The 115,343-nt window shown below is 46.7% G+C and carries 75 protein-coding genes and 1 riboswitch (2 of these 76 running past the window's edge); of the genes, 20 read left to right on the forward strand and 55 right to left on the reverse strand.

Annotation, left to right across the window (positions count from 1 at the left end):
- A protein-coding gene (locus CZ502_RS03935) for a L,D-transpeptidase (RefSeq protein WP_076459795.1) crosses the window boundary here: on the forward strand, positions 1-385 show its end. It extends 1,004 nt beyond the left edge of the window; 385 of the gene's 1,389 nt are visible here — the last part of the coding sequence; the start codon falls outside the window, past its left edge; its stop codon occupies positions 383-385.
- Positions 386-436: 51 nt separating this feature from the next.
- Here the strand turns inward: CZ502_RS03935 and CZ502_RS03940 are convergent, their stop codons facing one another.
- A complete protein-coding gene (locus CZ502_RS03940) occupies positions 437-1,435 on the reverse strand; it encodes an NAD(P)/FAD-dependent oxidoreductase (RefSeq protein ID WP_076459796.1) in 999 nt (332 codons plus the stop codon).
- A 172-nt stretch (positions 1,436-1,607) separates the two neighbouring features.
- On the opposite strand from CZ502_RS03940, the gene CZ502_RS03945 reads away from it, so the two are divergent.
- From CZ502_RS03945 to CZ502_RS03955, 3 genes are all read left to right on the forward strand, one after another.
- Positions 1,608-2,573 (forward strand): nucleoside hydrolase, encoded by a 966-nt coding sequence (locus CZ502_RS03945; protein ID WP_076459797.1) that lies wholly within the window; start codon positions 1,608-1,610, stop codon positions 2,571-2,573.
- Positions 2,574-2,720: 147 nt separating this feature from the next.
- The gene (locus CZ502_RS03950) at positions 2,721-3,680 is read left to right on the forward strand and encodes an Rpn family recombination-promoting nuclease/putative transposase (protein ID WP_076459798.1); all 960 of its coding nucleotides are present in this window, start codon (positions 2,721-2,723) and stop codon (positions 3,678-3,680) included.
- Positions 3,681-3,707: 27 nt separating this feature from the next.
- Positions 3,708-3,983, forward strand: a complete 276-nt coding sequence (locus CZ502_RS03955) for a hypothetical protein (protein WP_076459799.1) — start codon at positions 3,708-3,710, stop codon at positions 3,981-3,983.
- A gap of 72 nt (positions 3,984-4,055) precedes the next feature.
- Here CZ502_RS03955 and CZ502_RS03960 read toward each other — a convergent pair whose 3' ends face one another.
- The 5 genes from CZ502_RS03960 to CZ502_RS03980 all read right to left on the reverse strand — a co-directional run bounded on the left by CZ502_RS03960 (position 4,056) and on the right by CZ502_RS03980 (position 6,533).
- A complete protein-coding gene (locus CZ502_RS03960) occupies positions 4,056-4,544 on the reverse strand; it encodes an Asp23/Gls24 family envelope stress response protein (RefSeq protein ID WP_076459800.1) in 489 nt (162 codons plus the stop codon).
- Positions 4,528-4,740, reverse strand: a complete 213-nt coding sequence (locus CZ502_RS03965; RefSeq protein ID WP_076459801.1) for a DUF2273 domain-containing protein — start codon at positions 4,738-4,740, stop codon at positions 4,528-4,530. The genes CZ502_RS03960 and CZ502_RS03965 overlap by 17 nt, the downstream gene beginning before the upstream one ends.
- Positions 4,741-4,753: 13 nt before the next feature.
- The gene (gene amaP / locus CZ502_RS03970; protein ID WP_083673319.1) at positions 4,754-5,308 is read right to left on the reverse strand and encodes an alkaline shock response membrane anchor protein AmaP; all 555 of its coding nucleotides are present in this window, start codon (positions 5,306-5,308) and stop codon (positions 4,754-4,756) included.
- A gap of 93 nt (positions 5,309-5,401) precedes the next feature.
- Positions 5,402-5,590: a CsbD family protein gene (locus CZ502_RS03975; RefSeq protein ID WP_076459802.1), complete on the reverse strand. Its 189-nt coding sequence runs from the start codon at positions 5,588-5,590 to the stop codon at positions 5,402-5,404.
- A 157-nt stretch (positions 5,591-5,747) separates the two neighbouring features.
- The gene (locus CZ502_RS03980) at positions 5,748-6,533 is read right to left on the reverse strand and encodes a sulfite exporter TauE/SafE family protein (protein WP_076459803.1); all 786 of its coding nucleotides are present in this window, start codon (positions 6,531-6,533) and stop codon (positions 5,748-5,750) included.
- Positions 6,534-6,662: 129 nt separating this feature from the next.
- A riboswitch (TPP riboswitch) is annotated at positions 6,663-6,753 on the forward strand.
- Between the two features lie 76 nt (positions 6,754-6,829).
- On the opposite strand from CZ502_RS03980, the gene CZ502_RS03985 reads away from it, so the two are divergent.
- The 5 genes from CZ502_RS03985 to CZ502_RS04005 all read left to right on the forward strand — a co-directional run bounded on the left by CZ502_RS03985 (position 6,830) and on the right by CZ502_RS04005 (position 11,854).
- Positions 6,830-7,390, forward strand: a complete 561-nt coding sequence (locus CZ502_RS03985) for an ECF transporter S component (RefSeq protein ID WP_076459804.1) — start codon at positions 6,830-6,832, stop codon at positions 7,388-7,390.
- Positions 7,391-7,395: 5 nt separating this feature from the next.
- On the forward strand, positions 7,396-8,778 hold the full coding sequence (locus CZ502_RS03990; protein ID WP_076459805.1) for an ATP-binding cassette domain-containing protein: 1,383 nt from the start codon (positions 7,396-7,398) through the stop codon (positions 8,776-8,778).
- 2 nt (positions 8,779-8,780) lie between these two features.
- Entirely contained in the window at positions 8,781-9,434 is a 654-nt protein-coding gene (locus tag CZ502_RS03995; protein ID WP_076459806.1) for an energy-coupling factor transporter transmembrane component T family protein, read from the forward strand.
- A gap of 41 nt (positions 9,435-9,475) precedes the next feature.
- On the forward strand, positions 9,476-9,823 hold the full coding sequence (locus CZ502_RS04000; protein WP_076459807.1) for a magnetosome magnetite crystal formation protein family: 348 nt from the start codon (positions 9,476-9,478) through the stop codon (positions 9,821-9,823).
- Between the two features lie 66 nt (positions 9,824-9,889).
- A complete protein-coding gene (locus CZ502_RS04005; RefSeq protein ID WP_076459808.1) occupies positions 9,890-11,854 on the forward strand; it encodes a cation:proton antiporter in 1,965 nt (654 codons plus the stop codon).
- Between the two features lie 213 nt (positions 11,855-12,067).
- Here the strand turns inward: CZ502_RS04005 and CZ502_RS04010 are convergent, their stop codons facing one another.
- Positions 12,068-12,424, reverse strand: a complete 357-nt coding sequence (locus CZ502_RS04010) for a DUF1304 domain-containing protein (protein ID WP_076459809.1) — start codon at positions 12,422-12,424, stop codon at positions 12,068-12,070.
- A gap of 10 nt (positions 12,425-12,434) precedes the next feature.
- Positions 12,435-13,415, reverse strand: coding sequence for an alpha/beta hydrolase (locus CZ502_RS04015; RefSeq protein ID WP_076459810.1), 981 nt, complete (start codon positions 13,413-13,415; stop codon positions 12,435-12,437).
- A gap of 120 nt (positions 13,416-13,535) precedes the next feature.
- Here CZ502_RS04015 and CZ502_RS04020 point away from each other — a divergent pair, with 120 nt between their 5' ends.
- From CZ502_RS04020 to CZ502_RS04030, 3 genes are all read left to right on the forward strand, one after another.
- Positions 13,536-13,949 carry a helix-turn-helix domain-containing protein gene (locus tag CZ502_RS04020; protein WP_076459811.1) on the forward strand — a complete coding sequence of 138 codons (414 nt, stop codon included), beginning with the start codon at positions 13,536-13,538 and terminating at the stop codon, positions 13,947-13,949.
- Positions 13,950-13,959: 10 nt separating this feature from the next.
- On the forward strand, positions 13,960-14,817 hold the full coding sequence (locus CZ502_RS04025; RefSeq protein ID WP_076459812.1) for an SAM-dependent methyltransferase: 858 nt from the start codon (positions 13,960-13,962) through the stop codon (positions 14,815-14,817).
- A 146-nt stretch (positions 14,818-14,963) separates the two neighbouring features.
- Positions 14,964-16,130: an MFS transporter gene (locus CZ502_RS04030; RefSeq protein WP_076459813.1), complete on the forward strand. Its 1,167-nt coding sequence runs from the start codon at positions 14,964-14,966 to the stop codon at positions 16,128-16,130.
- 227 nt (positions 16,131-16,357) lie between these two features.
- Here CZ502_RS04030 and CZ502_RS04035 read toward each other — a convergent pair whose 3' ends face one another.
- The 3 genes from CZ502_RS04035 to lplA all read right to left on the reverse strand — a co-directional run bounded on the left by CZ502_RS04035 (position 16,358) and on the right by lplA (position 18,351).
- Positions 16,358-16,816: a hypothetical protein gene (locus CZ502_RS04035; protein ID WP_076459814.1), complete on the reverse strand. Its 459-nt coding sequence runs from the start codon at positions 16,814-16,816 to the stop codon at positions 16,358-16,360.
- Positions 16,813-17,220 (reverse strand): hypothetical protein, encoded by a 408-nt coding sequence (locus CZ502_RS04040; protein ID WP_076459815.1) that lies wholly within the window; start codon positions 17,218-17,220, stop codon positions 16,813-16,815. Before CZ502_RS04040 ends, CZ502_RS04035 begins: the two co-directional genes overlap by 4 nt.
- 117 nt (positions 17,221-17,337) lie before the next feature.
- Positions 17,338-18,351, reverse strand: a complete 1,014-nt coding sequence (lplA, locus tag CZ502_RS04045) for a lipoate--protein ligase (protein WP_076459816.1) — start codon at positions 18,349-18,351, stop codon at positions 17,338-17,340.
- 205 nt (positions 18,352-18,556) lie between these two features.
- On the opposite strand from lplA, the gene CZ502_RS04050 reads away from it, so the two are divergent.
- Positions 18,557-19,024 (forward strand): universal stress protein, encoded by a 468-nt coding sequence (locus CZ502_RS04050; protein WP_076459817.1) that lies wholly within the window; start codon positions 18,557-18,559, stop codon positions 19,022-19,024.
- Between the two features lie 11 nt (positions 19,025-19,035).
- On the forward strand, positions 19,036-20,964 hold the full coding sequence (locus CZ502_RS04055) for an elongation factor G (RefSeq protein ID WP_076459818.1): 1,929 nt from the start codon (positions 19,036-19,038) through the stop codon (positions 20,962-20,964).
- 345 nt (positions 20,965-21,309) lie between these two features.
- On the opposite strand, the gene CZ502_RS04060 is transcribed toward CZ502_RS04055, so the two are convergent.
- The 7 genes from CZ502_RS04060 to CZ502_RS04090 form a co-directional block, all read right to left on the reverse strand.
- Positions 21,310-41,865, reverse strand: a complete 20,556-nt coding sequence (locus CZ502_RS04060) for a Rib/alpha-like domain-containing protein (RefSeq protein WP_076459819.1) — start codon at positions 41,863-41,865, stop codon at positions 21,310-21,312.
- Between the two features lie 305 nt (positions 41,866-42,170).
- Positions 42,171-43,088 (reverse strand): ROK family protein, encoded by a 918-nt coding sequence (locus CZ502_RS04065; RefSeq protein ID WP_076459820.1) that lies wholly within the window; start codon positions 43,086-43,088, stop codon positions 42,171-42,173.
- 48 nt (positions 43,089-43,136) lie between these two features.
- Entirely contained in the window at positions 43,137-43,718 is a 582-nt protein-coding gene (locus tag CZ502_RS04070; RefSeq protein ID WP_076459821.1) for a TetR/AcrR family transcriptional regulator, read from the reverse strand.
- Positions 43,719-43,918: 200 nt separating this feature from the next.
- A complete protein-coding gene (locus CZ502_RS04075) occupies positions 43,919-52,906 on the reverse strand; it encodes a Rib/alpha-like domain-containing protein (RefSeq protein ID WP_076459822.1) in 8,988 nt (2,995 codons plus the stop codon).
- A 517-nt stretch (positions 52,907-53,423) separates the two neighbouring features.
- Positions 53,424-69,584, reverse strand: a complete 16,161-nt coding sequence (locus CZ502_RS04080) for a Rib/alpha-like domain-containing protein (protein ID WP_076459823.1) — start codon at positions 69,582-69,584, stop codon at positions 53,424-53,426.
- A gap of 372 nt (positions 69,585-69,956) precedes the next feature.
- Entirely contained in the window at positions 69,957-71,309 is a 1,353-nt protein-coding gene (gene brnQ, locus CZ502_RS04085) for a branched-chain amino acid transport system II carrier protein (RefSeq protein ID WP_076459824.1), read from the reverse strand.
- 171 nt (positions 71,310-71,480) lie between these two features.
- Complete coding sequence (locus CZ502_RS04090; RefSeq protein ID WP_076459825.1) at positions 71,481-73,892, reverse strand: phosphoketolase family protein; 2,412 nt, start codon at positions 73,890-73,892, stop codon at positions 71,481-71,483.
- A 291-nt stretch (positions 73,893-74,183) separates the two neighbouring features.
- Here CZ502_RS04090 and CZ502_RS04095 point away from each other — a divergent pair, with 291 nt between their 5' ends.
- The gene (locus CZ502_RS04095; protein ID WP_076459826.1) at positions 74,184-75,299 is read left to right on the forward strand and encodes an acyltransferase family protein; all 1,116 of its coding nucleotides are present in this window, start codon (positions 74,184-74,186) and stop codon (positions 75,297-75,299) included.
- A 129-nt stretch (positions 75,300-75,428) separates the two neighbouring features.
- On the opposite strand, the gene CZ502_RS04100 is transcribed toward CZ502_RS04095, so the two are convergent.
- Positions 75,429-76,160: a GntR family transcriptional regulator gene (locus CZ502_RS04100; RefSeq protein ID WP_076459827.1), complete on the reverse strand. Its 732-nt coding sequence runs from the start codon at positions 76,158-76,160 to the stop codon at positions 75,429-75,431.
- 133 nt (positions 76,161-76,293) lie between these two features.
- Between CZ502_RS04100 and ybaK the strand changes: the two genes are divergently transcribed.
- The 3 genes from ybaK (at position 76,294) to nrdJ (ending at position 80,666) form a co-directional block, all read left to right on the forward strand.
- Positions 76,294-76,800 carry a Cys-tRNA(Pro) deacylase gene (gene ybaK, locus CZ502_RS04105; protein WP_076459828.1) on the forward strand — a complete coding sequence of 169 codons (507 nt, stop codon included), beginning with the start codon at positions 76,294-76,296 and terminating at the stop codon, positions 76,798-76,800.
- Positions 76,801-76,887: 87 nt separating this feature from the next.
- Complete coding sequence (locus CZ502_RS04110) at positions 76,888-78,324, forward strand: C69 family dipeptidase (RefSeq protein ID WP_076459829.1); 1,437 nt, start codon at positions 76,888-76,890, stop codon at positions 78,322-78,324.
- Between the two features lie 134 nt (positions 78,325-78,458).
- Complete coding sequence (nrdJ, locus tag CZ502_RS04115; protein WP_076459830.1) at positions 78,459-80,666, forward strand: ribonucleoside-triphosphate reductase, adenosylcobalamin-dependent; 2,208 nt, start codon at positions 78,459-78,461, stop codon at positions 80,664-80,666.
- Positions 80,667-80,671: 5 nt separating this feature from the next.
- On the opposite strand, the gene CZ502_RS04120 is transcribed toward nrdJ, so the two are convergent.
- The 4 genes from CZ502_RS04120 to CZ502_RS04135 all read right to left on the reverse strand — a co-directional run bounded on the left by CZ502_RS04120 (position 80,672) and on the right by CZ502_RS04135 (position 86,688).
- Entirely contained in the window at positions 80,672-82,375 is a 1,704-nt protein-coding gene (locus CZ502_RS04120; RefSeq protein WP_076459831.1) for an IS1182 family transposase, read from the reverse strand.
- 293 nt (positions 82,376-82,668) lie between these two features.
- On the reverse strand, positions 82,669-84,501 hold the full coding sequence (locus tag CZ502_RS04125) for an ABC transporter ATP-binding protein (RefSeq protein WP_076459832.1): 1,833 nt from the start codon (positions 84,499-84,501) through the stop codon (positions 82,669-82,671).
- Positions 84,485-86,227 carry an ABC transporter ATP-binding protein gene (locus tag CZ502_RS04130; RefSeq protein ID WP_076459833.1) on the reverse strand — a complete coding sequence of 581 codons (1,743 nt, stop codon included), beginning with the start codon at positions 86,225-86,227 and terminating at the stop codon, positions 84,485-84,487. The genes CZ502_RS04125 and CZ502_RS04130 overlap by 17 nt, the downstream gene beginning before the upstream one ends.
- Positions 86,224-86,688, reverse strand: coding sequence for a MarR family winged helix-turn-helix transcriptional regulator (locus CZ502_RS04135; protein ID WP_234982446.1), 465 nt, complete (start codon positions 86,686-86,688; stop codon positions 86,224-86,226). Before CZ502_RS04135 ends, CZ502_RS04130 begins: the two co-directional genes overlap by 4 nt.
- 203 nt (positions 86,689-86,891) lie before the next feature.
- On the opposite strand from CZ502_RS04135, the gene CZ502_RS04140 reads away from it, so the two are divergent.
- On the forward strand, positions 86,892-87,983 hold the full coding sequence (locus CZ502_RS04140; protein WP_083673320.1) for a D-2-hydroxyacid dehydrogenase: 1,092 nt from the start codon (positions 86,892-86,894) through the stop codon (positions 87,981-87,983).
- A gap of 109 nt (positions 87,984-88,092) precedes the next feature.
- Here CZ502_RS04140 and hxlB read toward each other — a convergent pair whose 3' ends face one another.
- From hxlB to CZ502_RS04170, 6 genes are read right to left on the reverse strand one after another with little or no spacing between them, the layout of a single operon-like run.
- The gene (hxlB, locus tag CZ502_RS04145; RefSeq protein ID WP_076459835.1) at positions 88,093-88,635 is read right to left on the reverse strand and encodes a 6-phospho-3-hexuloisomerase; all 543 of its coding nucleotides are present in this window, start codon (positions 88,633-88,635) and stop codon (positions 88,093-88,095) included.
- Complete coding sequence (locus tag CZ502_RS04150; RefSeq protein ID WP_076459836.1) at positions 88,635-89,258, reverse strand: orotidine 5'-phosphate decarboxylase / HUMPS family protein; 624 nt, start codon at positions 89,256-89,258, stop codon at positions 88,635-88,637. Before CZ502_RS04150 ends, hxlB begins: the two co-directional genes overlap by 1 nt.
- The gene (locus tag CZ502_RS04155; protein WP_076459837.1) at positions 89,258-90,223 is read right to left on the reverse strand and encodes a sugar kinase; all 966 of its coding nucleotides are present in this window, start codon (positions 90,221-90,223) and stop codon (positions 89,258-89,260) included. Before CZ502_RS04155 ends, CZ502_RS04150 begins: the two co-directional genes overlap by 1 nt.
- Positions 90,224-90,240: 17 nt before the next feature.
- Positions 90,241-91,530: a gluconate:proton symporter gene (locus tag CZ502_RS04160; RefSeq protein WP_076459838.1), complete on the reverse strand. Its 1,290-nt coding sequence runs from the start codon at positions 91,528-91,530 to the stop codon at positions 90,241-90,243.
- Positions 91,531-91,561: 31 nt separating this feature from the next.
- Positions 91,562-92,308: a sugar phosphate isomerase/epimerase family protein gene (locus tag CZ502_RS04165; RefSeq protein WP_076459839.1), complete on the reverse strand. Its 747-nt coding sequence runs from the start codon at positions 92,306-92,308 to the stop codon at positions 91,562-91,564.
- A 15-nt stretch (positions 92,309-92,323) separates the two neighbouring features.
- Positions 92,324-92,581, reverse strand: a complete 258-nt coding sequence (locus CZ502_RS04170; RefSeq protein WP_076459840.1) for a hypothetical protein — start codon at positions 92,579-92,581, stop codon at positions 92,324-92,326.
- A 266-nt stretch (positions 92,582-92,847) separates the two neighbouring features.
- Between CZ502_RS04170 and CZ502_RS04175 the strand changes: the two genes are divergently transcribed.
- Positions 92,848-93,837: a LacI family DNA-binding transcriptional regulator gene (locus CZ502_RS04175; protein WP_159434554.1), complete on the forward strand. Its 990-nt coding sequence runs from the start codon at positions 92,848-92,850 to the stop codon at positions 93,835-93,837.
- Between the two features lie 94 nt (positions 93,838-93,931).
- Here CZ502_RS04175 and cobT read toward each other — a convergent pair whose 3' ends face one another.
- The 26 genes from cobT to CZ502_RS04305 all read right to left on the reverse strand — a co-directional run.
- Entirely contained in the window at positions 93,932-94,984 is a 1,053-nt protein-coding gene (gene cobT, locus CZ502_RS04180) for a nicotinate-nucleotide--dimethylbenzimidazole phosphoribosyltransferase (protein WP_076459842.1), read from the reverse strand.
- A 1-nt stretch (position 94,985) separates the two neighbouring features.
- Positions 94,986-95,693 carry a uroporphyrinogen-III synthase gene (locus tag CZ502_RS04185; protein WP_076459843.1) on the reverse strand — a complete coding sequence of 236 codons (708 nt, stop codon included), beginning with the start codon at positions 95,691-95,693 and terminating at the stop codon, positions 94,986-94,988.
- Between the two features lie 14 nt (positions 95,694-95,707).
- Positions 95,708-96,298 (reverse strand): histidine phosphatase family protein, encoded by a 591-nt coding sequence (locus CZ502_RS04190; RefSeq protein WP_076459844.1) that lies wholly within the window; start codon positions 96,296-96,298, stop codon positions 95,708-95,710.
- Positions 96,298-97,056: an adenosylcobinamide-GDP ribazoletransferase gene (locus tag CZ502_RS04195; RefSeq protein WP_076459845.1), complete on the reverse strand. Its 759-nt coding sequence runs from the start codon at positions 97,054-97,056 to the stop codon at positions 96,298-96,300. The genes CZ502_RS04190 and CZ502_RS04195 overlap by 1 nt, the downstream gene beginning before the upstream one ends.
- Before the next feature lie 10 nt (positions 97,057-97,066).
- Entirely contained in the window at positions 97,067-97,660 is a 594-nt protein-coding gene (locus CZ502_RS04200) for a bifunctional adenosylcobinamide kinase/adenosylcobinamide-phosphate guanylyltransferase (protein ID WP_234982447.1), read from the reverse strand.
- A 51-nt stretch (positions 97,661-97,711) separates the two neighbouring features.
- On the reverse strand, positions 97,712-99,007 hold the full coding sequence (gene hemL / locus CZ502_RS04205) for a glutamate-1-semialdehyde 2,1-aminomutase (RefSeq protein ID WP_438267730.1): 1,296 nt from the start codon (positions 99,005-99,007) through the stop codon (positions 97,712-97,714).
- 18 nt (positions 99,008-99,025) lie between these two features.
- Positions 99,026-99,997, reverse strand: a complete 972-nt coding sequence (hemB, locus tag CZ502_RS04210; RefSeq protein ID WP_076459848.1) for a porphobilinogen synthase — start codon at positions 99,995-99,997, stop codon at positions 99,026-99,028.
- A 5-nt stretch (positions 99,998-100,002) separates the two neighbouring features.
- Positions 100,003-100,920, reverse strand: coding sequence for a hydroxymethylbilane synthase (gene hemC, locus CZ502_RS04215; protein WP_076459849.1), 918 nt, complete (start codon positions 100,918-100,920; stop codon positions 100,003-100,005).
- On the reverse strand, positions 100,910-102,178 hold the full coding sequence (gene hemA, locus CZ502_RS04220; RefSeq protein ID WP_076459850.1) for a glutamyl-tRNA reductase: 1,269 nt from the start codon (positions 102,176-102,178) through the stop codon (positions 100,910-100,912). Before hemA ends, hemC begins: the two co-directional genes overlap by 11 nt.
- A 2-nt stretch (positions 102,179-102,180) precedes the next feature.
- Entirely contained in the window at positions 102,181-102,642 is a 462-nt protein-coding gene (locus tag CZ502_RS04225) for a precorrin-2 dehydrogenase/sirohydrochlorin ferrochelatase family protein (protein WP_234982448.1), read from the reverse strand.
- Between the two features lie 2 nt (positions 102,643-102,644).
- Positions 102,645-104,153, reverse strand: a complete 1,509-nt coding sequence (locus CZ502_RS04230) for a cobyric acid synthase (protein WP_076459851.1) — start codon at positions 104,151-104,153, stop codon at positions 102,645-102,647.
- Positions 104,154-104,216: 63 nt separating this feature from the next.
- On the reverse strand, positions 104,217-105,026 hold the full coding sequence (locus tag CZ502_RS04235; RefSeq protein ID WP_076460581.1) for an energy-coupling factor ABC transporter ATP-binding protein: 810 nt from the start codon (positions 105,024-105,026) through the stop codon (positions 104,217-104,219).
- A gap of 12 nt (positions 105,027-105,038) precedes the next feature.
- Complete coding sequence (cbiQ, locus tag CZ502_RS04240; RefSeq protein ID WP_076459852.1) at positions 105,039-105,716, reverse strand: cobalt ECF transporter T component CbiQ; 678 nt, start codon at positions 105,714-105,716, stop codon at positions 105,039-105,041.
- 23 nt (positions 105,717-105,739) lie between these two features.
- The gene (locus CZ502_RS04245; RefSeq protein ID WP_076459853.1) at positions 105,740-106,054 is read right to left on the reverse strand and encodes an energy-coupling factor ABC transporter substrate-binding protein; all 315 of its coding nucleotides are present in this window, start codon (positions 106,052-106,054) and stop codon (positions 105,740-105,742) included.
- Entirely contained in the window at positions 106,051-106,794 is a 744-nt protein-coding gene (locus tag CZ502_RS04250) for an energy-coupling factor ABC transporter permease (protein WP_076459854.1), read from the reverse strand. The genes CZ502_RS04245 and CZ502_RS04250 overlap by 4 nt, the downstream gene beginning before the upstream one ends.
- Complete coding sequence (locus CZ502_RS04255; protein ID WP_076459855.1) at positions 106,791-107,495, reverse strand: cobalt-factor II C(20)-methyltransferase; 705 nt, start codon at positions 107,493-107,495, stop codon at positions 106,791-106,793. Before CZ502_RS04255 ends, CZ502_RS04250 begins: the two co-directional genes overlap by 4 nt.
- A gap of 13 nt (positions 107,496-107,508) precedes the next feature.
- On the reverse strand, positions 107,509-108,276 hold the full coding sequence (locus CZ502_RS04260; RefSeq protein ID WP_076459856.1) for a sirohydrochlorin cobaltochelatase: 768 nt from the start codon (positions 108,274-108,276) through the stop codon (positions 107,509-107,511).
- On the reverse strand, positions 108,269-109,666 hold the full coding sequence (gene cobA, locus CZ502_RS04265) for a uroporphyrinogen-III C-methyltransferase (RefSeq protein ID WP_076459857.1): 1,398 nt from the start codon (positions 109,664-109,666) through the stop codon (positions 108,269-108,271). Before cobA ends, CZ502_RS04260 begins: the two co-directional genes overlap by 8 nt.
- Positions 109,656-110,414, reverse strand: a complete 759-nt coding sequence (gene cobK, locus CZ502_RS04270) for a precorrin-6A reductase (protein ID WP_076459858.1) — start codon at positions 110,412-110,414, stop codon at positions 109,656-109,658. Before cobK ends, cobA begins: the two co-directional genes overlap by 11 nt.
- Positions 110,411-111,136: a precorrin-3B C(17)-methyltransferase gene (gene cobJ, locus CZ502_RS04275; RefSeq protein ID WP_076459859.1), complete on the reverse strand. Its 726-nt coding sequence runs from the start codon at positions 111,134-111,136 to the stop codon at positions 110,411-110,413. The genes cobK and cobJ overlap by 4 nt, the downstream gene beginning before the upstream one ends.
- Positions 111,137-111,147: 11 nt before the next feature.
- On the reverse strand, positions 111,148-112,206 hold the full coding sequence (locus CZ502_RS04280) for a cobalt-precorrin 5A hydrolase (protein WP_076459860.1): 1,059 nt from the start codon (positions 112,204-112,206) through the stop codon (positions 111,148-111,150).
- A 3-nt stretch (positions 112,207-112,209) separates the two neighbouring features.
- Positions 112,210-112,971, reverse strand: coding sequence for a cobalt-precorrin-4 methyltransferase (locus CZ502_RS04285; protein WP_076459861.1), 762 nt, complete (start codon positions 112,969-112,971; stop codon positions 112,210-112,212).
- Positions 112,972-112,986: 15 nt separating this feature from the next.
- Complete coding sequence (locus CZ502_RS04290) at positions 112,987-113,541, reverse strand: decarboxylating cobalt-precorrin-6B (C(15))-methyltransferase (protein ID WP_076459862.1); 555 nt, start codon at positions 113,539-113,541, stop codon at positions 112,987-112,989.
- Positions 113,534-114,136 (reverse strand): cobalt-precorrin-7 (C(5))-methyltransferase, encoded by a 603-nt coding sequence (locus tag CZ502_RS04295; RefSeq protein WP_076459863.1) that lies wholly within the window; start codon positions 114,134-114,136, stop codon positions 113,534-113,536. The genes CZ502_RS04290 and CZ502_RS04295 overlap by 8 nt, the downstream gene beginning before the upstream one ends.
- Complete coding sequence (gene cbiD / locus CZ502_RS04300) at positions 114,133-115,284, reverse strand: cobalt-precorrin-5B (C(1))-methyltransferase CbiD (RefSeq protein WP_076459864.1); 1,152 nt, start codon at positions 115,282-115,284, stop codon at positions 114,133-114,135. The genes CZ502_RS04295 and cbiD overlap by 4 nt, the downstream gene beginning before the upstream one ends.
- On the reverse strand, positions 115,265-115,343 hold the 3' end of the coding sequence (locus CZ502_RS04305; RefSeq protein ID WP_076459865.1) for a cobalt-precorrin-8 methylmutase. The gene runs 608 nt beyond the window's last position; the window shows 79 of its 687 coding nt (coding positions 609-687); its start codon lies beyond the right edge, outside the window — the gene reads right to left on this strand; its stop codon occupies positions 115,265-115,267. The genes cbiD and CZ502_RS04305 overlap by 20 nt, the downstream gene beginning before the upstream one ends.

Raw genomic sequence — 115,343 nt, forward strand, 5'->3', positions numbered from 1 at the left:
TAACACCTACGCGGAAGTTTCGCTTGCTGACCAACACGCTTGGTTCTACAAGGACGGTAAGTGTGTCCTGAGCACTGATATTGTTAGTGGGACTAACAATGAAGGTAACCGGACGCCAAAAGGTGTTTGGTATATCATGTACCAGCAAACGCCATCAGTTCTGCGGGGACAAAATGACGATGGTTCCCCTTATGCAAGTAAGGTTAACTACTGGTCACCATTTACTGATACCGGTTGTGGTTTCCATGACGCAAGCTGGCGTCACAACTGGTCAAAGACCGCTTACCTTAGCGATGGTTCCCACGGTTGCATCAACATGCACCCAAGCGTTGCGGGACAAGCATTCCACTACTTACAAAAGAACGAACCAGTAATTATTTACTAATAAATAAATGACCGTGCGCATTCAACGATTACCGAATGCGCACGGTCATTTTTACTTACTAATTCCCATCGATGAGCTATGCATCGCCATCCGCTTATCTGGATAGAGTTTCTTCGCCAGTGCTGTCACTGCTACTGGTGCTTCTCCAAAGCCGGTTGCAATCAAGGCAACCTTACCAGGATAAGTAACCCCATCCCCAATCGCATAAACGTTATCGACGTTGGTCTCCATCATCGAATCAACCTTAATCAAATTCCGTTCTTCAGCGAGATCCAATGACCATTCATTAAGGGCGGCATTATTGGAAGTAAAGCCATAATTGACAACCAACTGGTCAACATTTAACTCTGCCTCATCCTCGCTCCGCATCTTCTTAAGCGCTAAGGTCACTGACTGGTCATCTTCAAGCTTTAGTGCCCGCGGAAGGTACGGGGTATCGAGCTTAACTGTCGACTGTTTCAACTGGGTAACAGTATGCTCAAGGCCCCTGAACTGGTCCCGCCGGTGCACCAGGTGGACTTCCTTGGCAACTGGTTCAAGCATTAAGGCGATGTCAATTGCCGAATCACCACCACCTAAAACCGCAACCCGTTGGCCAGCATAGTCAGCCTTGCGTTTTACAAAGTAAGACAGTTGTGCCCCTTCAAGTTCTTCTGCCCCGTCAACTGCAAGCTTTCGGGGAGTAAACGCCCCGTTACCTAGAGCAATAATGACCGCCCGGCTATGAGAAGTCCGTTTTTCTGACGTAATCGTAAATGTCCCGTCATCTTCTTTAACAACGTTCTTAACGGTCTCACCGAGAAAGGTATCAACTGGTGCGACAGCCATCTGCTCTTTCAAGCTAGCGACTAACTCCCGCCCCGTTGCCCCTGGCATCCCGGCGACATCCCACACCTGTTTTTCCGGATAAAGGGCACCGACTTGTCCGCCTAGCCGGGGAAGACTTTCGATTAATTGCGCGTTTAGTTCATGAAGGCCACAGTAAAACGCAGCAAACATCCCCGCTGGGCCACCACCGATAATCGTTACATCATAGATTTGATCTGTCATATTTTTGATTCCTTTCACTTCAGCTTGTGAATTCATTATATCATCTTATAAGATTTTCTAAATTCGGTTCTTTTTGTGGAAACGGTATCAAATTTTGTTTGTATTTATAGCTGAATTAAATTAACATATAGGTAAAGGTAGTAAATTTACTTGAATTGGAGGAACTACTATTATGGCAAAAAAGAAAATGATTCTTGATTTAGATACTGGTGTTGATGACGCTTTAGCAATTGCTTATGCGCTTGCTGACCCAGAAGTTGATCTGATTGGGATCGTCAGCTCATACGGTAACAACACGTTGGACGTTTGTGCTGAAAACAGCCTTAAGTTACTCGAATTATTAGGACACACTGATATTCCAGTATTTAAGGGCTTGCCACACTCTTGCACATCCGACCACTTTGATGTTATGCAAGTATCTAAGGACATCCACGGTAACAATGGTATCGGGGAAGTTGAATTACCTGCACCAAAACGTGCAATCGAAGAAGAATCCGGGGTAGACTTCTTCATCGATGCCGCGCACAAGTATGGTAAGGACTTAATCATCATCCCTACTGGTCCAATGACCAACCTTGCCGCTGCCCTCAAGAAGGATCCAGAAATTGCCAGCTTGATTGGTAACGTTACATTCATGGGTGGTGCCTTAACAGTTGATGGTAATGTTACCCCAGCTGCTGAAGCCAACATCAACCAAGATGCAAAGGCTACTGATGAAGTATTTAAGTCAGGTCTTCCACTGACGATGGTTGGCCTTGATGTTACTTTACGGACACTCTTGACCAAGAAGGAAACTCAACAATGGCGTGAACTCGGCACTACGGCTGGTAAGGCGTACGCTGACATCACTGACTTCTACATCGACGCTTACTACAACCTCGACATTGATAAGCGTGGTTGTGCCCTTCACGACCCACTAGCAGTTGGTGTTGGTATCGACCCATCATTCGTGTCAATGATCAGTCTCTTCATGCGTTGTGAATACGATCCAGATAGCCCATTCTACGGCCGGACAGTTGGTGACAACGCTAAGTTAAATGACCCTAACCCGAATGTTAAGGTTGCGGTTAACGTGGATAAGGAACGTTACCTTAAGGTCTTCATGGACCACTTGACCAACTTATTCAAGGAAAACTAACATTACTCACTAAAAGAAGCTGGCAAAATTGTCAGCTTCTTTTAGTTTAAAGCAATTATCCTGCAGCGCATTAAACAATCACCTAAATTGCAAAAACTTTCGTGCATTTTGCATCTTTTTACGTATATATCTATTAGGAGGTGCAAAATGCCAAATTCAAAATTATTAGCACAGGCGCGTCGCAGCTGGGAAGAAGCGGGACTAGCCAACGACTTTGTTTTCAATAAGGTGATGTTGGATAAGCGAATCACCTTGGAAGTCCTGCGTCGGGTCCTGCCAGCCTTGCATCTTAAACGAGTTAAGCAAGTGGTTAGCCAGCAGGAGTTCACCAGTAGTCATGACGCTAAGGGAGTGCGGCTGGATATCTACGTTGAGGATGACCAGCATAATCGCTTTGACATTGAGATGCAAGTAGTAGATAAGCATAATTTGCCGCAGCGGATCCGTTTTTACCATGCGAACCTTGCGATGGACTGTTATGAAAAGGGGCAAAATTACGCAACGGCGGATAATTCTTACGTGATCTTTTTCTGTTGTTTCGATCCGTTCGGCTTCGGGGAGCAAGAGTACCAGATTGAGCGGTCGATTAAAGGCCATCCTGAGGCCACATACGCAGACGGGGAGCAAACCCTGGTATTTGACGTGACAAGCCTTTGCCGGGAAGTGAACCCTAAGTTGCAACAATTTCTCGACGTGATTGCGAACCGCCAGGTTGGTGACGACGACGATTTTATCGTACAATTAGAGAAGAGAATCACCTTCGTTAAGCAAAACCGGAAATGGAGGAGAGAGTATATGCAACGGTCATTGTACGAGATGGATATTGAGAATAGCATTGCGTTGGCTAAGGAGCAAGGGTTAAGCCAAGGATTAGAAAAGGGGCTGAGTCAAGGTAAGGCTGCTGGAATTAAAGAAGGTCGAGCAGCCGGGATCAAAGAAGGTTTGAGCCAAGGTAAAGCAGCAGCGGAATATGAAGAACGAGTAGCGATGGTGCGTGGCCTGCTTAATATGGGGCAGCAACACGACCAGATAATCAATTTCCTTGTTAAGACTCGTAACCTTACAACTAAACAAGCAGAAGGTTATTATCAAGCTGCAATAAAGTAACCTCTTCAGAAATGGAGGAGCGAGTATATGCAACGATCATTGTACGAGATGGATATTGAGAACAGTATTGCGTTGGCTAAGGAGCAAGGGTTAAGCCAAGGATTAGAAAAGGGGCTGAGTCAAGGTAAGGCTGCCGGGATTAAGGAAGGCTTGAGCCAAGGCAAAACTAAGGCTGAACGACAAATAATTCAAAAGCTAATCAATGGCGGAAAGTCCCGCGAAGAAGTAATTAACTTTATGGAACAAATCCTCGAGCTTTCACCAGCCCAAGCTGAGAAATACTATCAAGAATTAACCCAATAACAATCCACGTACTACACCTAACACATTTAGCGTCTAAAAAAGGGACGGGCAATTTGCCAGTCCCTTTACTATTTATTGAACACGGGCCGCATCGTCTGACTTGTCAGATGTCAATGCTTCCTTGGTCGATTCGGCAACGCCGCCGACCCGATCTTGTAAACTAACCGATGCCTTTTCATGCTCAGCCTTGCTCCGAACATCGACGACGTTTACATTCACTTCGATAACATCTAATCCCGTCATCTCCTTAACGGACTTAACGATGCTCCGCTTGATCTCTTCGTATAACTTTGTGATATCCACCTTATATTCGGCAACGATATCCAAGTCAACTGCAACTTGCTCCTGACCGACTTCTACGTCAATTCCCGTTGTCACGTCAGAAGTGTTAACGATCTTTTCTGCAATATTAGAAAAGAAACCACCGTCAACAGTTAGGAGACCTTTTACATCTTGAAGTGACATACCGATAATTTCTTGAATAACTTTATCCTCAAAAGTTAAAGTACCTTTTACTCCTTCAACCTTCGGACTGCTTTGACTTTTACTTTGTGTTGCCATTCTTCTTCCTCCAGACACGTTTTATCTTCATATTCCATCCTTGGTAATCCCACACAAATCCAAGAATAGCGCCAATCACGACCACAATAATCAATAAAATAGTCTTCCATAAGCCAACAATTAAGAATAATAACGCTAATAGAAACGCAACACTTGCGCCAATTGCGGGTGCTAAATACCAGCGATCTGAATTCATTGGTTACGCCTCCTCACTTGACGCGGTGTGCGCCCTTTTTTTGTGGCTGATAACCCTTTAGCTGGACAGAAATCTTACTTTGCTGGGATACTCCTAGGCAGTCAACCAGATCCTGGCGAACCTGTTCTATAAACCGCTGCCCCTGAGCTGCCGCATCTTTATTCTTAGTAAGCTGTCCTTTAACCGTTATCTTGATTTTCTTGCGCCGCATCTCCACTTTTACTTTCGCATTTTTGATAAACGGTTCACGGGCCACCGCACTCGCCACAAAGTTAGTTACGGCCTGGCGGTTAATTGTTAATTCACCCAGTTTTTGTTGAAACAGGTAAGTCGCCTGCCGCCTTGGCCAAGCCAAGAGGACAATCCAACTAACAAGCAAAACCATCATCAGACCCAAGCTCACCCAAAACAGGTACAGGTGAATTCCAGTTACTGTCAGCAACTGGGAACTAACTTGTGGTAAATGGACAACTTTTTGGTAGGGTGCTTGCTGGACTACTTCAATTACCAGGATTGACATACCAAGCAAAAGAAGTAAACTGCCGAGTAGCTTTTTTAAACTCGTCATCGCCTACCTCCCTCCTCGCTTAGTCCGCGCGACTTGCGGTCGATGGCGAAATGCTGTCCCCCTGCATTTCGCTGTGTTCGCCGGAAGCGTGCTTTATTTTTGTTCGTCGTCACCAAGCACCTTATCTTTTACTTCATCAATTTTTTCTTTCGCCTTGCCGATCAGGTTTTCTGCTTTACCTTGTAGTTCACGGCCCTTATCGTTGGTAAGTTTGCCTTCAGTCTCTTTCGCCTTGCCAGTTACTTTATCTTTCATACTGTCAATTTTTCCATCTAAACTCATGACATTGCCTCCTTACCTATCGATATCCTACGCTCTCATTTTAGCAATTTTGTCTTATTCAGGCAAAAATTTATCTTTTTGTATTATTGCGAAATAAAGAAAGCGCCAAGAGATTTTCTCTCCGGCGCTTCATTAACAATAAATTTGTAAGTAAGCATTATTGCATATTTTTAATCACTAGTGATATGGCCAGAATTAATGAACCGATCCCGACTAAGACCTGCATTAACCGGCCTGGTAAGTGCCGGACAATGATTGGCCCGAGATAGCCACCGATGATATTACCAATCATCAACGGCAAGACATAGTTCCAGTAAACCGTTGTTTCAATCGCAAAGACGATCCAGGTAGTCGTGTTCGTAACGGTCATTGCGACATTTTTGAGGGCATTATTTACCGCAAAACTCTTCTGCCGGTTGATAATTGTCAGTAAGGTTAACATCATCACCCCCGCTCCAGCATTGAAAAAGCCAGCATAGACACCGACCAAAAAGATTGCTAACAAGTCGATGAACTGACTTATCCGGGACTTACCAAACAACTTACTGTTGGCGGCCATTGTCGCTTGGCCTTGCTTAGGATGGTGAGGAAACAGGAGGATAATCCCCGCAGCTGCAATACACAGTGGTACAAGATCCGCAAAAACCTTACTGGGAACCGCAAATAAGAGGAAGGCCCCCAAGATTGAGCCGACCAGGACCAGGGGCAAGATGCTCCATAATTGTTGCCGGTTATCTTTCAGTTCCTTAAATGACGCGAAAACTGAACTATAGTTACCAGTAATTGTCGAAAACGCACTGGTGACGTTGGCCATTACCGGTGGCAATCCGAGCACGAGCAGCGACGGGTACGTGACCAGGGAGGCAAGTCCCGCAGCAGCACTGATAATTCCCGCGATGATTCCGATTGCAATAAGTAGCATACTAAAGGTTATTCCTGACATTTTTAACCATCCTGTAATTTAATAATGCCCTTATTTTAATCCTCTTTCTCACAAAAGAAAAAGGAATTTACTTATTTTTTCTCCATTGCAGTTGCTTTTCCCCTCGTTCTTCGTTATGATGATGGGGAAATAAACTATCTGGGGTGCCCATGCGGCTGAGATAATACCCATTGAACCTGCTCTGGTTAATACCAGCGAAGGGAGATTCAGTGCTATTAACTTAATTAAACTTTTAACTCCATGATACTTTGTCGTGGAGTTTTTATTTTATCCTCGGAAAAATAAGGAGTTTTATTATGGCTAAACATCAACTACACTTACGCGATATTATTCTACTGGCCCTCATCGGGATTGTCTTTGGGGTCGTCTACTTTGCGGCTGGCTTTGTTTATAACGGTCTGACCGTCCTCTTATCACCAATCGGCTACGGACCAATGGCAAATGACATTACGATCGGAATTTGGTGCATGGCCGGGCCACTTGCCGGCTTTCTCTTCCGCCTTCCCGGGTCTGCCTTTCTCGGTGAATTTCTCGGGGCAACTGTTGAAATGTTTCTCGGTGACCAGTGGGGCGCTGCGACCCTGATCTCTGGCTTTGTCCAGGGGATTGGGACCGAGCTTGGTTTCACCGTCACTTTCTACAAAATTTACAACTGGCTGACGATTGTGATGACGACGGTGATGACTACCCTCGTAACATTTGCTTGGGACTGGTTCAAAAATGGTTATAGTCACTTTAGCGGCCAGATGATCATTATCCTCCTTATCGTCCGTTTTATCTCCGTCTTTATCTTTTCGGGGATCCTCGTTAAACTAATTGCAAACCTTCTCCAACGGGCCCACGTCATTAAAGGATAGGCATAATGAAAGAATTCAGCTTTAACCACCTTTCATTTAGTTTCACAACTGGTGAGCCAGTTCTCACAGACCTTACTGCCAGTTTTGCTCCGAGAGCCGTTCACCTCTTAACCGGCCCTTCTGGTAGTGGGAAATCAACTATCCTTAAATTAATTGCGGGTTTACTGCCAAAATATGGTGGGCAGATTACCGCCGGAAATTTGACTGTTCCAGAGGGGAGCCGTAGCGGAATGCTATTTCAGGATCCCGTAATGCAATTTGCCCTTGATACTCCCCGCCATGAGCTGGAATTCACTCTGGAAAACTGCCAAGTTCCCCGCGGGCAAATGAAAGGCCAAATTGCAACGGCCCTCAGCTTTGCGCGAGTAACGCCGCTAGCTGACCGTAAAATTACTACGCTCTCCGGTGGGCAGCAACAACGCGTTGCCTTAGCAGCTGTCGTTGCCATGAAGCCCACGATCCTGTTACTAGACGAACCATTTGCGAACGTCGACAGTGCTAACCGCCAGCTTATCCTCAACCAGTTAGCCCAGCTCAACCGCAAGAACAAAACGACAATTATTATCACCGATCATGAATGCTTTGGCTACCAGGAGCTTCATCCCCAGGTATGGCAACTCCGTGACCACCACCTCCACGCGCTAACGCCTAAAGAAGGCAACGAATTACTTCGCCACGCCGACCAGCAGGAGGCCGCGCCAATCCGGGTCACGATGCCAAGTAAAGATGAGCAAGCAATTGTCGATTTTACTGATTTAACAATTCGCCAGGGTGATTCTGTCCTGCTGACCCCAACAAATCTCCACCTGGTCAAAAATAAGACCACCCTGCTTACTGGCGCTAATGGGGTCGGTAAATCAACCCTCCTCAAGGCACTAGCCCGCCTGCTTCCCTACGACGGGCAAATCAACTTTCAGGGCACTGATATCCAAAAAATATCACCCGGGAAATATTTCCGCGATGTCGGCCTTATCTTCCAACACGCCAACGACCAGTTTTTAAACGTCACAGTTGGGGAAGAGCTTGCTCTCAGTCGCCAACACGGTCACAACCCCTTCTTTACACGTGCCCGTCTTCAACAGGCCTTGAGCGATCTTCAGCTCAACGGTCGTGAAGACCAGGTCGTCTATTCATTAAGTGGTGGCCAAAAGAAAAAGCTCCAACTCTTATTGATGCTAATGATGGGGCAGCAGCTTCTTTTATTAGATGAGCCCTTCACCGGACTCGATTCTCAATCACTGGCGACAATTCTCCAGTTAATCCGGGAGAGTCGTCAGGTCCTCCCGTTAACAATTGTCGTTGTCAGCCATCAACTCAGCGGCATTGAAGACTTTGTTGACTACCATCTCGTAATGCAAAATCAGCAGCTTTCTTACCAGAGGAATTAACCATGAACCCAAGTTTAAAACTATTTTTAATCCTATTCATCTCCCTGGAGATCACCTTTACTAGCAAACTCTGGGCCAACATCATTATTATCCTTGTTGCCCTGGCCTTGCTAGCAGTTCACCACTTCTCCTGGCGGCAATTTTGCTGGCTAATCGCCATCCCGTTTCTTCCTGCGATGGCCTTGTTTATCACCATCAGTTTTTTCAGTCCCGACCGCGATTGGTTTTACGGGTGGGTGTTGGTATCACGGATATACGGCTACGTTTCACTCGGTACCCTCTTCACCGCCACCACCAGTCAGCTGGCCCTGGCCCGTTCGCTTGAACAAAACTGCCACCTGCCAAGTAAGTATGCTTATGGTGTCCTTGCTGCCTTTAACCTCGTGCCACGAATAAGACAATCCATCAACACTATCTACATGGCCGCCCGGATGCGGGGCGTCACCCTTCACTGGTGGTCACCAACCCTTTATTTCAAGGCAATCTTAGCCGCCATTCAGTGGTCAGACCAGCTTGCCCAGGCAATGGAATCCCACGGCTTCGTCGAGGGACAGGTGCGGAGTTTTGCGACCGTCATTACCATTAGTAAAAAAGACTGGCTGTTGCTAGGCGGAATTATTTTGGCTGTCCAGTTCTTAGTGATTGCACTACCTTAACTAATCATGTAATAATAAAACAAAAAGAAAGGATCACGAGATTGAACAATAATAACCTAAGTGAGCGACTTATCAATGCACTATCCTATTTAAGCATCCTTTTTTTGCCGGTAATCTTCCCTTTGATCGTGTGGATTGTCGCCAAAAATACCGCAACTGCCCAGCCAAGCATCGCTAAAAATGCCTGCTATGCTTTCTGGAGTCAGATCTTCCCCGCCCTATATGTCCTTGCCGCCGTTCTCGCATTTAGCGTCCTCTCGCTTGATGTCGCCAACTTCCATGGTGGGGCCTTATTCGGGATCTTTTTAACATTTGCACTCCTCATCGCCCTGTTACTTTTTATTTTTAATATTGCAATGGCAGTTAAAATGCTAATTGGCAGAGACTAAACACCAACCGGGCGGGGAAAGCTTCCCAACCCGGTTTTTAATTCTAATAATGAGGTGATCTATCCGATGGGAATGATATTAGGGATTATCCTTCTCTTAACAGCCGTGGTAACAGCTAACGTTGTCCACTTGATTTATCCCAAGATTCCGCTCTCGATTTACCAAATCATCGCCGGAATCTTGCTTGCCTCCCTTCCGACAGAGGCGACCAACTTTACGATGCACTCCGAACTATTCATGATGGTGATCATTGCCCCACTGATGTTTAACGACGGGCAAAACCAATCTTTCCGTTACCTCTCGAGTAACGCTAAGTCAATTCTATCGATCACGGTCGGGCTGGCAGTCGTCACCGTCTTGATTATCGGTGAATTTCTCCACTTAACGCTACCGGGGACTTTCTCGCTTGCTCTGGCATTCATGCTGGCAGCAATCATCACCCCAACAGATGCGGTGGCGGTCAAGTCCATCACCACCAACATGAAGGTGCCCGAAAACGTCAACGGGGCGCTAGAATACGAATCGCTATTCAACGATGCTTCCGGAATCGTGTTGCTCGAACTTGCCCTGGCAACTTTCCGGTCCGGTGAATTTTCCCTTAGCCATGGTATCTGGATCTTCTTGTACGTCTTTTTTGGTGGGATTATCTTCGGGGCCATTCTCGGTAGCCTCTTGATCAGCTTGCGGATGAGCCTGATGCGGACACACGTTGATATCGGGTCAATTGTCATCCCCATCAACGTCATGACCCCCATCGTCATTTATTGGCTGGCCGAAGAACTCCACCTTTCTGGAATCCTGGCCGTCGTTGCTGCCGGCGTTGTCCACAGTATCCTTTATGACCGCCTGCGGTTAACCTCCACGAAGGTACAAATGTCAACGACTACCATCTGGGCGATCATCAGCGATGCCCTCAATGGGCTGGTCTTCGTCCTCTTAGGAGTCATGCTGCCCCAGGTGCTCGGGCGGACTTCCTTAGAAAACCTCGGGAAGATAGCAGCATTAGGATTTGTAATCTACCTGATTGCCACGACCCTTCGCTTCATCTGGGTACGGTTGAAGCTCATCAACATCCATTCGACCAACCTCAACCGTGATAGTTTACTTGTTGCCCTCGGTGGGGTCCACGGGACAATCACATTAGCCCTGGCTTTTTCCTTACCGGTCATGATTAATGACCACGAATTTGCCTTCCGTAATTCAATGATTTTAATCGCCGCCATTGTGATCCTCATCAGTATCGCGGTCGGTGCGGTGGGTTACCCAATGATTCTGCCGCCAAAGTCGAAGAGCTACTCCAAAGAGGAATTCCAACAGCAATTCATTAAGACGGTGCAGTATGCCGTCAATGAGCTGCGGACCTCCGAGAAATACTCTCCTGCCAAGGCAATTGTAATGGATCAACTCAGCAGCCAGTTGACGCAATACCATGAATTTGACCATAAAGTCTACGAACAGCTGCTGGCGAAAGCTCAGCAGGTGGAACTGGCAACCCTTGACCGCCTCTACGAAGAAGGAAAGGTTTCGGAAAGTGAAAACACCTTCCTCATCAACTTCGCCAACCGGTCAATTTTTCGGATAAGCAAACACCGCTTCCTTGATTTCTGGATCATCCTGTGGCACCGAGTCAAGTGGCACTTTATCCAGCGGAAAAATATCAAGAAGCATCCAGAACTAGCTGTCAAGCACCCCAATAGCTTCCTTACCAGTGAACAGCGCACACGGGGAACAGCAATTTTGGCCATTATCAACCGGGACATTGATGATTTCTTACATTCCATTGAAACTCCCGAGAATGCCAGCGAAGTAACGATGGTCCGGCGAACATACTTCCAGCGGAAGCGGTTCTTCAGTCACGACTTCGGGGTTGAAAACGACCAAGTAACGTCGATCTTTATCGAAGCCTTCCAGCTTGAACACAGCTACGTGCAAGAACAATTAGCGGCAGAGTCAATCTCCCAGGAATTAGCAAATGCATTAAATGAGCAAATTTCGACAGACGAACTTGTCTACACCCAGTCGCTTGACTAAAACAAGCTGGGAAAAAAGCTTCTCGGAGCCCCGGTGGGGTAACTTAGGACGGACGTTGGCACGGTACGGGCCGACGTTTGTCCGTAGTTACCCTTGAGGGGCTCGCTTTCGACGCGGAGCTAGCCTATTGGTTTCCCGCGATTACTATGTAATATTCGGAGATAAAACTGGGGCTGGGAAGAAACATAGTTTCTTCCCAGCCCCAGTTTTCATCTAAATCAACGTTAAAACAAAGGCAAGCAGTGCCGGCGCGAATTGCAAGAAGATAATCTTCTTGGTGGCCGTGAACGCTCCGAATAGCGCTACGACCATAACAAAAACTAACAATAATTGCCAGACAAGAACGAGGGTGGCTCCACTGAATAACCAGTAAGAAGCAATCATTGCGGCGCCCAACATTCCATTGTAAATTCCCTGGTTGGCAAATGATACCCGTGCTTCCCGCTGTTTCGTGAATGCTAGCGGTAAGTCAAAGGCCTTCGCCTGTTGGACTGGCGTTCCCCAAATTTCCAGGGCCATGATTCCGAGGTGTTCGATTGCGACTAAGATAACGATAGTGGTTGCTAACATAGCTCTCCTCCTACTTAATATACTTGTTCAAAAATTGTTCAAGATGACGTTGATATTGTACTGGGTGCGTGGCGTAGGACTTAGCATGCGCCGCCCCGGGAACAACCCAGAGTTGCTTTGGTCCCTGGCTGGCCTTGTAGTTTCGGTAAACCATCTTGGTCGGCACAAAGTCATCCTTAGCGCCATGGATAAAGAGCATCGGCCGGTGGTTGTTGTGCAACATCGCTAATGAACTGGCCTCCCCGGTAAAGAAGCCGTTCTGCGTCCGGTTGATCAAGCTCATCGTGCTGATTAGCGGTACTCGCAGAAACTTCGGAATGCCGTACAAGTTGCCTGCCTCATAGTTCAGTTCATCGTCAAGGCTCGTGTACCCACAGTCTTCAACAAAGGCCTTCACCTGGTGGGGCAACTTAATTCCACTAGTCATCATCGTGGTTGCGCCACCCATGCTGACACCGTAGAGAACGATTTGGCTGTCTTGCCCATTCTTTTGAATCAGCTTATTGATCCACTTTCGAATATCATATCGTTCCGGCCAGCCATAACCAATGTATTTACCCTGGCTTTCACCATGTGCCCGCGCATCCGGCATCAACACATTATAGCCCATCTGGTGGTACAATGCCGCATACTCGCCCATCTTTTCCTTACTGCCCATAAAACCATGAGCGATCACGACATTCTTGGTTGTCGGCTTGGCTGCAGGGATATAGTCAGCAACCAGCCGGTAGTCGCCGCTCGCTGACTTCATCGTCCACCGCTGCTTTTTCACATGTTTAAACCACATTTTCTGTGAATACAGCGGATCACTCTTGCTAATCCTGGTTGAGTTATTAACAAAGGACTTGTGCCCCGGCACCATTGCAACGTTAAAGAAGTAGCAACTTGCCCCAAAGATTACAATTGCGATTAAGATAATAATGCCGATCAGCCACCGCCAAGGGTGCCAACGTTTAGTTTTTTCGTTTGTTTCCAAAATAATTAACCCCATGTTATGTTTTTTGTCAATGCGGATAGTGTAGCACACTTTCTGTTGCTTTGCATATTCTTTTTATTCCAAACAAGCACGTAAATGTTAAAATAGAATTGATACGATTAAGGAAGTGAGCTAATGTTTCCAGAACGTCTGCGAGCCTTACGCAAGGGGCAAAAAATTACCCTCAAAGAGCTCGCCACACACCTCAACAACAATCTCGGCCCCAACGAAAAACCCAATACTGCTTCCCAAATAGGTAACTGGGAACGCGGCATCCGGACGCCATCATACGTTGAAGCCCGGAAATTAGCGGAATTTTTTGATGTCAGTCTTGACTACCTGACAGGAAAAACCGACCGTGATGATTTTGACCTCGCCAAGCTATTCTTTTCTAGTAAGAACCTTTCGTTTAACCAGACGGTCCTATCCAGCGACGACCGTTATGAAATTTTCCAACTAATCGATGGCTATCTCAAGGGACGCAACAACCGTCACGATACCGATACCTTCTACGGTAAGCAGGAACAACTAGATTTGAAGCTTAAGTAAGGAGTTTTTGATGAATCCAAAAAAGCTAAAACAACTTAAAAAACGGGTTAAAAAAGCCCAGCAAGCTGTCCACCAATCTTCATATATCCAGGAATTAACCCACTACCGGGACCTGTTTGATGACTTTCCCCCGATCAAGTACTTGATTAATAATGCGCTGGAAAGTGACCGCCTATTAAAAAACGGGCTCCTTCCCCAGCCGCTCCCCGAATTACTCTTACCAGACAATATTCAAGATACAATCTTCCAGCAAGTTAACGCAAAGTATCCTCAGGGTGATCCCCGCGGCGATAAACAATGGGATCAATACAACGAAGCGTTGCCAAAATTGGATAAAGCGCTCCGCAATTTCCGCGACTACCTCGAAGACACGTATGGAATGTGGTCGTACGTCAACGCCCCCTTCGCGAAGGCCCTGTCTGACTACTTAGCAGGTGCCCCTACCCTGGAGATTATGGCTGGGAATGGCTATATTTCCAAGGGCTTGCGTAACAATAACGCCCACCAGGAGATCTACACAACTGATAGCCAAGCCTGGGTGACGGAAAACGAAACTGGTAAACACCCGGTAACCCAGATTGAAAAGCTCGACGCGATTGCGGCAATCAAGAAGTATGGTCACCAGGTTAAATACGTAATCATGTCCTGGGCGCCTGATAAGCAGGAAACTGACTGGGAAGTATTGCAGCTATTGCGGCGTGACTACCCTGATGTCCACCTATTGGTAATTGGGGAAAAAGATGGGGCAACGGACTCTAAACGCTTTTGGCAAGAAGCTCACCTTCGCCAGGACGACCGTTTAAAGCAGGTTAATGCTAACCTCCATTCATTTGATTTAATTGATGAACAAATATATTTAGCAGAGTAAGAATGGCTGAGAATTAACTCAGTCTTTTATTTCGCAAAAAAGGTCACTTTCTTGCGGTTCTTCCCTAGTAATCACGGCGCAAATCAGCTAAAATATGACGAGTTTAATCATTATATAACTTTTTACACGTAAGGAGGTTCATCTTTATGAAATATCGCCTACAAGCCATCCTGTTTGTCTTCGTCGCATTCATGCTTGGCTGTAACGAGTACATGATCGTTGGTGTCCTGCCCGATATCGCTAAGGAATACCACGAATCATTGGGGCCACTGGGATTGCTCGTCACTGTCTTTGCCCTTGTCTACGCAATTTTTACACCAATTATTACTTCAATGGCTAGCCGCTGGAAACGGCACCACGTACTGTTGGTAATGATGGTTGTCTTCTTTATTGGTAACACCTGGACAGCCCTGGCGACGAATTATACTTCACTGCTATTATCACGGGTGTTGACCGCCACGGTTGCCGGCGCAATCATCTCAATGGTGCTTGTCATGGCCAGTTTTGTTGCCCCGCACGATAAGCGGGCAAGCCTCGTCTCGTGGGTGTTTGCTGGCTTTAGTATCGCATCTGTTATCGGAATTCCAATCGGGACCGTCATCAGCACAACCTTTTCCTGGCACGATAGTTTTTGGATGATCTCCGTAATTACCGTCGTCGTCTTTGCCTCGCTGATATGGCTGGTCCCCCGCGACACACCCCAGTTCAAGAGTACCCTGAATAAGCAGTTTGTCCTCTTCAAGGATTCACGGATCCTTCTCGGTGTTAGCTTTATCGTTGCAATCTGTGCTGCTGACTACACTGTCTACACCTATATTCGGCCGCTGATCACTAACGAGATGGGCTTTGATAATACCTGGTTAAACTGGTTGCTATTCGGGATGGGGATTTTCTTCATCTTTGGCAACAAGTTCGGTGGCTACCTCGCTGATAACGGTGGGGTGCACCGGCTCGGGATTATCTACATTATCATGACGGCGCTGTTCATCGTCTTTGGCCCAATCCTTTCGTTTAAGTGGGCAGCAATCTTAGTCGTGGCGATCTTGTGTATCGCCTTCTCCTGCTACGGGGCTTCGACCCAGTTGATGTTCTTAGATATCGCAGAAAAGGAATACCCACAATCCCTCGACCTTGCTTCCTCACTTAATTCGATCTTTGCCAATATTGGAATCTCTCTCGGCTCCTTCACCGCCTCACAGGCTGTGACCCTAACGCCAATGCGTAACCTTGGTTATGTCGGCGCCGTTTACGGAGCCTTAGCAACAATCTTAATCCTTGTTCTCAGCCGGCGTTACACTGGTATGCGGAGATAAAAAAACAGCAACCAAGAAAAATTCTTGATTGCTGTTTTTTCGTGTATTGATATTATCGCAGGTCAAAACGCGATGTCCACTTCGCAAATTGACCGGGCACCTCACGATCCGGTGAGTTAACGTGCCCCACTTTCGAAATGTCTAATGGCAGCAATTAAGGGTTGCTACCAGACCTCTCGACTCATCGCAATATTTAATCTACCACATTCTGCTAGTTAATTCAAACCCTAAGCACGAGCCTCAACAACGTCCGCCAGGTGCTCAGCTACCCATGCCTGGGCACGTTCAACTAAACTAGTGACACTGCCGTTTTGGTCAGTCTCGTTGGCTAGTTCGTCAATCCGCAGGCCGGTCTTATTGACGTCCTCGCTTTCCATAACCATGTATAAGTTAACCGGGTATTCCAGTTCCTTGTCCAGCAGCTTGCCGTCAAGCCGCTCGGCCTCCGCCATCGGGATATTGATCAAGTTGGTCTCTAAACGAACACTCACCGGGTCCCCTTTTTTCATCTTAACAGTCATCTCATATTGACCAAGGTGACCGGTGTCAAGCTGGTCGATCATAAACTTAATTGCCGCAGTCAGGACCGTCTTTTGCTGCGCCTGGGCCGCCGTCTTATCAACACGCTCTGTCACTACTTGATCACCAGTTAATTGGGCCAGGTAATCCGCTACTGACATCTTCATTTTTTCATCCGCTCCTCATACTCTGCAATCTTTTTCTTGGTGTACTCCCCGCGTTGCTTAACCCCGTAGTAAACGCCAGCCGCACCAAGTAAAATTCCTACGATACTAAATGCTTGAATAAATAATCCGTACGCGCTTTGCCGCGGGCTAACCATTTGGAAGGCCGCAAAACTGGCAATCGCAAAATACAGGTTTACTAAAATCGTGGCGTATGCACAAAAACGCATCTTGAGCATTGCCAAGCCGTTAACGATCACGGCCAGGACGATAAATAATCCTAACCGTGGCCATACCGCACCACTAGCAAGGCTTTGGCCGTGTTGTACAAACATAACGGCGTCCAAAATCAAGGCAACCACTGCTGCCACTGAAGTAACAATAATTACCTTTTGATAATTTTTCATTCAATTTGCCAACTTTCTTATTTAATTAGGTTTTTCACTACCTACTTTACCTTTAAAACAATAAAGAGGCTAGGTCTCTAGCCTCTTTATTTTACTAAATCATCCTTTAAAGCTCAATTAGGCTAACAGGTCCGCCACTTCTGCCGTTGGAATCCCGGTAATGTATTGCTGGGTACCAACTTCCTCGAGGACCTTTGCAATTGCATCGTGGTCGTACTTAACCCCTTCAAGGCGTTTTGCTAACGCGCTGATGTCTTGCGGACCGAAGAAGTCACCGTAGAACTTAACATTCTTGATAATCCCGTCCTTTACGTCAAAGCGGGCATCGATTGTCCCCATATCAAAGTGCTTCCGCCGCTTAATCGTAAACTCCGGTGACTTGCCGTAGACCCAATCCCAGTTGTTGTAGTACTGTTCGTAGATCTTATCAATTTCCTTTTGATCTGCTGGGGTAACCACGTATTGTTTATCCTTAACCTCAGCTAAACTATCAACGTGGTACAAGCCCTTAATTAATTCGTCACGGAACGTTGGCACGTCGATGTCTTGATACTTTTCATCCAGGTATGGCCGAAGGTTGGTAACCCGCGAGCGAACCGACTTAATCCCCTTTGAAGCAATCTTATCCTTGGCAACGTGAAGCGCATCCGCAACTACGCTCAAGTCGACGTTGAGCATCAAGGTCCCGTGAGAGAAGGTCTTACCGTTACGTGAATACATAGCGTTGCCTGAGAATTTCTTCCCATCGACAAGGATATCATTCCGGCCACTAACTTCGGCAGTCGTTGCGCCCATTTGGTGGAGAACGTCGACAATCGGCTTCGTAAAGGACTTGAAGTCACCAAATTCTTCACTATCACTTGGCACTACAAAGCTAAAGCAAAGGTTACCAAGGTCTTGGTAGACAGCGCCACCACCGGATAGCCGCCGGGTGACCCGGATGTTATGCTCTTTTACATAGTCGTGGTTAATCTCTTCCAGGGTATTCTGGTTCCGCCCGACGATGATACATGGTTCTTCGTAATAGAATAAAACCAATGGCTCATCCCCAAAATCCTTGTTGTTCATCAGGTACTGTTCGGTTGCGAGGTTCATCCCAATATTGTGGGAAGTCATTGATACATAACGCATAGGTATATCCCTTCTCTTGTGAAATCATAAACAATAATAGACTAAAACTTAAATTCTGTCATTTAAGTATCCACATGTAGTTTAAGCCCTTTGGTAAGCGTTTGCAAGCAATTAATAGATAGTTATAATTTCCCTGCTTTTTACGAGATTTTTACTAGTAAAACAATTTATAATATAAGTAACTACTATTCGGAGGTGTCACATTATGACAAACAGCAACCCATACCAACACATTTTAGCAGCCGTGGACGGTTCAAAGATTACCAGCAAGGTCCTCGACAGCGCGATCAAGGCCGCCTTACGCAATAACGCAGACTTAAACATCTTGCGGATCGTTCAGATCACCCAGCTGACTGATGGTTACAGCAATGCCAGCATGAACAGTGAACAGACCTACAGCATCGTTAAGACCACCAAGGAGCGGCTTGAAGATCTGCAAAAGAAAGCTGAAGAAGCCGGAGTTAAGAATGTTAGTATCCATATCCGTTTTGGCAACCCCAAGCGGGTCATTGCCCGGGAATTTCCGGATGACCATCAGACCGACCTAATCGTGATGGGGGCAACCGGGGTTTCCGGAATCGAACGAGTTGTCCTCGGTTCAGTCACTCATTATGTCAGCCGGATGGCCCCTTGTGACGTGATGGTCGTCCGGCCCAACAAGGAAGATAAATAGGAGGAATTTTTGTGAAAAAGATTGTTGCTGGAATCGTTGCCCACGTTGATGCGGGAAAGACGACCCTTACCGAAGCATTAATGTATAATACGGGAACCGTCCGCAAACTGGGGCGGGTTGACAACGGGGACGCCTTCCTCGATCCGGACGCCCTCGAAAAGCAACGGGGAATCACCATCTTTTCACACCAAGCAGAGCTACAATTCAACGACCTCTCACTAACCCTGCTCGATACCCCCGGACACGTCGACTTTGCTAGCCAGACTGAGCAAGTCCTGCCTGTCTTGGACTACGCCATCCTCGTCGTTTCCGCCACGGATGGTATTCAAGGCTATACCCGGACCCTCTGGCGCCTGCTCACCCGTTACCAGGTACCGACGTTTATCTTTATTAATAAAACAGACGTGGTTGGCGCCGCCCCTGCGCAGGTGGTCACTGAGCTCCAGCAGCAGTTTTCTGCCGGCTGTCTCACCTTTGCCGGTGAGCTTTCCGCAGCGACAAAAGAAGCGATTGCCATGCAAGACGATGACGCGCTGGAAAGCTACTTAGCCACCGGCGACCTCAGTGAAGACACCATCCAGCAACTGATTAAGCAGCGGAAGGTCTTCCCGTGTTATGAAGGGGCCGCCCTAAAGCTTGCAGGCATCGATGACTTGCTTACCGGGCTCGAAAAGTGGACCATGGCACCGACGTTTGAAAATGATTTTGCCGGCCGGGTCTTCAAAATCTCCCATGATGAAAAAGGTGAACGGCTCAGCTGGATCCGCGTCACGGGAGGTACCCTGCCTGCTAAAATGAAGCTCACGGATGCCGAAAAGGTCAACCAAATCCGCCTTTATAACGGGGCAAAATTCACTATCGAGCAGGCAATCCCTACTGGCGGGGTGGCGGCCGTAACCGGCTTGACGAGCACGAAACCTGGGCAAGGACTCGGGGCGACAACAGACCTCCCCGCCCCATTGATCCAGCCCGTCCTTAACTATGCCGTCCAGGTCGACCAAGCAAATATCCATGCCTGTTTGACGGCTTTGCAGGAGCTGGGTGATGAAGACCCCCAACTCCACGTAACGTGGTCACCGCACTTGCAAGAAATCCATGTCCAGATCATGGGGGAAGTCCAGCTTGAAATCATCCAGCAACTCCTCAAGGAGCGTTACCAGCTTGACGTCAGTTTTGACCAGGGACAAATCCTGTACAAGGAAACAGTCACGGCCCCGATCGAAGGTGTCGGCCACTTTGAGCCTCTTCGTCACTACGCTGAAGCCCACCTCTTAATTGAGCCAGGAAAGCCGGGCACGGGCATCCAGTACGCAAGTGACTGTAGCGTTGACGTTCTCGACCGCAACTGGCAACACCAGATTCTGACCGCCCTAAAGCAAAAAGAACACCGCGGCGTCCTCACCGGTGCCCCGCTGACCGATGTCAAGATTACCTTGATTGGGGGAAAAGGCAGCATCGTACACTCCGTTGGTGGGGACTTCCGCCAAGCAGCATGGCGGGCCGTCCGCCAGGGCTTGATGACCCTCGCAGGGCAAAATGCCTGTGAGCTGTTAGAGCCGTGGTACCAGTTCCGCTTAACCATCCCCAGTGACCAGGTTGGCCGGGCGATTAACGACATCCAGCAACGACACGGGTCATTCTCCCTCGGTGACGACGATGGCAGCGGGCTGACCACGATCACCGGTCAAGCCCCGGTCGCCACAATGCGGGATTACGCAAAAGATGTCCGCGCCTACACCCATGGTCAGGGACAAATTGATCTCGTTGTCAACGGCTACCAGCCCTGCCATAACAGCGCAGAAGTCATTGCGGCGGCTAACTACGACCCCGTCAGTGACCTAGAAAATACCCCCGATTCTGTTTTCTGTGCTCACGGTGCAGGTTACCCGGTGCGGTGGGATAAGCTTCCCGAAATGGCCCACTTCCCGTATCGTAAATAATTCAAAAAGAGCGTCCAGGTACCCACAAGGAATATCTGGACGCTCTTTTAATAACGATATTGCTATTATTGAGAATAAACTTGCTGAGCTACAGGGGGTGTATCTCAACTGTGTACTCTTTCCTACTGCTCATTCATCCTTAAATCCATCGGCAAGAAAAGTTGTTTTCAAAATCAAGTAAAATTCACAGCATCATATATATTAACATACTTGCAGTAAATCGTCTAATTCATAGAAGAAATTAGACACTAACGATGTGTTGCTCACAGAAAAAGGCGTCACCACTCATCCTTGAATGAGTGGGACGCCTTTTTTGTCCCGAAAGACTAATCGTCACGGTATGAACTAATCATCTTGCTTCTTTTTGCGCTTTGCAAGGCCAAAGAGGCTCGTTAATGTCGCCATTCCTAAGCCGAGCATTGCGGATGTCTTAGAAGCATCGTTACCAGTTTGTGGTAACTTCTTCGCCGCAGCGTGGTCCTTACCGTCACTATCACCCTTAACGGTTGTGTCAGTTGTCGTAACAGTAGCGTTAGCTTGACCGTTATCTGATGTTTGTTCGCCAGTATTAGTAGTGTCAACTGCTACCTCAGTATTATCTGTTGTATCAGGCAGTGAATCTTCACTAGTCGTGTCTTGATCCGCTGCTGGAGTTGGCACAGTGATCGTTACCGTTACCTGGGTAACTGATCCATCTGGGTATTTCACATCGACAACTTCCTCGTGATCACCATAAACCTTCACGTCCTGAACGACCTTGGCTAAGTCATGCCATTCGTAGCTAGTGCCAGCTGGCAAGTCAGCCTTGTTGGTAATCAAGTCCGCTGGGGTTGGAACCTGACCGTGTGGGGTCGTTACTGGTTTAACTTGTGGAGCAACCTTATCAACCGGACTTGCTGGTTCATTGACGTGAACCGTCGTTGAAACCTTATCCTGTGAACCATCTGGGTAAGTTACCACAATCGTTACCGTCTTGTCGCCCGGCGTCGTGGTATCTGGAGTGGTCTCCCAATCGCAATGAGTTCCGGCTGGCAGATCATCCTTATTCTTAATCCCATCTGCTGGGTCTGGCAGATTACCTGGTTCAACAGTGATTACTTGACCGACTGGGTTGTTCTTATCAGCGTCAGATAGTGCAGGTGTGTTGTCCTTAACGTGGATTGTTACTGGAATTTCATCCTTAGAACCATCTGGGTAAGTGACTTCAATCACAGCAGTTGTGTCACCTGGCTTCGTGGTATCAGGGGTCTTACCGTCCTTCCAAGTGTAGGTCGTCTTCGCACCTGGGTTCTGTGGATCAGTAAGCTTGTCCAAGTCACCCGCATTGGCAATCCCGTCCTTTGGATCTGGGGTTTCGCCTTCGTTGACAATGATCTCTTGAACCTTCGGCGTATTTTGATCCGCTTGCGTTGGGTTCTTCGTATAGGTAACGTCCGTTGGGATCTCAATTGGATCGTGGCCCGGAATTGTTACGGTTACACTTGTCTTTTGACCGTCACCCTTCTTCGTTGGATCTGGCGTTTGGCCCTTCGTCCATTCAACATTTGTACCTTCTGGCAACTTAGTTGGATCGTCAATGACATCAGTTGGTGTCTTAGGATCAGTTACTGAAGGCTTTACAGAAACAACCACAATTGTAACTGTTGGGTGGTCAACCGATGGATGTTCTGCAGTATTGTCTGGGTAAGTGACTGTTACTGGAACAGTGATTACGTCAGTTGATTGACCTTCAGGAACGGTTACCGTAATGGTACCAGTTGATGGATCAACATTAATCCAGTCTGGTGTTTCTGGGTCCGTCGTGTAAGTTACCTTACCAGTTGGGTGTTGACCATCTGGGTATTGAACATCAGTCGTCGTTGTCTTACCTGGCATTGTCACAACTGCTGGGTAAGATGGGCTGTACTTGTCAGCGTCAGATGGTGCAGGCGTGTTGTCCTTAACGTGGATCGTTACTGGAACTTCATCCTTAGAACCATCTGGGTAAGTGACTTCGATCACAGCCGTTGTGTCACCTGGCTTCGTGGTATCTGGTGTCTTACCGTCTTGCCAAGTGTAAGTTGTCTTCGCATCTGGGTTCTGTGGATCAGTAAGCTTGTCTAAGTCAGCTGAGTTCTCAATCCCGTCCTTTGGATCTGGAGTTTCACCCTCATTGACGGTGATGTCTTGAACCTTCGGTGTGACTTGATCCGCTTGTGTTGGGTTCTTCGTGTAAGAAATCTCAACTTGTGGATCCTTGTAGCCATCAGTGACATTGTCAACCGCTGGCACTTCGGTGTGACTTGGCGTGTAACCAGCAATCGTTGGTACAGTAACCTTATCAAAGCTACCAGTCGTCCATGGGTTGAATGTTACCTTCTTAGTTACTTCGTCGTAGGCCCCAGTTCTCGTGATCGTAATCGTTTGACTCATGTCAACCTTGCTACCATCTGGCTTCGTGACCGTGATTGTCCGGGTAAGCTCTTTAGCAAAGTCACTAGTCTTGTAACCTGCCGGAACGTGGTCCTTATCAGCTGCCGTAGTAGTGTGAACAACGTGGATCGTTACCGGCTGGTTGTCAGCAGTGAAGGTGTAATTAGTTGGGAGCGTTTGATCCGCAGCTAATTCGTAACCACTAGGTACTGCTAGACCAGTAGCCTTTGTGTCACCAGTGTTACCAGCAAGGATGATGGTTTCAACCAACTTGCCGTTCGCTGTATCATCAACGAACTTGAAGGCAACGGATTGATCACCGGCGTTGTAGTTGATTGTCACGTCATGGTTAGTCCAGTCAGTGATTTCAGCATTTGTTGGTGTAACTTCCGGCGCAGTCTTATCAGCCGTGTAACCCTTGATTTCTGGTGCAGCAACTGCAGCAAACTTAGCTTGCGCTGGGTCAGCTGGTGTCCAGTTACCATAAGTTACTTCACGGGTTACATTATCGATTGCCGCATTCCGCTTGTAGCTAAGCTGTTGCGTAATCGTGTTCTTCGTGCCATCTGGGTTAACAATCGTCACCGTTCTGCTGATCGTCTTGTTCAAGTCATCGTAATCAACACCTGCTGGGTAATGTTGATCCTTCGTGCCTGGAATCTTGTCACCTGGCTTCTTCGGATCGTCAGGATTTACCGTGGTTTCACCATGCTTGATGGCAACGTTGATGGCAGTGTCCTTGTCAGGTGCTGGGATCGTGAAGTCACTTGGCGTGTCAACTAATTCCCAACCATCGGGAACCGGAACATCTGAACCATGCTTCTGCTCATCGGTCTTACCAGTTACTTGCGCATCTGGAACACCGGCATCGTTGCCGTCCTTATCAACATAATGGAATGTTTGGTGAGAATCGTCAGCCGTGTAGGTGATGTTAACCGGCGTATCAACGTACTTGTCAGTGACATTTTCAACTGCTGGAACTTCAGTTTGACTTGGCGTGTAACCATCAACAGTTGGAATATCTGTTACCTTGTCAAACTTACCAGTTGACCATGGGTTCCAGTTGATATCACCAGTAGCTTCGTCGTAAGTACCAGTTCTTTCAAGAGTGATCGTTTGACTCTTGTTGATCTTAGTACCGTCTGGTGTAGTTATGGTGATTGTCCGCGTGATGTTCTTAGTGAATTCACTCTTATCATGACCCGCAGGAACGTGGTCCTTGTCGGCCGGTTGAGTAGCGTGAACTAAGTGAATTGTTACTGCTTGGTTATCGTCAGTAAAGGTGTAGTTAGCAGGAAGAGTTTCATCCTTCGCTAATTCATAACCATTAGGTACTGACAAGTTAGTAGCCTTCTTTTCACCAGTGTTACCTGCAAGAGTGATAGTTTCAACTAACTCACCATTCTTATCATCATCAACGAACTTAAATTCAACTGATTGATCACCAGCAGTGTAGTTAATAGTTACATCATGATCTGCCTTTACCCAGTTACTAATTTGAGCATTAGTTGGTGTTACTTCTGGAGCAGTCTTATCGGCCGTGTAACCCTTGATTTCTGGTGCAACAACTTCTTCAAACTTAGTTAGAGCTGAATCAGTTGGTGTCCAGCTACCGTAAGTTACCTCATGAGTAACTTTATCGACAGTAGCGTTTCTCTGGTAACTCAATTCTTGGGTAATTATAGACTTAGTACCATCTGGCTTAACAATCGTAATCGTTCTATTGATTGTCTTGTTTAAGTCATCATGGTCAATACCAGCTGGGTAATGTTGATCATTTGTGCCTGGAATCTTATCTCCTGGCTTCTTTGGATCATTAGGATTTACCGTAATTTCACCATGCTTGATGGCAACATTGATGGCAGTGTCCTTATCAGGTGCTGGGATCGTGAAGTCACTTGGCGTGTCAACTAATTCCCAACCATCTGGAACCGGAACATCTGAACCATGCTTTTGTTCATCGGTCTTACCAGTTACTTGAACATCTGGAACACCGGCATCGTTGCCGTCCTTATCAACATAATGGAATGTTTGGTGAGAATCGTCAGCGGTGTAGGTGATCTTAGTATCTGGATCAGTCCAGTTACTAATCTCATCATTAGTTGGTGTCTTAGCATCAACCTTAGTTTGACTAGCAGTATAGCCATCAACCGTTGGCACAGTAAATTCTGCAAAACCGTCTTTGCCAACAGTCTTAGGAGTCCACTCACCATAAGTTACTGAACCATCAACATCATCAACACTTGCTGTTCTTTGGAAGCTAAGTGTTTGAGTGGTCTTGTGTTCGCCAGTCTTAGGATCAGTTACAGTGATCGTTCTAGTAATGGTCTTATTAAGATCATTTTCGTGAGCACCTTGGATTTCCTTACCAGTTGACGTCTTGTCTCCTGGCTTCTTAGGATCAGTTGGTTGAACAGTAGTCTTGTGGTGTTCAACCTTGACCGTGATGTCTTGGTTATCCTTAGCCTTGAAAGTTACAGTTTCTGGTACAGATTGGCCTTGACTTAAAGTCCAACCTGTTGGAATTTGAGCAGTTACGTTAACTGTTTGGTCAGTCGTACCGTCTACCTTTTGTTTACCAACTTCATTCCCATCTTTGTCTTGGTAAATAATGTTGATTGATTGAGCATTGGCAGTGTAAGTAATGTTTACTGGTGTATCTACGTACTTGTCAGTGACATTGCTCTCAGCTGCAACACTTGCTTGACTTGGAGTGTATCCATCAACAGTTGGTGCGACATATTCGTCGAAGCTACCCTTAGTCCAGTCACCGAACACTATCTTCTTGGTTATTTCATCATAAGTACCAGTTCTGGTGATGGTAGTTGTTTGACTATGATCTTCTGGAGTCGTCTGACCAGGCTTAGTAACTTTGATTGTCCGAGTGATGTCCTGAGTGAAGTCAGCCTTAGTGTAACCATCTGGAACATGGTCCTTGTCAACAGACTTAGTTGCATGAGTTACTTTAATTTGAATTGGCTGTGCATTAGGAGCAAATGTGAAGCTCTTAGTGTAGTCGCCATCAAGTTGGTAACCTTCAGGGATGTTCAAGAGAACTTGACCATCTTCTGCAGTACCAGCAGCAATCAATTGCTTAGTTTGACCAGTTTGACCACCGTCAACAGTTTGCGTACCAACGACTTTATTGTTATCGCCTGGGAATGAACTTACGTATTCAATCTTTTGGCTCAAACCACTTTGGGCGCGGTAAGTAATTTCGTGGATATTCTTAGCGTCATCCCACTTGGTAATTGCATCGTTGCTCAAGGTTGGAGCTGAAACAGTTGAACCATCCTTACCGTCAACTTGAGCAATGTAACCATCCTTACCAGTTGCGTTTACAGCATCGAAGCTACTCTTTGAGCCCTTCTTAGCAGTCCAATTGCCATAAGTTACTTGTCCAGTAACTTCGTCAATGTCAGCTGTTCTTTGGAAGTTCAAAGTTTGTGAGTTCAATTGCTGCTTAGCTTGACCTAGAAGAGTTTCGTTAACTACTTGCGTAATTGACTTATTCAAATCAGATTCACTAACGCCACTTGGATACTTAGGACCATCTGGATTCTTAGGATCGATTGGATCAGTAGGATTCTTTGGCTGATCTGGATTTACAGTAATGTGACCATGCTTGATCTTAACGTTGATTGCAGTATCTGTTGCAGGAATTGTGAAGTCCTGGATTGGATCTACTAATTCCCAACCTGCTGGAATAGTAACGTCTGAACCGTGCTTTTGATCACCAGTCTTACCAGTTATAACAGCATCAGGAATCTTGTTACCATTCTTATCAACAGCGTCCTTACCATCTTCAGTAATGAAGTGGAATGATTGCTGTGATTCATTAGCCACATAAGTAACTTTAACCTTTGGATCAGTATAGTTTGAATCAACAGTTGCTACTGCTGGAACTTCTGTAGCATTATTTCCATCAACTTGACTAGTGTAGCCATCTTTTTGTGGAACATCTACTTTAGCAAATGAAGAAGTAGTCCAGTCTCCGTAAGTAATCTTGCCAGTTACTAAGTCTTTATTAGCAGTTCTGGTCAAGGTTACTGTTTGACTTGCATCCTTAGTTGAACCATCTGGATTAGTAATAGTGATAGTTCTCTTAACTTCCTTATGAGTCATTTCGTGAACTGTCTTATTACCATTATCCTTGTCTTGTTCATCATCAGCAGGAGTGCCATGCTTGTGAACTAAGTGAATAGTAATCGCAGCATTGTCCTTAGCGCCAAACTTGTATGAAGTTGGAATCTTTTCATCCTTAGCTAATTCATAGTTGTCTGGAATTGTGATGCTCTTAGATGGATCAATTGTTTCGTCAGTCTTACCAGACAAGGTAATATCTGTACCAACTTGTTTGCCATTTGCATCATCGTCGACAAACTTAGCAGTGGTTGATTGATCATTGGCAGTGTAAGTCAAGACAACAGTGTAATTGTCTACTGGTTTACCATCTTTCAAACCAGATTGTTCAGGAATATAAGTCTTACCATCCTTAACTTCTGGTTCGGCATTTGTCATTGTTACGGTGTAACCAGCTGGAATATTAGTGTTTACTTCACTGAATGCAGTTGCACCGTTATCCATATTTGACTTCCAGTCACTGTATTGTACAGCGTTCGGATCCCCAGCTACTTGCTTAGCTAAGTCAACAGTCTTAGTTCTGTAGAAAACAAGCTTTTGAATTCCGCTCTGGTTAGGTTGTTTGCCTGGAGCAGTAGTCGTTGTCCAAGTACGAGTTACTTCACGGTAAACATCGTTATCGTGGTGACCTTCAGTGTTGCCAGCCGTAGTTTGAATATCGTGAGTTACCTTAATTTGGATTGCTTGAGACCCAGGTTCAAAAGTAAAGCCAGATGGATACTTGTTTTCATAGAACTTATACCCTTCAGGAAGTTGTAGCTTAAATTGACCATTAGCAGCATTACCATCAATGATGAAGACAATGTGATCACCAGTCTTACCACCAGTTACATCTTGACTACCAACAACCTTATTATTGTCACCTTCAAATACACTTACGTATTCAACTTTTTGAGTTAATCCAGTTTGTGCATTGTAGTTAACAGTAATTGTGTAATTGTCAACAGGCTTGCCATCCTTCAAACCAGACTGAGATGGAACATACTTATCTCCATTCTTGTCTGTCAAAGTTACATTTTCTGAACTTGGAATGTAACCAGAAGCGATAGTCTTGCCATCTGTATTCTTTGAAACATTAAATTCATCAAATGCTGTCTTATCGTCTTTAATGTTTGACTTCCATTCGCTGTATCTATCAGCATCAGTTACTTCATCATGAGTCTTAATTCTGTAGAACTCTAATGTTTCAGTTGCCTTACCTGGAGCAGTAGCATTTGGAACATTCATGATAATGGTCCGAGTTACCTTCCGATATACATCGGTATTATTTTGATCATGACGTCCGTCAGTGACAGTCTTCTTGTGTTCAACCTTAACTTTAATTGGATCATGTCCATTAGCTGTAAAGGTGATCTGCGGATTGATTGTTTGTCCACCAACAAGTTTCCAGTTCGTTGGAACATTATTCTCAATATTGGTATCAACCTGTTGACCAGTAGTACCACTGATCGTGTAACTCGTTGATGAACCATCAACATTCTTAACTTCATTACCATTAACATCTACATAAGTAATAGTAGTTGAATGCGTATCAGCCGCGTAAGTAATATTTACAGTGCTATTTCCAACTGGTTGACCGTCTTCACCCAATGCTGATGCAGTTGGAACGTACTTATCACCGTTCTTATCAGCCAAAGTTACATCACTTGAAGTTGGAGTGTAACCAGATACATATTCCTTACCTTCAGGGTTTCTTGAAACATTGTATTCAGCAAATGAAGTTGATGGATCAGTAGTTGCTGATTGCCATGCACTGTAAGTAGTGTATTCGTCAGCGCTCTTACCAGCTGCCTTCAATGCTTCATCAACTGTCTTAGTTCTGTAAAGTTTTACAGTTTGTGTAATAGGTTGATCTGCCTTACCAGGCATTTGGAAGTTGATTGTACGAGTTACTTCACGGTATACGTCAGGATTATCAGTGTATTGATGTCCATCAGTTACATCCTTCTTGTGTTCAATGTAAACAGTTTGGTCTGGGTTATTCTTTGGATCTCCATTAAATGGAATGGTCGTTGGAATATTAGTGTTTGGTACGATCGTCCATCCAGCTGGAACTTCTAACTTAGTAGTCCCTTCTTTACCATCTTGACTCATGGTGATGTTCGTACCGGTCTTACCAGTTACAGTTTGAGTATGAACAGTCGTTGGATTTGCTGGATCACTGTTATCGACAAAGTTAATATTTACAGTTTGTTCATTAGCTTCATAAGTTACTGTGTAAACTGTGCTTTCTGGTGAATCAGTAGTAAGTGTAGTACCAGTAATTACATTAGTAGTTGAAACAACATTGTTAACCTTTGCAGTGTAACCTGCTTTGGCAATGTCAGTATCTGGAATAGTTACTTGCTTGCCAGTCCAGTCACCATAAGTTACATGACCAGTTGCTTTATCCTTAGTAGCTGTCCGAGTAAAGGTTGCACTAGTATTAACACGATCAGTTGTCTTACCATCAAATACTTCAGTAACCTTGTAACTAACAGTCTTGGTAGCCTGAGTATCAGTACTTGAAACATCTTCAGTATCGTGAACTAAGTGAATCGTTACTGGCGTGTTATTCGCCTTAAACTCGTAGTGTTCAGGAATACTGTTACCTGCAGCTAACTTGTAGTTTTCAGGCAATGTCAAACCAGTAGCAACTGTTTCACCAGTTGTACCCTTTAATACCTTAGGGGTACCAACTGTCGCACCATTATTGTCATCGTCAACAAAAGTAAAGGTCATTGAACCGTTGTTGGCATTGTAAGTAATGGTCTTGTTAGGATCTTGCCAATTAGTGATTTGAGCATTATTTGGTGTTTGAGCAGCTACCTCAGTTTCAGTTGGAGTGTAACCTTCAATAGCTGGAACTTCGATCTTACTAAAGCTATTCTTACTGCTATCCTTTGGAGTCCAGTCACCGTACGACTTAACTTCACCAGTTACAGTATCAATCGTTGCAGTTCTACTGTAAGAAATTGAGTCAGTCTTATCAGTTTCTGTCTTATCTGGATTTACAATCTTAACAGTTCTAGTAATGGTCTTGTTCAAATCATTTTCTGTAACACCAGTTTGATACTTAGGACCTTCTGGATTCTTAGGATCGATTGGATCGCCAGGGTTCTTAGGATCGGTTGGTTGAACAGTGATTTCACCATGCTTAACCTTTACCGTAATCGGCGTATCAGTTGACTTGATAGTTACGCTTGAAGGAACCTTGTTGTTCGGATCAGTAGTATCAAGAACCCAACCAGCTGGAAGGCTTGGAGTTACTGAAACTTCTTGATCAGTCTTACCAGATATAGTTTGGTCGCCGACTTTGGTACCTTGACCATCAACGTAATTGATAGTTTGAGTACCTTCGTTAGCCGCGTAAGTAACGTTGATCGTTACATTGTTAGTTGAACCAGTTACTGCTGTGTTTGCTGGAACCTGATTGCCGGTTAATGCAACTTGGGCACCATTACCATCAGTTGCTGATGGAGTGTAGCCAGCTTTAGCAACATCAACTACCTCCCAAGTACCAGAAGTTTGATCAGTTAATTGGTTGCCATTCAAGACTTTCCATTCACCGTACTTACCTTCAACGAACTTGCCAGTAGCTTGATCGTAAACACCAGTCCGGCCGAAGTGAACGGTTTGAGTGGCTTTTTCTTGGCCATCAACATTAACAGTTCTAGTTACGTCCTTGAACAAGTCACCATACTTATCCTTAGTTACGCCTTCATCACCAGGAGTCAAGTTCTTAGTAGCATCTTGGTAAGTTACTTGAATAGTAGCATTCTTGGTTTCTGAAGTTACCGCTTGTTCAGCAACTGAAGTAGCCTTAGTACCATCTACTAATGAATCGTAGTTGGTAATTTGTTCAACGTCCTTGGCATCCCACTTAGCAGATTGACCATCAGCAAGTGTCCAAGCAACAGGTGTCTTATTACCATCTTTGTCAGTGTAGTAAGAGTTGCCCTTACTGTCTTTACGGATGTAGTGAACAATTTGCACTTGATCTGCGATTGCATCATGACCTGCTGGAACAGTGTACTTAATAGTACGAGTTACGTACAAGTTACTATCATCGTTGGTCTTACCGTCACCCTCAGTATACTTGTGAGGAGTGGTAGTTTCAGTGTAAACAACCTTAACTGTGCTTGGCTGAGTTGCGCCAGTGTTCTTGTCATCCTTGTCATTAGCACCTGCGGAAACAGTTACTTCTGGAATTGAAGTTGCTGACTTGTCGTCAATAGTAATAGCTGGAGTGTAGACTGCACCATCACTACCATTAATTGTTGGCACATCTACAGCTGACCACTTGCCATCACCTTCTGCAACTCTCCATGGGTTGTAGGTAATCACATCAGTAACAGGATCCTTGTGACCAATGTTGCCGTCATTATCTACACGAGTGAACTTAACGGTTTGAGTTCGGTCCTTGTAAGTATCTTGCTTATCACTTGGAACACCTTCAAAGGTGATGGTACGAGTGATTTCCATTTCAGCTTTATGAGTATCATCAGCATTAACTGGAATATCAGCATTCTTAGTGTAAGTGATCGTAATTGTAGTTGAAGGAGTATCTCCAGTTACATCTTGTGCTGATAATCCACTTTCACCTAATGTAACAGGATTGTTCTTTTCGTCCTTAGCTGAAGCAGTGTAACCCTTTTGGCTAACTGGGTAGTTTGCCCAGTTCTTGGTTTCACTAGTTACTTTCCAAGGATTCATTTGGGCCTTACCATCAACGATGTAACCAACATTGCCCTTGTCATCTACACGGCTAAATGAAACAGTTTGATCTGTAGTCTTCTTACCAGATTGCAAATTATCAATAATTGTCCGAGTTACATTCTTGGTTGCCGGATTATCATCGCTAGCTGTAATTGGTGTCTTAGTTTCAGTGTAAGCTACATTTACTGTACTGTTTAGAGTTGCGCCAGTGTTCTTATCTTCCTTATCGTTAGTACCTGAGGAAACAGTTACTTTATCAATTGAACTTGCTGTCTTACCATCAATGGTAATAGTTGGCGTGTATTCTGCACCACTTTCTTCAGTGATCTTTGGTGCTGATACCGCTGCCCATTCGTTAGAACCATTATCCTTCACTACCCATGGGTTGTAAGTAATTTCTCCAGTTACTGCATCCTTGTGTCCGATGTTGCCATCTTTATCTGCACGGGTAAAGGTGATGGTTTGAGTCACGTTCTTGTAAGTATCTTGCTTATCAGCTGGAACACCTGTAAACGTTACTGTACGAGTGATTTCCATTTCTGCTGGATGATTAGTTTCATCTGCTTTAACTGGAATGTCCCCTTGCTTTTGGTAACTTACAATTACATCTGCACCATTTTGTGGTTCGCCATCTGTTACAGTTACTGCTGCAGCATTTACCGCCTTACCCTTCTCGTTATTAATGTATGAGTCGTAACCCTTGATTTGCGTTACTTCGTCGATACCTGGGAAGGTTGCGGTTTCTCCATCAGCTAGTCTCCACTCGTTCATTTGGGTTTGTCCGTTAACAACGTATCCGACGTTACCCTTGTCATCTAGACGAGTGTATTCAACTCTTTGAACTTGATCTGCAATTGCAGCTTGACCTTCTGGAACAGTGTACTTAATAGTACGAGTTACTTCCATAGTTGCCTTAGTTGCTGGATCATCATCGTTAGCTGTAATTGGTGTCTTTGTTTCTACATAGTTAACAGTTACGGTAGTATTCTTTGTTTCTGCATTTACAGTAGTATCTGCTGGAACTTCAGTTACATCCGTACCGTTAATTTGTGGAGTATATTCAGCACCAGTCTTATCGTCAGTTACCTTAGAAACTGGAACAGCCTTCCATGCTTGACTATCATCGGCCAACTTCCAGTCATTCCATACTGGTTCGCCGCCGTTAACATTCTTGTAACCGTCACGGACATAGTGAACAGTTTGAGTTTCACTAACACCAGTTAAGCCTTCTGGTAAACCAGTTGAAGTGATTGTACGAGTGATGTACAAGTTAGTGTCATCATTGGTCTTGCTATCTGAAGTTGCAATGTGTTCACCAGTCTTGAAGCTTACTGGAATGTCTAAGTGAGTACCATCAGTAAATGTGTATTCAAGAACACCAGAAGTATGACTAGTATCAAACTTGCCGTCTACACCTGGCTTAGTCTTCCAAGCTAAAGTTGCGCCAGCAATAGAACCTGCATCAGCATTTGAAAGGTATTGGTCAAGACCTGTTGTTGGAACAGCATCCTTAACATTTACAGGGATATCTGTTTTACCTGTTGCACCTTGAAGCGTTACTGATACAGACTTAGTAGCAGTGTTACCACTTTCAGCAATACCAGCCTTAACTGCGTCACTATCGGCACCGAAAGTGATCGTTACGTCATGGTTAGCAGTTGAAGTTGCAGTGCTGTTTGCGTCAACAGTATTTACATCCCATGAAGCAGTTACGCCAGTCTTTGAATCTGAACTTGGAGTTGCAGAAATCTTACCATTTTCAATCTTGTAAGTTTCAACACTCTTGAGGGCAACACTTGCATCAGTTGCTGCATTCTTATCTGAAGTCTTGTGACTAGTTACTGGTTGAGTTGTTACGATTACAACACCCTTGTCATTTGAGATAACAGTTTGATCTGTATCTGGAATGACTACTGGAACAGTGGTTACAACTGTCTTAGGTTCATCTTCACCGTCAACCTTAGGATAAGTGATGACAACAGTTGGGTTGTAGATGCCTGGCTCAGTTGGTACACCATCTGGGTTTTCCCAAGTTACTGTTGATGGGTAACCTGGGTTAGTGCCATCTGGATGCAAGTTAGTTACAGTCTTAGTAATATCTGGCGTTACACCAGGAGTTACCACGATTGGCTTAATAACTGGATTTTCAGTGATAACAACTGGAACCTTGATCGTTTGGTCTTCGCCAGATGGGTAATGAACTGTTACTTCAACTTCAGTCTTGCCTGGAGTCTTAGTGTCAGGAGTACCATCTTTCCACGTTACCGTAGTTGGGTAACCAGGAACATCATCCTTCTTATTAGCAATTGCAGTTGATGGATCTGGGTTAGGGGTGTTTTCGTCAATTCTAATTGGCTTAACGTCAGGCGTTGCGTTAACTGTTACTGTCGTTGTAACCTTGTCGGTTGTACCATCTGGATAAGTAACAGTTACCTCAACATCATGTTGACCTGGAGTTGATGGGACTGGATCTTTGCCCTCAGTCCAAGTGTATTCAGTACCTTCAGGAACATTCTTAATTGAATCTGGATCTACTGAGTTCTTTGGATCTGGAACTTCATCACCTTGGCTGATGGTTGTTTCCTTACCAGTTGGTGTGTAAGCATCGTCATCCCCAGTTACCGTCATGTTTTCCTTAGGAATGGTTACATCCAAGTAAGTTGCATCTTCACCATTCTTATCAGTGAATGTGATACGGATTACGCCATCGGCAGTCTTAGTAGGCTTAGTTTGCCATGCAGTTGAAGCAATTTGCTTACCATCGATATTACTGTTAACTAAAGCAGTAAATTGAGCATCAGTTAAATCTGAACCAAGCTTAATTTTTACCGGAACCTTTGAGTTGTCCTTAGCTTGTGCACCAGCAGCGGTAATGTCGAAAGTATTAGTCGTTACAGTCTTTGCAGCATTGCCTAATACATCATCAGCAACAGAACCAAGATCAACGTTGACACTTTCGCCTTTGATCTTCTTACCATCGGCACTTGCTGTAGTTACAGTAGTGTTGATTGGGGTAGTCCAACTTGCAGTAACATTTGCCTTATCAATAGTAGTTGGCGTTGTAGCAATCTTGCCATCTTTATCAATCTTGTAAGCATCAATTGACTTGATTGCATCCTTAGCATCGATTACTTGGGTCTTGCCACTAGTTTCGTGTGCCTTAACTGCAGCAGGATCAGTAGTAATAATTACATAACCATGATCGCCCTTAATGATGGTTTGATCTTCACCGGCAACAACCAATGGAACAGAAATAGTCGTAGTTTCACCAGGAACCTTAGGATCAACACTTGGGTAACTTACCTTAACATCAACGTTAGTTACGCCAGGTTTTAATTCAGGAGTTCCATTTGCCCATTCAACTTTAGTTGGATATCCAGCTACGCCATCCTTGTTGTAGTTCGTAATACCAGTTGAAGGTTCTGGAAGCTTACCATCAGTAACAACAATTGGTGTTACCTGTGGCTTTTGGTTAACAAGAATAGTAGTATTCTTGGTCTCCTTAGAACCATCTGGGTAACTAATGGTTATTTTTGCATCATGCTTACCTGGAGTCTTAATATCATCTTCAACAGTCTTTGGATCAGTCCAAGTTACTGTAGTGCCTTCTGGTAACTTAGTTGTGCCTTCTGGAACAGTATCAGTTGGCTTGTTAGTAACAACTGTTGATGGATCAGGAGTTTCACCTTCTGAAATAGTAATAGGCTTAGTTACAGGTTCATAAGTATCAGCACTGTTACCCTTTACAACAAATGAAACCGGAACATCTAACTTAGAACCATCAGTGAAGTTAACTGTAACCTTAGTATTAACGGTACCCAAACTATCTGTAGATGGAGCATCGCCCTTCCAAGTTACATTAGCTACTGCAGAATTATGTTCCGCGGTTAAAACAGAAGTATCAACTAATGCTGAAGGAGCTGGTAATGTATCAGCCTTACCATGAGTAGCAGTGACGCCGCTCTTAGCAGAAGCACCGTATAAGGTAACCTTAGCAGGAACTGAAACAGCCTTGCCATCAGCGATCTTGGCAGCTTCTGAGCCTTCTTTAAATGTAACGTTAACATTGTGTACTTGTTCCGCAGTAGTTGCAGTTGAACCCTTTTCAGCAACAATTGAACTTACTGTCTCTGCCCAGCTTGCATTAAAATCAGACGAAGCTTGCTTATTAAGCACTAACTTGTGGTTTTCATCGTAAGTGTAAACATCAACATGATCAATTGCCTTATCAGCACCAGCTACTTCCTTATCAGAAGTCTTGTGCGTAACAATTGGCTTGCTAGTTACGATTACTACACCGTTTTCATTTGAAATTGCAGTTTGACTTGATGGATCAGTGACAACTACTGGAATTTCTACAGTTTGATCTTCGCCTGCTGGGTAGTGAACCTTAGCTTGGACGTATTGAACACCAGTCTTAGTAGTATCTGGAGTAGTTTCCCATTCAGCACTTGAAGGATAACCATCAACCGCGGTTGTTCCACCATCTTTGTTAAGATTGTCAATCCCATTATTAGCTACTGGCGTCTTACCCTTTTCCACTGTAATTGGCTTAACTGTTGGTTTAGCATTTACAGTTACGTGAGTAGAAACCTTGTCTTGAGAACCATCAGGGTAAGTTACGATTACAGTTGCATCATGCTTACCTGGAGCACTATCTGGAGTAGTTTCCCAGCTGTATTGTGTCTTCTTAGTAGGATCTGATAAATCAGTAACCTTGTCTAAGTCTGCACTATTGTCGATTGCACTCTTGGCTTCAGGAGTGGTGCCTTCTGTAACCACAACGTCCTTAGCGACTGGGGTATTCTCATCAGCTTTACTGATCTTAACAGTTACATTCAAAGGAACGTAATCTGAAGAACCATCAGCGTAAGTCACCTTAATCATTGATGGTTGAGTACCAACAACTGAAGTTACAGGTTCTGGTGACCAAACGTCAGTGGTCTTAACATCTTCTGGAATACCAGTAATTTGACCTGAGGCTGGGTGATCCTTCATATCTGCACCCTTATGAACAGTCAAATCATTAGCAGCTGGTTTGTAATAATCAGCCATTGAGCCAACTGTTACAACTACTGGAATGTCTTTTTGTCCAACGTGACCGTCACTTGACTTGTAAGTTGCCATAATTTCGGCACTTTGAACGCCTGGTTTAGTAGTATCCGGACTAGTTACCCAAGTGTACTCTACACCCTTTGGAGCCGTATCACCTTTTGGTAATTTAACAACTGTAGCGGCATCTGGAACACCTGCACCAGTTGGATCATATGGCAAGTTCAAGTTTTCTGCATATGGATTGTAAGTTGTATCGTTGTCAGTGATAGTAACTGGTACAACAACATTAGCAGTTTCACCATTTGGATAAGTTACTTGAACAATACCTGTCGTCTTACCTGGAACTGAAAGATCTGGGGTAGTTACCCAAGTGTAAGTTGCACCACTTGGTTGTGTACCCTTTGGCTGTGTACCACCATTAGTCCAGTCAATTACAGTTTTTGCATCAGGAACTACAGCTGGTCTTCTCTTAGTACCTTGTTTGATAACTTGTGGAAGTCCAGTTGGTGAGTTAGTCACGTTAACATTTACTGGAATGAGGTCTTTAGAGCCATCTGGATATGAAACTTCGACAACCGCTGGATGTGCACCCTTAGTGTAAACATCTGGTTCATTTGCCCAGTTGTAAGTTGGGGTAATTGATTTACCATCAGTATCTTTAGGTTGGCCATTTGTCCAAGTAATTGAACTTGAAGCTTCTGGCACCTTACCAATAACAGTATCTTGGTCGATACCCTTTGGAGAGTTTAAATCAGCTTCAGTCTTAGTTTCAGGAATCTGACCCTTTTCATCAGTAACTTTGACATTAACTGGAACATAGTCAATTGTCTTGTCGTTGTAAGTTACTTTAACCACTGAAGGAACAACCCCTGGCTTAGAAACATCAGGATCCTTAACCCAGCTATATGAAGCATCAGTTGGCAAAGTATCCTTATTAATGATTCCATCTTCAGCATTAACAGTTTGGTTAATCTGCGTTGTCAGATTTTGACCTTGAGGATTATACAAATCAGCTTGGCTCATAACCTTAATAGGAATAAAGACAAAGTCAGTTGATGGATGAGCAGCATCACTATCTTTATAAACAATAGTTGCTACTTTCCAGTTAAATCCTTCTGGAGTAGATACAAAGTTGCCGTTTGCGTCTTGTGCAGGATTTACTGAAGCGATTTTCTTTAAGACGTTGAAAGCATTTAATTCTGAATCACTTAATTTGGAAGTGTCTGTGTTTAAGCCATCTTTAAAATCAGTTACACTCCAATCTACGCCCCATTTGGAGTTAGTCCAATCAATAAGACTGTTATCACCTAAAATTGTTTGGTGATTTTGTGCAACTGTATTATCAGTATTAAGTATATCGTTAATACCGTTTTGCAAGTCTTGGGTATTTAAGTCTGCTACCTTATCACTAGTAGTCTTAGTGATTGTTTGAGTTTCAATTGAGTATTTGGTGTTGTCCTTAAACTTAACTGAATCGGTTTCACCCAATGTAATCCGCCGTGGTGACCACCAGTTAAAGTCATTGGTCAATTGAGCCAAACCAACACCGTGAACACCGGCCATTGATTTACCCGTGTATGAACCATTCTCGTATGAATATTTACCTTCAAATGGCGCCATGGTTACGGAACCATTTGATTGGTTAAATCTGCTACCAAAGTTGTGGTTTAAACCAGGTGCAGAACCGGCAGGCAAGAAGTTAGCATAGAAATCCCCACCGTTCATTTGGTTTCTCATACTTTCAATCCGCCAAGCTTCGGTTGGAGTATCCGTTCGATTATCTTTACTCCAAATTGCTAGAGGTGTACCAGCAACGCCAGCATCTTTAGCATTAATTACTAATTCGTTATCTGTCCCTTCAGTACGGAACATTGAACCATATTCTGAACCACGTCTTTGTAAGTTCACATAAGCAGGATTGTTAAATGTAATTCGGTTCTTTGAGTCCACACCGAACATCGTAATCAATCCGGCAAAGTTTACATTACGGTAATCTGAATCAATCCAGTCCAAACCGTTTGCGCTGGTGTGAATCAGCTTATCAAAATCATATTTTGTACTAGAAGAATCTTGTAAATCTAAGGTAGAACCTTCATTAACATTAACAATAAAGGTTTGCTTAGGGTTTCTAGAACGTCCACCAAAGGAGATCATCGGTGCAACACCACTGATATCCTCGCCTTCATTACCACGAACAACTCTTAAAGTACCATCCACAGTAAGTGTAAATGTATGTTCATATGGATTTACTGGGTAACCTGAATCACCGATCACAATTGGACCATAGTGGAAAAAGTCATTAGTGTAAGCAAGTGCTTCGTCTTTGGTATATCTCTTGTTATTGTCTTGACGAGTATTGATATTCAAAGTGGCATTTTTCTTGATGTCAATATCACCTGAATAAATACCACTGGAGTGACCTGTCCCCATTGTTAAGTCAAGATTTGCGCCTTCATTTAAAATTACGTTTGCAAAGATATTCTGACTGTACAAGAAACGTAAATTATGGCCTTCAGTCTTTTGATCGATTCCTTTATTGAAGATCATTGAAGAATTTTGACCCATGGTAAAGTTACCTTGACTGGCAGTTTGGTCTGATTCTGTACCTAGTTTGAATACATCATGGTCTGGTCCCTTCTGTTGTCCGCTAGTGCTAGTCATTGAAGGAATAGTGACATGAAGGGTGTTCTTCGAATTGTCAGCAATGTTAACGTTTTTGGCAATAAAGGCATCATCGTCAGCACTTGGTAAAGTTGCTGTCATGTTATTAACGCCGGCAATTGATAAATCAGCAGTCGTGTTAACTAACGTACCATTTGTAACAGATAAATTATTTAGGTTATTAAGGGCTACATCAGCAGTAGCAGTCTTTACAAGTGAACCATCAGTAATGGTACCTTCTGTAATGCCTTCAATGTTTACAGTGCTTCCAGCTTCGTTAATAAAACTACCGGAAGTGACCTTAAAGGCGTTATTGGTTCCCTTAACGTTGATTGGGCCGTCTGCTTTTACAATAAAGCTACCATTATCAACAGTGATATTGGAATCTTTAACGTCTACATTTGCAGCTTGTTCGACTGCATTTCCACTGTTCTTAACATTGAGAGTAGAGTCTTCAATGTTAACATTTACTGCTTGTTGAATAGCACTTGTACCAGTTACAGTGATGTTACTGTTTTTAACAACGGTATTAACAGCAGATGATCCTAAAACATTATCCACTAATGGTGATTCTTGAAGATTTGCAGTTACACCATCATAAGTAATCGTACTCTTCTTACCATTATCTGCTGACACGTTAAAGTGGAATGGGGCAGAACCTTTATGGGTACTTTCTGTATTAAGCTTTACGTCTTTAATCGTTAAATTCCAAGTCTGATTATCCTTGTAATCACTGTCATTTAAACTAATAAACCACTTACCCATGTCCATGGTGTGACCTTGACCGTCAATTGTTAAATCACGGGCAACACCATCTTTACTCGTAGTAGATAATTCGTACCACTGTAATTTATGTTTGGCAACCCAATCAAAGGCATTACGAGGAAAACCACCAGAGTATAAACCACCCTCAACATCACTACTGTCAAAAGTTAAAGGATTAAAATCAAGGTCTTTATCAAGTTTGATGGTTTTTACATCTTTATTAACAAAGGCTTTACTGAAGTCATCAAAATTGTCTACGGTAACAACGCCATTCTCATCAGGCGTAGTTGCTGCATACACACCCGTAGTCAAAGCCATCCGTTGCGCCATTGGCAACTTCTTTACCATGTCCCGCAGTTCTTGTCCTGCTGCAAGGCGTTCTTCGTCTGTCATTGAAGCTGCGTTTTGTTCAAGGTCCGCGTACTTCTTCTTAACCTCGTCCAGCGTTACCGGCGTGTTTGTGACCGTCGGTGCTGGAACATTTTGTTCTTTCTGCTGTTTCTCCTTATTAGCATCTAATAAGGACGCCTTGTCTGCTTCAGACAATTGCTTAAACTGCGATACAGCATCCTTTACAGCAGTTTGCCGTTGATTTTCGGACATTGAAGCCGCGTTTTCTGTCAAGTTTGTAAATGTTTGCTGAACCTGCTCTTTAGTAACAGTGCCAGCACTTGCCAACTTGTTGTCAACCTCCGCAGTGGTCTCTTCTGCGCCCTTTTGCGCCAAATTAGCAGATTTGTCCTGTGTCGTTGACGCTTGGTTAGCATCAGCTTCAGTCGCACTGCCTTCTTCACGGTCACTTGTGTTAACCGTCTCCCCCTGCTGATTAGCAGCTCCGGTCAGATCACTACTTTCAACCTTGCTGATGAACTCATCACTGATCGGTGACTTCTCAGTTTCAGGTTCAGCTTGCGTAGTAGTATCGTTACTAACAACTTGATTTCTTAAAACATGTTTGTCTTGTTCTTGATCAGTGCTTGTCCCGTTAGTATCGGCACCTTCATCATCGCCTACTGGTGTGTCATTGGCACTAGCAGTCGTGCCGGCCATGAACGTAAAACCAAGTAAGACAGAAGCTACCCCAACTGTCAGCTTCTTAATCGTAAACCGTTGCTTCTTCGGTTCTTGCTTGCGGAATTGTTCATTCCAATTATTTTTAGATAACATATTCTATCCCCCGATATCTGTAAACTAAAAAAATAAAATATTCTTGACACTTTGAGTTTACATGATTAACGCCAATTTTCAATTGATAGTTTAATGCCCTTTATTGAAACCTTGGTAAAATAATAATTATATTGTCATTTCACCCCTTTACATATGATGAATTTTTCATATGTTCAGTGAATTTTAATCGTCATTTATCACCATCACGGCTAGCAAACTACAAAAGGCCCCCTCGCATCCCCTATCCGGAAAATTGCGAGAAGGCCTTTTTTACATCCCTGTAAGCATCCTATTAACAATTATTTTCATTTATCGGCACTAGTGTCACTATCCATTAGCAAGCCATATAAGGCCCCCAATAAATTGGCTTCATTGCCAAACTTCGCTGCCATAATGTCGGGCATCGTCACGTCATCTTTGAGCCGCCGGTCACCCGCCTGCAAGCGAGCAAACTGGTGCTTAATCTCCGTAATCAGGACTGGCTGGGCGCTAATCCCCCCACCAATCAAGACCCGCTCTAAGTCCAGCATCGTTTGCATATTCAAAATCAGCACGGCAACCCGGCGACAAAAGTCAACAAAGACCGACCAGGCCCGTTCGTCATGCTGGTTAATTAGGTTAAAGACCTGGTGCCCGTCTGTCCGGTCAGCAATGTCACACTGGCGGGCAACCTGTTCAATCATCTTGACCGCAGAGGTGGTCGCCCCGACGGTCGAATAGTGCAGGACTGCCGCATCATGGTTAATTACCATTGCACTGAGTTCACCAGCCTGAAAGTGGGGACCATGGATCAGTTGATCATTGACGACAATCCCACCGCCAACGGAAGTCCCAAGGGTAATTACCGCCCCGTTGTGGACCCCCTTCAAGTTACCGAGCCACATCTCTGCCAGGGTAGCGCAATTTGCGTCGTTACCGACAAAGACGGGAAGCCCCGTCAGCTTTTTCACGTGGGCCGCAAGGTGAAAGCTGCCCATAAAGGACAGTGCACCGGTAAACCCAACCTTACCGCTTGCCGGGTCGACAATTCCCGGAACGCTAATACAGATTGCGCTGACCTGGTCCTTGGCGGCCTTGATCACCGTCTCTACCGCCGTGATAAAAGCCGTTTTTTCACGGGGAGTTGGTAAATGCCGCTTCGCAAAGATATTACCAGAATGGTCGATCCGCGCATACTTAATCGCAGTCCCCCCAATATCAATACTCAAATACTGTCGCTGCATTCTCCCACTCCCTTTCAACGATTACCTACATTATACTACCGAATTAATTTAGCGAACTAAGGCTGGCAGCTGGACCGCACAATATTTTTTAATCTCATCTTCTGGAATCACCCGGCTGCTATCGACCGCCCACATGAGAAGTACCCCGTAAAAGTGGGTCATTAGCATCCGTGCCATCTCGTCAACGCTCATGTTATTCGATAGTTCGCCCCGCTTTGACAGGGTGGTAAGCAGGCGCTCCAACCCCTTGAGGATAAACTGCAACTTTAACTGCTGCTGATTGTCCGGGATAACGACATAGCGGATCCACTCCCGCACTAAGACAATGTTTGCCTTGGTGCGGATGATCTGAATATAGCTCAGCAAATATTCCGTAATCGCCTCGCGGGCATTCAACCGTCCCAGCTCGTCCACCTTGTCGGTGACCTTAGCAAAGTACTCCTGACCAAGGGCGAGGACAAGGTCTTGCTTTTGGGCAAAATAGTTGTAAAAGGTTCCCTTGGCAACCCCGCAGGCCTTCGTAATGTCTTCAACTGCCACATTCTCATAGCCCCGTTGGTTGATGAGGCGGTCCGCTGTTCCTAGTAACTTTTTCCGCGTCTTTTCCGCCTTTTCTTCACGCTTCCCCATGATTGACACCTCATTTGTTTATCCCATTCTCTCAAATTCATCCTAGCAAATAAGTGACTAGCGGTCAATTAAAGCAAACAAAATAGGCCCGCCTGCCCGTCATGGGGTATACGAACCTATTTTGCGCATTACATAAGATGTTTGCTTATCCCGACCTTACTTAAATTATGGGAGGAAGATTCAGCGGTCGGTATAAGTGCTTACTTATCTTCTTTCTGCTTCTTCAAACCACCAAAACCGAAGAGACTTGCAAATGATGCAAGGCCGAGGCCGATGATTGCAGAAACTTTGGAAGTGTCGTTACCAGTTTGTGGCAACTTCTTCGTAGCTGGTTGACCGTTGTCAGTCTTCGGTGCTGCTGGCGTTGCGACCTTCGCAGGAGCAACGGTTGCAGTCGTTTGACTAGCAGCGTGTGGGGTTACCGGTGTAACTGGCTTGTTGTTGTCCTCATTGCCAGTGGCAGGGGCTTCAACGTGGACAGTGACCGGAACGTCAACCGTGGTACCGTCTGGGAACCTTACTTCCACAACGCCAGTGTGGTCGCCCGGTGTCGAAACATCCGGTTCTTCCTTCCACGTGTACTTGGTATCGTCTGGCAACTGATCCTTATTCTTGATTGCATCACCTGGGTCAGGCAGTACCCCTTGCGGCGTGGTAATGTCTTGGCCTTCTGGTCCAGGAACCGTGACCGTGGTGGTTACCTCTTCGCTGGAGCCGTCTGGGTAAGTTACCACGATCGTTTCAGGGTGGTCACCAGGTGTCTTGACATCTTCGCCTACCTGAGCTGGGTCACTCCAGGTGTACTTCGTGCCATCTGGCAAGTCGTCCTTGTTCTTGATCCCATCAGCAGGGTTCGGAACTTGGCCTTCTGGGGTTGTGATTGGATGTGGTTCTGGCGTGTACTTCTCAGCATCCGTTGGCGTGACGATGATGTGAACATCAACCGTGTCCGTTGAACCGTCTGGATAAGTTACCACGATCGTTGCGGCGTGACTACCAGGCGTCTTGACATCTTCGCCTACCTGGGCGGGGTTGCTCCAGGTGTACTTTGTATCTGCTGGCAAGTCACCCTTGTTCTTAATCCCGTCAGCGGCTGCTGGCACTTGACCTTCCTTAGTCGTGACGTCTTGCCCTTCCGGCGTGTACTTGTCGGCATCTGGTTCAGCTGGCTTAGGGTTTACCGGCTTAGCAGTAACTGTCAAGTGAACTGTAACCGTGTCCGTTGAACCATCTGGGTAGGTTACCGTGATGGTTTCGGTGTAACTGCCACGGCTTTGAACATCATTCGTCACCTTAGCAGTGTCTGTCCAACTAGCGGTGGTGCCAGTTGGCAAGTCACCCATGTTAGCAATTCCTTGACTGGCTACTGGAAGGTTGCCTTCCTCAGTCGTGACGTCTTGCCCTTCCGGCGTGTACTTGTCGGCGTCAGTTGGCGTTACAGTAACCGGAACTTCAACCGTGTCAGTCGTGCCGTCTGGGTAAGTTACCACGATCGTTTCAGGGTGGTCACCAGGTGTCTTGACATCCCCAGCTACCTGATCTGGGTTTGCCCAGGTGTACTTCGTATCTCCTGGCAAGTCGTCCTTGTTTTTAATCCCATCAGCAGGGTTCGGAACTTGGCCTTCTGGGGTTGTGATCGGCTGTGGTTTTGGCGTGTACTTGTCAGCATCCGTTGGCGTGACGATGATGTGAACATCAACCGTGTCCTTTGAACCGTCTGGATAAGTTACCACGATTGTTGCGGCGTGACTACCAGGCGTCTTGACATCTTCGCCTACCTGGGCGGGGTTGCTCCAGGTGTACTTCGTATCTCCTGGCAAGTCACCCTTGTTCTTAATCCCGTCAGCGGCTACCGGCACTTGACCTTCCTTAGTCGTGACGTCTTGCCCTTCTGGCGTGTACTTGTCGGCATCAGTTGGGTTGCCGTAGTTAACGGTTGTTGGGATTGTGATTGGGTCGTGACCAGGAACCGTGACCGTTACGCTTGTTGGCTGGTCGCCCTTCTTGCTTGGATCTGGTTGCTCGCCAGGCGTCCAAACGACCGTCGTCCCAGTTGGCAAGTTTTCTGGGTTCTTGATAACGTCGGTTGGTCCTGCTGGGGTATCAACATGGTCCTTCCCAGCAACAATCACCGCAACGGAAGTCGTCTTGTCTTGGCTGCCATCAACGTAAGTAACAGTTACTGGAACATTTACTACCTGGGTCGTTGCGTCAGCTGGAACGGTGTAGGTGATCTTACCAGTTTGCTGGTCAACACTTACCCAGCTTGGCACGTTCGCCCCCGTTGCAATTTCGTAAGTAACATCGCCAGCTGGCTTGTCACCACTGTATTGCACATCGATGCTCTGGGTCGTCCCTGGCGTAGTTACTACTTCAGGGTAGGATGGAGCATACTTGTCAGCATCGCTTTGCTGTGGCGCATTCTTGGTGTAGTTAATCGCAACGGTCGTGCTCTGGGTATCCGGCGTAACGGTTACTGCCGCAATCTTGGCTGGATCAGCGGTGTAGCCGTCAACAGCTGGAGCATCATATTCAGGCCAAGTACCGGTCGTGCTCTCACTGTCCGCAACATGCCAGGCATTCATCGTCGTCTTACCCGTAACTGGGTCGGTGTAACCCGCATTACCCTTGGCATCTTCACGACTGAACTTAACGGTTTGCGTCTTATCGTAAGCGCCACTTGGATCGTTAACGGTGATCGTCCGGGTTACTTCCCGGTACATATCGTTGTTAGTTGGGTCGAATGGTACCGGGGTATCACTGTTCTTCTTGTAGTTGATCGTAACGGTCATGCTCTTCGTATCTGGCGTTACCGTTACTTGGGCAACCTTCGTCGGATCAGCAGTGTAGCCCTTGACCGCTGGAGCATCGTATTCGGACCAGCTACCAGTTGCACTGTCACTGCCCGCGACATGCCATGCGTTCCAACTAGTTTCACCAGTGACTGGGTCAGTGTAACCCGCATTACCTTGGGCGTCTTCACGGGTAAACTTAACGGTCTGTGTTTCCGTGTCACCAACGGTTTGGCCTGGCTTGTTGATCGTGATCGTCCGGGTGATTTCACGGTACATGTTGTCGTTAGTTGGATCAAACGGTACTGGCGTGTCACTGTTCTTTGTGTAGTTGATCGTAACGGTCGTGCTCTTCGTATCTGGCGTTACCGTGACCTCGGCAACCTTCGCTGGGTTAGCAGTGTAGCCCTTAACCGCTGGAGCATCGTATTCGGACCAAGTGCCGGTCGTGCTCTCACTGCCCGCAACGTGCCAGGCGTTCATCGTCGTCTTGCCCGTAACTGGGTCAGTGTAACCAGCATTACCTTGGGCATCTTCACGACTAAACTTAACAGTCTGCGTCTTATCGTAAGCACCGCTTGGCGCATTGACCGTAATTGTCCGGGTTACTTCCCGGTACATGTCGTCATTAGTTGGGTCAAATGGTACCGGTGTATCACTGTTCTTTGTGTAGTCAATCGTTACCGTGGCGTCCTTTGTATCAGCTGTCACTGTTACTTGGGCAACCTTTGCCGGGTTAGCCGTGTAACCCTTGATTGTTGGCGCAGCAAACTCTGCCCAGCTGCCTTCACTGGCGTTCAAGTCACCGGCAACATGCCATGCAGTATTGTAATGAATTTCACCAGTAACTGGGTCAGCGTAGCCACCGTTACCTTGCGCGTCTTCGTTAGTAAAGTGCACTGTTTGCGTCTTCGTGTAGGCACCATTTGGATCGTTAACGGTGATTGTCCGGGTAACATCCTTGTTCATCGCCTTATCATTCTGATCGAATGGTACCGGCGTGTCGTTATCCTTCTTGTAATCAATCGTTACCTTCGCATTCTTGGTGTCTGGCGTTACCGTGACCTCGGCAACCTTCGCTGGGTTAGCAGTGTAGCCCTTAATTGTTGGCGCAGTAAACTCTGCCCAGCTGCCAGTCGTGCTCTCACTGCCTGCAACATGCCAGGCGTTCATCGTCGTCTTGCCCGTAACTGGGTCAGTGTAACCGGCATTGCCATCCTTATCTTCACGACTGAACTTAACGGTCTGCGTCTTGTCGTAAGTACCGCTTGGCGCAGTGACCGTAATTGTCCGGGTTACTTCCCGGTACATGTCGTCATTAGTTGGGTCGAATGGTACTGGTGTATCACTGTTCTTCGTGTAATCAATCGCTGCCTTGGCGTCCTTGGTGTCTGGCGTTACCGTGACCTGAGCAACCTTCGCTGGGTTAGCAGTGTAGCCCTTGATTGCTGGGGCGGTGTATTCCGCCCAACTGCCGTTAGTTTCTGTACTACCAGCAACGTGCCATGCATTCCAGGCCGTCTCACCAGTAACTGGATCAGTATATCCGGCATTACCATCCTTATCTTCGCGGCTGAACTTAACCGTTTGTACCTCATCGTAGGCGCCGTTTGGATCATTGACGGTGATCGTCCGGGTAACCGTCTTAAACATGTTATCGTTTGCCGGGTCAAACGGTACTGGCGTGCTTCCCTGCTTTACAAAGGTAATGTTGTCAGTAATGTCTTGTGAATTAGCGTTGACTGTTACTGCGGCAATTTCATTCTTGGCGGCTTTTTGCCCGTTAATTTGGGTGTCGTAACCCTTGATCCCCTTAAATTCAAAGGACGCAATCGTATAAGTGCCATCGACACTGCCTGCCGGGCCTTGCCATGCGTTCCACGTAATGTGGTTTGTAACAAGGTCCTTAACACCTGTCCGCTGGAATGGAACGGTTGTCTTCCGCACGGTTTGTGGCTGGCTACCAGGAACCGTCTCAATGATGGTCTGAACGACTTCCCGGTAGGTATCCTTATTATTTTTATCTACCGGAACACTCTCGGTCTTGTGTTCAACCTTGTAGCTTACTGGTGCCGGGTCAGTAGAACCAAATTGATAAGTTGAAAGGACTTGTTGCCCGGCGACTAATTGCCAGTTAGCAGGAACATGGCCAGCGACATCTAGTGTTTCCGCTTCGCCGGTCTTGCCGCTTACAGTATAAGCAGTCCCAACTTGCTTACCCGTGTCCTTGTCAACATACGTGATCGTCAAGGTGTGTTCGTTGGCAGTGTAAGTTACATTTACCACTTCATCGGTTGCGTCTGGACTAATCGTTGCCGAAGCCGGAACAAATTGCTTGTCGCCCTGATTCTGGATGGTTGCGCCAGTAGCAGTAGCGGTGTAACCCGGCTTGGTAACTTCGACTGCTGGGAAGGCCGTTACCTGTTGGCCGTTCTGGTCAACTGCTGCCTTCCAGTCAGTATAGGTTACCTGCTGGCCCGCTGGCTTAGAAAGGTCGGTCAACTTGGCCCGGCTGTAAATAACGTGTTGGACAACTGGCTCCTTGACCCCTTGAACATTGATCGTCCGGGTAATGTCCCGGTAAACATCATGGTTCGTCTTGTCAGTATTGCCATCGTCAACGCCAATTACGTTAACCGTAACCGGAATATCGAGGTGGGTCCCGTCGTTGAAGTGCAATTCAATACTTGCCTTCGCATTAGCATCAGCCTTACTGATGTCTGGCAGCGTCTTCCATTCGATTGCACTTGGCGTGAAGTGGTGGTTATCAAGGTCGGTCGTATTAACATAGGCACTTGGATCCCCTAATGCAGCCTTAACATCCTTTGCATTAGTGTATACCGATGCCTTCTTATCACTAGCAGTCGCCCCGTAAATCGTGACGGATGGGTAGTCGTACATCACTGTGGTATCTTTACCAAAGATTGGTAATTCAACCTTTGAAGCATCAACAGTTACTAAGTACTTCGGATACTGCACCCTACCTTCGCCTTGTGGATTGTGGTCCTGGTCGTAAATAATCGTTGCGGTTCCACCGTTATCTGCGGAAGCGACCGTCGTTGGTTGCCCATTCCCCTGAACACCAGGTATGTTGATTCCGGTATCACCCTTCGCTGCCCAGGCAACGGAAATAGCACTGGCTGGGAACGACTTAATCGCATTGACCGTCTTACCAATTGGCACCTCCCCTTCTTGGGTGAGTTCATAGTGGTCACCCTTTAAGGTGTAGATAAACGGCTTACTGAAGTCCCGCTGGCCCTTATAGTAGCCAACACGAATTTGGTTAATAACCGGGTTACCAATCAAATTCTGCTCAGCAGTCTTATGGCTAACGATGCTTTCAATATGTGAATTAATACTTTCGCCCTTATCATCAGTAACGATTACCTTCACGGTGGCAGTTTGGGTCGTGCCATCTGGGTAGTGGACCGTAACTTCGCCACTTGTTATCCCAAGCTTGCTAATATCAGGAGCAACCTTCCATTCAGCACTTACTGGGTAGCCAGGAACACCCTTCTTTTCTAGGTTATCAATTCCAGTCGCCGCATCCGGCAGCAGGTCAACCCAGGTTGTAATTGGGCTTGTCGTTGGTGTAGCGTCAACAGTCACTTCAGTCGCGACAGTATCGGTAGTGTGGTCAGGGTAAGTTACCGTGATCAGTTCAGTCCGAACCCCTGGATGCTTATCAACATCATTCTTAACCGCGGACGGATTAGTCCATTCGTAGCTGGTTCCTTGTGGTAGCTTATCCTGGTTACTGATTGCGGATGATGCAGCTGGAACAACCCCCTGCGGCGTGGAGATCGGCTTAGTCTGTGGGGTATTAGCCTCATTATCACTGATGACATTAATGTTTTCGGCAGGAATTGTGATGTCAAGGTAAGTTGGCTTGCCTTGCGCATAGCTATCATTAAACGTAATTTCGATAATCGCGTCGTGGCCCTTTTCTGGCATCGTCTTCCAGGCAGTCTTGCTAATCTCGTCAGCCGGAATACGGTTATCAACTAGCGCCTTGAATTGGTCAGCAGACAGTGCTAGATAATGGTTTACATCGACTGGGACACCGACAAACTTTGCGCCAGCACCCTTAGCGTCAATATTGTCGACGTTGGCGGCAACGGTCTTAGCTGCCGTACCTAATACATCATCAGCGTTGTTGCCGAGGGCGATTGCCAGAACACCGTTGGTCGTCTTGCCAGCAACAGTTGCTGTTTCAACAACCGTATTTGGCGTGGTCGTCCAGGAAATTTTTACCCCATTAGCATCCTTAGCAATGGCAGTCCCGGTCGTCGCAATCTTGCCGGTCGTCTTGTCAATGGCGTACTTTTGAATGCCACTTACCGCATCAGCAGGGCTAAATACCTGGGAGTGGTCAGACGTTTCGTGCGCCCCTAACGCGGTATTAGCAGTTACGACAACCGCGCCGTTATCACCCCAGGTGACGGTTTCACTACCATCGGTAACGAATACGGGGGCAGTTACGTGGTCAACGGTATCATCAGCATAAGTGACAGTTACCGGAATGTTATATGGCCCTGCCTTAACGGTCTCGGCAGCGGTAACAGTTAGGTTGCCGTTAGTATCAAAGGCCGTTGTAAAGCCAGGCAATGGCGTTGAAGCAAATTTTTCGCCAGTCGGCAGCTTATCATTCAGCCAGGAAATCGCCGATGTGCCACTCTCGCCCTGCTTAAGGGTCAAAGCTTGATAAGCTGGCTGATAGACACCAGACTGCGCAATTTTATCAATATCATAAGCATTAGTTGCTAATGTGTTCGGTGCCATTTGACCATTCTTAGCGGTGAAGTAAGCGCCAAACTGCAGCCGATTATTTTCCTTACTGCTAAGGCCAAGAGAATTAATGACCTCCCCAAGTCCCCGGTTTAACTTGTATGAAATTTCAACAAGGTGGTTGTTACGAGGAAGAACAGAAATACTCATATTTTTAGCAGTAACTTCAACTGCTCCCTCGCCAGCCTGGCTAGTCCCTGCTGCACCAATGTGTAATGGTGTCGTATTCAGAACTTTATTTGTTGTCTTAGGGGTACCGTTGTCATTGAAGAGGACAGTCTTATTACCAGCTTCCAAGTTTGAAAGGGTTACACTTGAGATATATGGAACTAAGCGTGGATCCACAGAATAATTAAGCCTATTAATCCGTGGTGAACCAAATAGGGTATCCCACGTCCAAACGCCAAGCATATTAGGATTATAAAATGCATTGATGGTGTTAGTAGCTTTATCATATTGCAAAGTCAACGCAGCGCTTTGGTAGTAAGGCTGATTAGTTGCAGGACGGTGAGCATTTTCTCCTGTAGCAACTGGTTGGTCAAACTTACTGCCGCTATTAACGATGTAACCAGTGCTGTGGTAAGCACCAATTGTTTTGTTAGTAGCTTTATCATAACCATAAATTGCATACTGAAGTGGGTTAGCATTAAGGTCACTCAACTTGTTATAGAAGTTTTCGATTTGGTCATTAAATTCAATAACACAATCGGGATTACTATAAGCATAGTCAACATTGGCTTGACCCATTACACCACCATAAAGTTTAATCAGGTTAACAGACCATGAGCCATCAGCTTGTTGAGCTAGTTCCTTTTGTGACAAGTCTTTTGCCTGAACATCGCCCTGCTGGCTAACTTTGACTCCCTTAACATAAGGGGCAAGCCGTTGATCTAGCTTAATCCGTAACTCATAGTTCTTTTGACCAGAAATGTCGCCACCCCAGATCCGACTGGTAACCTTAAATGGTAAGGCGGTGGCAGTGCTGTCACTCTTTAGCACATCCGTCTGCATATTTAGAGTGTTGTATTTTGAGGACGTGGTTCCAATCCATTCAGAGTTAGGAATTTCAATCCCACTTTGTTGAATAGCTGTCGTCGTCTGTGCCAATTTAGCGCCGAGTTGGTCTGCTGTTGGCGTGGCGGCGAAGTTTGCTGGAGTGAAATTGCTGGTTTCTGCACTCTTAGCTTCACTTGCTTGCTTATCCGCCGTTGTGTTTGCTGATTCTGGCGAATTACTGTTTGCATTGGTTGCTTGCGCAGCAACGTTAGCAGCGACAGCTTTTTGGTACGCATCAGCAACCGGCATTGCTGGGGCAACGTTTACCGGTGCCTTGGCAGCGGCAGAATTTACTTGTGTTCCTGCCTGGTTCGTTAATGCCACGTTTGCGCTCTGCAAGCCGGTTGCCGCTTGTGATTGCGCATTGTCATTACCGTTATCGTCAGTTGCTTGTGCGGGTGTATCATCGGCACTTGCAGAGGCGTTTAAGCCCATGAAAGTAAAGCCAATCAAAACAGACGCAACACCGACTGTTAACTTCTTAATCGCAAACCGTTGCTTTTTCGGCTCCTGCTTGCGAAACAGTTCTTCTCTGTTATTACTCGATAACATTTTTAGTCCCCCTTACAAAAAGACTAGGCATAAATAAATAAATCACACTTTACAGTTTTTAATATAGTCTCAAAGAAAGACATTTTCAAACGATAAATAAGAGAAGAGTTTCACAATGCCAATTTATCGCCGTCAATTAAGAAAACTCGTTTTTAAAACATATGAGAAAATGTTCATTTGTTGTATTTTGTTAATAGATCATTCTTGAATTCGCTTTGTTAATGATAAACAGCTGTTCATTCTGCAAAACTAAACATTGCTTTCGCACGTTAATGACACATTTGTCGCAGCACTAGTATGGCAGTTATCTCGTGGCTTTGCTCGTGATGTTTAGAGCAAGCATTAATCATTCACCCGATAGCCCAGCCAAGTGAATTGCCTATCGTCCCCTACTCTCCCTCAGCAAATAATCAACCGCACAACAAAAAGGCGCCCCCGACCATTCATTACGAATGATCGGGAGCGTCTTTTTAGCGCACCATCTCTAAGTCATCACCTTTTAGGGGGGAAGAAAGGTTTACTTATCGGTGTCGCGTTTCTTCTTCTTGCCAAGGCCAAGGATCCCTGCAAGCGATGCAAGGCCTAGTCCAGCAAGAGCTGAACTCTCAGCACCGTCGTTACCAGTTTGTGGCAACTTCTTGGCATTAGCTTGGTTACCATTGTTCTTATCGCTTTGAGTAGTGGCCTTTTTGCCAGTGTTTTCATTACTTTGAACAGCAGTTTCCTCACTATTGCCAGCAGTCGTGGCAGCACTGTTATCGTTCTTATCAGTAGTAGCATTTTCAACCTGTTCGCTCTTATTGCCGTCTTCTTCACCTGCACCACGGGCGTTAGCGTTGGCAATAACGTGAACATTAACTGGAACATCAACCGTTGAACCACTAGGGAAGATTACCTCAACGATGCCTTCACTGTCACCAAGGGTATTGACATCCGGTGCCTGCTTCCATACGTAGCGTGTACCATCTGGCATTTGACTCTGGTTAACAATGGCAGTGGCAGGAGCTGGTAATTCTCCTTCGACGGTCGAAAGATCATGTCCTTGTGGTGTGACCGCATTAACCGGAACAGTGACGTTTTCCTTTGAACCATCTGGGTAAGTTACCGTGACCGTTTCAGTATGAGTACCGTCGTTCTTAACATCTTGAGCAACCTTGGCTGGGTTTGTCCATTCAACCGTTGTCCCTGTTGGTAAGTCACCGAGGTTCTTAATCGTCTCAGAAGCGTTTGGTACTTGGCCATTTGGCGTTGTTACTTGTTGTGCTTCTGGGTTGTACTTATCAGCATCGGATGGTTGAACCGTCACTGTGACAGGCACTTCAACCTGCGCACCACCTGGCAATGTGGCGACCACTGTGGCCTTCTTTTCGCCCGGCGTGTTAGTATCTGGCATTTGCTTCCAGTCATACTTCGTCCCGTCTGGCAAGTCATCAGGGTTCTTAATTGCGGTACTTGGCGCTGGCAAACTACCTTCATTGGCAGTAATGTTCTTGCCTTCAGGCTTATTAGCGTCATAGCTAATCGTTACTGTTAAATCAGCAGTTTCAGGAGTAACCGTCATTTCGCCAGCATCCCCGTCAACGTGGGTAGTGTAACCCTTAATTGTGTTAATCGTTACCGCAGAAAGAGTTTGCCGTGCTGGTTGCCATGGGTTGTAAGTAATCTCACCGGTAGCAACATCTTCTTCACCATCACGAGTGAACTGAACAGTTTGCACAGTTGTCGTTGTCTTACCCGTTACCGGATCAACAACTTCAATCGTCCGACTAACTTCCCGGTTCATGTTGCTGTTGTTAGAATCGTATGGCAATGGCCTAGTCGTATCACGGACTGTGACTGGAACTTCAATCGTTACAGATGAGCCATCTGGGTAAGTTACCTTGATTGTTCCTTCGCTGTTACCAGGCTTAGAAACATCCGGTGTCTTTGTCCATTCGGCACTTGTTGGGTAACCGGGAACGTTATCCTTCAAGTTAGTAATTGCATCTGCAGCTTCTGGAACCTTACCAATAATCGTGTTAACTGCTTGCGTCTGTGGCGCTTCGTTAGCCGTTACGTCAACCGTAACCTTGTCTTCAGAACCATCTGGGTAGTGGACGGTGACTTCTTCTGGGTGGGTCCCAGGAGTCTTCGTATCGTCTTTAACCTTGTCTGGGTTCGTCCAGTTAACGGTTGTACCGTCTGGCAACTTCGGACCTGGAACGTCGTCGCCTGGTTTGTTTGTGACCGCCTCACCAGCATCTGGTAATTCACCCTGTGGCGTAGATACCGGCTTGGTTTCTGGCGTGTTCTTATCGGCGTCAGTCGGGTCACCGTAGTTAACAACGGTTGGCACTTCGATTGGGTCGTGTCCAGGAACAGTTACTACGACAGTCGTTGGTTGGTCACCCTTCTTGTGTGGATCAGGTTCGTCGCCTGGCTTCCAGTCAACGGTCGTGTCACCTGGCAAGTTTTCAGGGTTCTTGATCGTATCCTTTGGCGTCGTTGGGTTCTTTGCTTGATCCTTTGGCGCAACGATAACCACTGTTGAGCTTGTCTGGTCTTGGCTACCATCGTTGTAAGTTACCGTTACTGGAATCGTGATGACTTCAGTCGTGGTATCTGCTGGAACATCAGTCGTGATCGTTCCCGTTGATGGGTCAACCGTTACCCAGGTTGGTACATCCGCACCATCAGTGATCTTGTAGCTTACCTCGCCCTTGGATGGCTTGTCACCATCGTATTGAACATCAGTCGTGGTGGTCTTACCAGGGGTTGTAACTACTTCTGGGTAAGCTGGGCTGTACTTATCAGCATCTGGGGTGTTGACATGAACCGTTGTTGGCACTTCGTCTTGCGAGCCATCTGGGTAGTGAACCACAATCGTTGCTGGCTTGTCACCTGGCGTCGTCGTGTCAGGGGTCTTGCCATCCTTCCAGGTGTAGGTCGTACCATCTGGCAACTTCGGACCTGGAACGTGATCCGTTGGTTTGTTTCCAATCCCATCTTCTGGCTGTGGTGTCTTGCCTGGGTTAACCGTAATTACCTTTGGCTGTGGCGTGTTCTGTTCCGCATCACTAGTGACGTGAATCGTCGTTGCTACTTCGTCAGTTGTTTGATCTGGGTAGTGAACAACCACGATTGCCGGAACATCAGTACCAGGAACCGATACATCTGGAGTTGTCTTCCAAGTGTAGGTCGTACCAGTTGGTAATTCATCAGGGTTGTCAATTCCGGCCTTCGCTGCTGGAGTTTGCCCCTTCGTGGTTTCAACCGGCTTGCCTGCTGGGTGGTAGTTAGCAGCGTCCGTCCCAGCTAAGTTGTAGTTAACGGTGTAATCAAAAGTCTGATCACCCGCTTGTGCTGCAACCGTCATTGCTGGAACGATGTTGTCACCCTTGGCGGTTGGTCCAGTGACCGTGGCAACGTATTCTTCACCGTTGTGGATAATGTTCTTTTCAGCCACTGCGGTAAATTCTGCGCTTGCTGGAGTCCATGAACTGTAACCGTTCGTGTATTGAACACCATCGATTGTACCAGTGAAGTCCGCATCAACCATGCCAGTAGCCTCGTTCATTACCATGCTCCGTTCAAAGCTTTGCTTATTCGCAGGGAGGGTTCTGCTTGAACCATCAGGCATGTTAACATGGATCGTTCTTGTAGCAGAACCAAACATGTCCTTGTATTGGGCCTTCGTCTTGTCACCTGGCTTAACATCGCCGGGGTTAACAACTTTCCGGTTGTGGTTGTAGTTGATTTCAACCGTTTCATTGTGATCACTAGCAGCAACGGTCTTCGCTTCGACTGTCTTATCAGCAGTGTAGCCAGCAACTTCTGGTGCCGTGTAAGCAGCCCAGGTGTCACTACCAACTAACTTCCAGTCATTCATCTTCTTCACACCGTTGACGATGTATCCGGCATTGCCCTTTTCGTCAGCACGGGTGTAATGAACTACCTGCTTAGCTGGTTGCGTCTTGTCAGTAGCACTTGCTGGGTAGTTGACGGTGATTGTCCGGGTGATGTATTCATCCATCTCATCAGTGACGCCATCTTGACCCTTTTCGTATGGTACTGGCGTTGTCGTTTCCGTGTACTTGACCGTTACAGTTGTGTCACTATCAGTTACGGCAACAGTCTTGGCTGGTACTTCGCTGATATCAGGCGTGTAAACCGCACCATTGTCAGTCGTTACTGGGCTGGCAGTTACTGCCTTCCAGCTGCTGTTGTTGCTATCAACTAGCTTCCAGTCATTGTAGGTTACTTGATCCGTAACTGGATCTTGGTAGCCGATGTTACCCTGGGCGTCTTCACGCGTAAACTTGACAGTTTGTGTTTGGTCCGCGATTTCGTAGCCAGCTGGTAAACCAGTGGACTTAATCGTCCGCGTGATGTCCTTGGTTGCTGGGTTCTTGTCATCAGCCTTAACCGGAATGTTGTCATTCTTGGTGTAGTTTATTTCAATCTTCGGATCATTGTAGCCATCTGTTACGTTGGTTTCTGCTTCAACAGTTGCCTTGTCAGGGGTGTAACCCTTAACTGTTGGTGCATCCACTGCCGCAAAGCTGTCCTTTGACCATGGGTTCCATGAAACAATCTTGCCAGTGGCTTCGTCTAAGGTACCAGTCCGGTGGATCGTAACGTGTTGACTCAAGTCTTGGTCGCCAGCTGGAACGTGGGCGGTAATTGTCCGCGTAATTTCCTTTGCGAAGTCATCCTTACTGTAACCAGTTGGGATGTTGTGTTCATCAACGGTCTTGGTTGCGTGAACCACGTGGATCTTAACTTGTTGGTCCTTAGCAGAAGTGAAGGTGTAACTCGTTGGCAAGCTTTGACCATCAGCTAACTTGTAGCCGGCTGGAACTGTCAAGCTTACATCAACAGTTGTATTAGTGTCACCACTGTAGTTAACCGCAGTCCCTACTTGCGCACCGTTATTAGTATCATCAACGAAGATGTAGTTCATTGATTGATTACCAGCAGTGTAGTGAAGTTCGATTGTTTCATCGCTGTCAGTAGCGGCAACGGTCTTTGCTTCGACCGTCTTGTCAGCAGTGTAACCAGCAACTTCAGGAGCGGTGTAGGCTGCCCAAGTACCAGTTTCACTATCAGTTAACTTGTTACCGGCGTAAACATGGTAAGTACCGAAGTCAACAAACTTGTTAGTTGCCTTATCGAATGTCCCAGTCCGGCCGAAGGTTACCGTTTCAACCTTTTCCGTCGTAACCTTACCAGTTGATGGATCCTTAACGTTGATCGTCCGCGTGACGGTCTTGAACAAGTCCTTGTAATCAGGGTTGTCAGGAGTTACGCCATTTTCACCTGGCGTTACCGTTTCCGTGCTGTCCTGGTAAGTTACTTCAACCGTAACGTTTTGCGTACCAGCAGTCACAGTCTGTTCAGCAACTTGAGTACTCTTCTTGCCATCAACGTATGAATCGTAGTTGGTGATTTGCGCAACATCTTGCGTAGCCCACATAGCAGATTGTCCATCAGCAAGCGTCCATTCAACTGGGGTGAACTTGCCATTAGCATCCTTGTAACCAGCATTACCGTTGGCGTCCTTGCGGATGTAGTGAACGGTTTGAACTTGGTTGGCGATTGCGTTTTGACCAGCTGGAACATTGTAGTGGATCGTCCGGGTTACGTAGTGGTTGCTTTCGTCGTTTTGACCGTCCTTGCCCGGCGTGTAAGGAACTGGTACCTTCGTCGCAGTGTAAGTAATCGTTACATTGCTGTCTTGGGTTGCACCCTTATTGTCCTTATCACCAGACTGAACAGTCACTTCATCAATTGAGTTGGCCTTTTGACCGTCAACCGTAATTGTTGGCGTCCATTCAGCGCCGGTCTTGTCATCAGTGATCTTAGCTACTGGGTAAGCATCCCACGTATCGTCACCAACTACATGCCAGTCGTTCCAAGTAATCTTACCTTGGCTGTCCTTGTAACCGGCGTTGCCCTTGTCATCTTCACGACTGAAGTGAACTGTTTCCTTCTTGGTTACAGTGCCAGCAGGCTTTTCATCAGTGATGGTCCGTGTGATGTACTTGTTACTATCATTGTTGACGCCTTCTTGGCCCTTGTTGTAAGGAACTGGGGTCGTCGTTTCAGCGTAGTTAACTGTAACAGTCGTGTTCTCATCACTTGCTGAAACGGTCTTGGCCGGTACTTCACTGACAACCTTACCGTCAATTTCAGGGGTGTAAACAGCACCCTTGTCAGTTGTTACTGGGTTGACTGTAACTGCCTTCCATTCACCGTTTTGGCTATCAACTAGCTTCCAGTCGTTGTAGGTTACTTGATCCGTAACTGGATCCTTGTAACCGATGTTCCCTTGAGCATCTTCCCGCGTGAACTGAACAGTTTGTGTTTGGTCGGCGATTTCGTAGCCAGCTGGTAAACCAGTGGACTTAATCGTCCGGGTGATGTCCTTGGTTGCTGGGTTCTTGTCGTCAGCCTTAACACCAGCGCTGCCGTTCTTGATGTAGTTGATTTCGACAGTTTCATTGCTATCAGTAGCAGCGACCTTCTTAGCCTCCACACTCTTGTTTGCAGTGTAGCCCTTGACTTCAGGAGCAGTGTAGGCTGACCAAGTGTCGCTACCAACTAACTGCCAGTCGTTCATCTTCTTTTCACCGTTGATGATATAGCCGGCATTGCCTTTATCATCTTTACGAGTGTAGTGAACTACTTGCTTAGCTGGTTGCGTCTTGTCAGTTGCACTTTCAGGGTAGTTAACTGTGATCGTCCGCGTAATGTATTCATCCATCTCGTCCGTTACGCCGTCCTGACCCTTTTGGTAAGGAACTGGCGTCGTCGTTTCAGTGTATGAAACCTTAACAGTGCTATTACCATCAGTTGCGTGAACTGTCTTATCAGTAATTGCATCTGCCTTTTCACCGTCAATGGTGATTGATGGCGTCCATTCTGCACCAGTCTTGTCGTCAGTGATCTTTTCAACCGGGTAAGCGGCCCACGTACCAGTTTCACTATCAGTCAACTTAGTACCGTCAAAGATCTTCCAAGCACCGAACTTGTCTTGGATAAACTTACCAGTAGCCTTGTCAAATTCACCAGTCCGACCAAACGTTACCGTTTCAGTCTTCTTAGTTGCGTATTCACCAGTTGCTGGATCTTGAACTTCAATCGTCCGCGTGACGGTCTTGAACAAGTTCTTGTATTCAGGATTTGCTGGGTCAACTGGGGTTACCCCTGGTTCACCTGGCGTTACCGTTTCGGTACTGTCTTGGTAAGTTACTTCAACCGTAACGTTCTTCGTTGCTGAAGTTACAGCCTGTTCACTAACTTGAGTTTCCTTATTGCCATCTACATATGAGTCGTAGTTGTCAATTTGGTTTACCTCCTCGGCATCCCACTTAGCAGATTGACCGTCAGCAAGTGTCCAGTCAGCGTAGGTCTTCTTACCATCTTGATCAGTGTAGTAAGAGTTACCCTGAGCGTCCTTACGGATATAGTGAACAGTTTGCACTTGATCCGCAATCTCAGCTTGGCCTGCTGGAACATTGTAGTGAATGGTCCGCGTTACATAGAGGTTGCTGTCATCGTTGGTCTTACCGTCACCATCAGTGTACTTGTGAGGAGTAGTAGTTTCAGTGTAAACAACTGTAACTTTACTATTCTTAGTAGCGCCCTCATCACTCTTGTTCGAGTCACCTGGGTTAACCGTTACCGCATCAATTGACTTTGCAGTCTGACCATCAATAGTAATTGCTGGGGTGTAAACGGCGCCATCATCTTCAGTGATCGTTGGTGCATCAACACTTGCCCAGGTGCTTTCAGTGCCGACAACGGTCCATGGGTTGTAAGTAACTTCACCAGTTACCGCGTCCTTATGACCGATGTTGCCGTTCTTGTCAGCACGGGTGAACTTAACGGTTTGCGTCTGGTTCTTGTAAGCATCTTGCTTGTCACTTGGGACACCTTCAAAGGTAATCGTCCGGGTGATTTCCTTATTTGCTGGATGAGTATCATCAGCAGGTACCGGAATATCACCTTGCTTTTGGTAACTAACAGTGACAGTTGCGCCATCTTGTGGTTCGCCCTTCGTTACCGTTACATCTTCCGCATTTACCTTCGTGCCCTTATCGTTGTTGATGTATGAATCGTAACCATGGATTTGCGTTACTTCATCAACACCTGGGAAGGTAGCGGTTTGCCCGTCAGCTAACTTCCAGTTATTCCAGATCACTTCTGTCTTACCGTCAGCACCCTTAACTGGGTTACCATCAGCGTCAAGCTTGACGTAACCGTCACGAGTGTAGCTGACTGTTTGATCAATTTCTGGAATTGCCGCATGGTTCGTGCCAGTGACATCGTAAACAATCTTCCGCGTTACATCCTTGTGGGTTTCGTCATTCCAACCGTCAGTTGATGGCGTGATGTGGTCACCAGTCTTGAATGAAACTGGGATATCCAAGTATGAACCATCGCTGAAGTCGTAACGAACAACCCCGTTCATGTGGTCGGCATCGAAGTTACCGTTTGCGCCTGGTTGGCCATTCTTTTCCCAGCTGACGTTCGTAACTTGCCAGTTGCCTAACTTCTTGAAGTTATCTTCCGTGTTATTTTCAATGTCGTTGTTGGTAAGGTAAGCTTCGATCCCAGCCTTATCAGTTGGTACCTTCGTTCCGAAGTTTACCGGAATGTTTTGCTTACCTTCTGCCCCGGCAATCTTAACGCCTGGGTACATTGCGCCTAATGTGAAGCGATCAAAGCTATTGGCAGGAAGATCCTGACCATTGAAGCCCTTCAGCGTCGTTTCATTACCTTGCGCATCGTACATCTTCGCGTTGTCTAAGCTGATCTGTAAACTTTGGGTTGGGTAACCATTCGGCGTAGCGTTATCAACATTGGTGTACTTTCTTGAGCCAGTGTTGTCGGTAACAACTGTGCTTGGCTTTTGGTCAGTCCAGTCAACCGTGGCACCCTTGATCGTCATACCAGGGTGGGTACTGTTGGCATCAGCCACGTAAGTTACTGTACCGTCAGCGGCGACTTGTCTTACGAAGTGGTCAACTAACTTCGAGGAGTAAACGTTCTCTTGCATTGCTGGGTCTTCAGCATAAGTATTGAAGTAAGCAATTGTGTTAGCGACACCCTTTTCAAGGTCCATTTCTGAACCAGTCGTGTTGTGTAAGAGTAAGTCGTCGGCCTTGGCTTCAAGAGCACAGTCGTGAGCAAAACTGATGCTGGTTGAGCTGTTAGTAACACCGAGGTGGGCAATCACCGTTTCTGTTGACCCATCCCCGTAATGAATCGTAACCGGAACGAAGTAAGGAGCAACTGGCGTCTTGGTAGTTGGCGCGTAAGTGATCTTACCAGTGTGTTCGTCAATCGTAATGAAGTTGAACTTGCCTGGGGTGATGGAGTAAGTTACCCCGTCACTTGGCTTCTTATCATCAGCCCAGTTAACATCAACCGTCTTGGTTTCGCCTTGCTTAACAATCGCATCTGCGTATGAAGGAGCGTATTCGGAAGCTTCACCGGCGTAGTTGAAGTGTGAGCCATCAACTGGCACATTCAGTGATGAACCGTCCGCAAAGCTGACCTTAACGACCCCGTTGTCGCCAACTTTACCGTCAGTGACAGAAGGTTCCGTTGCCCAGCTGTAGCCAGTAACCTTTTGACTATCTGGCAACTTGTCTAAGTCACTGTGATCAATTACCTTCGCAAAGTCAGCTTGACTCAAATCATGAAGGGCTGCTGGGTTATTAGCATCGACGGTTTGGTCGCTAGCCTTTGCCCCTTCGATCGTTACCTTCGTTGGAACAGTTTGCGTGGTCCCGGCAGTAGTGATTCCATCCTTAACGGCGTCGCTATCTGGGCCAAACTTAACCGTTACATTGTGACTAGCTTCTGGAGTAGTTGACGGATCATCGCTGACCGTTGTGACATCCCATGAAGCAGTAATACCATCTTTTGAAGTTGAATCTGGCGTGGTTGAAATCTTGCCGTTTTCAATCTTGTAGGTTTCAACACTCTTGATTGCGTCATTAGCGTTGGCCTTGTTTTGATCAGTCGTCTTGTGCGTGATTACTGGGTTTGTCGTGACAACCGTCGCACCCTTATCGTTTTGGATCACTTGTTGGGTACTTGGATCAATCACAACAACTGGCACAGTAACTTCTACTGGGTCACCGTTTGGATAAGTTACCTTCGCCGGAATGTTTTGTGGACCAACCTTTGAAGTATCTGGCGTGCCGATCCATTCAATGTTTGATGGGTAGCCAGGAACGTTATCCTTAAGGTTCGTAATTGCCTTCGTCGCATCCGGGGTCTTGCCCTTGTCAACCGAAATTGGGGTAACCTTTGGGGCTTCGTTGGCAACAACCGTAGTAGTCGTCGTGTCCTTAGAACCATCTGGGTAAGTGACGGTAATTTCTTCAGTATGACTACCTGGTGTCTTGACATCTTCAGCAACCTTATCAGGGTTCGTCCAAGTTACCTTCGTCCCTTCTGGCAGCTTCGGAGTACCAGCTGGAACATCATCAGTTGATTCATTAGTTACTGCGTCTGGAGCCTTTGGTGTAGTTCCTTCTGGCGTAGCAATTGTCTGGGTAGTGGCCGGCGTGTAGTTATCGGCATCGTTGTTGCCAACGTTGAAGGTAACCGGGACATCTAAGTGTGAACCATCAGTAAAGGTAACCGTAACAGTTGCGTTTACTTGACCCTTAGTCGCTAATGATGGCTGTTGACCATTCTGCCAGTCAACTGAAGCAACTTCTGAATTATTAGCTGCAGTTAAATCGCTGGTATCAACTAAGTCACTTGGCTTAGGCATTGATGAAGCCACATCACGTTGTGCCTTTACCCCCGTCTTTGCAGTCGCACCGTTCAAGGTGACCTTCGTTGGCGCAGAGATTGACTTGGTGATCTTCGCTGCGTCACTACCATCGGCGAATGTCAGCGTGACATCTTCTCCTTGGTCCTTGATTGTTGCGGTCTGGTTGCCGGAAACAACGGAAGTAAAGTTGTTGTCCTGCCAAGCCGCTGTATCAGTCTTGGTAGCTGATGAGTTGAGCACTAACTTGTGATCTTGGTCGTACGTGTAGACATCCACTGCCTTCACAGCCTTAGCAGCATCAGCCTTGTTAGTATCCGTGGTCTTGTGCGTAACAACTGGTTGCGTGGTGAAGATTACCGCACCCTTGTCGTTAGCGACCACGTTTTGGGTGTTTGGATCAGTGATGATCACTGGAATGTTAACCGTCGTGGTATCACCTGATGGGTACTTCACAGTTGCTTCAACGTTTTGCACGCCTGGCTTAGTCGTGTCTGGAGCACCATTTGTCCAGTCAACTTCTGATGGATAACCATCCTGTGGCGTGTCCTTGCCGTTGTTAAGGTTACCAATTCCATCCTTGGCCGCTGGCTTGTCACCAGGGTGGATTGCAATTGGCTTAACCGTTGGATCAGCGTTTACGATCACGTCCGTCGTGACAGTATCCTTAGTTCCATCTGGGTAAGTAACCGTAATTTGTTCAGTGTGGCTACCTGGCGTCTTGATATCGTCCTTAACTTGGTCAGGGTTCGTCCAGTCGATCTTGGTATCCTTAGGTAAGTTAGTCACACCAGGTTGAACTGGGTCGCCCGCCTTGTTAGTGACAGTAGTCTTAGCATCTGGAACGGTTGGGTCGTTTTGCGGAACGCTGATGTTCTTGGTTGTTGGATCGTAGTTATCAGCATCCCCACTGACGTTCATGTTCTTAGCATCGATCTTGACGTCCAAGTAAGTTGCCGCATTGCCGTTCTTGTCAGTAAAGGTGATCCGGATTACACCATCGCCGCCCTTAGTTGGCTTCGTTTGCCATGCAGTTGAGGCAATTTGATCAGTTGGAATTTGGTTGTTAACTAAGTTTGAGAATTGATCCTTAGTTAAGTCTGAGCCAAGCTTAATTGCGACTGGCTTAGCAGAGTTGTCCTTCGCTTCTGCACCAGCTGCAGTAATGTCAAAGGTCTTATTTACTGACTGACGGGCATTACCAAAGATATTTCTAGCGGTAGTACCAAGGTCAATGTTGAGGCTAGCGCCGGAAATCTTCTTGCCGGCTGCGGTTGCCGTCGTGACCGTGGTGTCAGGTGTCGTTGCCCAGCTTGCCTTTACCCGGCTAGTAGCGATGTTTTCTGGATCAGTTGAAATCTTGCCGTCAACAATCTTGTAAGCGTCGATCGACTTAATTGCGGACTTAGCATCGATTAACTGGGTCTTGTCACTAGTTTCATGAGCCTTAACAGCAGCTGGATCAGTCGTGACAATTACCGCACCCTTATCATTTGAGATCACCACTTGATCTTTAGAAGGCACAATTACAGGAATTGTTGTTTCAACAGTAGTTGGAGTATCTTCGCCATCAATCTTTGGATAAGTGACAACAACAGTTGGGTTGTAGATACCTGGTTCAGTTGGCTTCTCGCCTGGTGTCTTCCAGGTTACACTTGACGGTTTACCTGGGTTTGAACCATCTGGAGTTAAGTTAGTAATAGCTGTTGATGGATCAAGGTTACCCTTATCGTCAGGCTTAATTGGTTGCACTTGTGGTTGTTCAGTAACGACAACTGGAACAGTTACGTCTTGAGTTGTGCCATCAGGATAATGAACAGTTACCGTTGTATCTTGCTTACCTGGCTTAGTAGCGTCAGGACCGTTACCGTCCTTCCAACTTGCACTCGATGGGTAGCCTGGTTCATCCTTCTTAATGTTCGTAATTGAAGACGTTGGGTCAGTCGTCGTGCTACCTTCGTCAACCCGAAGTGGCTTCGTCGTAGGGGTAGCATCAACGGTTACCGTCGTTGTTACCTTATCAGTAGTCCCATCTGGGTAAGTTACGGTGACGTCTTCGGTGTGTTCACCTGGTGTCTTAACATCATTCTTAACCTGGTCTTCATCAGTCCACGTTACGGTTGTCCCTGCTGGCAACTTGTTAGTGCCAGTTGGAACATTGTCACTTGGCTTGTTAGTAACAACTGATGGTGCTTGTGGAGTCACACCCTCAGGAGTTGAAATGTTCTGCGTTGCTGGCGTGTTGTCATCAGCATTGTTGTTCGTAACTGCAAATGAAACTGGTACGTTTAACTTAGAACCATCTGCGAAGTTGATTGAAACTGAAGTATTAACGGTGCCGACCTTATCGGTAGATGGGGTAGCTCCGTTCCAAGTTACATTCTTAACTTCAGCATTGTGGGCCTCGGTTAAGTCGTTAGTATCAACTAAGGATGATGGATCTGGAACAGCATTACCGTGAACCACCGTTACATCATTCTTAGAAGCACCGTACAAGGTCACCTTAGCGGGAACAGAAACAGTTTTACCATTGGCAATCTTAGCTGCATCAGTACCGGCCTTGAAGGTGACGTTAATGTTATCAGCCTTTTCAGCTTCCGTAGCAATGGAGCCATTATCAGCAACGATTGACGTTACTGGCGTTGCCCACGTTGCAGTGGCATCAGCTGAAGCCTGCTTGTTAAGTACCAATTTGTGGTTTTCATCGTAAGTGTAAACATCAACATGATCGATGGCCTTGTCTGCACCAGCGACTTCCTTATCAGAAGTCTTGTGGGCAACAACTGGCTGGCTGGTTACGATGACTACCCCGTTTTCATTGGCAATCGCGGTTTGGTTAGCTGGATCAGTAACGATCACAGGAATGGCGACAGGTTGGTCGTCACCCTTTTGGTAATGAACATTCGCATTTTCGTAGTGAACACCAGTCTTAGTAGTATCTGGTGTCTTGGCCCAGTCAGCGTTAGTTGGGTAGCCAGCTTGTGGCGTCGTCTTACCATTATTAAGGTTGGCAATTCCGTCGTTCGCCGCTGGCGTTTCACCCTTGTGAATTTCAACTGGCTTAACCGTTGGGGTAGCATTTACAGTGACGTTTACTTGAACCGTATCCTTAGTACCATCCTTATAGGAAACGATGACCTTCCCAGTCTTGTCTCCAGGGGTCGTGGTATCTGGCGTGTTATTTGCATCCCAGGTGTATGGGTTATTTTCACTGACCGCATCAGTCACAACTGTCCCGTCAGTTGTCTTCACAATATCCTTAATTGCGTTTTGCGCATCATTATTGTCTAAGGTGTGGTTTTGGCTAACGGCAATGTCTTGGCTTTCGGCCTTGTACTTGTCACCGTCTTGACCAAATTGATCCTTCATCTTTGAACCAAAGCCCCACCGTTGGGCAGTAAATGGGTTGAAGTCATTCAAGAATGATAGTTCGTCCGGGTCTGTGACGTGATCGAAGTTGCTATAAGTCTGGCCATCAATCACGGCAGTCTTGTTCCCTTGCTTGTCGACAGCTAACTTGTCACCGTTGGCAAATTCAACTTCCCAGTCTTCCCCATCGGCAATCTTAGTGTGTTCAAGTTCCGTCCCCTGGGAAGGTGAACCTTGACCGTTAGTAAAGTATGGGTTGTAACCGGGGTCCCCACCTTGTTGGGTAAAGCGGAGGTACTTCAATTGCCATACTTCATCCGGCTGGTCACCATTGTTATAGGCGTTCCACTGGGCAAATGGGAAGATAACGTCTTCACGATCTTTATTAACGTAGAAGTCGTTAGCACCCTTGTTCCCATACTTGTCAAAGTTGTCGTTACCAGCAAACTTGAACAAACTACCGAATTGTTGGCCAGTCCGCTCGAAGTTAATGTACTTAACATTTCCCATGTTGAAGTAATCATGAGTGCTGTGACCCCACATGGTGATCATCCCGGTCTTTTGGACGTCAGTTGCTGGCAAGTAAGTAGTATGACCATTTTTGTCAACTACTGGATAGCCCCCCTTTGGCCACTTGTAGTAGATTCCGCCACCAAGGTTAGCTCCCATCCCATTATTACGATCAGTACCTTGGTCTGAATCAGCATTATCTTGTAAGTCAATGGTGGCATCATCACCAACTTCAAGAATATGAGAACCTGATTGAGCAATACCAACGTCACCATAAGAAATTAATGGACTGTTACCTAATCGCCCTGGTCTAGTGGTCCGGACAATCTTAAGAGTCGCACCTTTACCAACCTTTAATGTACCGTCAGCACTAGCAGTACCCAAAGTGAAGACACCCATTTGGTGCTTATCGTAGGTACCACCTTCACTCATCTTATGACCGTTGATATCAAACTTAGTCTTAATGTCAAAGGTAGCATTGTCCTGAATATCAACCGTTGATACCCAGGCCGCAATTGAGTGTCCGGCAGCCAAATCAAATTTAACATTCGCGCCGTCTTCAAGGATTACCTTCCCTTCAGCACCGTCTTGGATGTTAATCCCTCTGATGTTGTCTTCAGAGTATGAACCATCCTTATCAAGCTCATCTGACAGGTGAACAGTATCAAAGCTAACCGTTGAGTTTTTACCAAAGGTAACATTGTTGTCGCCGCCCTTGCTCAAGTGGATAATGTTGTTCTTATCGGTATTATCCGCTTGCAGACCTGATTGGTGGTTACCGACGTGCAACTTAACGTCGGCGCCTTCGTTAACGTTAACGCTCTTCGCAAGGATGGCGTCGTAACTACCGTTCAGTAAGTCAGTGACTTCGTTTTGACCACTAAAGTTAACGATTGTGGTTACATTATTTACAAGTGCGTTTGAGTCGATCAAACTAGCGTAGTCGATCTTACCTGTTAACCCATCAATGTTAACTGTGACATTTTGCGAAGTACTACTTACACTAACTAAATCTGAGTTCTTCAAATCAATGTTAACGTTGTCGAAGTTAACCACGTTGTTAGACTTACTTGCGCTATCAACATAAATTATGGCTTCATTTTGCGTTTGACTTGAAGCCGACTGGTTAACATCTTTAGCAGTTCGAACAATATCTAAGTTCTTATAGGTAATGTTCCAGTTGTGACTCGCAGTGTCATTGCGGTCAACTTGATTATTGTCCTTGGAATTAGTAGCGATATACCACTTACCCAAGTTAAGCTTAGTAGCGTTAGTGTCATCGGCCCCTTCAATGGTTAAGTCACGGGCAATCCCGTTTTTACCCGTCCAGAGTTCGTGGTCACCAGATACTTGTAAACCGCCATCAACCTTGGCATCCCTGGAGCTCAAGTTACTAATGTCAATATCCTTGGTTAACTTAATAACGTGGACAGTTGGGTCCATGAAGGCCTTACTGAAGTCAGCAAAAGATGAGACTTCCGTGGCTGGCTCTGCTGGCACTGCAACAAATGAAGCCCGAAATAGCTGTGCTGGATCCGCCTGCGGAGCTTGTGACTGTGCTGGCTGGACATTCAAGTCAGCCGTCTCACTCGCATCATCTGCGGAAGCAGAAGTTTGCCCACTAAGGTTGTTCAACGCTGCTTCCCGCGCCTTTGGGTTAGTCATTGCAGCAATTTCAGCAACCTTTTGCTGGTACTCATCAGCCATCTTGGTGTCAATATCAGTATTGGTTGGTTCAGCTGATTGAGCCGCTTGGCTAGCCGCAAAGTTGGTGTTAGCGGCAGTGCTCAAAACGGCAGTGTGGTTTGATGCATTATTAAGCTCGTCATCGCCAGTTGAATCAGGTGTCGGTTGGGCACCGTCATCACTACCGTCGTCCGCATTAGCTGACGCGTTTAGCCCCATAAAGCTAAACCCGATTAATACCGATGCAACCCCCACAGTTAATTTCTTAATGGCAAAGCGTTGTTTCTTTGGCTCTTGCTTTTGAAACTGCTCGTGCCGGTTATTCTTCGATAACATATTTTTACCCCCCGTAAATTGTGCATATTACAAAATAATTTATTCTATCAACGTAATTAGAATAACATGTTTAGCGTTCCTGAAGGGTGATAAGTGATTCTAACAAATTTAATTATAAAATAATCACTGGCTAAATAAAAAAATACCATCTGCCATTTTTTATGATTTTCCCCATCGGACGTATGAAATATATTTCATATGATGGTCTTTCCTTTTTTTCGTTTAGTATGCTATTCTCGCGCCCCGTCGCTTAGCTACTGCTAGCAAACTAGTATACTAGTACTTGCTTCCTATCATAACAAGTATTCACCGCAATTAATCGCATAATAAAAGAGAACCGTCGCAAACTAATGCAACAGTTCTCTTTTGCTTCTATTTTAATGATTTTCGCCGTCCATATTCGAGCAAGCAACCGATAACAATTCCGACCACCATAAATGGCAGCCAGCTAAAACCTAGCTGGTAAAGCGGGAAGAAACGATCGGCAAAGGAAATCAGTGCCTGGCTAATGCCGGTATCCCGTAACACTGGCGGGAAATTGTTTACCATATCAAAGAGGGCTGGGATCACTGTAATCCAGGTAGCACACCGGTAGATTGCCGGTGACCCCTTAAACAGGGGCGAGCAAATGCCGAGGAGGATTAGCACGATCGCTAACGGGTAGAGGAACATCAAAACTGGCTTTGACCAGGTAACAATCTGATCTAGGCCGATGTTAGCAACGATAAACGACAATAAGCAACTTCCCCGCAAAAAGGCCTTGTAAGAAATCTGGGGAAAGCGGTAATGGAAGTCCTGGGCGAAGGCAACTACTAGCCCCATCGCCGTTGTCATGCAAGTAATCGTCGTCAGCGTCAGCAACAAGGCATTCCCGAAGTCACCCATGTAGTAATGGGCAATCTGATTAAGGGTCGTCCCGCCATTTTCAGCAATCTTAAAGTGATGGCGGCTCATCGTTCCTAACCAGATCAAGCCGATATATAAGACCCCGATACCTAAGATCCCGATCAAGCCCCCCTTGGTCGTCGCCAGTGAAACAGACTGCTGGCTTTGATAGCCCATCTGCCGGACGGCCGTAATAATCGTCACCCCAAAGACAAGGGCCGCCAGTGCATCAATCGTGTTATAACCCTGGATAAAGCCGTTACTAAAAGCGTGGGCCAGGTACTCAGGGGTCGGTTGTGGCGTCGATGTAGCCCCTAACGGGTGGATAAACGCCAGCAAGAAGATGACAAATAGCATCACGAGAAAGATCGGGTTGAGGACCTTCCCGATGATTTCCGTAATCTTCCCTTCACGGGTCGCGCAATAATACACCACAAGAAAGAACAGGCCGGTGTAGATCAAGAGCCCCCACCCCTGGATCTGCGGCTTTAGGTAGGGGGCAATCCCAATCGTGTAGGGAACAGTCGCCGTCCGGGGCGTCGCGCATAACGGCCCGATAACGATCTGCACCAGCATTAAAAAGATCAGGGCGAACCGTTTACCATTCGGCAAGGCTAACTCATATAGCCCGTTAGCGTGGGTAATGCTAATCGCTAAGAGCGCAAATAGGGGTAAGAAAACCCCCGATAAGAGAAAGCCCCCCGTCGCCGCTAGCCAATGACTCCCTGCTAGCTGTCCCAGGTGCACGGGAAAGATCAAGTTCCCAGCCCCAAATAACATCCCAAAAATCAGCGAGCCGATTATTAAGTAGTTCTTACCCGCTGCTTTGATTGCATTCATCGTTAATCATTCACTCCTCTTTTACTTATTCTCATTCAATTGACGTTTTATTTTACCATGTGAAAAGTGCGGTAGAAAAGGACTTCCCGCAAAGATTTTAAAAGAAAAGAAGCCGAGGAATACCTCGACTTCTTCATCATTTATTAAGTGTTTAATTAGCAATCAGTAAGATTACTTAAGACCCTTCCAAGTCCAGTTAGTAACTTCTGGTAAGTCCTTACCTTCTGAACGGATGTAGTGGTTGTGCTTGTTGATCATGTTGTCCATCTTGGCAACAAAAGCAGCAGCCTTTTGTTCGTAACCAGGAACGTTTTGGATAGCGTCCTTAGCTAAGTGGAAGCGGTCAAGCTTGTTCAATACACGCATGTCAAATGGTGTAGTGATGTCACCATTTTCTTCGTATGAGTGAACGTGAAGGTTGTGGTTTGCACGTTCGAAGAACAATGCTTGGATCATGTCACGGAATCCGTGCCATGCGAAGATAACTGGCTTGTCAGTAGTGAAGTATTGGTTGAATTCAGCATCAGTCAAGCCTTCAGGGTTCTTGTCAGTCTTCATTAACTTCATGATTTCGATGATGTTGATGAAACGAATCTTCAATTCAGGGAAGTTGTCATGAAGGATGTCGATAGCGGCAAGAGCTTCTTCAGTAGGTTCAGTACCAGCTGAAGCAAATACAACGTCTGGTTCGCTACCTTGGTCAGTAGAAGCCCAGTCGATGTAACCAAGACCGTTGTCAACTAATTCAGTAGCTTCGTCAATGGAGAACCATTGTGCACGTGGGTGCTTGGAAGTTACGAAGATGTTGATGCATTCTTGGTCGTTGAATGCCTTGTTAGATACAGCCATCAATGAGTTAGTATCTGCTGGTAAGTATTCCTTAACAAGGTCAGCACGTTCCTTTTCGAACATGTGAGTTAACAGACCAGGATCTTGGTGAGTGTAACCGTTGTGGTCTTGTTGGAATACCGTTGAAGTATCAACGAAGTTCAATGCTGGGTATTGCTTACGCCAGTAGAGGTCCTTAGCCTTCCGTAACCACTTCAAGTGTTGAGTCAACATGGAGTCAACAACACGACCGAATGCTTCGTAAGTAGCGAAGAATCCGTGACGACCAGTAAGAGTGTAACCTTCAAGGAAACCTTCAGCTTGGTGTTCTGAAAGTTGTGAGTCGATCATCCGACCTTGAGGTGCCATGTTTTCGTCGTTTGGTTCGTGAATGTCTTCCATCCATTGACGCTTGTCGTTGTCAAGGAATGCGTAGAGACGGTTTGACTTAGATTCGTCAGGACCGAAACCACGGAAGTTGTCTGGGTTCAATTCAGCCATCTTGCTGAGGTACTTACCCCATTCAAGCATGTCTTGCTTTACAACTGAACCTGGAGTTTGGATGTCAACAGCGAAGTCACGGTAGTTAGGCAATACTAATGGCTTAGGATCAATCCCACCGTTAGTGATTGGGTTCATTGCCATCCGCTTGTTACCTTCTGGTGTGTTTTGTTCAACTAAGGCAACTGGGTGACCGTTTTCGTCGAACAATTCTTCAGGCTTGTATGACTTCAACCAGTTAACAAGCATGTCCTTGTGTTCCATATCATCTTGTGATACCGGAATAGGAATTTGGTGTGCACGGAATGAGTTTTCGATTGGGTTACCATCGAGATCCTTCTTAGGACCAGTCCAACCCTTAGGTGCACGGAAGATAATCATTGGCCATTGTGGTAATGAGTTATCGTTGTTTTCACGAGCGTTCTTTTGGATAGCCTTGATTTCTTCGATAACAGTATCAAGAGTCTTAGCCATTTCTTCGTGAACTTCCATGTGGTCCTTGTAACCATCAAATTCACCTTCGCGGTCAGCTTCCTTGTAAGCTGATACGAAGTAAGGCTTCCAGCCCATTCCTTCGAAGTACTTAGTAAGTTCTTCGTCGCTCATCCGTGAAAGGATAGTAGGGTTAGAAATCTTGAACCCGTTAACTTGGATGATTGGTAATACCGCACCATCCTTGATTGGGTTGATGAACTTGTCTGAGAACCATGAAGCGGCCAATGGGCCAGTTTCAGCTTCACCGTCACCGATTTCAACAGCAGCGATAACATCTGGGTTATCTAAGATGGCACCAACACCGTGTGAAAGTGAGTAACCAAGTTCCCCACCTTCGTGGATTGAACCTGGAGTTTCAGGTGCGGCGTGTGATGCAGTACCGCCTGGGAATGAGAAGTGCTTGAACAACTTAGCCATTCCGTTTTCGTCTTGTGTGTATTCAGGGTAAATTTCGGTGTATGAACCGTCCAAGTATGAGTTGTTAACCATAACTTGGCCACCGTGACCTGAACCTTCAATGTAGAACATGTCAAGGTCGTACTTCTTAATTACACGGTTTAAGTGTGCGTAAATGAAGTTTTGAGGAACGATTGTACCCCAGTGACCGATTGGCTTAGGCTTAACGTCTTTTGCTTGTAATGGTTGACGTAACAGTGGGTCGCTCATTAAGAATAAAGTACCAACTGAAAGGTAGTTAGCTGCGCGCCAGTAAGCGTCAACACTTTCCAAGTATTGCTTGGAATCGTAATCTACTGCCATCTAATAAACACTCCTTCTAAAGTAAATCAATACGTCCTGTGCTTTCTAACAACATAACGTAAATCATTAAATTTACACTCTTAATAATAAACTGTTTTTGTCAAAAGTCAACCTTTTAAAAAATTGATACGGTCCAATTACGGAAATTTAATAATTTTAATCTCTCCTTTAAACTTTCACGACGCAGGTAATTACTGCTAGACCGCGCAATAGGCAAATTTGAAACTGACGCTTTACTGACGTTGTATACTACAAAATAAATAACTTTTAATTTTAGAAAGGGGCAATATTTTGCAGCAAGCTAATGATCTTCACAGTGCAGACATCGGTGACTTTGAAAAAACAATGGCAGTTTCTACTGTCATGATCCAGTCCGTAATCACCTTTTTAATGGCGACAAAGCCCGGTGTCGGCCAACAATTTTTTCTCGGGGGAATCTACGAGGCAATTAAGTTCAGTGCCTCCGCTTTTATCTTCGGAATTCTTTTTTCGACAATCAGAACCCACCCCCAAGCGACCCTAAAGGACTACCCCCGCTTCATGAAGAACCGCTGGCACGTCCTCTTCATCCCCTCGATTTGGTGGACGCTTATTTACCTATTGTTTTTGCCCCAGCTGCAACAGCACGGCACCTTTCACAACTGGCAAGGATTTTGCTGGCAGTTTATCAGTGGAAACGCCGCACCCCACCTCTGGTACAACGTGATGATGCTCCAATTTATCATCCTGATGCCCCTCTTCTGGTGGCTGGCCCGCTTTGTTCATCGGCAGCCGCGCCGGGGGACGGTGATTTTTACCATTATGTTACTAGGTGAACTTGCCTGGCACTACCTTTATGAATTACGTGTTTTCCATGGGCCAGACGCAAAAAGTTGGTACCTGATCGACCGGTTCTTCCTTAGTTTCTTAATCTTCGCTGTTGGTGGCACCTTGCTATGGCAATTCTACGAGAAGGTGACGCCCTGGTTGATGAAGCACTGGTTCACCCAGGTCATCGGCTGGCTAGCCCTCTTTTACTTTGTGACGGTCAACTTTTTCAGCTACGGTTACCCGGTTAAGCTCAGTAATGCCCCGTACTATCTACCGTCAATGATTTTCTATAACTTGAGTACCATTTTTCTGATCGCCACCTTTGCCCTGTACATGCAGCACTTCCGCAACCAGTGGCTTCCCCTTATTCACTGGGTCGCACTGTATGCGCACCGGGCTTACCTTGGCCACGTTTTTTGGCTCTACTGGGTCAATCGCGCCCTTAACCGCCTTGCCCCGCAGCTGGGAATCGGCATTAAGCTTCCCCTGCTGGCAGTGTTAACAATCGGCCTTGCCTTTGCCGGCGCCTATTTTATCCACCGTGCTTGGTCAGCTATAAAAGTGCTACTGCATATCGGGCAGCTCACTAACGGATGATTTTATATTCCATAGCGAATAAAAAGTGGATTTTTGCGTTTTTGTATTTTATAGAAAACAAAAATCATATTTTAGGGATTTTATATTCTATAGCGAACAAAAAACGAGCGGGATTACCGCTCGTTTTTTTTATCCCTCCTGATCTAAACTCACGAAGGTGCTGTATTTCATGTATTGATAGTGGATCCGCATATTTGACACTTCAAAGGGTGTTCCATCATCTAAGAAGAAGACCCCTTCCATAATGCCAACCGGCTCCGTTGGTGTCAGCTTCAACAAGCGCTGGTCATCCTCACTCGATGGGGCAACCCCAATTGTCATGAAGGATTTGGTGACCCGCTTACCCTGTGCATCTTCTAAATAATTGAAGATCGAACTTTGCACAACCGCTGGCGTCAATGTTGGTGTAATCTTAATAGGGATAAAACCCGTCTCAATCATAAAGGGCTGGTCATCAATCAACCGTAGCCGCTTGATCTGGTAGACAAAGTCGTTGTCATTTAAGAATAATTCTTCTTGAACATCCTTATTTGCCGGCACTACCTGGTAGTCAAGCAGCTTAATTCCTTGCTTCTTCCCGTCAAGCTGGAAACTGTCGGTTACCCCTAAGTTGCTTCCTTCATAATGAAAAAGTGACTGGTTCTTTAGGTAAAGCGGGTTGATGAATGTCCCGGACCCTCTCTTCTTAAAGATGATCCCCTGTTGAGCAAGCACCCCCAATGCCCGCTTGATCGAGCTCCGACTTACTTGGTAGCTCTCGCTTAGGCTTCGCTCATCAGGTAAGCGCATCCCCGGATATTCATTATCCAAAATCTTATGTTTTATATCCCGCATCACAGAGCGATATACTAAGTCTGCCATTTAACTAACTCCTCGGATTTTACTAATTCGATTTTTAATGTACACTTTTAGTATAGCAGACCTATTTTAAATTGGGACCATTTTGTCAAAAATTGGTGCGTCCCAGATGAAAAATAAGGAGTGTTTAAAGATTATGAGTAAGAAAAATAAAAAAAGTAAATTGAAGAAAACCCAGGTTGAGCAAATCCTCGACAAAAATAAGGTAGCTTACGAACAATTTGAATTTCCGACCCACCAAGACGGCGATGTCCGTTCACTGACCGTTGACCATTCCGGAATTGATGAACACATCATCTATAAGACCCTCGTCCTTTCCGGAAACACTACCGGCCCCCTCGTCGGGGTAATCCCGATTGACACCCACCTGGACGAAAAGAAGCTCGCCAAGGTTTCTGGCAATAAGAAGGTTAACATGGTCCCCCTCAAGAACCTCTTGAAGACTACCGGATACGTCCACGGGGCCAACACCCCAGTCGGGATCTACGAAAAGTTCCAGTACCCAATCTTTATTGATAATGTTGCCAAGGAGCAGGGGGAAATCTATGTCTCCTCAGGCAAGATTGGCCGCTCAGTAAAGCTCAACGCCGAAGACCTCGCCAACCTGGTTCACGCAACCTTTGCGGACCTGGAACAAAAGTAAGTTTTCCGTGATTGACCCTCCTGGGATAGAAGGATAAACTTAATTATGATGCTTAATATTAGGTGCTTAGAAAGGTTCTGAAAATTGATGAAGAAGAATTTATCTGCATGTACAACTGTCCTGGTCGGCCGCGACGCTACCATCGACGGTTCCACAATGGCCGCACGGAATGATGACACGTTTGGCCCATTAAATCCCCAACGGTTCGTCACTTACCCGGCCTACCATAACCACCCCAACCAGGTTAAGGCATACTTAAACAAGTGTGTCATTGACCGGCCGGCTGACGGTTACCGTTACCAGGGAACGCCAAATGTTGACTACAAAAAAGAAGGAACATATGACGAAAGTGGTTTTAACGAAAAGAACGTCGGCATGAGTGCCACGGAGAGTGTCTACGCTAACGAACGCGTCCTCGCCTGCGACCCATTGAATACGGAAAGTGGGATCAACGAAGACCTAATCGTTGCGGCCGTGTTGCCATTCATCGACAGTGCCAAAGATGGGGTCGCCTACCTTGGTAAACTCGTTGCAAAGTATGGCTCTGCCGAAGGAAACGGGGTTATCTTTAGCGATAAAAATGATGTCTGGTACATGGAAATTGTAACGGGTCACCACTGGGTCGCCCAGCGGATTCCGGACGATGCCTATGCCGTTACCGGTAACCGGATTGCCATCCAACAAGTTGACTTTGCTGACTCGGCTAACTTTATGTGGTCAGACGGAATTCAAGAATTTGTTGCGCAAAACCACCTCAACCCCGATAAGCATGGCTGGGACTTCCGCCATATTTTCGGGACAGCAAATGTCTTTGACCAGCACTACAATACACCGCGGCAATGGTACGGTCACCGGGTACTCAACCCCAGCATCGACCTCGATCCGCTTGACTTTGACCTGCCATTCGTAATGCGGACCAACCACAAGATTACCCTTGAAGATGTCGAGCAGATCCTCAGCAGCCACTACCAGGGAACGCCTTATGATCCGCTGGGCCATGAAGGGACCGAACACCAAAAGCAGCTCTTTAGGCCAATCTCATTGAACCGGACGCAGAACTCACACGTGCTCCAGGTCCGTAACGACTTACCCGAAGCAGCCTCAACAATTATGTGGATGAGCTTCGGGGTCCCAACCTTTACCCCTTACCTACCATTCTTCGGTAATGCGGAGGATATTGACATTAGCTACCGGGAAACACCGGAAAAGCTCAACATGGACCTTAAGAGTGCCTACTGGATGTACCGGACCTTGTCCATGCTCGTCGAATCACACCACGCCGAGTTTGCCCAGGAAGACCTGGACTACTTAAAGGACGCCCGGGAGTACTTCTACAAGTGGGTAAACCAAGTTGCCTCCCAAGTTGACGGGATGAAGCCTGCCGAAGTTAGTGCCTTCCTTAGCAAGGAAACCCACCAGATGGTCGCTGAAATGGCCAAGCGGACAAAAGAATTGATGGCCCAACTAGTAATGCACGGTCTTGAACTTTCGAAGTTGACCTTCAAGATTGACAAAAATCTTTAATTAAATTTTTATAAAACGAGTGAACCGCAATGATGGCCTAAATCATTGCGGTTCTTTTTAACTACCATATGTTGTATCTTCTGCCAATTAGCATTACTATATATTGTATTATTTTATTTAAGGAGTCATCACCAATGCAAAGAATCACATTAAGCAAGCAATTTATTGCCGCCGCGACTAAGACAATCACCCCGCACTGGGGCCCACTTGGCTGGGTTACTTACAAGCGGACCTACGCACGCTGGATTGCTGCTGAAGACCGGACTGAAGAATGGGCAGAGACCGTCCAACGGGTAATCGAAGGTAATATCAACCTCGACCCCCGACTGACAAAAGAGCCATCACCAGCGGTAATCAATGAACTTACCACCGAAGCCCAAGAATTATTCAAGCTGATTTACGGCCTTGGCGCCACTCCTTCTGGCCGAAACCTCTGGATCTCCGGAACTGACTACCAGCACCGGACCGGTGACTCATTGAATAACTGCTGGTTCATCGCCATCCGGCCGCAAAAGTATGGGGTCAGCCACATTCAACCCCGCTACCTTACCCAAGACCAAGTAGCAGTATCAATGCCCTTCGCCTTCCTCTTTGATGAACTGATGAAGGGTGGCGGTGTCGGCTTCTCAGTCACTGACGACAACGTTCAGCAGATCCCAGCAGTTGATAACGAAATCAAGCTTGACGTGGTCATTGATAAAGCTAGTGCTTCATATGAGGAATCCCTTGAAGCCGGAGCAATTGATTGCGCTAAGGTTAGTTCCGACTTACAAGCAGATGAAAGCTACTACAAGCTCCCCGACACCCGTGAAGGCTGGGTGCTTGCCGTTGCCCAACTGATCGACCTCCACTTCAACAGTACCAACCAGCACGGGATTAAGCACCTAATCCTTGATATGTCAGACATTCGACCACGGGGAACCAAGATCCACGGTTTCGGGGGGACTGCCTCTGGTCCAATGCCGCTAATTGAGATGCTTTACGATATCAACAACATCCTCAACGAACAAGTAGCAAATAAGCTATCCGCCGTTGACTGTACCGACATCTGCAACCTTATCGGGAAGGCAGTCGTCGCGGGAAATGTCCGCCGCTCCGCTGAACTAGCCCTCGGCTCTGGTGATAATGATGACTTTATCACGATGAAACAGGACCAAGAAAAACTTCAGCACCACCGCTGGGCTTCAAACAACAGTATCAGCATTGATAACGACTTTAACCAGTACCAAGAAGTAGCCGACTCAATCCAGCATAACGGGGAACCAGGGATCGTTGACCTTAACGTTTCGAAAAACTACGGGCGGATCGCTGACGGTTACCAGGCCGGAATCGATAGTGACGTCGAAGGTACTAACCCTTGTGGTGAGATTTCCCTGGCTAACGGGGAACCATGTAACCTCTTCGAAATTTTCCCCCTTGTTGCGGAAAAACAGGGCTGGGACCTCAAGGAAGCCTTCCGTCTCGGCACCCGGTTCACCAAGCGGGTAACCTTTAGTCACTACGACTGGGAAGTTTCGCGGAAGATGATTCAAAAGAACCGGCGGATTGGGATTTCAATGTCAGGAATTCAAGATTGGATTTTGAGTAACTTCGGCAACCGGGTAGTTACCGGCTTTACCAAGAACGATGACGGGACAATGGAACCCGTCTACGACCAACGCGTGGTAAACCGCGTTAACGACCTCTACCAGGCGGTAATTGATGCTGATAAGGAATATTCTAAGGAATTAGATTGCAACTTATCGGTTAAGCACACGACCGTCAAGCCATCCGGAACGGTGGCTAAGCTTGCTGGGGTTTCTGAAGGAATGCACTTCCACTACGCCGGCTACCTCATCCAACGGATTCGTTTCCAGGACACTGACCCCCTGCTTGATGCCCTGAAGCAATGCGGCTACCGGATGGAACCGGACATCTACACCAAGCACACCACCTGTGTCGAGTTCCCGGTTAAGGCAGCCAACGCCGATAGTGACCAATTTGCTTCTGCTGGTTCAATTTCAATCGCCGAACAATTCGCGACCCAGGCCTTCTTACAAAAGTACTGGTCAGACAATGCGGTTAGTTGTACCATCACCTTCCAGGATAAGGAAGCAGACCAAATCCCAACACTGTTGAAACAATACCGGTCAAAGATCAAGTCAACTTCCCTTCTCCCTTACTACGGTGGTGCTCTCCAACAAGCACCGAAGGAACCAATTGATAAGCAAACCTACGAGAAGCGACAAGCAATGATTTCTGATGATGTGATGAAGGTCTTTGCGGCCCAGCAAGAACAAGATAAGGCCCTCGACCTCGTTGACCAATCGGACTGTGCCGGTGGTGCTTGTCCAATTCGGTAAGATTGTTAATATTCAAAAAAGAGAGGCCGGGAAAAAACTAAATTCCTCAAGCCTCTAAATATGAAAATCCGAACCATGATTTTTGTTTTGACAAAAATTGTGGTTCGGATTTTTACTTGTTTCTTTAAAATTGCCGGATAATTGGTAATCATTTTGCCTAACTTGGTTAAATTCATGGCCATTAAGACCAATCCAATATCGTTTTCCACTGTCTGTTGGCCGCGAAGGTGGGTTCGGCGTACGCCAAAATCCCTCTTCATGCGACCAAAAACAGGTTCAACGTCGAACTTGCGTCGACGATAAATTGCTTGTCCTTCGTCACTAGAGAGGGTTTCTTTGACTTGTGCTTTAAAATAGTTCCAAGTAGGATTGACCTGGATGTAACGCAAACGACCACTAGGAGTCTTCGCTAGTTGATCTAACTCTGCCGATAATTGATGTTTATCAGCACGGTAAAGTTTAAGATCACGCGTAAAACCGTACCGATCGGTTCGTTGACTGTAACGAGCAAAACCAAAACGCACGCCTAAATGGTCTATATAATAGTCATCTTTAGCGTTGTACTGCCAATTTTGTGGCTTAGTTGAATCATTTTTGAACTTGCGCTTCTGTTCTTTCTGGTAAGTTGTATAAGGAATAATTGGTTGTTTTTCAAATTGATCAATAATCGTCGTGTAATTGTACTCACTTCCGTAGCCAGCGTCAGCTACAATGTGTTCAAAGAAATTTAAACAATGGAATTGCTTGAGGAAGGGAACTAATGTCCTTGTATCGGTTGGATTACTAAACAAGGCATAATCAAGGACAAATTGATTATGAGTGGCAATCTGAAGGTTATAGCCGGGCTTTAGTTCGCGGTTTTTCATTGAATCTTCTTTCATACACATGAAAGTCGCATCGTGATCAGTTTTAGAGAAACTATTACGGCCCTGAAAGACTGTCTCAGCTTCCTCATATTTTTTTGCCCGCGGGACCATATCTTGCTTAAGTTTTCGATGTAGTTTTTTTAAGAAACGACGTCGTTGTTTCTTAACTGAACCACCCTTGATCACTTTCGGTTCTTTTTTTATTTCTTCGTTGAGCTGCCCAATCTGTTTTTCTAATTGATCAGTCATCGTTTCCAAGCCTTCTGATGATTCAATGAGTTCTGGTTTCATTGCCTGAATAACCTTTTTCTCGATCAATTCATCATACATTGCGTTTATGTCTTGCTTTAACTTAGCATGATATTTCTCAACTGATTTCCGCCAAGTAAAGGAATACTTATTAGCGTCTGCTTGAACCTTAGTTCCATCAATAAACAAAGCATCTTTTTTGACCAAGCCATGATCAGTTAGGGACATCGTGAAGTAAACAAACGCACGCTTGATCAAGTTAGCAGCGTGTTGACTACTTCTGAAGTTATTGATGGTATGGTAACTATAGGTATGATCGCGAGCTAACCACCGCATTGGTAAGTTTTCGACCAGCATAGTTTCAATCTTGCGTCCCGAATATGTTTGACGAGCATAGGCAAATAATAAAATTTTCAGCATAATTGCCGGATGTGAAAGTGGGCGACCGGTAGTCGCCACTTTTTCTGATAATAAAACTTCCGCCGGGATCGAGTCGACAAAGGCATCGATCAACCGAACTAAATGCGTTTTAGGGACGTTAAAATCAAAGTTTAATACGAATTCAGTTTGTCCTGTGATATAATTTTGATACATGAAAATCATTCCTTTATTTTTGTTTTGTGGTAATTACATAATATCAGGAACGATTTTCTGTGTATACACAAAGCCGGACGATGAACCAAAAAATGGCTCATCGTCCGGCTTTTAGTTTTAGACTAGGACTTTTTTCCCAGCCTCTCAGTTTTATCTCCGAATATTACATAGTAATCGCGGGAAAAAAGCGAGCCCCTCAAGGGTAACTACGGACAAACGTCGGCCCGTACCGTGCCAACGTCCGTCCTAGGTTACCCCACCGGGGCTCCGAGAAGCTTTTTTCCCAGCTTAGTTTAAGCAGTTGTTGAGAACTGGCTGTTGTACAATGCGGCGTAGAAGCCTTGCTTGTCCATCAGCGTCTCATGATTACCGGTTTCGATAATCTTCCCGTGGTTAACAACCACAATCTGGTCTGCCTTGCGAATCGTCGACAAGCGGTGAGCGACGACAAAACTAGTCCGTTCTTGCTGTAAGGCGTTCATCGCATCTTGAATCAAGACTTCCGTCCGGGTATCAACCGAACTCGTCGCCTCATCAAGGATTAGGATTTCAGGATTAGCAAGGAATGCCCGGGCAATCGTCAGTAATTGGCGTTGCCCTTGTGAAATGTTGGAAGCCGTCTCGTCCAAAACGGTTTGGTAACCATTGGGTAACTCCCGAATAAAGGCATCCGCCCGCGCCATTTTAGCCGCATGGTATACTTCTTCGTCAGTTGCATCTTCATTCCCGTACTTAATATTGTCAAAGATTGTTCCGGTAAATAGCCAGGTGTCTTGCAGGACGATTGCGATATGTTCCCGCAATTCTTCCCGGGTCATTGACCGAATGTCGTGGCCATCGAGGTAAATCTGACCGCCTTGTGGGTCGTAAAACCGTTCAAGCAAGTTGATGATCGTGGTCTTTCCGGCACCAGTCGGGCCAACGATCGCCACCATCTTGTTCTTCGGCGCGCGCAAGTTGAAGTCCTGGATCAGCGGTTCATCGGTATAACTAAACTGGATGTCTTTGAATTCAACCTTCGGCAGGTCATCCCCTGTTACCGCTGGCAGATCAACCACTTCACTATCCATTTCTGGTTCGTCAAGCACTGCGAAGATCCGCTCTGCTGAGGCGATTGTCTGTTGGATGGTATTACTGAGGTTCGCAATCTGCGCAATTGGCTGGGAGAACTGGTTGGTATATTGTAAGAACGCCTGCACATTACCAAGCGTAATCTGACCATGGATAACCTGAATGGCCCCGACCACTGCCACCGCAAGATAGCTTAAGTTTCGAATGAACACCATCATCGGCATCATCAAGCTGGAGAGGAACTGGGCCTTCCAAGCCGACTGATAATAGCGGTGGTTACGCTTATCAAATTCTTCTTCCTCGTCCTCTTCCTTATTAAAGGTCCGGACAATCGTATGGGCCGCATAGGTTTCTTCAACCTGGTCGTTGATCTTCCCTAGGGCAGCTTGCTGCTTAGCGAATAGCCGTTGGGACGCCGGCGCAACAAAGGAAACTACTAAGATACTTAATGGAATTGTAACCAGGGCGATGATCGTTAATTTCCAACTAATCGTCAGCATCAAGATCAATACCCCGACAAGGGTCAGGGTGCTGGTAATGATTTGGATCAGACTCTGCTGGAGAGTTCCGGCAATGTTATCCATGTCGTTGACCATCCGGCTCATGATGTCCCCGTTGTTGTGGGTATCGTAGTACTTAACCGGCACCCGCCGCATCTTCTCTTCAAAGTCCTGGCGAAGGTTATAGACCACTCGCTGGGAGACCCGGGTCATGATTTGCAGTTGGAGAAAACTAAACAGCCCGGAGAAAAGGTAGAGCAGCGTGACCGCAATTCCGATATGCCAAATGCGGGTAAAGTCAATTGGCAGCCTTGTCAGGTGCGCGCCCGCCTTCATCTGGGCATACCCCTTCATGATGCCATCGTAAATGATGGTCGTCGCTTCCCCCAGGATCTTCGGGGCAAGGATCGTAAGGATTACCGAGACAATTGCCAATATGATTGAAATGATTACCCCTGCTCGCCAGGGCCGCAGGTAGGCAATCAACCGCTTTGTCGTCGGCCAAAAGTGCTGGGCTTTTTCTGGATTTCGTGGACCCCTATGCACGTTCAACATCTCCCTTCTCAACTTGTGAACGGATAATTTGCTGGTAGGTTTTGTTATTTTCCTTCAGCTCTTGGTGGCTACCCTGGCCAACGACCCGTCCTTCATCTAGAACGATGATCTGGTCAGCATCAACAACCGTCGAGATCCGCTGGGCAACAATTACCGTTACCGCTTGCTGGATCTGGGGGTCACTAGCAAGCGCCTTCCGTAACTTCGCATCGGTTTCAAAGTCCAGTGCGGAGAAGGAGTCATCAAAAATATAAATTGCGGCTGGCTTAATGATTGTCCGGGCAATCGCTAGCCGCTGCCGTTGACCACCAGAGAAGTTGCTCCCATTTTGCTCAACGACCGCGTCAAGGCCGCCCGCTTCCTTAACAAAGTCAGCTGACTGGGCAATTTCTAGGGCATGCCACATCTCATCATCGGTCGCGTGTTCGTTCCCAAATTGTAAGTTTGAACGAATGGTCCCGCTAAAGAGCACCGCCTGCTGCTGGGTAATTGAAATGACCTGGTGGAGGTCGTGCTGGCTAAGCTTTTCAATTGGTGCGCCATTTACCTTGATCTCACCACTTTCAATGTCAAATAACCGCGGGATCAAGTTGACAAGGGCCGACTTCCCAGAACCGGTTCCCCCGATGATTGCTAATGTCTGACCAGCAGTCACTTTAAAGTTAAGATCCTGTAAAGCAAGCCGTTCCGCCCCATTGAAGCGGAAGTCGACATCCTTAAATTCTAGTGATGCCGGGTGGTTAGCTGCGATCTGAATTTGCTCATCGGCCGGTGCATCATGAATGCTGATTGGCTGGTCTAAGACTGCATTGACCCGGGCTGCCGATGCAGAGGCACGGGGCACGAAGACAAAGATCATCGAGAGCATCATGAAGCTGATCATAATCTGGGTAGCGTAGGTCATAAAGGCAATCAGGTCCCCCACTTGCATCGTCATGTCTGCGATAAGGTTCCCCCCGATTAAGATAATCGCCACGTTCGTTACCCCAAGAATGAGCGTAACAACCGGAAACATGGTTGAAACAATCGTGAATACCTTAATTCCCGTTTGGGTATAGTCTTCATTGGCCGCCTTGAATCGCTTCTGTTCACGGTCGTCCTGGCGGAAAGCACGGATTACCCGTACCCCGGTTAGGCCTTCCCTAAAGATCAGGTTGATCCGGTCGGTCTTTTTCTGAATGCTCTTGAATAGCGGGACGGCAAAGTACATTACCGCCATTACCACGATTGCTAAGACGGGCAAACTGATAAAGAAGATCTTGGTCAGTTTGGGTTCCCGGGTGTAGGCCAAGACACTCGCCGCAATCAGCATGATTGGTGATTGGAGCATCATCCGGAGCATCTGGACCATCACATTTTGAATTTGCACAATGTCGTTGGTCGACCGGGTAATCAGTGACGAATCACCAAATTGATCGACTTCCCGGTTAGAAAATTTCAATACCCGGTGGAAGATCTGCCCACGGAGTTTTTCCCCAACGCCCATTGCCTGGGTGGCAGCGAAGTAAACATTCCCCCCGGCGGCGATTAACCCGATCACCGCAACAATCGTCATCTTGATCCCATTGTTCCAGATAACTCCCATGTTCTTAGCGACGATCCCCTTATTAACTAGGTCGGCCGTCACGGTCGGCAAGTAGAGGTCACATGACACCTGAATTAGTAAGAATACCAAGGCGGCGAGGGTTGCCCACCAGACAAGATTCTTTCGTGCAATGCGAATCATTCTTTCTTCATCCCCTTTTGTTTTGTGTGTAACTCAATGTATTTATCAAATTGCCCCCGTAATTTATCAAGGGTCGCGATGAACTGGTCGACTTCTTCGTCTGACAGCGGCTCGGTCACAAAGCGTTGAAAATCCTGGTGGTAGTTGATATTTTTCTCCAGTTGCTCCCGCCCGCGCTCGCTCAACCGAACGTAAATCATCCGCCGGTCATTTTTATCCCGCTCGCGGATAATCAACTGGTCTTTTTCCATCTTCTCCAGCACCTGCGTCAGTGAGCCAGGCTGCACCTGGGCGAGCTTGGCCAGTTGGTTTTGGTAGACGTAATCATTTTTCCCTAATAGGTAGAGGATCTTTCCCCGCCCCGCAAACGAGCTGTGCGCCTGGTGAGCTTGAACAATCCGCTTGTGAACACCATTAGAAAAAGAAAAAAGATCTTTTAATAATTTTTCCCGATTTGTCACATTCCCGCTTCCTTTCTTTTTAGTTTGGTACCTAACGAATATCATAATACGCTTTATTGTGATAAATGCAAATTTTAAGTAAGTAGTAAATCTTCCGGTAGCGCTTTACTTACTTGTTATTTCTGATATAAAATACGGGGTATAGTCGCAACCTGGCGATGAAGATATAACACTACTGGCAATCAAGAAAGAGGCAGGTAAATATGACTGATATTAATATTGATAAGGATGTCGTTACAAAGATTGTTAAGCAAGTCCTCGCTGAAACTGACGCACAGACGCCAGCAGATGGTAAGAAAAAAATCTTTGCCTTCAGTATTCGGCAAGATGAGGAGCCATATGTTAAGGAATGGGCTAACCACCATCCGAGTGTTGACGTTGAATATACAAGCGAGTTACTGACTCCTGAGACGGCCAAGCTGGCAAAGGGAGCAGATGGGGTGGTCGTTTACCAACAGCTCGACTACACCGCCGATACCCTCCAAGCCCTCGCGGATGAAGGGATTACCAAGATGTCGTTGCGGAATGTGGGGGTCGATAACATCGACATGGCAAAGGCAAAGGAACTTGGCTTTGAAATTACTAACGTTCCCGTGTACTCACCAAATGCCATCGCTGAACACGCGGCAATTCAAACAGCACGTGTTCTTCGGCAAACCAAGGTACTCGACGAAAAGATTGCCAGCGGTGACCTTCGCTGGGCACCAACCATCGGGCGTGAAGTCCGTGACCAAACGGTTGGTGTTGTTGGGACTGGTCATATCGGCCAGGTCTACATGCAGATCATGGAAGGGTTTGGGGCAAAGGTTATTGCCTACGACCCATTTGAAAATCCAGAGTTAAAGGCGAAGGGATATTATGTTGACAGCCTTGATGATCTTTACGCCCAAGCAGACGTCATATCACTCCACGTCCCAGCTACCAAGGAAAACTTCCACATGATCAACAATGAAACAATCGCAAAGATGAAAGACGATGTTGTCATTGTTAACTGTTCACGGGGGGCATTGGTCGACACCGATGCCGTTGTTGCTGGACTTGACAGTGGCAAGATCTTTGGTTTCGTCATGGATACTTACGAAGACGAAGTTGGGATCTTCAATGCTGATTGGCGGGGCAAAGAATTCCCTGACAAGCGGCTAAAGGACTTAATCGACCGGCCAAACGTCTTGGTAACGCCGCACACGGCATTCTACACTACCCATGCCGTTCGGAACATGGTTATTAAGGCCTTTGATAACAACTACAAGATGATTACCGGCCAGGCAGCGGATACTCCGGTTAAGGTCGGCTAACTTAACTAACCAAATACAAAAGAAAAGGAGCTTAACTAGCATTTTAGCGGTTAAGCTCCTTTTTATTAGTATCGATAAAACTGTGACAGCACAGCAAGTGCGCCTTCTATTATTCCATGTTGCTGTGTTCCTTTGCTGCCGCCTCGTTTGACGTATGGTCCCGTCGACTAAGTTTTAGGCATAATACGTCTAAGGTGATGTGGACAGTTTGGTCAAAGAGGGTGCTGAGAAGTTGAATCGACTTAACCCCATCCCCTGCCTTCGTTGCGCCGGGAACGATAATTGTTTCGTCGGCTAACCTCCCCAGCGTTGAATTTTCATTACTGGTTATCCCAACTAAGGTCACCCCGTTATCCTTCGCCTTTGCAGCTAGTTCAACAATGCTCTTGGTATTGCCCGAACCAGAAACCGCAACGAGGACATCACCTTTTTGAACAGAAGGAGTGATGGTTTCACCAATGACATATGGTGTATAACCAATATGCATCAACCGCATCGCAAATGCCCGTGCCATCAGTCCTGACCGGCCTGCACCAAGGACAAACACCCGCTTTCCCTTAGTAATCAATGGTGCAACATTATCTAACTGTTGTTCATCGACTAATCCTAATACTTCATCAATTTCATTTCGTACTTGCTCTACAAGTGTCATTATTTAACCACCTTCATAAACTCTTCTGCTGCTGCGACAGGATCTGCCGCCTTCATTATCTTGCTACCGACAATCACTGTTTCCACTAACCCTTGCTTCTTCAGTGCTGCCGCCTGGTGAAGGTCAATTCCACCCGCGACATTAATGCGCCTAATATTAGGAAAGACGGCATGAAACTTTGCTACAGAATCAGTTGCATTAAAGTTTTCCTGACTGTCCTTTGCATGGTGGAGGCCATAGATTGCGTTAGGAAAACTAGTAATCTGTTGCAACTTTGCATCACTAACCTCCATCAAATCGATGAACATCTGACGGTGCCACTTTTCTGCAACGTCATAAGTGGTCGTCAAGGTGCCCATCGCAGCCGCCCCCATTACGGTTAAGATATCAGCACCAACTTCATAGCCCTTTTCAAATTCATATTGCCCTTCGTCAATTGTCTTTGTGTCAAGAAGTAACTCTGCGTGGTGCAAGCCAAGTTTTTCCTTAGCTAACGCATAGCAACCATAGTCCTTCACTAACGAGGTACCCATCTCAATAATATCAACAAATGGATCTAGCTGCTTTGCAATCTGTTTGGCATCGTCAAGGTCAACCCGATCAATTGCTACTTGCAATTTCATTAGTCTTCAGTGACCCCTTCCTTAGCATAAAACTCCTTCAACCCTGCAGGAGTTGGGTAACCATCATTATCACCCGGCGTTTGAATTTGCAGCGCACCGACAGCATTACCACGCATTACCGCAGCCTTCATCTTCTTCCCTTCCAGGAGGGCAGTAATTACTCCCAAGGCAAATCCATCGCCAGCCCCAACAGTATCAACAATGTCCTGGGCATCAACATGGAAGCCTTTAACCAGGTACTTATCACCATCACTCGTTTTGACAAAGGCCCCTTTCGAACCAACCTTGACGATTACCGTCTTGGTCCGCTCACCTTGCAAGTAAAAGTCAGCAATTTCTTCTGGATCATCAGACCCCATTAAGATCTTTCCTTCTGCCACACCAGGCATCACAATGTCAGCATAGCCGGCCAATTCATTTTCCGTTTTAACCATGTACTCATGACTCTTCCAGGTATCACGCAAGTTCGGATCAAAAGTTGTTAAGATATTGTTTTCGTTTAGGCGTTTGAAAAGTGTCCGGAAGGTTTCCTCGGCCGTATCAGAAATACTCGGGAAGATTCCTGACATGTGGGCAATTTTAACGTCGGTCAGGTCGACGTCGTTAATAATCTCCTTTGTCAAATGACAAGCCGCGGAATTTTTCCGGTAGTTAAAGGTTTGTGGGTCACCAGTTGTTACCCGTTGCTTGATTTGGTGACCAGTCCAGTAATCAGGATCATAGGAAACATAATCGGTACCGACGCGGTGCTCAGCGATGGTCTTTTTAACAAATTCCCCAAACGGATCTTCGCCCACACGAGAAATGTACTGCGCAGAATGTCCCAAGCGGGTTACACCAATTGCAACATTTAACTCTGCGCCACCCATAATTTTATGCCATTCTAACGCATCCGCTAATGATACATCCGGTTCTTTTGATGCAAAGGTAACTAATGGTTCACCAATTGTAATAAATTCACTCATAATAAATAACCTCACTTTTAACCAAAGAAATGATAGACAAGTAACTCGTTAATAATACAAACAATCCACATCACGGGAATTCCTAGTCGAAGAAAATCACGTGATTCGACCTTCATGTACTCTAACCCCCACACATTCCACGACTGCGTAATGTCAGTAGAGACCGCAAACAAGGTCGCGGTATACATTAACGGAAGCATGAAGGCATCACTGAAGAGTCCCGTTCCAGCTAAGACCGCGGCGGTTGCTGCCCCAGCGCCCCAGATGTGAAATGGTCCCCGAAATAGGGCTAATGGCGATAAAATTCCCACTGCCAAACAGAGAACGAGGGTACTGTGCGGGAGAATCGCTGCAATCATCGGCCGGAAACGCTCCGCATCAATTGACGCCGCCCCGCTGAACATCGTTAATGCCATCAAGAACATAATTAAACCCGCGATATCACTAATGGATTGTTTAATCGTACTGTTCATGAAGTCCATCGCCTTTTTGTAGTTCTTAAATTGACCAGTCAGCAGCATTGCAACTAACGTCCCTAACACAAGGGCCGGAATTGCGTCCCACTTAAATGCCATGTTCATAATCACCGGAATCAGGGGAACCAAGAAGGCAATTGCTGGCACTTTTTTTACATCATCCGCGTTATCAGTTGCCCCAATAATTGCTAGATTTTCATCTGCGTGGGACGGATCAATCTTCTTGCGATGGATAAACAAGAAAATCATTACGGCAAGCATCTGCACGGCCAGGGCGCAAATCCCAAATTGGAGGTAACGGCCACCATAAACCGACTTGGGGAAGAACGCCTTAACCTGGTTATACAAAACCACGTTAAGATACATTGCTGCACCGATGGACAATGTAAAGATCGAGAGGGCTAAATCACGTGGCAGCCCAACAGACAAAAGGATTGGCAATAGGATCACACCAATCGCAATTGCCGAGCCGACCCCGTAGGCGCTGACAAAAATCAAACAAGTTACCAGGGCAACGAGGACTGCGGCAATCAGTGGTCGCTTTTTCCCAACCTTGTTCGTTGCCGCGGAAATACCAACGGCAATCCCGCTATCGACTAAAACCCGACCAAACCAAGAACCAAAGGCAATATAGATAATGGTTGGCCCATAGTTTAACGCCGGTTCAGCAAATACCTTCTTAATGGCAACATCAAACGGCACCATCCCAATGATTGACCACAGAATCGCCATTACGAAAAAGCCGACCATTAAGTTACCGCCCCTAAATATGTAGTAAATGAAGCCGATAAAAGTAAATAGTAATAGTATTGCAATAATCGTTGAAGACACTTTATCTCACCTTACTTTTCTAAACCATCCCTTACTGGGCACCTTCAAATAATTTAATTTGCGCCGCCACTTGCTGGTCATCTGCCATTGGGTATTCCAGCGCAAATTGCACGTCCTTTGGCAAGTAACTCACCACAATCTGCCAGTTGAACATCCCCTTACTAAGGTCATCGGTGGTCGTCATCTTCCCTGCCGGATCAAGCATCGAGTTTTTAAGGTGGATATAGTCACAAAATGGTGCTAATTGCTTAGCCGCCGTAATTGCATCAAAGCCAGTAAACGCCCAGTTACCAAGGTCGTAAACGTAACCGATGCTGTTAAAACCACTTTGCCGCGCAGCAGTCAAAAAAGCAGCGATCGCATCTGGGGTCCCGGAAGTCGGTGTCTGGTCATTTTCCACATTCAACTTAATTTCTGCCAATGGTAGCTTCCCAAGATCTGTTTTAAGGTCACCGCGGTACTTCTCAAAGTGACCAGTATTGAACTTAATCTTGCTAATCCCTAGCTTTTTTCCTTCAGCAAAGTATTGTTCAAGCCGTGGATTAATCGTCCCGTCTTCTTCAAACAGGACATCTGGCACACTGTAATTCACAATTAAGCCCGCTTCTTGTGCCCGCTTAGCAACAGCTGGTAGTTCAGTTGTAAAGTCGTTAAAGTATTCACGCCGCACCTCAATTCCCACAGCCCCTAATTGTTGAACACGGTCGACTAGTTCTACTTGGCTGGTGCCGTTTTGAACATCCTTCTCAAAAATCCAGGTATTTAAAATTAATGTCATGATAATCTCCTCCGTTTAATACTTATTCAGCTCACTGACCCGTTTCAATAATTCATCAAAAGACATGTCCTTAAACTTTTTCGTGTCTTCACTAGTAAAGTTCGTCCTTTCAATCGAATTAAAATCATCGACCAAGTAATAAGCAGTTAAGTAACTCAGTAAAAACTTCTTCGCCGCCATCGTTAATTCCGCATCGCGATAATTTTCTCGCACGGCAACTTGCGCAAATCGCATCGCAAATTCCTGTCCATCAATAAGAGTTCGTTCTTCCATCTGTCTACCTCACACGTTTTGATATCGTTTTCATGAAGTAGTGTAACCTGTTAACCAGATAAAAGCAAGCGTATTTTTAGTTGGAATTCTCTTTATTTAAATGATGGTTAACCCGTTAACCCAATAATCACAACGCTTTCAAAGGTTAACCCGTTACATAAAATATTTTTATTTATTTCAGATTCAATCAGTTGCTAGCATCATTAAATTGTGCGCTCGTTTTTTCGTGTATAATGAAAAGGAGTAAACTGAAAGTAGGAATTATTGTGGGACAAAGTAATAAAAAGCGGGCAACAATCCGGGACGTCGCAAAGGTCGCGGACGTTTCAGTTGCTACCGTATCGCGTTATCTTAACGGGAAGACAAAAAAAATGACTGCCCAGACGGCAGCCAAGATTGCTGAAGCGATTGAAAAATTAAGGTATGTGCCAAACTCGGCGGCACGGGAAATGTCCAATAACAGTAGTAAAATCATTGCGGTTCTTGTCGCAAACTTAAACGATTATTTTTCAATTGAAGCATTTAAGGGTGCTTCACAAGTTCTTGAAAAAAAGGGGTACGTCCCGGTACTCCTTAATTCTGGTGCCGACACAGAACACGAAAAGCAGCTTCTCCAGTCAATCAATATCCACGGTTTCGATGGCCTTATTTTCCAGCCCCTTAGCAATGACCGGGATGCAATTAAGGCCAAACTGACCAGGGATTTTCCACTCGTCATTCTTGACCGTGAACTTGATCGTTCCCAATGGCCACAAGTCATCACCGATAATCACCGGGCAACCGTAAACAGCTGTGAATACTTTATCAACCAGGGTTTTACCCACATCGTTGTCCTTTCATCTACCATCAGTGAGGCTTCCACCAGGCAGGAACGTTATAATGCAATTAAAGAAACCAGTAGTAATGTTGACCTAGTGGAGATTGATGAAAACCACTTTAACCGCCAACAGACATTTGACCAGCTCAAAGAAGCACTCGCTGGTGACGAAAAGAGTGTCCTCTTTAGCTTAAAAGAGCGGTGGTTGCTAGAGTTTCTACCGCAACTGATGAAGGAAAAGGTTATTCAAGATGGGCAACAAGCAGTTACCGGCTTTGCTGATACCAGCCTAATCAAGAGCATCTGCCCTTATGCGAAAGTAATTTCACAAGATCCCTTTTACATGGGCCAACAGGCCGCAGACATCTTATTAAAGATGCTAACCAGCCAAGAAAGTGTTCCGGGCAACATTATTATCAGCGCCCAGTTAAAAAAATAATTTTAACCTAAAAAACAAGACCACTTGCCAATTACGACAAGCGGTCTTATTTTGTTTACCAGCGCTTGATTGTGCGCTAGGCACCGTCAATATGCTACGGAATAAAATTAATATCCGTTTCCTGGAGGGTATTCATCTTCGTCAAGATTGCCTTGATCCCGTCAAGCCACGGTAAAAGCATCATTGCGCCACTTCCTTCACCGACGCACATATCAATGTCAATGTACGGTTCGAGACCAAGGGCATCAAGAACAATCCGTGACCCTTGTTCCTTTGACTTGTGCGTTGGAATCATGTAGGCAGTTAGCCCAGGCTTAATGGCATTTGCTAATAGGGCTGCGGAATAGGATAAGAAGCCATCGAGCAACACCGGCTTATGCATTGCCCCAGCCGCAATCATTGCCCCAGCCATTGCCCCGAGTTCTAACGCCCCCACTTCACTGAGAACCCTTAACGGATCCGGAGTTTTTTCACCAGCAAAACCGGCGCGGCGAAGGCTTTGATTGACCACATCAATCTTATGCTGCAGCCGCTCATCAGAAATGTTAGAGCCCCGGCCAACTACCGTTTCAGCAGGCTTGCCAAGTAGCGCCGCAATCATTGCTGAGGCCGCCGTTGTATTGCCCATCCCCAGCTCACCAGCGGCAAGTACCTGGTTGCCCGCTTCAAAGGCCTTAACACCACAGTCAAAACCAAATTGGATGGCCGCTTCTGCTTCTGCAACCGTCATGGCTGGCTCAACCAGCATATCGCCTGTTTCGTGCCGAATTTTGTGAACTGCAACTAATGGTGACTGGAGGTCAGTTTTAATTCCCAGGTCATATACCTGCAGCGAACAATCATATGCACTCGCTAACGCGGCAACTGCAGTATGCCCCTTCATCATGTTTACCGCTTGAATTGCCGTAATCTTCTGGGGACTCGCAGAAACCCCTTCATGAACGACCCCGTTATCGGCCGCAAAAACAAGACACTTGCGGGGCTTAACGGTAAAGTCAGTCGTCCGGTAAATTCCCGCAAGATGAGCAGCTAATTCCTCCAGCCGGCCAAGACCCTTAACCGGTTTGGCGAGGTTGTCCATCCGCGTTTGCATTGCCGCTAGCTGGACCTTATCAAGGGGCGTTAGCTGCACGTCATTATATTTCATCTCAATGTTCCCTTTCGTATTTCCACAGGTTATCGAGGACGTTGTCGAGAACCTTTTCATCAGTGTCCGGGAAGATCACCTTTAATCCCTTTGACTGTAGGTCCTCGCCAGTACTCTTGCCGAGGACGTAATAGTTAATTTGTTTGTAGTCATTGCTGTCGACTTTTGTCATTACCTGGTACATCCGGTCAAAGTTCGACGGGCTGGTCACCAGCGCACTGGTAATGTGCTGTTTCATAAAGATTTTAAGTGCCCGGCCTTCGTGGACCCGGTCCCAGGTATTAGTGTAAATTACCACTTTATCACCAATAAAGTCCTGGTAATATTGCCCGGCCTTGTCACCAATCAGCCAGCAGATATCGGTTACTCCCCGCGCTGTCAACTCCGCTAAAAGGTCCGCCCGACTTTCTCCTTTTGCAACCACGACCGGGTTATTCACCGTTATCAGCATATCCCGGATCTTCTCACTGAGAACATAAATGGTTGCCTTGCTATTTAACTTCCGCAAGTGGTCACAAAAAGTCTGCGCACCAAACAAGCTAGTGATCGCCAGGTTCTTGCTCTCCTTGATTTGCTTCTTCTCCGCGGCGGTAAGCTTTGCGGCTTTTAACACCCGGAAAGGAAAGTAGATCACGTCATCCTTTTGTTCCAGTCGCATCCGCCAGTATACCGGCACCTTACTCTTTGGATATGTAATTAAAATTGCCATTACCATTCATCTCCCTACTGATTAAGTCGCCATTGTTGCGCTTTGTTGTTTTCTAATTCAATTATACTGAAATATGACGCTTTAAAAGCAAGTGAATAAAAATTAATGGTTGGATCGACTAATTCCTGGTAAATTAAGCGGATTGTGCCTAGGTGTGCGACGACGACAACCGTATCATCTTCCGTCGTATGACTAAGCAACCACTGTAACCCTTCATGGACCCGCTGCTTAAAAGCCGCAAATGACTCAACAGTTGGGGGCGTGTAGGTCAGCGGTGCTTGTAGCCACCTTGCCCATTCAGCCGGGAATTGCGCTTCAATTTCGTCAGCGTCTAACCCTTCCCAGTTGCCAAACCCTTTTTCCGCAAAGGCAGGAATCGTGACTACCGGCAGCTGGGGCAACCGGGTGACCAACGGTGCCAGGGTCTGCGTAGTGCGCTGTAAGTTAGTCTTCACCAGTAATGTTGGCTGCTCCTTGACTAATTTTGCCGCCAGGGTAACTGCCTGTTGCCTCCCCTTTTCATCTAAGCTGACATCAGCAGCGCCATAAAACTTGCGCTGCTGGTTGTACTTTGTTTCGCCGTGCCGTGCTAATAGTAATTTCATCAGCTCACCCTCATCAAAATCGTCAACGTCAATAAAAAGATGAGTGGGGCGAGGGTAGCAAACGCACCGAGGGTATCACCAGGCGTCCCGCCAAGCACTTTGGTTACTTTCCGCCGATAAAAGTAGGCCACGAATAAGATCATTAGGTAGCCGACTAGCCCCTGCCACGAAAAGCAAATGGTTACCACGACTAGTGAAAATAGCTGGGCAACGGCAATTCGCCAGGGCTGGATTCCTAACCAGATATTGGACAAGCCATGCTTATTTCCAGGATACACCATCTTATAAAAGAGCAATGATACCCCCGTCTTCGTTAGCATCGTCAAGCAAATTGTCAGCAAGACCATGTGCAAGATATCAAGGAACGGACTGATGACAATTCCCAGCCCAATCACGAGGGCATAGTAATAAAGGAGGGCCAGACTCCCCATTGTCCCGAGGCGACTATCCTTCATAATGGCAAAGATCTTATCCGCTGTCCGGGACGAAAAGAAACCATCCGCGGTATCTGCTAAGGCGTCCAGGTGAAAGCCACCAGTCAGCAAACCATCAGTGATCCAGTAAAGTATCCAGGCGAACCACAGGGGAAAGAGAGCCGTAAAGCCCCAAAAGATTAACCCCTCAACGCACCCCACTAAGAACCCGAACAGGGTAATGTATTGGATGCTCGTCTTAAACTTATTCGTCGCGTCGTCAATCGGAATTGGGATATTCAACTTAGTAAAAAACTGGGCGAATAAAATTAACGCTTTTCCCATTGTTCTTCACCTACTTTATCTTTTGCGGAATCCCGCTGACCACAAAGTAGACATTATCAGCATGCTGGGCAATCAGCTGGTTTACTTCGCCGTACAAGTCACGGAGCACCCGCGTCTGCTTAGTTGCTGGCACAACTCCGAGTCCCACCTCATCACTGACAATCACCATTGACTGCCGTTGGGCGGCCTGGACTTTTAAGATTTGTTGCCAGCTCGCCATAATCTGCTCCCGCAATTGTGCTAATTCACGGGCGGAAACGGCGGTCAGGTAATCATCAATTTTTCCTGGTGTTGTCCTGGTTAATACCGTGTCGTAAAAGAGGTTTGTCACCAGCATGATCGCATCATCAAGCAGGTAGCCATCCAGCGGGTGCTGGGCGATCAACTGGTCAACTTCACGGTACTGCTCAGCGGTTTCCCAGTTAGCAGGGCGCCGTGCTTGGTGGCGCTTGATTCGCAACTGCATTTCACCGTCGGGATTTTTTACCACCCCGGTTGCAATATAACAGATATGTTGGTCGCGGGAGTACAACCCCTCCGCAAATTCTGACTTGCCGCTTTTCGCGCCGCCGAGGACAAAGGTCAGTTCACCATTTTTCATCATTTCACCTTCTAAAAAAGGCCGCGACAGAGCGTTGCCACAGCCTTTTGTGTTTTAGTTATTACTTGCTGCGCTAAATGCGGCATCGAATGCAGCGATTGTCTTTTCAATGTCCTCGTCGGTATGCTTAGTTGAGATAAAGTTGGTTTCAAACTGTGATGGTGCAACATAAACACCATTTTCGAGAAGCTTCCAGAAGCATTTTTCAAAGAGCTGCTGGTCACATTCCTTCACGTCAGCAAAGTTATTAACGGGGTCACTGTTGTAGAAGTAGCTCCACATCGTTCCCACATGGTGGACCGTCATCGGGATCCCGTACTTATCAGCCGCGGCTTTGATCCCGGTCGTTAATGCGGCGACCTTTTCTTCCATCCGCTGGTAATCTTCTGCCGTCAGTTGTTCAAGGGTACTGATCCCCCCGGTCATAGCTAAGGGGTTCCCAGAAAGGGTTCCCGCATGGTAAATACTACCGGCAGGGGTAATTTCTTCCATGATCTCACGACGACCACCAAAGGCGCCGACAGGCAGACCACCACCGATGACCTTCCCAAGGGTCGTCAGATCAGGAGTAATGTTGACCAAGCTCTGGACACCGTGAAAGGCTGCCCGGAACCCGGACATTACTTCGTCAAAGATTAACAGGGCACCGTGTTCTGTCGTCACGTCACGCAGGGTTTGCAAAAATTCCCGGGTTCCTGGAACGACCCCCATGTTACCGGCAACGGGTTCAACAATTGCACAGGCAATCTCATCGCCATGTTCCGCAAACAGTTTCTTAACGCCAGCAACGTCGTTATAAGCAACGGTTAAGGTATCGTAAGCAAGGTCATCAGGGACACCTGGTGACGTGTTGATCCCAAAGGTTGCTAGTCCAGACCCCGCGTCAACCAATAGCGAGTCGCTGTGACCGTGGTAGTTTCCTACAAACTTAACAATCTTTTCCCGCTTGGTATATCCCCGTGCCAAGCGAATGGCACTCATCGTGGCCTCGGTCCCGGAAGAAACCATCCGGATCATTTCAATTGACGGCATGATCTTGTTAACAAGCTTTGCCAATTCCGTTTCCTGCAGGGTTGGTGCCCCGTAGCTGGTGCCCTTAGCAACCGCCTTGTTTAATTCTGCAACAACGTGATCATCTGCGTGACCGAGGATCAACGGCCCCCATGATAAAACATAGTCGATGTACTTGTTGCCATCAATATCGTAGATGTATTCATTTTTGCCGTGGTCGATGAATAGCGGGTCCCCACCGACGTTTTTAAACGCCCGGACTGGACTGTTAACCCCACCTGGCATGTATTTTTGCGCTTCCGTGAACGCTGCTCTTGATTTGCTGTTATCTAAAGTCAAAAGTAAAATCCCCTATCATTAAAGCTTCTTTGCGACATCCTTAGCGAAGTAAGTGATGATGAGGTCAGCGCCGGCCCGCTTCATCCCCACTAAACTCTCGTAGACAATTTGTTCTTCATTAATCCAGCCATTGGCAGCAGCCGCCTTGACCATCGCATACTCACCGGAAACGTTGTAAGCAACCAGTGGCAACAGCGTGTGGTCACGAACTTCGCGCATCACATCAAGGAAGGCCATCGCTGGCTTAACCATCACAAAGTCGGCTCCCTCTTTTTCATCACTAGCAACTTCCCGCAATGCCTCTAAGCGGTTGGCCGGGTCCATCTGATAAGTCTTCCGGTCATGAGGACCTTCCTTCGGCGAACCATCAGCCGCATCGCGGAATGGGCCATAAAATGATGAGGCAAACTTAACGGCGTAGGACATGATTGGCGTGTTCTTATAACCCGCCTCGTCAAGCCCCTGCCGGATAGCGGCAACATAGCCATCCATCGCATTTGATGGTGCAATAATGTCAGCCCCGGCCTTCACTTGACTAACAGCAGTCTTCGTAATGTAGGTCAGTGATTCGTCATTAACAACGACCCCGTCACGGATGATTCCACAATGCCCAGTGCTGGTATATTCACACAAGCACGTGTCGGCAATGACAATTAAGTCGGGGTAGTTCTTTTTAATTAAGCGGATGGCTTGCTGGACAATCCCGTCGTCTTCCCAGGCGCCGGTACCATACTCATCTTTTTCTTCTGGTACCCCAAAGACGATCACCGACTTAATTCCACAGTCAACAATCTCCTTAATCTCGTCTAGGAGGGTATCAAGGCCATAACGGTAAATCCCCGGCATTGAAGAAATTTCTTCCTTCCCCTTGATTGTTGCGTCAGCGAAAACCGGCATAATCAAGTCGTCCTTCCTCAGGTGGGTTTCTCTTACTAAGTCCCGCATAGCAGCGCTAGTCCGTAAACGACGGTGACGATCAAATTGCAACATGATTTTCAATCTCCTTCAATAATTCCAAATTTATCTCTTGCCAATAACTGATCAGCAATTTGCTTGCCGACTCCAGGCTTATTGGCAGGAATTTTTTCTTCTTTAACGACGTGTTCCCCATTTGGCGAGGCAATCAACCCATCGAAGACCAGCTGACCATTTTCATAATAGGCATGGCCCCCAATTGGAAAGTTACAGCTTCCCCCAAGCTCACGCATGAATTCCCGTTCAATGTGAATACACTCCGCTGACTGAGGGTCATTAATTTGCTCGAGCATCTTCAAGATTCGCTGGTCATCTTTCCGGCACTCAATTGCTAAGCAGCCCTGGCCAACCGCCGGGATAACTACCTCCTTGAGGTTCAAGACGTGGTAACCGCTGAGGTCAACATTCAACCTTTCTAACCCGGCTTCTGCCAGCACAGCCCCGTCAAGGTTTTCCGTATCAATTTTCTTCAACCGCGTATCGATATTGCCCCGGATCGGTACAATTTCTAAGTCAGGGCGAACACTTAATAGTTGGCCCTGGCGGCGCAAACTGTTGGTCCCAATACGGGCACCCCGCGGAAGGTCAGCAATGCTGGCAATTGGCTGCCGACTTACCAAGCAATCAAACGGGGAGACCCGGTGGGGAAATGCCCCCAGAGTCAGGTCATCCGGCAGGGTTGGCATCACGTCCTTTAAACTGTGGACCGCAAAGTCAATTGTCCCATCCTGCAGCTCATCTTCAATTTCTTTAACGAAGACCCCCTTCCCCCCAAGCTTGGCTAAACTCGCCCGTTGGTTCCGGTCACCTTCTGTAATCACATTTTTAATCTCAAAGTCAGTCGTCGGAAAAAGTTTTGCGAGTGCCGCAATAACCAGTTTCGTCTGGGCCATCGCTAGCTTACTTTTCCGGCTGCCGACAACTACCTTATTTGCCATTTTGTTGATTCTCCACCTTTAAGTTTTCCATTCCAAAAATCTTACAGAAGAAGTTAATATCATCAGTCGCCCCTGGGGTAACAGACAGCTCCTTGATCTCCTTAATCGGCCCCTTGATCATCTGGTTGACGATGCTCTTCATGTGCTTGCTGATTATCTTCCGCTCATGGGCATCCAGGTCCGGTAACTTACGAAGAAGGCTGTCATATGCTTCAGCTTCGATTCGTAGTGAATGCTCCCGGAGCCCCCGGATCACCGGGACAATGTGGAGCTGCTTTTCCCAAACGTAGAAATCATGCACTTCTGCTGGAACTTCCGCTTCAATCTGCTTTAGCATTGTCCGCTTCTTTTCGTCATTAGCAGTCAAGATCGAGCGAAGGTTGTCGATGTCATAGTAGTCAACTGGGCTATCACTGCTGACCGCCACATTCCGTGGCACGCCCAGATCAATGATAATTCCTTGTGTACTAGCATAGGTCTCATACAGCGGCTGTTTAACTGCCGCCGCAAAAATCGCTGCGTCTGCTTCGGCTAATACCGTCACAAGCTGATCAAACGGTCGTGCTTCGACAACTCCCTGAAGGTTATCCGCAATTGCTTCTGCCTTGCTATCCGTCCGGTTTAGTAACAAAACTCTGCTAAAGCCCATGTTGCTAGCATTGTAGGCGGTATGCCGGCCGATATGGCCCATCCCAATGACTGCTAGTGTCTTCCCGTCCAAGGAACCAAAGGATGCCTTGATTTGGTGAAGCCCGGCCTGACCTGATGACTGGGCAAGTTCACTCACCCGGTACTTAGTATGCATCCGTTTAGAGAAAGTAATGGCCTGCCGGAAAAGGTGGTTTAAAATCACCCCGGTCGTTTCTTGCTTTGTCGCAACCTGAAAGGCATTTTTCATCTGGCCAAGGATTTGCGGCTCCCCCTTAATCAGGGAATCTAGTCCGGTAATCACCCGCAAGAGGTGTTCTGCTGTTTCCTCCCTAGTATTAATTGAAACATACTGGCTAAACTCGTCAACCGAATAATTAAACCATTCGGCCAAAAAACGTTTGATATAGTAACGCCCCGTATGGATTTGGTCGACGACCGCATACACTTCCGTCCGGTTGCACGTTGAAATCAAGAGGTTTTCAAGAATACTTTTCTCCCGATGCAGCAACTTATCAGCTTGTGCTACCTCTTCCGCAGAGAATGAAAATTTTTCGCGCAATTCAATCGGTAGTTGATGGTAATTTAGACTCACACACATCAAATACATCCTTAGTCAAACTCCTTATGAAATTTCTTGCTAACCCAGTCCTTAATTTCGTTTTTCATCTTTTTGGCAACAGCCGGTGACTTGCCAACTGTTGATACGCTGATGAACATGTCATCCGAACTAAGGGTCGCCAGGTTATAAAAATCTGAATTATTTTTATCGCTAGTGTTATTAACCAACTGGAAATGAGTTGCCTCGGCCTTTACTTGGTCATTAACTGCCGCATCGTTGGTGCAGGCAACAATTACATCCATTTCCTCCACGTATTGCCGCCGGTAAACATCCTTGATCCAGTGAACCTTTGCTTGGTCGATCCCGGCAGCTAATTGCGGACTAATTACGGTAGGGGTTACCCCTGCGGCAATTAGTTTTTTGAGTTTCCGGCGGGCAACATTGCCCCCACCGATAACCGCCACTTTTTTAGTCGACAGGTTCAAGATAATTGGGTATGGCGATTTCATCATGACTAATCATCCTTTGCTGAGTCTCTTAAAATCTGATCAAACTTCTCCATGTCAACATTATCCGCAAAGAGCTTAGCAAGCTTTTCGTATTGCTGGTCCTTGTATTCACTAATCGAAACTTCGGTGTCAACTAGCGGCGCCAAGCCCTTCGATAGCCGGATCTGGTTTAAGAGGTGCCGTGTCCAGTAGGGATTATCAAAGATCCCATGCAGGTAGGTTCCAATCACCGTACCATCATTATTAACCGCCCCGTCATTCCGTTGCTCCGCCTGCCCGTTGGTCTCCTGAATTACAGCAAAGGGGCTGGCATTCAAGCCCAACGTTGTGGTTCCCATATGAATCTCGTAGCCAGTGAGAACATAATTACCCCGCTTGGCAACTGCCTGGGTCGTCGTCTTCTTCTCGTTAAACACCGTTTCCGTATCGAGTAATCCTAAGCCCGCCTGCTCCTTAATCGCCGATTCAATCCCGGCAGGGTCACTAAGTTTGCGTCCGAGGATCTGGTAACCACCACAGATGCCGACAACGATACTGCCGTTAGCATGCGCGCGGGTAATTGCGGCCGCTAAACCATTCTTCTTTAAGGCCGCAAGATCTTCGTTGGTATTTTTGCTGCCGGGGAGGATTAACAGGTCTGGCGTGCCAAGTTCTTCGGCCTTCAGGACGTAGCGGACTGACACATCCGGTTGAATTTTTAGACTATGAATGTCGGTAAAATTCGAGATCTTATTAAGGTCAATTACGGCAACGTCCAGGTCCTTGGCGGTATTTTTTTGCCGTGGTTTGCGACTGAGGGCGACACTATCTTCTTCGTCAATATCAATGTCGCTCATTGGGACAACCCCAATCACCGGAATCCCGGTCAGTTTCTCAATCATCTTATTACCGGGCTCAAGCAGCGTCTTATCACCGCGGAACTTATTGATGATGATGCCCTTAATCCGTCGCTGGTCCTCTTCCGGCATCAACTTGACCGTTCCGTAAATCGACGCGAAGACACCGCCCTTATCGATGTCCGCAACCAGGATCACCGGGGAATCTGCCATCCGGGCCATCCCCATGTTAACGATGCTGTTCTTATTTAGGTTAATTTCGGCAGGACTACCAGCCCCTTCTAAAATTATCACGTCGTTTTCCTCTGCCAAGCCGTTATAGGCTTCCATAATCTGGGGAATTAGCTTGGTCTTAAACTTGAAATAGCTGACCGCATCCATGTCCGCTAATACCTTCCCCATCACAATCACCTGGGAGTCTTGGTCCGTCGATGGTTTCAATAGGATCGGGTTCATCCGCACATCTGGATTTACCCGGGCCGCTTCTGCCTGGTAGACCTGGGCCCGGCCCATCTCATCCCCCTTGTCAGTGATAAAGGAATTGAGCGCCATATTCTGTGATTTAAACGGAGCAACTTTCTTGCCCCGGTTAGCTAAGATGCGGCAAACAGCGGCTGCTAGCCAACTTTTCCCGGCATCTGATGCGGTTCCTTGAAACATTACTGATTGCACTGCCATGATTATTCCTCCCAAAAATAGAATTGATATGTACGGGAGTTGTTCTCCCACCGGCATTCGCCGTTAATATGTTTTACCCTCTTTTGAAAATAATTCTTGCTCACTGTCGTACAGTGGCAACCCAAGTTTCTGGTGAATTTTCACCAGCCATGGTTGCTCTAACTTATTTTCCCGTAATAGTTGCTCGTCAGCAAAGACTTCCTGCCTGCCGCCCTGCTTCAAAATCTTGCCATTCCCTAGCAAGCAGAAGTAGTCGCACACTTCATACATAAAATCCATATCGTGACTCGATAAAATGATGTGCTGACCATTGGCGGCTAACTGCTGAATAAGCTCCTTCATCCGCTGCCGGCCATCAGGGTCAAGCCCGGAAGTCGGTTCATCAAGCAAGATCCATTCCGAACCGATCACCATGATTCCGGCAATCGCGACCCGCTTCTTCTGCCCACCACTTAAGTACTGGATTGGCCGTTCCTTTAACGGTAGGATGTCGAGTTTTTTTAATACTTGGTCAACCCTGGTATCGATTTCGGCAGGGGCAACTTTCAGGTTATGCAGGGCAAAGGCAACGTCATCCTTCACTACCGAGTAAAAGATCTGCTGGTCGGAATTTTGAAAGACAATCCCCACCTTCCGCCGTAAATCGCGAAGACCCTTTTTGCTATAGGATACCGGCTGGCCATCAATAAGAATCTGACCGGCAGTCGGTTTTAGTTCACCGACCAAATTCAAGAATAAGGTCGACTTTCCAGCACCATTGTGACCCATGATGCCGACGACTTGCTGCCCAGGGGTACCGAGCTTTAACGAGATGTCATCCAGGATTTGATGCTTGTCATCATAACTAAAACTAAGATGTTTTAATTCAATCACCTTCATTACCTCCTAGATATAAAACTCTCCATCGTATAACTTGGCGTCCAGGGCCTTCGTCATCATCTCATAATTAATAATCACTTGCTCAAACAACATTTTTGCCAGCACTGCGGATGAATGAATCGTCATCCCGACCGAATCATAACCACACCGTAACTTTTGTGCCCGGTGGATCTGCTCAAAGGCATCGACAAAGATAAAGATGAAGCGATACATCAGCATCGTCACTTCAATCATCATCCGGGGAAGGTGGGCCGCTTTTAAGACCTGCAAAATCTGAATGAAGGGGGTGGTCAATGCAAACCAATAGGTACAAACAATCGCGGTCATGCATTGCAAGGCAACCCGTCCAGCTTGCGGGAGCATTACCTTCGCCATTCCGAGATAAACACTCCCTACTTTAAGCGGCCACAGTAATGAAGCCTTGTCACTAGCAACTGTTACAACGATCCCAATAATGCTGAGGATAACAAAGGGAAGGATGGCATAAAACCAGCGAAGGTAACGCCGGACGGACACCTTGGTAACGTAGACCGTTATCCCCGCGACAGCCACTAAAACAACTGCCTTTATCCATTGCACGGGTTGAAAGGCCAGGGTAATCCCCACCAGCCACAGCAGGGCTTTTAGTTTCGGGGACCAGTTAACGATCCGGTTTTCATAAGCATACTTATCAATACTTAGCATTAATCGCCACCCCGCTTGCTGACTTACTTACTGGAAGCTTCTTTACTAGCCTTTTCTTCAAGGGCCTTCTTTTTTCCATGAGCCGCACCGATAAAGTAACAGATGATTCCCGTTCCGATCGATCCTTGAACCGTAAAGAGCAAGCTCTCAATCTCACCCGACGGTGGTGTCCAGACAGGATGGGCCCACGCCTGATAATTAGGGGCATACTTTTTAATCTGTTCTGTCCCCTGGTCATCACTGCCACCATATTCCCCCTTCACAAAGATAAAGGGGAGCAAGACAAGCAAGATGACGCAGATCAGTAAGATAATATTGGTCTTCGTCCGTTTTTTCATTGCAATGCGGTCTCCTTCCAAAGGTCATTACTGATTACAAGGTTATAAACGATCACCGTTAATAATCCTTCGGCAATTGCCAACGGGATTTGGGTAACGGCATAAATTCCGAGGAACTTAATTAAGGCTGCACCGATGCCCCCATTAGGATCAGGAAAGACAATTGCTAATTGGAGGGCCGTCATTACGTAAGTTGACCAGTCGGCAAACATTGCACAGAGAAATAGTGACACTGAGCGATTCACCTTTAACGCCCGGCATAATTTCCATACTGCAAAACCGACGATTGGGCCGACAATGGTCATTGAAAATTCATTAGCACCTAAAGTGGTCAACCCACCATGCGCCAGGAGCAGGGCTTGGAATAAGAGGACAATCACCCCTAGTACTGACATTACACCCGGACCAAACATCACCGTCCCCAGGCCAACACCAGTGGGGTGCGAACAAGAACCCGTCACGGACGGCAACTTTAATGACGAAAGAACAAAGACAAAGGCGCCACAAAGGGCCAGCATTACTTTGGCATTCGGCACATCAGAATTGGTGATTTTATACATCCGGTATAGGCCGTAAACGAAGAAGGGCGCTGAAACAACAAACCAGAAAATACACCAGCGCGGTGGCAGCATTCCCTCCATGATGTGCATCGCATGCGCTGTCATTGGGTAGGCTAGCGAATAGCTAAACCCGAGCGCTAAAAACAGCAAAAATTTGCGATACTTTTCTAGCAGTTTCATGCCTTTTTCCCCTCCTTCTTTAGCAAGGCGGTCGTAAAGTACGGTAGCTTATCCTCCACAGCATAATCTGATAGCCGGCGGACCCGTTGCGTTGCCATCGAAGCATTTTCTACCACGATCGTCTTATCAAGCAGGTTACGTTCCTGCAAGATCCGGTAAACCTTCGCGAAGTTAGTCGCAATTTTCATGATGACGACATTATCATTCAGGTCGATCACCTGGGTTAACTTGCTTTCCGCGGCCGTGGCCGGAACCACCTCTAAGGACTCCTCGTCGAGCATTAGCGGAACCGAAAGACTAGCAGCGATTTGACTAAACGAGGAGATCCCCGCAATCGTCTGAACATCAATATCCGAAACCAGCATGTCCGCGATATAGCTAAAAGTACTGTAAACTGATGGGTCACCAAGGGTTAAGAACCCCACGTTGTGTCCTGCTTGCACATCAGCTTTAATCTCATCTGCAATTGTGCGCCAACTGGCCATCTTAGTTTCCCAGTCATTTACCATCGGGAAGTGGCGTTTTTTAACCGTTAGCGTTTCTGGCAGGTATGGTGCCGCTATCCGTTCGGCGACACTCTTGCTCCCCTTGTGGGCCTGCGGAGCATATAAAATATCAAGTTGCTTAATTGTCGCCACCGCCTTAACTGTCAACAGGTCACTGTCACCGGGGCCAACACCGATGCCATAAAAACTAGCCATTATCTCACCTTCTCTAAATGATTTCCTTTAACTTTGCAATAAACATATCGTGAATCTCCGGGTATTCTCCCAATCCCTTTAAGACGGGGTGGGCAGTGATCCCGTGCTTTTTTAAAATGCACTTCCACGAGTCTGGGTCATTAGACGCCATGTCGTTATGGGCGTGATTGCCCGCCACCATCATCAACGGTTGCATAAAGACCTTTGTCACTTGCGCATGCTTTAACCGCATCACTTCATCCTCAATGTCCGGATAGCTTTCGACTGCCCCAACGTAACTCTTCGCGCCAGCCAGCATGTGGTCGAGGCAAGCGTAAGTAGTAAATGAACTATGGGCGGTACCATGGCCCATCCATAAGATTGCTTTACCACTCGGCAGGTACGCACTTTGCTTTTTCAAAAAGTCCGTCAGCCGTTCAAAGTCCGCAAATGTCTCAAGAAGTGGCGGCGTCAGCCTAAGCAGCTTAAACCTGTCCCTGTATTCAGAAACGACATCTTTAACCAGGCCATACTCAATTCCTGGAATAATGTGCAGGGACTGGACGTACACTTCTTCGTAACCCCGGTCAAGCAGCTTACTTAACGCCGTTGCCGGATCATCAATTGTCAGTCCTTCCTTTTCCTGAATTCGCTTGCGAACGATTTTGGAGGTAAATGCCCGGAATACATCGTAATCGGGAAAAGCACAGCTGATTGCCCGTTCGGTTGTCCCAATGGTCTTCTTACGTGTCTCGGGAAAAGTTGTCCCAAAGCTCACTGCTAAAATTGCCTTCTTAGTCACGCCTAAATTCCTCCTCGATTGCCTTGACTGTTTCTTTAATTTCTGACCGGCAGTCAATTACTTCCTGGAAGCCTAGTTTAGTTGCAGCAGCACTGATTGTCGGTCCCATCGTAAATGCCTTCAGGCCGGCCAGTTGTGCACGCTGTGAATCATCAAGGGCGAGGACAAAGTCATTGAGACTATCCGTGCTAGGGAAAACCACCGCATTAAATTCGGCCAGGTCAAATGGCAGTTGCCGGGGATGGGGGGCTTTTTGGTAAAGCGGCAGAAAGTGACCGCCGGTTGTCAGCGGCTTTTCCCCACCAAGTTCAACATAATCAGTTGGTAAGTTAACTTCAGCTAATACGCCGTCGGCAATTAGCCCCGCCGTTGCGAGATGGCGGGCCACAACTTGGTTTAATGCAATAATCTTCTTCCCGGTCAGGGCCCGTAAGTCCTTACCCGTGTTGACGAGCTGGTTAACAAACTGTTGGTAGGCCGCGATGCTATCAACCAGTAAAACTGGCGCCTGGTCAACCACTGTGAGGTCCGCCGTTAGGGCCTGCTTGGCCGTCCGCTGGTAAAAGTCCGCAGTCGCGCCCCGGTCTACTAGCTGGTTAAAGAGCCGTTGCCGTTTACTGTACGGAAGCAAAACATGAACTCCCTGCAACGGCCGGGAAACGTTTAGTTGCGCACTTAACTTGACGACATCCCCCACCGCAATCAGTGCTGGTGACGAAATGTGGTGACGAGCTACCAGGTCGTTTATCGTGGCGAGGTCACCGGTGACCATTTTTTGCCGCCACTGTGTTGCCCATTGAATAACCGCAACCGGGGTTGCCTTTTCCTTACCATGGGCAACCAATTCCCTGCAAATCGTTGGCAGTTGCGCCATCCCCATCAAGAAAACGAGGGTCCCTTCCTGGTGGGCAATGTTGCCCCAGTCGAGTTCCTTTTGCCCATCCTTTTTATGGTGACCCGTGATGATATGGAAACTAGAGGCATAGTCCCGGTGAGTAATCGGTATCCCGCCGGCAGCCAGGCCCGCAATCGCACTGGTAATTCCGGGAACGACTTCAAAGACCACGCCCTGTTGTTCAAGAACCTGGGCTTCCTCGCCACCGCGGCCAAAGACGTATGGGTCACCTGCTTTAAGCCGGACAACATTTTTTCCATCCCGGGCATAATCGACCAGTAACTGGTTAATCTGCGACTGCTTGACCTTGTGGTGCTCAGGAAGCTTCCCAACATCAACCAAGCTAGCCTTGTCACTGGTAAAGGCCAGTAGTGACGGGTCAATTAGGCGGTCATACAAGACAACATCCGCTTCATGTAGGCGGCGTTTGCCAATTAACGTCAATAATTCTGGGTCACCAGGGCCAGCCCCCAAAAGTGTTACTCTACCATTCATTGTGTTCCTCCAAGTACGCTGACAATTCATCAAGGCTCGCGACAACTTGTGGATAAGCCATCTGCGGTCGGCGGATAACAACACACGGGATCCCTAGCTGCGCACATGCCGCTATTTTTTCTTGAATCCCCCCTTGCCGACCACTTTCCTTCGTGACCACCACCGCGGCATTCGCGTGTTTGAATAAATCAACATTTAAGGCAACCGAAAACGGTCCCTGGATTGCATCAATTTGCGATGCGATAAATCCGGCATCCGTAAGGTTAGCCATCACCCGGGTGGTTGGAAGCACCCGCACATGCAGGCGGCTAACCCCCAGGCGTTGCGCATATTCTGGCGCAGTCTTACTACCAGTAGACAGGTAAATTTTTCCCGTAAGCTCTTTTAAGTAGTCACAAGCTGCCGTTAATGAATCGACCATCTTTAACGGCGCATCCTTGCTGTACGTATTCTGCCGCTCAAACCGTAAATACGGTAAGTCCAGGTCTACGGCCGTCGCCATTGCTAACTGCGAAATCACCCGGGCAAAGGGGTGGGTTGCATCTAAAATCAAGCTAATTTGCTGGTCACGACAGAATTGGCGAATGCTTTCTTCCGTAAAGGTTGTTTTAACAACGTTTTTCGCGTGGTGTCCTGCTAATTCCGCCCCATAGTCACTGATGACCGACACCACAAACGGTCGTTGCTGAGCAGACAAAAGATCAGCAACCGCCAAACTTTCCGTTGTTCCACCAAGCAGTAAAATCATAGTGTGTAGCCCCGCGGGGTGATCATTCGCCCATCTTGAACATAGGTATTCTTATTCCCGACGATCACAATTGTCGTCATGTTAATCTCAGTTTCATCAAGGTCCTTGATGGTGGTAACCTTGTCAATTTCTTTTGGTCGCGCGACATCCTTACCAATTCCCACAACAGTATCAGGGGACTTGTATTTGAGGATGATATCAAGTGCCTTGCGTAAGTGATGTGGGCGGCCCTTACTACGTGGATTGTAGAGGCAGATCACAAAATCAGCCTTAGCCGCAGCATCAACCCGGGCGGTGATTACGTCCCACGGGGTCATGAGGTCGCTCAAACTAATGTGACAAAAATCGTTCATCAACGGTGCTCCCAAGTGGGCAGCGGCGGCGATACTTGCGGTCACCCCGGGGATAACCTTCACGTCAATATGCTCATCCATCTTGCCTGCCAATTCGAGGACGAGGCCAGCCATGCCGTAGATCCCGGCATCCCCACTTGAAATAATGGCAACATCCTTGCCGGTTGCCGCAATTTCCAGGGCCTTTTTACAACGGTCAATTTCACCCCGCATCCCGGTAACAACCAGTTCTTTGCCTTCAATCATGTCTTCGATTAACCGGACATAGGTTGCATAGCCGACAATGGTGTGGGTGTTTTCAATTACTTGCCGTGCTTCCTCCGTCATTAATTCTTTTGCTCCTGGTCCGAGACCAACTACGTATAACATATTTTTTCCTCCTAAATCTCGTACAGCCGACTAAGGACCATCGTAACTTCATGACCGACATAACGCTCCGTGGTGGTGCGACTGCCACTAGCAAAATCCGCTGCTGCACACGCAACGTTGCCTACCCCCACAGTCTTTAAGACAAATGGTGATGCCGGATAGTGGGCACTGGCCGCTTGCAGTTGTGCCGCGGTGAAAAATTCAAGTTCCGCACCGATTGTCGTTGCCAGGTACTGGATTGCCCCTTCTTCTTGCTTAACATCAATCGACACCGCCTTAACGATTGATTGCCATAGTAAGTGGTGCTGGGCACAAAACTCTGCAAAGGCTTCTTGGATCATCCCATCGGTGACCCCTTTCCGGCAACCAATCCCTAAGACATTAATCCGTGGAACGACTTGCACAGCGTCAACAAGCTTAGCAAAGCGATCGTGGTCCGACACAATCACTAATGGAACTCCCGCCTTGTGCTGGTCAACCTGGTCAAGAACGGTAAAACCGGTAAGTTCACCCGCAAATTTTTGCAAATAAGGCTCAATAAAGAGTTCGACTGGCTTTTTTTCCGCCAGCAACCGGTTAAAGAATTTCGTGTTCTTCTTAAAGTTGGGGTACCAACCATTTAGCCGTTTTGCGAGCATATCCAGGGACTGAACATGCTCGGTATCGGTAGCGGTCGTAATTACTGGGTCAGCACCGGTTAAACGGGCAACTAACTGGGTCCACTCGTTTGCCCCGCCAACGTGGCCGGACAATAAGCTGATGACATGGTTGGCTTTCTCATCCATCACCAGCACAGCAGGATCAACCGTTTTGTCAACGATTACCCCTGCCAATGACCGGATAACGATCCCTGTTGCCATCACGCAAATTACACAATCGTACTCCCGGAAAAGGCGGTGAATAGTCGGGGTAAATTCCCCCTTAGCAAATGCCACTGCTCCTGCTTGCGCCAACCGCTGGGGCAAAAAAAGGTCGGTCATTAGCTGTTGTTGCCCTGCTAGCAGCTCGACCAGGCGTCGCGCTGTTTTCTCGCCGCCAGTCGTTAGTGCAATCACTGCAAATCGTTTCATTGGTTACTTACTTTTCTGGCGGAACATGGTACTAAAACTGGCGTCGTAAAGGTGGGAATAGTTATATTCATCCCCCAAGAACTTGCCAACCATGATCAGGGCCGTCCGGCGAATATCTGCATCGTGGACCTTTTGCGCAATATCCGCTAAGGTGCCCCGGACTTCCTTTTCGTCTGGCCAGGTTGCCTTGTAAATCACGGCAGCGGGTGTATCAGTTGGATAGCCGCCCGCAATCAGTTGGTCAACGACCTTCTTGATTCCCTGAACGGATAAGAAGATTACCATCGACGTCTGGTGTTGGGCTAGGGACTGGAGAGATTCCTTTTCAGGAACCGGGGTCCGCCCAGCCATCCGGGTGATGATTACACTCTGGGAAACTTCGGGGACAGTATACTCAACCCCCATGCTCGACGCGGCTCCCAGGAAGGAGCTAACGCCAGGAACGCATTGGTAGTCAATGCCCCGCTTCTTCATTTCCTCAATCTGCTCCCGAATTGAACCATAGATTGAAAAGTCCCCCGTCTGCAGGCGGACAACTTCTTTATCCGCTTTTACTGATTCTTCCATCCGGTCAACGATATCGTCCAACGTCATCGTGGCGCTATCGTATAATTCCGCACCATCCTTACAGTAGTTAAGCAAGTCCTTATTAATCAGCGAACCGGCGTAAATCACAACATCAGCTTCCGCCAGTAACTTGTACCCCTTTAAGGTGATTAGGTCAGTCTCACCAGGTCCTGCACCTACAAAACTTACAATTGCCATCTATCTCAATCCTTTCTATTTTGTCGCACTAACAATAATCGTCGGGTTATTGGGCTTGAAGAAGTGCCCCTTCCCTAGTTGATGCCAGCGAAGAACCCCGACTTCAACCATCTCAATCTCCTTAAAGCCAGCTTGTTCTAACAACTTTTCGACCTGCATCGCGTTTTCAAATAAGATAAAGTTCAACCCAATTGTTCCACCAGCTGGTAGGTGGTCGCTCGCAAAATCGATAATTTCTGCAAGGTGGGCGCCGCTTCCCCCAACAAAAATTGCATCATAGCACCGGTCAGGAATATCTGTTGGTGCAAGGCCGTCAATCAATTCCACATTGGTCAATTCGAACTTGGCAATGTTTTCCTTGATAATTGCGATTCCGTCAGGGTTCATCTCAATTGCGGTCACTGCTAAATTAGGGTAGTCGTGCGCTGCCTGGATACTAACGCTTCCCGTTCCAGCGCCAATGTCTAAGAAGGTGGCCTTATTCGCCAGGTCCAGCTTGTCAATACTGATCGCCCGCACCTCTGACTTGGTCATCGGCACCTTATTTCTTAAAAATTCATCATCACGCATTTGTAATAATCACCACGTTCATTCCGTATTCACGATCTTCAACCGTTGTCTCATCATGCTTACTTATTTGTTCGTCAGGGTAGCTCAGCCGTTCACCGATATAAAGGGTACGGTGAAGACCCCGTTTTTTAATTTCCTGGGCAATTTCATACGGCCCTAACTGACTGTCAGTCACCATTCCAACCTTGTCATGGCGCAGGAGAAAATCAAAGTCCGGGACCCGGCCATGGCTACTCGTAAAGTAAGCATTATTCATCGACAGGTGGAGCTGGTGGAACATGTACTGAATGGAACTGATTCCAGGAACAATGACCACCTGCTGTTCGCTAAAGTTCGTCGTCACCCATGTCCCAATGCCGTAAAGCAACGGATCACCGGAGGCAAGTAGGACAACCTGCTTCGCTGAATTAGCGGTCAAGTACTCCTTCAGTTCACCTAGCCGGGGAAGCTTCATCGCCTTCTCTGCCGGAATCTTTGGGAAAGTTTTTAACTGCCGCGCCGAGCCAATGACCACATCTGCTTGTGCCAGCAACTGTTGCGTTCCCGCTAAGCGTAGTCCTGGATCGCCAGGACCGATTCCTAATACCGTTATCATTGCCATTCATCCTTAATCTCTGCTAGGGGCTTACTTGCCGCTAAAAAGCCGGTTTCGCGGGAAAAGATAACCGCATCCACCGCAACTTGCGGCTCACGATGGGCCAGCAGGTTTTCTGCCCGCTTCTTGATTTTATCGACGATTAGCTGGTAAACCTCCTGGTAGCCAGCCTCATTGATCATTTTGATCATCGAAATGGTCGTCAGGCAGCCGTAGATTTGCCGCAGGAACTCGGTCGGCACCCCGCCGAGGAGGGCAAGGTTTGCGACCATAATTTCCGCCCGCGCATCAGCATCCTTACTGTGGGTGGAGAAAATTCCGCCAGAAACCTTAACCATCTTCCCTAAGTCACCAACAATCAAAACCTTATTGAATTGCAGACGCTGAGTTTCATGGAGGACATAGCCAACAAAGTTACTCATCTGAACAATCTTGCTGCCGGGGATGCCGAGTTCATCCTTCGCGAAGTCCTCACCATAATTTCCCGGAACAAGGACAAGGGATTTGTCCCCCCGCTTGCGGTGGATATTCATCTCGATTGAGATTGAATGCTTCCAGCTCGACTCGGACATCGGGGTAACCACCCCACTGGTGCCGAGGATTGAAATCCCCCCGACAATCCCTAACTTGGGGTTATAGGTTAACTTTGCGATCCGTTCACCTTCAGGAACCGCGATAACAATGTCGACTCCCTGGTCAGCCCCTAATTCCTTCCGGGCAGCTTCCTTAATTACTCGTCGGGGGGTCGGATTGATTGCAGGCATCCCTGGTTTGTTAGCAAGTCCCGCCTTGGTTACCCGGCCAACTCCCTTCCCACCGTCAAGGTGAATCTCATTATCATCCCGGAGCTTAACCGTAGCAAAGATCAGTGCCCCGTCTGTTGCATCTTGATCATCGCCACCGTCTTTTTTAATTGCACAACTAGCCGTCTGCTCATCGAAGTCGGTCTGTTCAACATCGAAAATGGCTACTTTACCGTTAGCCGCGTGAACGGTTACCGTTTCTTGGGGCTCCTGGTTAAGCAGGGTGCGGATAGCAGCGACGGTCGCCGCCGTTGCCGTGGTCCCAGTCGTAAAGCCCTTCCGTAGTTTCCGCCCGTTATAATAAACGAAATTGTCTTCCGCCTCGTTATTTGGTGTGACGGCCATATTCATCACCTAATTTCTCAATATCCATGTTATACATCACCGCATTGATTAAGGCGGCC

The organism is Limosilactobacillus caccae (assembly GCF_900156885.1).
Lineage (GTDB): Bacteria > Bacillota > Bacilli > Lactobacillales > Lactobacillaceae > Limosilactobacillus > Limosilactobacillus caccae.

What these genes read in the sequence shown, in the direction of transcription:
- hemA (WP_076459850.1), bottom strand. Translation starts at nt 102,178, where the DNA reads ATGTATTTGATGTGTGTGAGTCTAAATTACCATCAACTACCGATTGAA.
- ybaK (WP_076459828.1), top strand. Translation starts at nt 76,294, where the DNA reads ATGAGTAAGAAAAATAAAAAAAGTAAATTGAAGAAAACCCAGGTTGAG.
- hxlB (WP_076459835.1), bottom strand. Translation starts at nt 88,635, where the DNA reads ATGACACTTGTAGAGCAAGTACGAAATGAAATTGATGAAGTATTAGGA.
- CZ502_RS04065 (WP_076459820.1), bottom strand. Translation starts at nt 43,088, where the DNA reads ATGCAGCGACAGTATTTGAGTATTGATATTGGGGGGACTGCGATTAAG.
- nrdJ (WP_076459830.1), top strand. Translation starts at nt 78,459, where the DNA reads ATGCAAAGAATCACATTAAGCAAGCAATTTATTGCCGCCGCGACTAAG.
- CZ502_RS03940 (WP_076459796.1), bottom strand. Translation starts at nt 1,435, where the DNA reads ATGACAGATCAAATCTATGATGTAACGATTATCGGTGGTGGCCCAGCG.
- CZ502_RS03980 (WP_076459803.1), bottom strand. Translation starts at nt 6,533, where the DNA reads ATGTCAGGAATAACCTTTAGTATGCTACTTATTGCAATCGGAATCATC.
- CZ502_RS04150 (WP_076459836.1), bottom strand. Translation starts at nt 89,258, where the DNA reads ATGAAATTGCAAGTAGCAATTGATCGGGTTGACCTTGACGATGCCAAA.
- CZ502_RS03945 (WP_076459797.1), top strand. Translation starts at nt 1,608, where the DNA reads ATGGCAAAAAAGAAAATGATTCTTGATTTAGATACTGGTGTTGATGAC.
- CZ502_RS04170 (WP_076459840.1), bottom strand. Translation starts at nt 92,581, where the DNA reads ATGGAAGAACGAACTCTTATTGATGGACAGGAATTTGCGATGCGATTT.
- cobA (WP_076459857.1), bottom strand. Translation starts at nt 109,666, where the DNA reads ATGAATGGTAGAGTAACACTTTTGGGGGCTGGCCCTGGTGACCCAGAA.
- CZ502_RS04165 (WP_076459839.1), bottom strand. Translation starts at nt 92,308, where the DNA reads ATGACATTAATTTTAAATACCTGGATTTTTGAGAAGGATGTTCAAAAC.
- CZ502_RS04195 (WP_076459845.1), bottom strand. Translation starts at nt 97,056, where the DNA reads ATGGGAAAAGCGTTAATTTTATTCGCCCAGTTTTTTACTAAGTTGAAT.
- CZ502_RS04080 (WP_076459823.1), bottom strand. Translation starts at nt 69,584, where the DNA reads ATGTTATCGAAGAATAACCGGCACGAGCAGTTTCAAAAGCAAGAGCCA.
- CZ502_RS03985 (WP_076459804.1), top strand. Translation starts at nt 6,830, where the DNA reads ATGGCTAAACATCAACTACACTTACGCGATATTATTCTACTGGCCCTC.
- CZ502_RS04005 (WP_076459808.1), top strand. Translation starts at nt 9,890, where the DNA reads ATGGGAATGATATTAGGGATTATCCTTCTCTTAACAGCCGTGGTAACA.
- CZ502_RS04060 (WP_076459819.1), bottom strand. Translation starts at nt 41,865, where the DNA reads ATGTTATCTAAAAATAATTGGAATGAACAATTCCGCAAGCAAGAACCG.
- CZ502_RS03990 (WP_076459805.1), top strand. Translation starts at nt 7,396, where the DNA reads ATGAAAGAATTCAGCTTTAACCACCTTTCATTTAGTTTCACAACTGGT.
- CZ502_RS03950 (WP_076459798.1), top strand. Translation starts at nt 2,721, where the DNA reads ATGCCAAATTCAAAATTATTAGCACAGGCGCGTCGCAGCTGGGAAGAA.
- cbiQ (WP_076459852.1), bottom strand. Translation starts at nt 105,716, where the DNA reads ATGCTAAGTATTGATAAGTATGCTTATGAAAACCGGATCGTTAACTGG.
- CZ502_RS04020 (WP_076459811.1), top strand. Translation starts at nt 13,536, where the DNA reads ATGTTTCCAGAACGTCTGCGAGCCTTACGCAAGGGGCAAAAAATTACC.
- CZ502_RS04035 (WP_076459814.1), bottom strand. Translation starts at nt 16,816, where the DNA reads ATGAAGATGTCAGTAGCGGATTACCTGGCCCAATTAACTGGTGATCAA.
- CZ502_RS04075 (WP_076459822.1), bottom strand. Translation starts at nt 52,906, where the DNA reads ATGTTATCGAGTAATAACAGAGAAGAACTGTTTCGCAAGCAGGAGCCG.
- CZ502_RS04245 (WP_076459853.1), bottom strand. Translation starts at nt 106,054, where the DNA reads ATGAAAAAACGGACGAAGACCAATATTATCTTACTGATCTGCGTCATC.
- CZ502_RS04010 (WP_076459809.1), bottom strand. Translation starts at nt 12,424, where the DNA reads ATGTTAGCAACCACTATCGTTATCTTAGTCGCAATCGAACACCTCGGA.
- CZ502_RS04290 (WP_076459862.1), bottom strand. Translation starts at nt 113,541, where the DNA reads ATGCGTGATGATGAATTTTTAAGAAATAAGGTGCCGATGACCAAGTCA.
- CZ502_RS04200 (WP_234982447.1), bottom strand. Translation starts at nt 97,660, where the DNA reads ATGATGAAAAATGGTGAACTGACCTTTGTCCTCGGCGGCGCGAAAAGC.
- CZ502_RS04025 (WP_076459812.1), top strand. Translation starts at nt 13,960, where the DNA reads ATGAATCCAAAAAAGCTAAAACAACTTAAAAAACGGGTTAAAAAAGCC.
- CZ502_RS04140 (WP_083673320.1), top strand. Translation starts at nt 86,892, where the DNA reads ATGACTGATATTAATATTGATAAGGATGTCGTTACAAAGATTGTTAAG.
- cobK (WP_076459858.1), bottom strand. Translation starts at nt 110,414, where the DNA reads ATGATTTTACTGCTTGGTGGAACAACGGAAAGTTTGGCGGTTGCTGAT.
- CZ502_RS04250 (WP_076459854.1), bottom strand. Translation starts at nt 106,794, where the DNA reads ATGAAACTGCTAGAAAAGTATCGCAAATTTTTGCTGTTTTTAGCGCTC.
- CZ502_RS04125 (WP_076459832.1), bottom strand. Translation starts at nt 84,501, where the DNA reads ATGTTGAACGTGCATAGGGGTCCACGAAATCCAGAAAAAGCCCAGCAC.
- CZ502_RS04100 (WP_076459827.1), bottom strand. Translation starts at nt 76,160, where the DNA reads ATGGCAGACTTAGTATATCGCTCTGTGATGCGGGATATAAAACATAAG.
- CZ502_RS04190 (WP_076459844.1), bottom strand. Translation starts at nt 96,298, where the DNA reads ATGAAATTACTATTAGCACGGCACGGCGAAACAAAGTACAACCAGCAG.
- cobT (WP_076459842.1), bottom strand. Translation starts at nt 94,984, where the DNA reads ATGAAATATAATGACGTGCAGCTAACGCCCCTTGATAAGGTCCAGCTA.
- CZ502_RS04120 (WP_076459831.1), bottom strand. Translation starts at nt 82,375, where the DNA reads ATGTATCAAAATTATATCACAGGACAAACTGAATTCGTATTAAACTTT.
- CZ502_RS04255 (WP_076459855.1), bottom strand. Translation starts at nt 107,495, where the DNA reads ATGGCTAGTTTTTATGGCATCGGTGTTGGCCCCGGTGACAGTGACCTG.
- CZ502_RS04230 (WP_076459851.1), bottom strand. Translation starts at nt 104,153, where the DNA reads ATGGCAGTGCAATCAGTAATGTTTCAAGGAACCGCATCAGATGCCGGG.
- CZ502_RS04030 (WP_076459813.1), top strand. Translation starts at nt 14,964, where the DNA reads ATGAAATATCGCCTACAAGCCATCCTGTTTGTCTTCGTCGCATTCATG.
- CZ502_RS04155 (WP_076459837.1), bottom strand. Translation starts at nt 90,223, where the DNA reads ATGAGTGAATTTATTACAATTGGTGAACCATTAGTTACCTTTGCATCA.
- CZ502_RS03995 (WP_076459806.1), top strand. Translation starts at nt 8,781, where the DNA reads ATGAACCCAAGTTTAAAACTATTTTTAATCCTATTCATCTCCCTGGAG.
- CZ502_RS04015 (WP_076459810.1), bottom strand. Translation starts at nt 13,415, where the DNA reads ATGGGGTTAATTATTTTGGAAACAAACGAAAAAACTAAACGTTGGCAC.
- CZ502_RS04090 (WP_076459825.1), bottom strand. Translation starts at nt 73,892, where the DNA reads ATGGCAGTAGATTACGATTCCAAGCAATACTTGGAAAGTGTTGACGCT.
- CZ502_RS04225 (WP_234982448.1), bottom strand. Translation starts at nt 102,642, where the DNA reads ATGATGAAATCGCCATACCCAATTATCTTGAACCTGTCGACTAAAAAA.
- CZ502_RS04040 (WP_076459815.1), bottom strand. Translation starts at nt 17,220, where the DNA reads ATGAAAAATTATCAAAAGGTAATTATTGTTACTTCAGTGGCAGCAGTG.
- brnQ (WP_076459824.1), bottom strand. Translation starts at nt 71,309, where the DNA reads ATGAATGCAATCAAAGCAGCGGGTAAGAACTACTTAATAATCGGCTCG.
- CZ502_RS04050 (WP_076459817.1), top strand. Translation starts at nt 18,557, where the DNA reads ATGACAAACAGCAACCCATACCAACACATTTTAGCAGCCGTGGACGGT.
- cbiD (WP_076459864.1), bottom strand. Translation starts at nt 115,284, where the DNA reads ATGGCCGTCACACCAAATAACGAGGCGGAAGACAATTTCGTTTATTAT.
- CZ502_RS03955 (WP_076459799.1), top strand. Translation starts at nt 3,708, where the DNA reads ATGCAACGATCATTGTACGAGATGGATATTGAGAACAGTATTGCGTTG.
- CZ502_RS03975 (WP_076459802.1), bottom strand. Translation starts at nt 5,590, where the DNA reads ATGAGTTTAGATGGAAAAATTGACAGTATGAAAGATAAAGTAACTGGC.
- CZ502_RS04110 (WP_076459829.1), top strand. Translation starts at nt 76,888, where the DNA reads ATGAAGAAGAATTTATCTGCATGTACAACTGTCCTGGTCGGCCGCGAC.
- cobJ (WP_076459859.1), bottom strand. Translation starts at nt 111,136, where the DNA reads ATGTTATACGTAGTTGGTCTCGGACCAGGAGCAAAAGAATTAATGACG.
- amaP (WP_083673319.1), bottom strand. Translation starts at nt 5,308, where the DNA reads ATGACGAGTTTAAAAAAGCTACTCGGCAGTTTACTTCTTTTGCTTGGT.
- CZ502_RS04130 (WP_076459833.1), bottom strand. Translation starts at nt 86,227, where the DNA reads ATGATTCGCATTGCACGAAAGAATCTTGTCTGGTGGGCAACCCTCGCC.
- CZ502_RS04295 (WP_076459863.1), bottom strand. Translation starts at nt 114,136, where the DNA reads ATGATAACGGTATTAGGAATCGGTCCTGGCGATCCAGGACTACGCTTA.
- hemC (WP_076459849.1), bottom strand. Translation starts at nt 100,920, where the DNA reads ATGGCAAATAAGGTAGTTGTCGGCAGCCGGAAAAGTAAGCTAGCGATG.
- CZ502_RS04185 (WP_076459843.1), bottom strand. Translation starts at nt 95,693, where the DNA reads ATGGCAATTTTAATTACATATCCAAAGAGTAAGGTGCCGGTATACTGG.
- CZ502_RS04285 (WP_076459861.1), bottom strand. Translation starts at nt 112,971, where the DNA reads ATGGCAATTGTAAGTTTTGTAGGTGCAGGACCTGGTGAGACTGACCTA.
- hemB (WP_076459848.1), bottom strand. Translation starts at nt 99,997, where the DNA reads ATGTTGCAATTTGATCGTCACCGTCGTTTACGGACTAGCGCTGCTATG.
- CZ502_RS04280 (WP_076459860.1), bottom strand. Translation starts at nt 112,206, where the DNA reads ATGAAACGATTTGCAGTGATTGCACTAACGACTGGCGGCGAGAAAACA.
- CZ502_RS03960 (WP_076459800.1), bottom strand. Translation starts at nt 4,544, where the DNA reads ATGGCAACACAAAGTAAAAGTCAAAGCAGTCCGAAGGTTGAAGGAGTA.
- CZ502_RS03965 (WP_076459801.1), bottom strand. Translation starts at nt 4,740, where the DNA reads ATGAATTCAGATCGCTGGTATTTAGCACCCGCAATTGGCGCAAGTGTT.
- CZ502_RS04070 (WP_076459821.1), bottom strand. Translation starts at nt 43,718, where the DNA reads ATGGGGAAGCGTGAAGAAAAGGCGGAAAAGACGCGGAAAAAGTTACTA.
- lplA (WP_076459816.1), bottom strand. Translation starts at nt 18,351, where the DNA reads ATGCGTTATGTATCAATGACTTCCCACAATATTGGGATGAACCTCGCA.